Here is a 98,057-nt window from a genome sequence, read left to right on the forward strand (position 1 = left end):
GCTGGCTGCAGGCCGAAGTCCTCGGGGTAATGGTCCAGCGCGGACAGCACCGGGTAGGGCGTCATGCCGCCCATGGCGCACAGCGAGCCGGCCAGCATGGTGTCGCACAGGTCGCGCAGCAGCTCGACCTGTTCATCCTTCGCCGTGCCTGCGCGTGCCGTGATGCGGTCGATGACCTCGACGCCGCGCGTCGAGCCGATGCGGCAGGGCGTGCACTTGCCGCAGGATTCGATTGCACAGAATTCCATGGCGTAGCGCGCCAGGCGCGACAGGTCGGCCGTGTCGTCGTGCACCACGATGCCGCCGTGGCCCACCACGGCGCCCATGGCGGCGTAGGCCTCGTAATCGAGCGGCACGTCCCACTTCGACTCTGGTACGTAGGCGCCCAGCGGGCCGCCGACCTGCACCGCCTTCACCGGCCGGCCCGAGGCGGTGCCACCGGCCCAGTCGGTCAGCAGCTCGCGCAGGGTGACGCCGAAAGCCAGCTCCACCAGTCCACCGCGCCGCACGTTGCCCGCGATCTGGATCGGCAGCGTGCCATGCGAGCGGCCGACACCGTAGTCGCGGTAGAAGGCCGCGCCCCGCGCCAGGATGATGGGCACCGAGGCGAAGGTGATGACGTTGTTGATCACCGTCGGCTGGCCGAACAGGCCCGACAGTGCCGGGATCGGTGGCTTGGCGCGCACGATGCCGCGCTTGCCTTCCAGGCTTTCCAGCAGGGCCGTCTCCTCGCCGCAGACATAGGCACCCGCGGCCATGCGCACCTCGATGTCGAAGGCGCGGCCGCTGCCCAGCACGTCGGGCCCCAGGATGCCGGCGGTGCGCGCGATGTCCACCGCCTCGCGCAGCGTGCGCACGGCGAAGGGGTATTCGGAGCGCACGTAGATGTAGCCCCGCGTGGCGCCGGTGCTGATGCCGGCGATGGCCATGCCCTCGATCAGCACGAAGGGGTCGCCCTCCATGACCATGCGGTCGGAGAAGGTGCCGGAGTCGCCCTCGTCGGCATTGCAGACCACGTACTTGTGGCTGGCCGCGGCCGAGGCCACCGTCTTCCACTTGATGCCGGCCGGGAACGCCGCACCGCCGCGCCCGCGCAGGCCCGAGTCGGTCACCTGCTGCACCACCTCGGCGGCCGGCATGGCGAGCGCGCGGCGCAGGCCCAGCAGGCCGCCGTGGGCTTCGTAGTCGGCCAGCGACAGCGGATCGGTGAGGCCCACGCGCGCGAAGGTCAGGCGCTGCTGGCGCTTGAGCCACGGCAGTTCGTCGACCACGCCCAGCGAGAGCGCATGCGCGCCGCCCTGCAGCCAGCCGGCGTCGAACAGCGCCGGCACGTCCTCGGGCACGACCGGGCCGTAGCCCATGCGGCCCTGCGGCGTCTGCACCTCCACCAGGGTTTCGAGCCAGAGCATGCCGCGCGAGCCGTTGCGCACGAGGCGCACCGACAGGCCGCGGGCCGTGGCCTCGCGTTCGATGGCGGCAGCCACCTCGTCGGCGCCGACAGCCAGGGCGGCGCTATCGCGGGGTACGTAAACGGTGATGGCGTGCATCGAACTTCCTCCGGCTTCGCCTGCGGAGTGCACGTCGTTCGGGACGGCCGGGCGGGCGCTCATACATTCACCTCCGCGTCCATGCAGGCGCCGATCACGCGATCCAGCCGCTCGGGCGAGAGCCGCGCATGCGGCCGGCCGTCGAGCATCGCCGCGGGCGACTGGGCGCACAGGCCCAGGCAGTAGACGGGCTGCAGCGTCAGCGACCCATCGGGCCGCGTGCCGCCGCCTTCGGGCAGGCCCAGGCCCTCGCACGCATGCTGCCAGAGCGCGTCGGCGCCCATGGACTGGCACGCTTCGGCGCGGCAGACCTCCAGCATATGGCGGCCGGCGGGTTCGCTGCGGAAGTGGTGGTAGTAGCTGATGACGCCGTGCACCTCGGCGCGCGAGAGGTTGAAGCCCAGGGCGATCTCGCCCACGACCTCAGGCGGGACGCAGCCCAGCGTGTCCTGCACGTCGTGCAGCGCGGGCAGCAGGCCGCCGCGCTGCAGGGCGTGGCGGGCGACGATCTCGCGGACCATGGCCAGGCGCGGATCGGCGGCTTCGGCGGGAGCGCGGCCCAGCTGGCGCAGTCGGTCGCGCAGTTCGTCGGGGGTGGCGAGCACGCGTTCGCTTCGGACGCGCGCGGGGCCGGCGGGTGGGGTCGGAATCTGGGCCATCGTGGGGCGGGCACCAGGCGCTCGGATGCCGCGCCGCATGCGCGTGGACGGCGGCCGGCCGGTGACGCTGGAGTTGTCTCGGCGGGAAGTGTGCGCGCGGGGGGGTGCCGGTCGCAAATTGCTTCGCGACATGGGGCGATTCAGGGTTTGAATGGGCTGGGCCTGCAGCGTGAATGGCACTCGGGATTGGGCTCTCTTTCTGGGTCTCCTGTTCGCGTCCGGGCCCGGGGTCCGGGGTCCGGGGTCCGGGGTCCGGGTCCGGGTCCGGGTCCGGGTCCGGGGTCGGGGTCGGGGTCGGTGCGCGAGAAGCAGGGGCACCAACCCGGCAGAGGACGCCGGCATGCGCGCTCCCGGTGCACGCTCGCGCCGACCGGCTTGCCTCACGACACGGGCGCTCGCTCTCCACCGACGCGCCTTGCTCACTGCACGGCGCCGCGAATGGCACCTCCGCACGCACACCGTCATCCCCCGCCTCGACGCTGCGCGCGAGCCCTCCCTTTCCGGGCTTTGGGGCCATGGGCTATGGGCTATGGGCTATGGGCTATGGGCCATTAGGGTGCTGGAGGCAATGCAGGTCAGTCACCCCCCTACCCTTCGGGCTGAGCCTGCCGAAGCCTCGCCCCTGATGTTTGCACTGAGGCGGAACAGGATGGCCGAGCCGTGGCGCCGCGCGCCGCTCTGTCCTTTGACAAGCTCAGGGCGAACGGGATGAGGGCCGGGGCAGCCGAACCGGCCGTTCGGGCGCACTGTCCAGGCGGAGGGTGCCGGTGTGCGTGCGGAGGTGCCATTCGCGGCGCCGTGCAGTGCGGCAGGCGCGTCGGTGGAAAGCGAGCACGCATGTCGTGAGGCAAGCCGGTCAGCGCGAGCGTGCACCGGGAGCGCGCATGCCGGCGCCCTCTGCCGGGTTAGCGCCCCAGCCACTCGCGCGCCCCGACAACGCTCCACCAACAACCAGCAAGCACCAAGCACCAAGCACCAAGCATCAAAGACCAACCGGCAACCGCAATCCAGCCAAGGCCCTTGAGCGCGAGATCGCAAGACCAGAGCCCTCAGCGCCCGATGTTGAACAGCCAGAGAAAGAAGCGCCCCACCATCACCAGCAGCTCCCACAGCGCCCGCAGCGCATCCAGCAGCCCGACGTCAGGCGGCACCACAACCACGCCCTCCGACACAGCGCACGGCCGTCACGCCTCCAGCGCCCCGCCATGCGCCCGCAATTCGGCCAGCCACTCCGGCGACTGCAGCAGCCCCAGCGCCGCCTCCAGCGCCCGCGAAGGCCGCACCGCCGCCGGCGCCATGAAACCCAAGGGCGTGCGCACGGTCGGCCCCACCAGCGGCTGCGCCACCAAGCCGGGCTGGCCGCGCACGGTGTCGACCATCGCGCCTGGCAGCACCGCGCACACGTCGCCCGCCTGCACCGCCAGCACCAGCGTGAGCACGGAATTGGTCTCCACCGCCGGCGCCACGCCCGTCGCACCGGCCTCGGCGAAGGCGGCGTCGACGATGGCACGGTTGTGCATCTCGGGCGTCAGCAGGCACAGCGGCAGCGCTGCGGCCTCGGCCCAGCCGATGGACGGGCCCCGCGCCATCATCCTGGTCGTTGGCGCGTCGTTGGGCCGGCGCAGCAGAAAGTAATGCTCCTCGATCTGTGGCCAGGTCTGCAGCGCCTTCGCAGCCGGTCCCTGCCGGCCGGTGTAGCCCAGGGCCAGGTCGATGGCCAGGTGGTCGAGCCCGGTCTCCAGCTCCAGCGAACTCATCGACAGCACCGTCGGCACGATGCCCGGGTGCCGCGCCCGTAGCCGCGCCGCAAAACGACTGAGCAGCGGAATGGCCGTGGGCACGGCCGCCATGCGAAGGCGCCCGCGAGGCTGGCCGGCCTCGCTGCGCAACTGCTGCTGCAGCCGCTCGTGCTCGTGCAGCATGCGGTGGGCGCTGGCCAGCACCTGCTCGCCCTCGGGCGTCAGGCCCGCATAGGCCCGGCCGCGGCGCACGATGGCCACGCCGAACTCGGCCTCCAGCGCACGCATGGCATTCGACAGCGCCGGCTGCGTGATGTGGCAGGCGACGGCCGCCCGGCCGAAGTGCCGGTGCTCGGCCAGGGCGGCCAGGTAGCGCAGGGAGGCGAGGATGTTCATGCGTCGGCAGGGCGGCAAGGCAGGTCAGCCACGGCCGATGATCGCCGGGCTTCCTTGCAAATCGATCGGCCGCCGATCAATTTGCAATGACGGCGAGCGGCACCTGGCCGCCCACCCGGCTGACACGATCAGGTGTTCTTGCTCACCGTGATGGTCGGAAACTTGGACGAGAAGTCCTTGGCCTTGCCCGCGATGCCCATGGCCACCTGGCGGGCGACGGCCTTGTACAGGCCGGCGATCTCGCCGTCGGGATCGGCCACCACGGTGGGCTTGCCGCCGTCGGCCTGCTCGCGGATGGTCATGGCCAGCGGCAGCGCACCCAGATAGGCCATGTTGCGCTCGGCCGCCATCTTCTTGCCGCCCTCGTGGCCGAAGATGTGCTCCACATGGCCGCAGTTGGTGCACACGTGCACGGCCATGTTCTCCACGATGCCGAGGATGGGCACGCCCACCTTCTCGAACATGGTGATGCCCTTGCGGGCGTCGAGCAGGGCGATGTCCTGCGGCGTGGTGACGATCACCGCGCCGGTGATGGGCACGCGCTGGCTCAGGCTGAGCTGGATGTCGCCGGTGCCGGGCGGCATGTCGACCACGAGGTAGTCGATGTCCTTCCAGTTGGTCTGGCGCAGCAGCTGGTCCAGCGCCTGGGTGGCCATGGGGCCGCGCCAGATCATGGCCTGGTCGGGGTCGACCAGGAAGCCGATGGACATCAGCTGCACGCCGTGGCCTTCCAGCGGGTCCATGGTCTTGTCGTCGGGGCTGGTGGGCCGGCCGCTCACGCCCATCATCATGGGCTGGCTGGGGCCGTAGATGTCGGCGTCGAGCAGGCCCACGCGCGCACCTTCGGCGGCCAGCGCGAGCGCCAGGTTGGCGGCGGTGGTGCTCTTGCCCACGCCGCCCTTGCCCGAGGCCACGGCCACGATGTTCTTCACGCCCGGCAGCAGCTGCACGCCGCGCTGCACGGCATGGGCGGTGATCTCGGTCAACACGTTGACCGACACGTTCTCGACGCCGGGCACGGTGCGGGCTGCGGCCACCAGCGCCTTGCGCAGCGCCGGATGCTGGCTGCGTGCCGGGTAGCCCAGCACCAGGTCGAAGGCGACGTCGCCACCGTCGATCTGCAGGTTGCGCACGGCCTTGGCCGCCACGAAGGACTGGCCGGTGTTCGGGTCCTGGACGCTCTTGAGCGCGTCGAGCAGGCCCTCGGGGGTCACGGTCATTGGATTTGGCTCCTCAATTGGGCGGCGAGTCTACGGGGCAGCGGCCGGCCGCTGCCGCGGAAGGGACAAGCCGCCTCAGCACCGGCAGCTACGTCAGCCGGCGCGGGCGGCCGGCTCGCCCGACACACGGGCAGTCGGCGCCCCGCGACGTCGGCCTCGCTGGCCCTGAGACGCCCAGTGCAGCGCCAGGCCCAGCGCCAGGGCCATGTAGCCCAGGCCCCCGGGCACCCACATCACCAGGCCGGCGATCTGCTGGTCGGTGAGCGGATCGAGGCCCCAGGCCCGCGCACCAGGCGCCTGCAGCGCGTACAGCGGCTGGCCGGCGAAGGTGAGCAGTGCACCCAGCAGGCCGGTGTGGGCCAGCGTGGCCAGCACGGCCAGCAGCGCGGCGCCGCGCCGCTCCGCCGGCGCATGGACGGCGTGGCGGAAGAAGGCGAAGGAGGCCGCCACCAGCGCCGCCGTGGCGGCCCAGTGCACCAGGGCGCTGGTCAGCGTGGCGGCATAGACCGCCGGCAGGTGCCACAGCCACAGCAGGCCGCCGTGCAGGGCCGCCGCCAGCGGCAGCGCCGTGCGCGATTCCCGGCGCAGGGGCGTCCAGCCGAGGGCCAGCAGCGCGCAGCCCGCCACCATCACCATCAGCTGCACCATGTGCGCGCCGGCCAGGGTGGCGGCCAGGCGGCACAGGGGCGACAGCAATGCGAGCGCCAGAAGGGCCAGCCCCGCCAGGCGCCAGCGGCGGGCGCTGCCCTCCGGCAGGCCTGACTTCGCCGTCGGCCGAAGCGCATGGAACGCCAGTGCCAGCAGCGGCAGCACCATAGCCGGCGCCAGGCTCCAGGCGGCCCACCAATCCTGCGGCAGCGCGGGCATGGCGCCGAGGGTGCACAGACGGATCAAATCGATGGGCATGGCGGCATTCCTCGGAGTCGGTCAGAGACACGGCGGCAGCCGCAGCAGCGGCAGCGCCACGAAGACGGTGGACGCGGCCGCCAGCGCATGCAGCAGTGCCGCCATGAAGGCGATGAAGCGCCGACGTTCAAGACGCTGGTCGAAGGCGCTTTCGGGCACCTCACCGCCCGGCGGCTGGTCGGCCTCGGCCTGCCCCACCGCATCCACCGGTCGTGCCGGTCGACGCGGGCCGGCCGGGTCCAGCCGACGCAGGACCCGGGCATGGCGCAGGCAACGCCAGGCGGCCAGCAGCAGCAGGACCAGGGTGGCCAGCGTGCCGCCGATCAGCGCACCGTTGACCCCGTTGCCGGGCCCGGTTGCACCGGCCGCCCAGCCCGCCGCGCACGCCACCGACACCCCGCCGTACACCCCCACGAACCACAGCGACCACAACGCGAATCCCAGCGCCAGCTGCCAGGGACTGTCCGGCGACAGCCAGCGCGGCATTCGACGCGCGACGAGCTGGCGGCGGCCCGTCATGCCCACCCCCGCGGCACCAGCGCGAAGGCCAGCCAGGCGACGGCACAGGCCCCCGCCGTGTAGTGGCAGAAGGCCGCCACCACCCCGGGCTCATAGGGGCGCCGCAGCCCCACATGGCCCGCCCGCACGCGCGCCGCCTGCATCAGCGCCAGCACGCCGGCCAGCAGCGTGTGGAAGCCCAGGTAGAGCAGCGTCACGGCGACGATGGCATCGTGCGCCTGCAGATGCGGACGCAGGTCGAGCGTGGCGCCCAGCAGCGCCAGGCCGGCTGACGCACCCAGCGCCAGCAGCCCCGCGGCAGCCAGGCGCCACGCAAGACCGCCACCCTCTCCCTGCCGCAGCCGCCCGACCCCATTGCCCATCAACCCGCTCGCCGCCACCGCCAGCCCGCCGACGGCCAGCAGCGGCCACAGCCCCAGCACGGGTTTCGCCGGCGCATGCCAGCCGGGCGCCACTGTCCACAGGTAGAACCAGCCGAAGAGCAGCGAGCTGAAGAAGGCGCCATCGGCCAGCAGGGTGAACTTCATGCCCCAGAGCCCCGGCCCGTCGAAACCGTGCGTGTGCGGGCGCAGCAGCACGCCATGGACCTCGGTGACCGCCTCCTCTTCCTCATGCGGCGCGCCATAGCCCGGGTGGTCGCCATTGACCCAGGACCAGCGCAGCAGCACCAGCGCCGCCGCCGCGCCGAAGAGCGCGGCCAGCCCGTAGGCCTTGAGCAGCAGGCAGATGCACAGGAGCGCGATCAGCAGCGCCGCCTGGAAGGGCAGCCAGCTGTTGCCCGGCAGCACGATGAGCTCGGTGGGCCGGGCGGCCACGGGGCTGCTGCCCAGCGTCTCGCGCGCCGCCACGCCGCGGGCCAGCGCGTGCCGGCCGGCGGCGATCTCGGCGGGCAGGCCGGGCCGCGTCCACAGCGGATGCCGCGTGTGCACGGCCGGCTGGCTGGCGAAGTTGTAGGCCTCGGCGGGCGTGGCCGTGGCCCATTCCAGCGTGTCGGCCTTCCACGGGTTGACCTCGGCGCGGCGGCCCAGGCGCCAGTGCAGCGCCAGGTCCAGCAGCACCGTCACCACGCCGAAAGCCATGACGAAGCCGAACACCGACGAGACGAGGTTGGGCCATTCCCAGCCCAGCCCCGGCTCGTAGGTGTACACGCGCCGCGGCATGCCGAGCAGGCCCGTCCAGTGCATCACCAGGAAGGTGCCGTTGAAGCCGATGACGGTGAGCCAGAAGCCCGCGCGCGACAGCCGCTTCGACGGCATGCGTCCGCTCATGTGCGGCAGCCAGTAGTACAGGCCTGCGAGCAGCGGGAACAGCATGCCGCCCACCAGCACATAGTGGAAGTGCGCCACCACGAAATGCGTGTCGTGCACCTGCCAGTTGAAGGGCACCAGCGCCAGCATCACGCCCGTCAGCCCGCCGGCCACGAACACCACCAGGAAGGCCGCGATCCACAGCATGGGCACCTCCCAGCGCGGCCGGCCGGTCCACAGCGTAGCGAGCCAGGCGAAGATCTGCACCGCCGTCGGAATGCCCACCAGCATGCTGGCCGCCGAGAAGAAGGCCTGCGCCAGCGCCGGGATGCCCAGCGTGAACATGTGGTGCACCCACAGGCCGAAGCTCAGGAAGCCGATGCCGATCAGCGAGGCCACCACCCAGCGATAGCCCACCAGCGGCCGGCCCGCAAACACCGGCACCATGGTGGAGATGAGCCCCGTGGCGGGCAGGAAGATGATGTAGACCTCCGGATGGCCGAAGAGCCAGAAGAGGTGCGCCCACAAGAGCGGATCGCCGCCGCGCGTCGGATCGAAGAAGGCCCAACCGGCGGAGCGTTCCAGCTCCAGCAGCAGCGAGCCCAGGATCAGTGGCGGAAAGCCGATCACGATCATCAGCGAGGTGACCAGCATGGCCCAGGCAAACACCGGCATGCGCTGCAGCGCCATGCCGGCCGAGCGCGTGCGCAGCACCGACACCGCCAGCTCGATGGCGGCCGCCATGGTGGAGATCTCCACGAAGGTGATGCCGATGAGCCAGAAGTCCGAGTTGATGCCCGGCGAATAGGTATTGCTGGACAGCGGCGTGTACATGAACCAGCCCGCGTCGGGCGCCAGCTCGAAGGCAAGGCTGCTGGTGAAGATCACGCCACCGAACAGGTAGCACCAGTAGCCGAAGGACGACAGCCGCGGGAAGACCAGGTCGCGTGCGCCGATCATCTTTGGCAGCAGGTAGGCGGCGATGCCCTGCAGCATGGGCACGGCGAAGAGGAACATCATCAGCGTGCCGTGCATGGTGAAGGCCTGGGCGTAGGCCTCGGCGCCCATGAAGTCGTGCTGCGGCAGTGCCAGCTGCGCCCGGATGAGCATGGCCAGCACCCCCGCGATCAGGAAGAAGGCGCCGCCGGTGAGCATGAAGCGCTGCGCGATGGTGCTGTGGTTGACCGCCGCCAGCACGCGCCAGCCGGCCGGGTTGCGCCAGGTCTCGTGCAAGGCGCGGTGCAGGGCGTCGTCGGCCTGCTGGTTGGTGGCCTCGCTGGTGGGTTGTTCGCGCTCGGTCATGGGCGGGCCTCCGATGCGGGGGCGGTCGCCACGGCAGGCGTACGGTCAGCGGCCAGGGCCGGTGCGGTCTTCAGCCAGACGTCGAAGTCGTCAGCCGGCATCGCCTGCACCACCATCGTCATGTGCGCATGGCCGTGGCCGCAGAACTCGGCGCAGACGCCGCGGTAGGTGCCGGGCGCATCCGCCTGCAGCCGCACGACCAGCGTGCGGCCCGGCACGGCGTCGAGCTTGCCGCCAAGCCGCGGCACCCAGAAGCCGTGGATCACGTCGGCGCTGCGGGTGTGCACATCGACCGCGCGGCCGGCGGGCAGGCGCAGTTCGTTGCGCAAGCGTTGGCCCGTGTCGGGGTAGTGGACCTCCCACCACCACTGGTGGCCGGTCACCTCCACCCGCAGCGGCGCAGCGGCCGCACCGGGCCAGGGCAGCTGGTGGAAGCCGGCGGGCGAGCCGAAGAGCAGCAGGGCCGTGATGGCCGCGCCCGGCAGCAGCAGGCCGCCGCCGACGAGGCAGCGACGGGCGATGCGGCGCTGGCGGGCGCCGTCCTCGACCCGACGTGCCTCCCGGCCGGACCGACGTTCGCCCTCTTCGACCCCCGGCCATTCGCCCTTGCCACCGCTGCGGTCACGACCGGCGCGCATGGCCAGCGCACCCAACACGATCATCAGCAACCAGATCGCAGCCGCCACGCCGAACATCCACCACCACACCTGCGCGATGGCGCCGGCCGAAGGCCCGGCCGGGTCCAACACCGACAGCGGTCCCCGGCATCCGCCGAGCAGCGGCAGCAGCCCGATGCCCACAATGGCCGCATGAGCGCCGCACCTCCGAGCCCGACCCTGCCCGACCCCATCCGAAGCCGCGCGGCCATCGCCGGCCATCCGCTGCATCCCATGCTGATCCACTTTCCCGTGGCGGCGCTGATCGGCCTGGTGGGCACCGACGGTGCCTGGTGGTGGACGCAGGACCCGTTCTGGGCCCGCGCCGGCCTGTGGCTGGCGGGCGTGGGCGCGGCCGGCGGCTGGATCGCCAGCATGGCCGGTCTGATCGACCTGCTGACGGTCAAACGCATCCGCCGCCTGGTCACGGCCTGGGGCCATGCCATCGTGGCCGTGATGATGCTGTCGCTGGCCACGTTGAACTGGGCGCTGCGCTGGCGCGCGGACGACCCGGCCCAGTGGCTGTGGCCCTGGGGCGCGGGCATCACGCTGTTCACCGCCGGCTTCATCGCCTTGGCGGCCTACCTGGGTGGACGGCTGGTGTACGAGAAGGGCGTGGCGGTCGACATGACCTGAAGCCGGCAGGGATAGCCAGCGCCGCGCGGTGGAAGTGAAACCGCCGCTCATGGCAACGCCCCGTCGAGGCCGGGCTTGCGCAGCACCAGCCACGCGATCGCCAGCAGCAGCGGCAGCAGCAATGCGCCGACGAGCAGTGCGGCGCGCCTGGCGGACTGGCCGCGCTCCACCCGCAGGATCAGCAGGCCGAAGCTGGCATGGCCGAGCGCCAGCAGGCCGACCAGCACCAGCTTGGCCAGCAGCCACAGCCCCAGCGTGCCCTGCACCACGAAGATGAGCGTGCCCGAGCCGATGGCGACCAGCGCGGCCGGCGTGGCCACCCAGATGAACAGAGCGCGCAAGATCTCGTCCTGCGGATCGCCCAGCGCCGCCGGTCGCCGCCTGGCATCGCCTGACGCTGCCGCGGTCGCCAGGGGCAGATAAAGCAGCGAGCCGCACCACAGGATGACGGCGCCGATGTGGAGGATCTTCAGCCAGGGCATGGAATCCTCGCGGCACAAGGCCGGCACCCGCTGCAGGGCGCTGCCGGCGTGCAGAGCCTGGGACGCCGAGGCGGCATGCCCAGCAGGGCCGACGCGAGGATTCGGCGCAGCGCGATCACCGCACGTCCACCGGGGCGTCGCGGCCCTTGGCGGCGGGATGGGGCGCGCCGGTGGCGTCGCCCTGCTCGCTCACCTTCTCTCCATCGTGGCTGCCGGACTCATCGGACGGCGGCAGGTCCGCATCCTGCGCCTGCGCGGGCAGGCGGCGCCGGCTGCCCGGCTTCAGACGGCCTTCTTCCTCCCGCTTACGCGCCTGTTCACGGCTGCCGGTGGTGGCCGCGCGCGTGCGCGGCGTGTTCGTGGACATCGCCAGACCCCTTGCTCGAAACGGGCCGGCACCATGAATGGCGCCGGCGGGTTCGGGTCAGGTCGCGTGTCCTGTAGTTGTGTGTTGCGGCGACGGCACCCCGGGCTTCCCTGCGCCTGATCGTAGGCAGCGGGGTCGCCGCGGGCTGTCGGACAAAGGGGCCAATGGGCGCGCGGGCGAACGGCCCGGCGACAAGGCTCGACGGGCGACGGAGCGGGCCATGCCTGGGCATCCGGGGAACCGGCTTCGTCAGGCCTACGGGTGCGCCCCCTCCAGGCCGAAGGCGCGAGGGAGGTGAGCCGCGAAGCGGCTCGGGGGGTGCTTCATCTGGCCGCCAGCATCTCGCCCATGCGCTGGTGGATGAGGTTGACCGCCTTCAGCGGCCGGAGCATGACCTTGAACTGGGTGATGCGGCCTTCGGCGTTCCAGCTGATGATGTCCACGCCGTTGACCTCGATGCCGTCGAGGGTGACGGCGAACTCCAGCACCGCATGGTCGGCCGCGATGGTCTCGCGCACGTAGCGGAAGCTCTCGTTGAAGAAGACGTGGAAGGCCGCCGTGAGGTAGGCGCTGACGATGGGGCGGCCCACCTGCGGCGTGTGCACCACGGGCGAGTGGAAGACCGCGTCCTCGGCCAGCAGGGCCCAGAGGCCGGCGCTGTCGTGCGTCTGCACCAGGCGGTGCCATTGGGCCAGGGCGGCGGGGTGCGTCATGGGGTGTCTCCGGTGGGCGCGGGCGGCCCTGTTATTGGGGACACGGAAGGTAGCGCAGCCGGCCCCGCGACGGCCGTCCGCTGGGTGACAGCGGTCGGCCGCCGGCCCCGGGCGCCAGGACGGACGGGCCAGACCGGCGCTCAGCCGGCGTCGATGCCCAGGTCCGCACACACCTTCGCCAGCGTGGCCTTGAGGGTGGCGACCTCGGCTTCGAGCCGGTCCACCCGCAGGCGCAGGGCTGCCGTCTCGCCCGCATCGCCCCCGGCCACCGGCGCGGCAGCACCCACCGCCGGCACCGCCATCAGCTCGGCCGCCACCGGCCCGCTCAGCAGATGCGCCCACCGGCTCTCGCGCGCGCCCGGCAGGCGCGGCAGCTTGACCACCAGCGCGCCGGCCGGACGCTCGGCCATCTCGTCTAGGAAGCCCTCCACCGACGAGATGTCGGCGAAGTTGTGCATGCGGTCGCTGGCGATGCGCAGTTCGCCCGCCGTCTGCGGGCCGCGCAGCATCAGCACTGCCAGCAGGATCACCGACTGCGAGGGCAGCCGCAGCACGCGGTCGGTGTTGTGGCCGTAGCGCATCGCGCGGCCGCCGCTGCTCTCATCGACCAGGCTGCGGCGGCGCAGGCTTTCCAGCGCGTCCTGCACCTCGGCCTCGCCCAGTTCCATCACCGGGTGTCGACTGGTCTTCTGGTTGCAGCCGGCGAGCAGGCTGTTGAGCGTGAGCGGGTAGCTGTCGGGCACGGTTCGCTGCTTCTCGATCAGCACGCCGAGCACCCGCGCCTCGGAAGGCGAGAGGATGGGCAGGTTCTGTTCCGTCGTCATGCACCCCCCTTGATGCGGGCCACCAGCGCCTTGGTGAAGGCGATGGTGTTGGCGCCGCCACCCAGGTCGCCCGTGCGCACGTTGTCGACGTTGAGCGTCTGGTCGATGGCGGTGCGCAGACGGTCGGCCAGGTCGACACGCTTCACGTGGTCCAGCATCTGGGCCGCGGCCAGCATCAGCGCGATGGGGTTGGCGATGCCCTTGCCGGCGATGTCCGGGGCCGAGCCGTGCACCGCTTCGAAGATGGCCGCGTCGGCACCGATGTTGGCGCCGGGTGCCATGCCCAAGCCGCCCACCAGCCCGGCCACCAGGTCGGACAGGATGTCGCCGAACAGATTGGTGGTGACGATCATGTCGAACTGCCAGGGGTTGAGCACCAGCTTCATGGCGCAGGCGTCCACGATCATGGTCTCGAACTGGAACTTGCCCTGGTACTCGGCGGCGTAGAGCTGCTCGGCCGTCTCCAGGAAGATGCCCGTCAGCGCCTTCATGATGTTGGCCTTGTGCACCACCGTCACCTTCTTGCGGCCCTGGGCCACGGCGGCCTCGAAGGCATAGCGCAGGATGTGCTTGCAGCCCTGGCGGGTGTTGATGCCGGTGGCCATGGCCACGGCGTGCGGGTCGTCCTCGATGCGGATGTAGTGCTCGTGGCCGATGTACAGACCTTCGAGGTTCTCGCGCACCACCAGCAGGTCGATGTCGTCGAAGCGACCGCCGGGAATGATGGTGCGCGCCGGCCGCACGTTGGCGAAGAGCTGGAAGGCCTCGCGCAGCCGCACGTTGGAGCTGCGGTAGCCGCCGCCCGAGGGCGTCTCCAGCGGGCCCTTGAGCGCCAGCCGCGTGCGGCGGATGCTCTCCAGCGTGGCCTCGGGCAGCGGGTCGCCCGAAGTCCTGACGCCGCCCAGGCCGGCGATCTGCGGGTCCCACTCGAAGGGCGAACCCAGGGCGTCGAGCGCGGCCAGGGTGGCTTCCATGATCTCGGGGCCGATCCCGTCGCCGGAGATCAGGGTGGCAGGAATGCGGGGGGTGGTCACGGGGCTTCCTCCTTCGGGGTCTGCGGGCAAAGCTGCAAGCATACGGCTGCGATGCGGCCCCAAACCTAAAATGCCCGACCCTGCCAGCCCGCGGCGCCCTGCCGCGGCACGGCCGGCCCCATCCGCGAGACCGACATCCATGCCCGCAGCGCGCAAGCTCTTCGTCACCACCGCCCTTCCCTACGCCAACGGCAAGTTCCACATCGGCCACATCATGGAATACATCCAGGCCGACATCTGGGTGCGCTTCCAGCGGATGAACGGTGCCGAGGTCAACTTCGTCTGCGCCGACGACGCCCACGGCGCCGCCATCACGATCGCCGCCGACAAGGCGGGCATCACGCCCCAAGCCTTCGTGGCCGAGATCGCGGCCGGCCGCAAGCCCTATCTCGACGGCTTCCACATCGCCTTCGACAACTGGCATTCGACCGACGCGCCCGAGAACCACGAGCTCGCGCAGCAGATCTACCGCGACCTGAAGGCCGCCGGCCTGATCGAGACCCGCCCGGTCGAGCAGTTCTACGACCCCGAGAAGGGCATGTTCCTGGCCGACCGCTTCATCAAGGGCGAGTGTCCGAACTGCCACGCCAAGGACCAGTACGGCGACAACTGCGAGGTCTGCGGCGCCGTCTACGCGCCCACCGAGCTGATCAACCCCTACTCGGCGCTGTCGGGCGCCAAGCCAGAGCTGCGCAGCTCCGACCATTTCTTCTTCAAGCTGTCCGACCCGCGCTGCGAGGCCTTCCTGAAGGAATGGACCACAGCCCCCGGCCATGTGCAGCCCGAGGTGCAGAACAAGATCCGCGAGTGGCTGGTCAAGAAAGAAGACGGCACCGGCGGCCTGGGCGACTGGGACATCAGCCGCGACGCGCCCTACTTCGGCATCGAGATTCCCGACGCGCCGGGCAAGTACTTCTATGTCTGGCTCGATGCCCCGGTGGGCTACCTGGCCTCGCTCAAGAACTGGCTGGGCAAGAAGGGCGAGGACTACGACGCCTACATGGCCCAGCCCGACCTGGAGCAGGTGCACTTCATCGGCAAGGACATCATCACCTTCCACACCCTGTTCTGGCCCGCCATGCTGCATTTCAGCGGTCGCAAGGCGCCGGACGGCATCTTCGTGCACGGCCACCTGACGGTGAACAACGAGAAGATGAGCAAGAGCCGCGGCACCGGCATCGACCCGCTGCAGTACCTCGGCCTGGGCCTGAACCCCGAATGGCTGCGCTACTACATCGCCGCCAAGCTCAACGGCCGCAACGAGGACATCGACTTCAACCCCGAGGACTTCGTTGCCCGCGTCAACAGCGACCTGGTGGGCAAGTTCATCAACATCGCCAGCCGCTCGGCCGGCTTCATCGCCAAGCGATTCGGCGGCCAGCTGGGCACCGTCTCCGTCGACGGCGAAGAGCTGCTGGTGATGCTGCGCGCTGGCGCCGACGACCTGCGCCAGCTCTACGACGGCCGCGACTACGCCCGTGCCCTGCGCGAGGCGATGGCCCTGGCCGACCAGGTGAATGCCTACGTCGACGCCAATAAGCCCTGGGAACTGGCCAAGCAGGCCGGCCAGGAGGCGCGACTGCACGACGTGTGCACCACCTGCATCGAGGCCTTCCGCCTGCTCACGCTCTACCTCAAGCCAGTGCTGCCGGCGCTGGCGGCGCAGGTCGAGGCCTTCCTGAACATCGGCCCGCTGCAGTGGGCCGACGCTGGCCACGCGCTGGGTGCCGGCCATGCCATCGGCGACTACAAGCACCTGATGACGCGCGTGGACCCGAAGGTGCTGGAGCAGCTCTTCACCCCGCCCGCCCCCGCCGCGGCGCCCGCGGCCGACGCAGCGCAGGACCTGCCCGGCGGCGAGGCGGTGGCGCCCACCATCGGCATCGACGACTTCGCCAAGATCGACCTGCGCATCGCCAAGATCGTGGCGTGCGAGAAGGTCGAAGGCTCGACCAAGCTGCTGCGGCTGACGCTGGACGTGGGCGAAGGCAAGACCCGCAACGTGTTCAGCGGCATCGCCTCGGCCTACCAGCCGGAACAGCTGGTGGGCAAGCTCACCGTGATGGTCGCCAACCTGGCGCCGCGCAAGATGAAGTTCGGCGTCAGCGAAGGCATGGTGCTGGCCGCCAGCCATGCCGACGAGAAGGCCCAGCCCGGCATCCATGTGCTGGAGCCCTGGCCGGGGGCCCAGCCGGGCATGCGGGTGCGCTGAGCGCCGCGCGGCCCCCGCTTTTCCTGATCCAGCGCTGAGGCCCACGATGCTCGCCCTGCCCCTGCGGATGTCCGACCTGCGCCAAGCCGCGAGGGTGGGCCTGCTGCTTGTCGCCACGCTCGGTGGCGCCGTGCCCGCCGCCACAGCTGCGCCACCTTCGGGCCCGGAGGGCTGCAGCCAGGCGGCCTCCGACGCCTGCCTCCAGGCCGTCGAGCTGCCCGGCGGCGCGGGCCGGCTGCCCTATTACGTCTCCCGCGGCACAGGCGAAGGCGGGACGCCGCCCACGCGGCTGCTGCTGGTCATGCACGGCCATCCACGCGATGCGAACCGCAGCTTCGACGCGGCGCTGCAGGCCCTGCGCGGCAGCGGCCACGAGGCAGACACGCTGGTGGTGGCGCCGCTCTTCCAGGTGCCGGCCGGCAAGGCCGGCCGCTGCAGCACGCCCGGCACCCCCGCCGCCCAGCCCGGCGATGCGCTGTGGACCTGCAGCAGCTGGCTGGCCGGCGGCGACTCGCGCGGCGACCGGCCGATCTCTTCCTTCGCCGCGCTCGACGCGCTGCTCCAGGCCCTGGCCCAGCGCTGGCCCAGCCTGCGCGAGGCCACCCTGGCCGGCTTTTCTGCCGGCGCCCAGATGCTGCAGCACCGCATCGGCTTCGCGGTCGACGCGCCGGCCGGCTGGCGGGTGCGCTACGTGATCGCCGACCCGGGCACCTGGCTGTACTTCGATCCCGAGCGCTTGGCGCCAGCCGCAGCGGCTGCCGCCCCCGACTGGGACGGCTGCCTGGCGCCGGACGGCGCAGGCCTGGCCGCCGGTTGCCGCTGGCAACCCGTGCCCGCCGCCGACCTGGCCGCCTGCCCCGGCTACGACGACTGGAAATACGGCACCCGTAACCTTCCCGCCGCCCTGGGCCGAAGTTCGGCCGAGGCGCGGGCCCGCTACGCCGCCGCCGACATCCACCGCCTGGAAGGCGCGCGCGACAGCGGCACCGGCCGCGGCACCGCCGCCCGGGTGCTCGACAAGTCCTGCGCCGCGATGCTGCAAGGTCCTTATCGCCTGCAGCGCGGGCTGGCCCATGCCGCCTACGAGCAGCAGGTGCTCAAGCCCACCGGCGCCCGTAGCTTCGCGGTGGTGCCCGGCTGTGCCCACGACGTGGCCTGCGTGCTGCCCTCGGCCACCGGCCGGGCGGCGCTGTTCGGCGGCGAACGCTGATCTTTTCGATTCATCGATCCTCGACCCAGGAGCCGCCCATGCACCGCGCCTTTTTCTCCCGCCTGCTGCTCGCCGGCGTCGCTCTGGGCGGACTCGGCGGCTGCGCCGTGGTCAGCGTGGCCGGCGCCGCCGTGTCGGTGGGCGCCACCGCCGTCAGCGTGGGCGCCGGCGCGGTCGGGCTGGCGGCGGATGCGGCCATCGGTACCGCGCGCCTGGGCGGACGGGCAGTGGGGGCAGCAGCGGGCGCGGTTCTGCCAGGGGGCAACGACTGAAAGCGGAGGAACTCAGGGAGCTTCAACGCTGCGGTCCGCCGACGAGCCGCTACGCACCACGTACTGCTGGTCGTTCAGCACCGCGGTGAACACCATGGGCGTGTTGGGCGGCTGCGTCCAGTGCCAGTCCCATTCGCTTTCCTGCTTGAGGGCATAGCGCGTCACCTTGGCCGGCTTGCCCAGCAGCTTGCGCATATCCTCCATCGGCATGCCCGGCTGCACGCGGGCGAAGTTCTCGGGCGTGAGCACCTGGCGCAGGGCGCTCATGCGGCCGTCGGGGCCGATGGTGATCATGTAGTTCTTGCGGCCGGCCGGCTGGCGGTTGTATTCGAGCACCCGGCCGGCGGGCGACTCCCAGATGTTCTCGGGCTCGCCGAACTGGGCGCGCACATCGGCCTCGGTGGCCACGCCTTCTTCCAGCTTGTCGATGCGCTGCGGGTCGCAACCCGCCAGGGCAGCCAGCGCGGTGAGTGCGGCGGCGATGCGCGCCGCGGTCCTGCCAGTGGTCATCTCAATCCCATCGCCCCGTCGTTAAAATCGCGCCCCTCGTCCCGTCACAAGAAGCTGCACCAGTCTATGTCGATCTTCGGCCGCCCCCACTACACCTCCGACGCCACCCAGTTCATCGAGAAGCTGCGCGAGCAGAAGCCGACGCTCGAAGCAGAACAGCGCGCCGGCCGCGCCCTGCTGTGGGACAAGCAGATCGACCGCCAGACCCAGGCCGAGTTCGAGGCCGCCGCCGTGGCGCAGCAGCCCTACGTCTACCAGACGAAGTCGCATTGAGCCCTCGCGCCGCGCTGCCGGCTGCCGCCCCGGACGACGACGACCGCCCGGCGGTCGCTCCCATGCCGGAGGTGGTCGACCAGGTGGCGCTGGCGCGCCTCTACGGCGAGCCGCTGTTTGCGCTGCCGAACGACCTCTACATCCCGCCCGATGCGCTGGAGGTCTTCCTGGAGGCCTTCGAGGGGCCGCTGGATCTGCTGCTCTACCTGATCCGCAAGCAGAACTTCAACATCCTCGACATCCCCATGGCGGGTGTCACCCGCCAGTACCTCGCCTACGTCGAGGAGATCCGCAGCCGCAACCTGGAGCTGGCGGCAGAGTACCTGCTGATGGCGGCGATGCTCATCGAGATCAAGTCGCGCATGCTGCTGCCGCCCAAGAAGACGGCCGACGGCGAAGAGGCCGAGGATCCGCGGGCCGAACTGGTGCGCCGCCTGCTGGAGTACGAGCAGGCCAAGATGCAGGCCGCCGCCATCAATGCGCTGCCCACCTACGCCCGCGACTTCTGGAAGGCCCAGGTCTACATCGAGCAGTCGCTCAAGCCGCGCTTTCCGGACGTGAGCCTGGACGACCTGCGCCAGGCCTGGGCCGACATCCTCAAGCGGGCCAAGCTGGTGCAGCACCACAAGATCTCGCGCGAGGAACTGTCGGTGCGCGAGCACATGAGCATCGTGCTGCGCCAGCTGCAGGGCCGGCGCTTCGTCGAATTCGAATCGCTGTTCGACGCCACGCGCGGCGTGCCGGTGCTGGTCGTCACCTTCATCGCCCTGCTGGAGCTGGGCAAGGAGACGCTGGTGGAGATCACGCAGGCCGAGGCCTTCGCGCCGATCTACGTCCGGCTGGCCTACGCGCCGAGCTGAGATTCAGACCTCGTGCGTCGGCTCGCGCCCCATCAGCGCCGCCACCGCCTGCGCTGGCTTCAGGCGCCCATCGAGCAGGCCGACCACCGATTCGGCGATGGGCATTTCCACCCCAAGCTGCCCTGCCCGCTGGACCACAGCCCGTGCGCAGTTGACGCCCTCGGCCACATGGCCGAGCGAGCGGACCGCCTCGTCGAGCGTCCGCCCCTCGGCCAGCAGCAGGCCCACGCGCCGGTTGCGCGACAGGTGGCCGGTGGCGGTGAGCACCAGATCACCCAGGCCCGACAGGCCCATGAAGGTCTCGGCCCTGCCGCCCAGCGCAATGCCCAACCGGGTCATCTCGGCCAGCCCGCGGGTGATGAGTGCGGCCCGCGCGTTGAGGCCCAGCGCCAGCCCGTCGGCCAGGCCGGTGGCGATGGCCAGCACGTTCTTGACGGCCCCGCCGACCTCCACGCCCGTGACGTCGTCGTTGCCGTAGACCCGCAGTGCCGGGCCGTGGAAGGCCGCGACCAGGCGCTCGCGCACCTCGGCGTCGGCACTTGCGGCCACCAGGGCCGTGGGCTGCGCCTGGGCGACCTCCAGCGCGAAGCTGGGGCCGCTCAGCAGACCGGCGCGCAACTGCGGCGCCACCTCAGCCTGCACCTCGTGGGGAAAGAGTCCGCTGGTCGGCTCCACGCCCTTGCACAGCCAAGCCACCGGCACAGCGCAGCCGGCGGCCGCCAGCGCCGCCAGCTGCGCACGCAGGGCGGACATGGGCGTACCGAGCACCACCAGGTCGGCATCGCGCCAGGCCTCGTGGGCATCGCCAGACAGGAGAAGAAGGGAAGGTGGGAAGGTCACGCCCGCCAGGTAGCGCGGATTGGCGCGGCTGCGCGCCATGCCCTCGACCTGGGCGGCATCCCGTCCCCAGAGCACCACATGGTGCCCGGCCGGATGCGCCGCGGCGCTGATGGCCAGCGCCGTGCCCCAGGCGCCGGCGCCGAGCACGCAGATGCGCATGGGGGCGCCGGGCCGGCTTGCCGTCGCCGGCAATTACTGGGCGTTGGCCGGCAGACCCTGGCCGGCGGCCTGGGCCTGCTGCTGCTCGTACATGGCCTGGAAGTTGATCTCGGCCAGGTGCACGGGCGGGAAGCCGCCGCGCTGGATGGTGTCGGCCACGTTGCCGCGCAGGTAGGGATAGACGATCTGCGGGCAGGCAATGCCCAGGATCGGGCCCATCTGGTCTTCCGGCAGGTTGCGGATCTCGAAGATGCCGGCCTGCTTGGCTTCGACGAGGAAGACGGTGCGGTCTTCGATCTTGGTCTGCACGGTGGCCGAAACGCTCACCTCGAAGATGCCTTCGGCGACGTTCTGGGCCTCGACGCCCAGCTGGATGTCGACCGTGGGCTGGGTCTGCTCCAGCAGGATGGCCGGCGAATTGGGCTGCTCCAGCGACAGGTCCTTGAGATAGACGCGCTGGATCTGGAAGACGGGTTCTGCGGCTTGTTGGTCGGCCATGGTGCTTGGATGGATGTGCGGACAAAAAGGCCCGCAGACAGCGGGCGCGAAAGCCTTCGATTATGGCCTGCGCCGACGACAGCCCCGGCCGGCCGCCAGCGCTTCAGGCGCCCTGCAGCAGCGGCACCAGGCCGCCACGGCCGTCGAGCGCGATCAGGTCGTCGCAGCCGCCGACGTGGGTGTCGCCGATGAAGATCTGGGGCACCGTGCGACGCTGCGTCAGGCGCATCATCTCGTCGCGGGCGGCGGGGTCGGCATCGACGCGGATCTCCTCGATGCTGTCCACGCCCTTGGCCTTGAGCACCTGCTTGGCGCGGACGCAGTAGGGGCAGACGGCGGTGGTGTACATCTTCACGGCTTGCATGGATTTCCTTGTGGGCGGGTGAATGCGGTGATGGAGCGCAAGGCACTCAGGCCTTGACGGCCACCTTCTCGACGGGCAGGTTAGCCTCGTTCCACGATTTCATCCCGCCGGCCACGGCTTGGGCCTGCTCGTAGCCGAGTTTCTTGGCCGCAGCCACCGCGCGCTGGGCCCGGGCGCCGGTGGCGCACATCAGCAGTACGGGCAGTGCCTTGTTCTTGACCAGGCCCGGGAGCTTCTGCTCGAGCTCGGCCAGCGGCACGTTGCGCGCGCCCACGGCATGGCCGGCGGCAAATTCCTCGGGCTCGCGCACGTCGATCAGCACGCCCTTCTGACGGTTGATGATCTGCACCGCGCCCTGGGCGCTGAGCGAGCCCTGGCCCGCACCGCGCAGCACCGGCCAGGCCAGCATGCCGCCCGAGCCGAGTGCGAGGAGGATCAGGGCCCAGTTGTCGAGGATGAATTTCACGGGAAGCTTCCGAGATGGCAAACCGGCAATTTTAGAATGGCGGTTTTACTCCGGCGACACGTAAGGGACCCCATGCATAAACTGGTGCTGATCCGCCATGGCGAATCGACCTGGAACCTCGAGAACCGCTTCACCGGCTGGACCGACGTCGACCTCACCGACACCGGCATCGCGCAGGCCAAGCAGGCCGGCCGGCTGCTCAAGGAGCAGGGTTACGACTTCGACGTGGCCTACACCAGCGTGCTCAAGCGTGCCACCCGCACGCTGTGGCATGTGCTCGACGAGCTCGATCGCACCTGGCTGCCGGTGGTGCATTCCTGGCGCCTGAACGAGCGCCACTACGGCGCCCTGCAGGGCCTGAACAAGGCCGACATGGCCAAGCAGTACGGCGACGAGCAGGTGCTGATCTGGCGCCGCAGCTACGACACGCCGCCTCCGGCGCTGGAGGCCACCGACCCGCGCAGCGAGCGCGGTGACCTGCGCTACGCCCGCCTCGATCCAGAGCAGGTGCCGCTGACCGAATGCCTGAAGGACACCGTCGCGCGCGTCCTGCCCTTCTGGAACGAGTCGATGGCGCCGGCCATCCGCGCCGGCCGCCGGCTGGTGGTGGCGGCCCACGGCAATTCGATCCGCGCGCTGATCAAGTACCTGGACGGGATCTCCGACAGCGACATCGTGGGCCTGAACATTCCCAACGGCATCCCCCTGGTCTACGAACTGGACGACGACCTCAAACCGCTGCGCCACTACTACCTGGGCGACGCGGCTGCGGCCGAAAAGGCGGCGGCGGCCGTCGCCTCGCAAGGCAAAGCCTGATTCGCAGATACGGACGGAACCCGCGGGGCCATTTCCGCTTCCAAAGTCCGCGTATATTGACTGCCGATTTGGTGAAAGACGGATCGGGTTTCCCGAAAGGACGCTGCCCATGGGCCAGAAATTGAAGATCACCGGCTGGGTCGCCGCAGGCGCGGTCGCCGGCGCGCTCACCACCGTCTCCTTGCAGACGATGGCGCGCGGGGCCCTGGCGCCGCTGCCGCTGGAGGAATTGCAGCAGCTCGCCGCAGTGTTCGGCATGGTCAAGAGCGACTATGTGGAGCCCGTGGACGAGAAGAAGCTCATCTCCGATGCCATCTCCGGCATGGTGGCGGGCCTCGATCCGCACTCCCAGTATTTCGACAAGAAGTCCTTCAAGGAATTCCGCGAAGGCACCTCGGGCCGCTTCGTGGGGGTGGGCATCGAGATCTCCCAAGAGGACGGCCTGGTCAAGGTGGTGTCGCCCATCGAGGGCTCCCCGGCCTTCCGCGCTGGCCTCAAGCCTGGTGACCTGATCACCAAGATCGACGACACCGCCGTCAAGGGCCTGACGCTGAACGAAGCCGTCAAGCGTATGCGCGGCGAAGCAGGCACCAAGGTGCTGCTGACCATCTTCCGCAAGGACGAGAGCCGCACCTTCCCGGTGACGATCACCCGTGAGGAGATCCGCACGCAGTCGGTGCGCGGCAAGGTCATGGAGCCCGGTTATGCCTGGATCCGTCTGTCGCAATTCCAGGAACGCACGGTCGACGACTTCGCCAAGAAGATCGAAGAGATCTACAAGCAGGACCCGAACCTCAAGGGCCTGGTGCTCGACCTGCGCAACGACCCGGGCGGCCTGCTCGACGCGGCCGTGGCCGTGTCTGCCGCCTTCCTGCCGCAGGGCGCGACGGTGGTGACGACCGACGGCCAGCTGGCGGAAAGCAAGCAGGTTTACAAGGCGATTCCCGCCGACTACCAGCGCCGCTCGGGCAGCGATCCGCTGCGCAACCTACCGGCCGGCCTCAAGAACGTGCCGCTGGTCGTGCTGGTCAACGAAGGCTCGGCGTCCGCCAGCGAGATCGTGGCTGGCGCCCTGCAGGACCACAAGCGCGCCACCGTGATGGGCAGTCAGACCTTCGGCAAGGGCTCCGTGCAGACGGTCCGTCCCTTGGGCCCGGACACCGGCCTGAAGATCACCACGGCCCGCTACTACACGCCCAGCGGCACGTCCATCCAGGCGCGCGGCATCGTCCCCAACGTGCTGGTGGACGACACCGCCGAAGGCAGCCCGTTCGCCGTGCTTCGCATGCGTGAGGCGGACCTCGAAAAGCACCTGTCCAGCGGCCAGGGCCCCGAAAAGAAGGACCCTGAGCTCGAGAAGCAGCGCGACGAGGCGCGCAAGCGCCTGGAAGAAGAGGCCAAGAAATCGCCCCAGGCGCGCGTCACGCCCGAGTTCGGCACCGACAAGGACTTCCCGCTCATGCAGGCGCTCAACCAGCTCAAGGGCCAGCCCGTGCTCGCTAGCAAGACGCAGGTGATCGTCGAGAACAAGGAAGAGAAGAAGGAAAACTGAGGCCCTGCGTCGCGGCTTTTCCAACCCATCGGCCTCCCGCGCGGAGGCCGATGTCTTTGGCGGCATTGCCGCGGCGCCTTCACCTCACCCAGCCATGGACGACCAAGCCCTCCTACGCTATTCCCGCCACATCCTGCTGGAGGAATTCGGCATCGACGGCCAGGAGCGGGTGTCCGCAGCACACGCGCTCGTCATCGGTGCCGGCGGGCTTGGGTCGCCGGTGGCGCTCTACCTGGCGGGCGCAGGTGTGGGACGCATCACTCTGGTGGACGACGACACGGTCGACGTCACCAATCTCCAGCGTCAGATCGTCCACAGCAACGCCCGCGTCGGAATGGCGAAGGTGGAATCCGCGGCCGAAGCCATGCGGGCACTGAATCCGGAGATCGAGGTGCAGCCGATCCGCGCGCGCGCAGATCTTCAGCTGCTTGAACAACTCGTGCCGGGGGCGGATGTCGTGCTCGACTGCAGTGACAACTTCGATACGCGTCATCGTGTCAATGAAGCCTGCGTGACCCACCGGAAACCCCTGGTGGCCGGTGCCGCGATCCGCTTCGACGGGCAGCTCTCGGTCTACGACGTCCGGCATTCCGATGGTCCCTGCTACGCCTGCCTTTTTCCGGCCGATGCGGTGTTCGAGGAAACGCGCTGCGCCGTGATGGGTGTGTTCTCGCCGGTCGTCGGCACGATGGGAACACTGCAGGCCCACGAGGCGCTCAAACTGATTGCCGGGATCGACGGAACCCTCAGCGGCCGGCTGCTGATGTTCGACGGTCGGCGCAGTCGCTTCGACACCCTCCAGGTCCGACGCGATCCGAAGTGTGCCGTCTGCGGGCATCTGCACCGCTGACCACGCACATCCGGTCCATCAACGCCGCACGGCCTTGGCCTTGTCGGCGGCGCGCGCGGCCTCGCTCGACTCCGGCTTGCCGGCCTCTGCCAGGGCGGCGCCACAGTCAGCGTCCTCGCCAGGGCCCGTTTCCACAGTGGCCGCCAGCGCAAGCAGCGGGTTGATGGCGCCCAGCGCCAGCGCGGCAGCGCCGCGGGCGATCAGCGGAACGGCTTCCACACCGGGACGCGGATCGCCAAAGTGGCCGCGGATGGTCAGCGGCGTGCGCAGGCTCAAGATGCTCTTGTCCTTGGGCTGGGGCCGGATCACAAAATCCAGGCTTTCGTCCTTGAGGCTGGCTTGGCCGGTGCCGGTAAACAACGTGTCGTCGGTGTCGAAGATCAGCGTGCGGCCGTTCATCACCCCTTTGTTCACATCGAAGGCGAGCGCAGCACAACGCATGCGCACGTTCTTGTCACCGCGCAGAAGGAATTCGATCACCTCGCCGCCATCCAGGCCGGCAACCTCCAGGAGCAGATTGCTGAACTGACCGCGGCCCGTCATGGCAGCAATGTCACCAGACGCACTGCCTAGCCAGTTCGCCACTGTGGTGCCCTGTCCCGCGAGGTTGATGCGTCCGTCGAGCCGTCCAAGGCTGCTCTTGGTGGACTCGACCTTCGGAATGAGTTGGTTCAGCTGAAGCGCCTTCATGTCGAGCGCCATCCGGATATCTGCGGGATTCGAGGAGCCATCGATGCGCACGGCGCCCTGGATGCTTCCACCGGCCACCCCGAGATCGAGGGGCTTGAGATCCAGCACACCCTCCTTGAGCGCCACTTGCACGCTGCCACGTTGCAACGGCACTTCGCGCACGTTGCGGATGCGCTCGGCCGTGTAGCGGACGTCCGCGTCCATCGCGCGCAGTCGTTCGAAGTCGAGCGGTGCGGTCGGCAGGACGCGCACGTCGGCGCCCCGACGACGGCTCTTCTCGAGCGTAGCGGGCGCCTCTACGCCCTCCACGGCCTTTGCCGAACGCTCAGTCGGCGGCAGGCCGATCAACGGACCGAGATCATCCATGTCCATGACCTTCGACGTCAGCGTGCCACTCAGCTTGGGGCGGGCGCTTCCCTTGGCGAACCGCAATTCGCCACCGATGTCCGAGAGCCCCAGCTTTCCCGCCAGTTGCTGGGCCTGCCAGGTGTTGCCGGTCTTGAGCAGGCGCCCCTCGATCTGATAAGGCGAGGTGTCAGGCAGCGCCACACCGATCAACCGGTACAGGTCGCCCAGGTTCCGACCTTTGACGCGGACCTTGGCATCCACCCCATCGAGTTCGGTGAGCGCAGCCATGCTGCCCGTCGCGTCGAGCCGGGTTGCGCCCGCGGTGGCGTGGATCTCGAAGGGGAAAGGCGGAATGCCCGCCTCGGTGAGCAGCAGCACATTGCCCGTGCGTCCCTGGGCGCTGAGCGCCTGCGACTGGTATCGGCCCTTCATCTGATAGGACAGCGGCATGTCGCCCTTGGCGGTGTCGAATGCGAAGTCGACCCGCATGTCCACCCCCTGGTGCTTCGCGAGGAAATCGAGATGGCCGCCATCGACCTGCAGTAGACCAATCTTGGGGGTCGTACCGCTGCCTGCCTCGCCATGATCGTTCTTCTCCAGCGCCCAGGTCTTGCGCCCGTCCTCTTCCATCTGAAGGCCGATGGTGGGGGCATTGAGCACCAGACGGGGAATCACCACCTCCTTGCGCAGCAAGGGCCACAGTCGGATGTCGATCTCTGCCCTTTCTGCGCCCACCAGCAGTGGCTCGCGCGCCCATTTCGGGTTTTCGAACTCGATGCCGTCAAGGGTGATGCGAGCGGTACGCAAGCCCGGCTTCACATCCAGATGCCGGGTGATTTCGAATCGACGGCCTGTCTTGTCACTCACATAGCGGTTGATCGGCCCCCGAAGCAGATCCCACGGGAAGAAGATCACCACCAGCACCATCACAGCCAAAAGCACCGCGATGGCGATGAGGACGCGTCGAACCCATGTCCCGCCGGCTCTGCCAGAGGGGGCGGGGGTCGATGTGGACAAAGAATTCATAGAAAGATGGTCCGGGCTCTCACGGCCCAACGAAGAACGACAACCAGCCCTTCGATGCACCAGCGGGACCATCGGTGGTCACGGCATTCACCAAGTGGAGTTCGGCGGAGCCCGGCTCGCCCTGGACCACGACCCATGCTGCCAGCAGGGCCAGACTTCCAGCCAGCACAAAACCCAGAATGCCTTTCATGGTCCACCTCTTGGAAACCGTCATCGCCAGTGATTGGGGACAGAGGGTGACCAGGAGGCATGCTGTGAACACCGCCTCCTGCATACCCTCACGCTCGGATCGACCGATGGCGCGAGCCTAGTCGGGGGGCCTTAGCGGAAAGGTCGGCCGTCCGCCGGAGCCCACGTGCGCCAGCACCTACGGACGCACCATCGGTTGGCTCCTACAGCAACAGGCCATGGGGGATGGCAGGCCGGCGTCGCCCGGCCTCTACGATCTGGAACCAGTATCAGCATCGGGTCGCCCCAACCGCCTGTGCCCTCGAGGGCGCGGCGCCTGACCGGCGTCTATCCCATCATGAGCGGCAGACTCCACACCTACATCGTCGAAGACAACCTCACCATCCGCGAGAACCTGGTGGGCACGCTTGAAGAACTCACCCCGGTCAGCGCCGTGGGGTACGCCGAAACCGAAACCGACGCACGACAGTGGCTCCGGGAGCACGGCGGCGACTGGCAGCTGGCCATCGTGGACCTGTTTCTGAAGGAAGGCAGCGGCCTGGGCGTGCTCAATGCATGTCGAGAGCGCCGACCGCAGCAGAAGGTGGTCGTACTGAGCAATTACGCGACGCCCGACATTCGTCGCCGGTGTGCGCAGCTCGGTGTGGATGCGGTGTTCGACAAGTCGAACGAGATCGATGCGCTGGTGGACTACTGCCTCGCGCAGTCCCGCCATTCGACGACCCACTAGATCGCACCGACACCAAACACAAAGCCGCGCAAGGAATACCCGGCGCGGCTCAGCTCGAAAGGATGGCGCCAGAGAGCGCCTGGACCATCAGTCGATCAGCTTGTTCTTCAGTGCGTAGTAGGTCAGATCACTGTTGGACGAAAGATTCATCTTCTCCATCAATCGCGTGCGATACGTACTGACCGTCTTCACCGACAGCGACAGGGTCTTGGCGATCTCACCGGCCGTCTCGCCCTTGGCGAGCTTCAGGAAGACCTGGAATTCGCGCTCCGACAGCTGCTCGTGCGGTGCAGCGTCGTCCTTGCGATCCAACTGCCGCGCCAACAGTTCGGCCACGGCCGGCGTGATGTAACGGCGACCCAGCGAGATGGTGCGGATCGCATTGACGATCTCCATCGGATCGCAGTCCTTGTTCAGGTAGCCGCTCGCACCCTGGCGGATGAGGTTCATCGCGTAATGCTCTTCCGGATACCCGCTGAGGATCAGGATGCCGACATCCGGTGCCTTGGCGCGAATCATCGCAAGCGCATCGATACCGCTCTGGCCGGGCATGGACAGGTCCATCACCAGCACATCCAGTTCGGTGGTGCGCACCAGTTCGATCGCTTCACGCCCGGTTGCGGCTTCTCCTACCACGCGGAGATCCACGTGCTCCGAGAAAAACTGCTTCAGTCCGGACCGGACGATCGCATGGTCGTCCACAATGCCAATCTTGATCATTTGTTGCCTTTGTCGAGTCGCACTGGCTTGACGCCGCTGCCCACGTAGCTTTCGTTGACAAACATTATTCAATAAATACACCGCCCGATTCCTTCCCACGCATGCTGAAACACAAGCTGTCGCTGTTGGCTTACAAGAAGAAAGCTTTGAGTCTGAGCTTGGCCATCCTGGCCGCGCTTGCGCTCGTGGCGTTCAACGAATCGGGCTACCACCGCTCCAACCGCGCCCTGGAAGAAATCGGTCGTGCGCAGGACGCGCGACTGTCCATCCACCTGCTTCTGCGCTACACGCTGGACGCCGAAACGGGTACGCGGGGCTTCATGCTGACGGGCGATCCGCGTTACCGCGAGCCCTACGACCGGGCCGTGGCGGAGCTGCCTGCACAGATGGACCGGCTGCGTACGCTCTATGCCGACCGTCCTGCGGAGCGGACGCACCTCGCCGCGCTGGGCAACCATCTGGCCCGCAAGCTCGCGGAGATGGAACTGACCGTGCGCATGCTGAGCAGCGGCAACTCCGATGCGTCCCGCTTCGTGCTGAGTACCGACGTGGGCCGAGAAGAAATGCAGGGCATCCGGCAGGAGGCCGATGCACTGATGGCGCTCAGCACGCGCTCCGTCGAAGAGGGGCGCTTGCAGATCGCCCAGGCGCTCGGTCTGGCGCGCCTGGGCATTGGACTGATCGTGCTGGCGGCATTGCTGGCTTTCGTTCTGTACCTGCGACAGACGTCGGCCCTGCAGCAGGCCAATGAGCGCCAGCAGCAGGCGCTGCAGCGCGAGCGCAATTCGCTGGAGCTGGAGGTACGCGACCGCACGGCCTCCCTGGCCGAACTGGCCACCCATCTTCAGGAAGTGCGCGAATCCGAACGCGGTTATCTCGCGCGGGAGTTGCACGACGAACTCGGTGCTCTGCTCACCGCAGCCAAGCTCGACGTGGCGCGGCTCAAGTCGCGTCTCGGAGATTCTCCCGACGCCGCCCAGCGGCTGGCCCACCTGACCGAGCTGTTGAATTCGGGCATCGCCCTAAAGCGTCGGATCATCGAAGACCTGCGGCCCTCGTCGCTGTCGAATCTGGGCCTGGTGGCGTCGCTCGAGATCCTGGGGCGCGAATTCGCCGAGCGCTCCGGCATCCAGGTGGAGATGGCACTGGAGTCCGTGGACCTCGACGAAGCCCGACAGCTCACCATCTACCGGATGGTGCAGGAAGGCCTCACCAACATCGGCAAGTACGCGCATGCCGAGGAGGCGACCATCGTCCTCAAGGACTATGAGAACCATGTCGAGATCGAGGTCAGCGACGACGGCCGCGGCTTCGATCTGCAGCAGCAGGCCGGCCGCGCCAGTCACGGCTTGGCGGGCATGCGGCATCGTGTCCAGGCTGCGGGCGGCAAGCTCTCGGTGGACAGCACGCCTGGGCAAGGCACCCGCCTGCGCGCGGTGATGCCCAAGCAGTAATCACCCTCCAGCGGCCGATTCGCCGCTTTCCTACGCCCCTCGGACCCCGCTGCTGACAGGTCCTGACCCGGGCCCGCTCCTAAGCTGTCGCATCGGCAAACATCAGGTGCTGCCGCCCGAGGTCACCCCCGGTGACTCCGACATGCACCGCCACGAAAGGAGCCTGCCATGCTTCACTACACCGTCGTCTTTCTGGTCATCGCTCTGGTGGCCGCGTTGTTCGGCTTCGGCGGCATCGCTGCCGGTGCCGTCGGCATCGCGAAGCTTCTGTTCGTGATCTTCGCCATCCTCACGATCGCCAGCTTCATCGCAGGCCTCTTGCGGCGCCGCTGAAGCGCTAGCATCTTTGCTCGTCGGTCCAGGCCGACCGTCTGATCGATCCCGTTTTTTTCTGGAAGGACCTCCTCATGAACTCCACAGCCAAGACCCCCTCCCAACTCGCCGACGAACTGCGCGGTGCCGCCCAAGATGCGGCTGAAAGCACCCGCAGCTATGCCAAGGATGCCGTCGATGCGACCGGCCAGAAGGTGCGTCAACTGCGCGGCGAAGTGGAGCCCACCGTCGAACAGATCGCCTCGCGCGTGCAGCAGGCCGTACAGCGCGGCCTCGAGGCAGCCTCCAAGACCACCAGCCGTGCCCAAGAGCGCTTCGGGGAGGCAGCCACGGTGACGACGCGCTACATCGCCGACCAGCCGGTTCGTTCGGTGCTGATTGCAGCCGCCGCCGGCGCGGCGATCACCGCCCTGATCGTCCTGGCCAGCCGTCGCAGCAGCGACGAGTACTGATCGCCGTCCACAAACAACCTAGACCGAAGGCGCACGAACCGCTCATGCTCCATCCCGTTTTCTCTGCGGCGCTGCGGCATCCGGCGTTGGTCGGGCGCCATCTGCTCAACTACCTCGCCCTTGCCAGGGTCGAGGTAGCGCAGGCAGGTCGCTCCGTCGTCACGCGTGCCATCGGTGGGGTAATTGCCTTGCTGGGTGCACTCTTCACCCTCGGATGGGGTGGCGTCGCTGTGATGCTCGGCGTGCTGCACGGGCGATTCGAATGGGTCTTGGTGATCGTGCCCGGAGTCGCGGCGCTGCTGCTTCTGATTGGAGTGGTCATGTTGCTGCGTCCTCCCCAGCTTCCTCTTTTCGCCGGACTGAAGAACCAGGCGGCAGAAGACATGCAGGTGCTTCAGGCACTTTCCGAAAGCAGCCATGCCGACCGCTGAACGATTCGACGAGCCCCCAGGCCCGCTGTCGCCCGAGCAGCGCCTCGCGCAATCCAGGCTGGCTTTGCTCGAGGCGCTGGTGCCGCCGCCTCCGCCCCCAAGGGCAACGCGAACTGGCACGTCCCAAAAGCCTCCGGGCCGCGGCCCTTCGTTGCTCCGCAAGTTGCCCTGGCTCGACATGGGGCGCAGCATCGCCCGGCGTTGGTGGCAGCGGCATCCATTGCATGCGGCAGGCCAGTTGGCCCATCCCCTGTTGCAGGGATATGCAGGCCGCCATCCCGCCAAGCTCGTGGCCAGCGCCGCCGTGGCAGGCTCTGTCCTGGCGCTGATACGCCCCTGGCGGCTGCTGTCCGGCACGGCGCTGCTTGCGCTGCTGCTGCGGACCTCCGACGTGGCCGACATGATCACCACCCTGGCCATGTCCCGCTCAGAACCAGAACCTCCCCCACGAAAGGAAATGCCATGAACGACACCCTCGCTGCGCGCCAGCCCCTCGAACTCGATCAGAAGGCCATCGACGCTGCCGCGAAGAGCCTTGACGAAGGCGCCGTGACCCCTAGCTATGGCCCGTGGCGCGACGACATCGTCAAGCTTCTGAACGATGCCTTGGCCACGGAACTGGTCTGCGTCCTGCGCTACAAGCGCCACTACTTCACCGCCAAGGGTGTGGAATCCCCGGCCATCGCGGACGAGTTTCTCGTGCATGCCAACGAGGAATCGGCCCACGCCGACCGCATCGCCGAACGCATCGTGCAACTGGGGGGCGAACCCAACTTCCAGCCGGACAGCCTGTCGAAGCGCAGCCACGCGGACTATGACGAATCCAAGGACCTCCAGGCCATGGTGCGCGCCAACCTCAAGGCCGAGCGCATCGCGGTCGAAAGTTATCGGCAGATGGTGGCACTGATTGGCGACAAGGATCCAACGACCCGCCGCATGCTCGAGGAGATCCTTGCCGACGAGGAAGAGCACGCCGACGAGCTGAGCGACTGGATGAGCAAGTAAGCCCTCCAGGACAATGCAAGGCGCTGTCAGGCGCCGAGGATCCAGCCTTCGAGTGGATCCATCCGGGCCGGGAGTCCATACCCCGGCCCTTCGCTTTTGGTTCGTGCCTCCCCCCAGGCGGCAAGCATCAGACACAGGGCTGCATCCAACGCATCGCCACTGGCGTCGTCCAATAGCACTCTGCGCAGTTCTGCCGGCGCGTCGAGGCGCAGTCCCAACCTCCCCCGACCTTCGATCAGGCCCCCTAGCAATGTCCGCCGGGCATCCTGGCGCTGCGTTGTCTGCTTGGCCCTGTCATCGCTCTTGTAGCTTCGAGAGCCGAGTAAGTCTCGCGCCACCAGACCGGGATAGGCCTCCAGTGCGATGCGCGTGGACCCCTGGCTGCCGCCCTGGCCCGGGAGCCATGCGCCGGCGGCCAGCAATCCCGGTACTCCGGCGTGCATCATCCACGCCACCGGTGGGTTGACCCATTTCATGGAAGGCGAGGACCCGGCAGGTCGATCCGCGGCGCGGTGCGCGAACTTGCCGCCCACGGGTCGTGCCGCGCAGAAGGCCATGAAGCGCAAACGCAGCTCGGCGCGACTCAGCGCCGTGTAGGTGGCCATGCAGCCGGCCCAATCCATCGGCCAGTCCTGAGCGGCGACGAATTCGCGCGGCAGGCCGAAGGGAAAGTCGAATCCCCCTATCCAGGCCGGCGCCTGCGCAAGGCGCTGGGTCCAGGCACCCAACGTCGGAAAGTACTCCAGCGCCTCGAGGACGACCGTGTCGTCACGACGCGTGCCCCACGCGATCACGATGGGCTTGCGGCGGGTCGGCGTGCTGGAGAAGTCGCAGCCCAGCAGGCGCGGGCTCGAGGGCCCACCGCCGTTCACGAAGCGGGCAGGCAGATGCCGCTCAGCTGCGGCCGACGATGGCGGCGGTCGCCATCAGTTCTTCGAGCAGCGCCAGCGATACCTTGCCCGACACGGAATACGGGTCCAGTTCCGGCCGCTCTGAATACTTGAGCACCGTGCTCGCGTTGAGCTTGTTGAGGTTGACCTGGCCCATGGTCCAGCCGCCGAAACGCCGCTCCAGGATCTCTTCGTAATGCAGCAGCACCACGTCCTTGTGCCGGGGATCGCGCAGGATGTGGCCGTAGAGCGTATTCACCGCCATGCGGCCGCCTTCGAGCGCCTGCAGGAACATGCCGCCGCCGTAGCAGAGGATGCCGGTGATGCCCGAGCTCGTGTTGTGTGCACGTCCGGTAGACAGGATGCTGTCGAGCGCCGCGGGCGACACGTCGACGGCGCGGCTTGCGTAGAGAAGGCGCACGAGCATGGCATTCACCCCTTGCGTGGAAGCAGCGCGAGAAATTCGCGGCGCAGGTTCGGATCCTTGAGGAAGACGCCGCGCATGACGGAATTGATCATCTTGCTGTCCGTCTCTTTCACGCCGCGCCACTGCATGCAGAAATGCTCGGCCTCCATGACCAGGGCCAGGCCATCGGGCTGGGTCTTTTCCTGGATCAGGTCGGCCAGCTGCACCACGGCCTCTTCCTGGATCTGCGGCCGACCCATGACCCACTCCGCCAGACGCGCGTACTTGGACAGGCCGATGACGTTGGTGTGCTCGTTGGGCATGACGCCGATCCACAGCTTGCCCATGATCGGGCAGAAGTGGTGCGAACAGGCGCTGCGCACCGTGATCGGACCCACGATCATCAGCTCGTTCAGCCGCTCGGCGTTGGGAAATTCCGTGAGGCTGGGCCCATGCACATAGCGGCCGCGGAACACCTCGTTGAGGTACATCTTGGCCACGCGGCGGGCCGTGTTGCCCGTGTTGTGGTCGCTGTCGATGTCAATCACCAGGCTGTGCAGCACGTCGCGCATCTTGACCTCGACCTCGTCAAGCAGCGCCTCGAGTTCGCCGGGCTCGATGAACTCGGCGATGTTGTCGTTGGCGTGGAAACGATGGCGCGCGGCCTTCAGGCGCTCGCGGATCTTGAGGGAAACAGGCGTGCCCTCGTCGCTCGCCGCAACGGCGGAACGGTCCTCGGGCTGGGCAGGGATCAACATGGGGCGGAATCGTAACAGCAGGGTTTTTTCATCACGGGCGGGCGGCGCCCATTCCCACGCGCAAGCGCGGGCCGCTGTGATCCAGCCTCGGGGTCATGCACGTACCACACCCGCGCTAGCGGCCGGCCTTCAGTCGAGGGCGAACTCGGCCACGAGGGGCAGATGGTCGGACATGCGGGCCCAGATGCGTCCGCGCGGCACCGACAGCGACACCGGCCGCAGCCCCCGGCCATAGATGAAGTCCAGCTGCGCCATCGGCAGCCGCGAGGGATAGGTCGCGCAGCGCGGCATCACCAGATCGACCAGGCCCACTTCGTTCATGGCCGGGCGCATGCGCGCACCCCAGTCGTTGAAGTCGCCGGCCACCACCAGCGGCTCGCCGGGCGGCACCTCGCGCTCGATGTAGCGCTGCAGCTGCGCCACCTGGCGCACCCGGCTGCCGCGGATCAGCCCGAGGTGCACGACGATGGCGTGCACCGGCTGGGTGCCGACGGTCACTTCCACATGCAGCAGCCCGCGTTGCTCGAAGCGGTGATCGGACATGTCCTCATGACCGTGGCGCACCACCGGCCAGCGTGTTAGCAGCGCATTGCCGTGCTCACCGTGGCGGGTGTAGGCATTGGTCTCGTAGACGGCGCGGTAGCCCTCGGGGCAGAGGAAGTCGGCCTGTGGCTGCACCGGCCATCGGGCGAAGCGGCGCTCGCCCTGGCGGTTGAGCTTGCGCACTTCCTGGAGGCACACGAGGTCGGCATCGAGCTGCTCGACGGCATGGCCCAGGTTGTGGATCTCCAGCCGCCGCGCCGGGCCTACGCCCTGAACGCCCTTGTGGATGTTGTAGGTTGCCACCCGCAGCGTCGACAGGGCGCCAAACTCGCTTTCGGCCCGCCCGGGATCGCTCTTGGCATGCACTGCAGTCATGCGCGAAATTGTGGCAGCAGCAGGATGGCTTCCGCGTTGGAAGGGGAAAAGCAGGCGTCGGCTGCATCGCGCCAGGGCAGCCACTGCCAGGCATCGTGCTCGCGCGGCGAGAGGACCGGCGTGATGGCCTCGGGCACGCACAGGCCGAAGAGGTGCTCGGTGTTGCGCGTCACTCCTGGCGCGTAGCGGTGCCGCCAGCGGGGATAGATGTCGTAGACGTTCTCGAGACCCCAGTCCCGCAGGGCCAGCGGCGTGCCGGGGCCGCAGTGGATGCCGGTCTCCTCGGCCACCTCGCGCGCCGCGGTGGCGGCCCAGCTTTCCTCCGGCCAGTCCTTGCTGCCGGTCACCGACTGCCAGAAGGCCGGCGCGATGCCGGCCCGGCGGATCAGCAGCACCTCCATGGCCGGCGTGTGGATCACCACCAACACCGACTGCGGGATCTTGAAGGCCGGCGGCGTTGCGTCCGTGACCATGGTGTGCCGACTGCTGTGTCCACCTGCCGCGCTCCTGTGCAAAGGAGCACGGCAGCCGGAGGCCGCGCGTCAGGCGGCAGGTTGCGCGTTGCGAAGGCGGATGTGCAGCTCGCGCAGTTGCTTCTCGTCCACCGCGCTCGGGGCCTGCGTCAACAGGTCCTGCGCACGCTGCGTCTTGGGGAAGGCGATCACATCACGGATCGACTCGGCCCCGGTCATGAGCATGACCAGCCGGTCCAGGCCGATGGCGATGCCGCCGTGCGGGGGTGCGCCGTACTGCAGCGCGTCCAGCAGGTAGCCGAACTTCAGCTGCGCATCCTCGGCCGAGATCTTGAGGGCGCGGAACACCTTGCTCTGCACCTCCTCGCGGTGGATACGCACCGAGCCGCCGCCCATCTCGATGCCGTTGAGCACCATGTCGTAGGCCTTGGCCAGGCACTTGTCGGGCGCCGTGTCCATCAGGTCCTCGTGACCATCCTTGGGGCTGGTGAAGGGGTGGTGCACCGCGCTCCAGCGCTGGTTGTCCTCGTCGAACTCGAACATCGGGAAGTCCACCACCCACAGAGGTGCCCAGCGGTCCTCGAACAGACCGTTCTTGCGGCCGAAGGCGCTGTGGCCGATCTTCACGCGCAGGGCGCCGATGGCATCGTTGACCACCTTGCCCTTGTCGGCGCCGAAGAAGATCAGGTCGCCGTTGCGCGCGCCGGTGCGGGCGATGATCTCACCCAGGGCGTTGTCGTCCAGGTTCTTCACGATGGGGCTCTGCAGGCCCTCGCGGCCCTGCGACCAGTCGTTGACCTTGATGTAGGCCAGGCCCTTGGCACCGTAGATCTTGACGAACTCGGTGTAGCCGTCGATGTCGCCGCGCGAAAGGCCGCCCTCGGCAGCACCGCCGCCGGGCACCCGCAGGGCCACCACGCGGCCGCCGTCCATGTTGGCGGCGCCGGAGAACACCTTGAACTCCACTCGCTTCATCACCTCGGTCAGCTCGGTGAACTCGAGCTTGACGCGCAGGTCGGGCTTGTCGGAGCCGTACTTGAACATCGCGTCGCCGTAGCTCATGACCGGGAACACGCCCAGGTCGATGTCGGCCACGTTGCGGAAGACGTTGCGGATCATGCCTTCGAACATGTCGCGGATCTCGTCCTCGGTGAGGAAGGAGGTCTCGATGTCGATCTGCGTGAACTCGGGCTGGCGGTCGGCGCGCAGGTCCTCGTCGCGGAAGCATTTGACGATCTGGTAGTAGCGGTCGTAGCCCGACACCATCAGCATCTGCTTGTACAGCTGGGGGGACTGCGGCAGCGCGTAGAAGGCGCCATCGTGCACGCGGCTGGGCACCAGGTAGTCGCGCGCGCCTTCGGGCGTGGACTTGCCCAGCATGGGCGTCTCGATGTCGATGAAGCCGTTGGCGTCGAGGAACTTGCGCGCCTCCATCGTCACCTTGTAGCGCGTCATCATGTTCTTCTGCATCGCGGGGCGGCGCAGGTCGAGCACACGGTGCGTGAGACGCGTGGTCTCCGAAAGGTTGTCGTCGTCCAGCAGGAAGGGCGGCGTCACGGAGGGGTTGAGCACCTTCAGCTCGTGCGCCAGCACCTCGATCTTGCCGCTCTTGAGGCCGTCGTTGGTGGTGCCTTCGGGCCGGGCGCGGACGATGCCCTTGACCTGCACGCAGAACTCGTTGCGAAGGCCTTCGGCCGCGGCGAAGGTCGTGGCGCGGTCGGGGTCGCACACCACCTGCACGTAGCCTTCGCGGTCGCGAAGGTCGACGAAGATCACGCCGCCATGGTCACGGCGCCGATTGACCCAGCCGCACAGGCTGACGGTTTCGCCCATCAGGGCCTCGGTCACGAGACCGCAGTAGTGAGAACGCATGGCCATGCTTTGATTCCTGCGCCCCGCGCGGGGCGCCTTCTTGCTTGTGATGTCAGGATTGCTTGGTGGGCAGCGCGGCAGGGCCGCCTGGCACCACCACGCCCATCGAGACGATGTACTTCAGCGCCTCGTCGACGCTCATCTTCAGCTCGATGCAGTCGCTGCGCCGGAGCATGACGAAGTAGCCGCCCGTGGGGTTGGGCGTGGTGGGTACGTACACGCCCAGGTAGTCGCCATGCAGGTGGTTGACCACGTCGCCCCCGGGCGCGCCGGTGACGAAGGCGATGGTCCACATGCCCTCACGTGGCCACTGCACCAGCACCGCGGTGCGGAAGGCATTGCCGCTTTCGGAGAACAGCGTGTCCGAGACCTGCTTGACGCTGGAGTAGATGGAGCGCACTACCGGAATGCGGCGCACCAGCGCATCGCCCCAGCCCAGCAGCCGCTTGCCGATGAAGTTGCTGGCCACGGCGCCCACCACCAGCAGGATGGCCAGCGTGAGCAGCACGCCCAGCCCGCGGATGCGGTGGTCGGACAGCCAGACCTGCCACTGCTCGGGCAGCAGCCACAGTGTCTGGTCCAAGGTGCCGACGATCCAGTTGAGCACGCCCAGGGTCACGGCCAGGGGCACGATGACCAGGAGGCCGGACAGGAGCCACTTGCGCAGGGCGAGCATGGTGCGGAGCGAAGGTCAGTCGGCCTTGGCGGCGGGCGCCGGGGCGGGTGCGGGGGCCGCAGGCGCCGGCGACGCGCCAGCAGGCGTCGGCGCTGGCGCGGGCGCCGCGGCATCACCGCTGGCCGGGGCCGACGCCGGGGCGTTGCCGCCGGACTTGGCGGTGTTGGAGCCGCCCTCGCGGAAATCGGTGACGTACCAGCCGGAGCCCTTGAGCTGGAAGCCAGCGGCGGTCAATTGCTTGCTGAGCGACGCAGCACCGCACGAAGGGCAGACGGTGAGCGGCGCATCCGACATCTTCTGCAGCACATCCTTGGCAAAGCCGCAGGCGCTGCATTTGTAGGCATAGATGGGCATGGAAAAAGCTGCTGAAAAGACGTGAAACGGGCGGCCGGCGGCCGCCGCGCAAAGCCCACGATTATAGGCGCCGACCCCGGGCTTTCCCCTGCCAGAGGCCTCAACAGCCTGCCCTTGTCGCGCCTTATTCCCCGGCCAGCATCCGGTGCGGCATGCGCCGGTTGGCCACCCATTGCGGCATCAGGGAACCCACCACCATGCCCGCCGCGGAGGCGAGGACGCCGGCCAACTGGGCCGGGAACACCGCGCCCCACGGCAGTGCCAGTCCGGCCAGCCAGACGCCGACGCCCAGAAGCACGGCAGCCACGGCCCCTTGCGTGGTGGCCCGGTTCCAGTAGAGGCCGAAGACCAGCGGCACGAATGCGCCCACCAGCGGCACCTGGTAGGCGCCCGACACCAGTTCGTAGATCGAGGTGCCCTGCATGCGGATGGCATAGGCCAGCACCGCACCGCTGAACACCAGCACCGTGATGCGCATGGTGCGCAAGTTTTCCCGGTCCGTGCCCTGGGGGCGGAACTGGCGCCAGATGTTCTCGGTAAATGTCACGCTGGGTGCCAGCAGCGTCGCCGACGCAGTGGACTTGATGGCCGACAGAAGCGCCCCGAAGAAGAACACCTGCATGACGAAGGGCATCTTCTCCATCACCAGCGTGGGCAGCACCTTCTGCGGATCCTCCTTGAGCAGCGCCGTCGTCTGCTCCGGCATGATGATCAGCGCGCTGGCCACCAGGAACATGGGCACGGCCGCAAAGAGGATGTAGGCCACACCGCCAATCACCGGGCCGCGCGTGGCGGCCTTCACGTTGTTGGCGGACATCACGCGCTGGAACACGTCCTGCTGCGGGATCGAGCCCAGCATCATCGTGATGGCCGCGGCGATGAAGAAGATGATGTCGTGCCAGCTCGGCTCGGGCCAGAACTTGAAGAGCTCCTTGCTGGCCGCCAAGTCGATCACCTTGTCGGCGCCGCCGGCCATGTTGCCCGCGAAGACCGCGATGATCGACAGGCCCGCCACCAGGATGATCATCTGCACGAAGTCGGTGACGGCCACCGACCACATGCCACCGAAGAGCGTGTATGCCAGGATCGAGATGACGCCGATCGCCATGCCCCAGGGCACGCTCACCGCACCGCCCGACAGCAGGTTGAACACCAGCCCCAGCGCCGTGACCTGCGCCGACACCCAGCCCAGGTAGCTCAGCATGATGATCAGCGAACACACCACCTCGATGAAGCGGCCGTAGCGCTCGCGGTAGTAGTCGCTGATGGTCAGCAGCGTCATGCGGTAGAGCTTGCCGGCGAAGAACAGGCCCACCAGGATCAGGCAGGTGCCTGCGCCGAAGGGGTCTTCCACCACGCCGCCCAGGCCCCCCTCGATGAACTTGGCCGGGATGCCCAGCACCGTCTCCGACCCGAACCAGGTGGCGAAGGTGGTGGTCACGATCATGAACAGCGGCAGGTGCCGTCCGGCGATCGCGAAGTCGGTCGTGTTCTTCACCCGCCGGGCCGCATACAGGCCGATGCCGATGGTGACCAGCAGGTAGACGATGACCAGTGACAGCAGCACGACGGACTCTCCTCGAAGAAGGCTTGTTGTTGGAACCGGAAGAAAGGCAGGATGGGAAGGCGCTCAGAGCCAGTGCAGCCGCGGCAACACCTGCATGACCAGCACTCCCAATACAAAACCCGTGCCACCCCAGAGCACAGCCTGCAGAAGCCGGTGGGTGCGTTTGTGGGCCGCCAGCAGCTCCTGCAGCTCGCGCCGCTCGTCGCCGGGACGCTGCGCAAGGTAGTCGTGCAACAGGCGCGGCAGCTGCGGCAGCAGCTTGGCGTAGCGCGGGCCCTCCGCACGCAGCTGCTCCCACAGCTTGCGCGGGCCGATCTGGTCGGCCATCCACTTCTCCAGGAAGGGCTTGGCCGTGGCCCACAGATCCAGCTCGGGATCGAGCTGGCGGCCCAGGCCTTCGATGTTGAGCAGCGTCTTCTGCAGCAGCACCAGCTGCGGCTGGATCTCCACATGGAAGCGGCGCGAGGTCTGGAACAGACGCATCAGCACCATGCCCAGCGAGATCTGCCGCAGCGGCCGGTCGAAGTAGGGCTCGCACACCGTGCGGATGGCGGCTTCCAGTTCGTCGATGCGCGTGCCGGGCGGCACCCAGCCGCTTTCGAGGTGCAGCTCGGCCACGCGCTTGTAGTCACGTCGGAAGAAGGCGGCGAAGTTCTGCGCCAGGTATTCCTTGTCGGACTCGGTGAGCGTGCCCACGATGCCGAAGTCCAGCGCGATGTAGCGGCCGAAGGTCTCGGGCGCCAGGCTCACCTGGATGTTGCCCGGGTGCATGTCGCCGTGGAAGAAGCCGTCGCGGAAGACCTGGGTGAAGAAGATGGTCACGCCGTCGCGCGCCAGCTTCTTGATGTCCACGCCCGCCGCACGGATGCGATCGAGCTGGGCGATGGGGACGCCCTTCATGCGCTCCATCACCATCACCTCGGGATGGCACCAGTCCCAGAACATCTCGGGGATCAGCAGCATGTCGAGCTTGGCCATGTTGCGGCGCAGCTGGGCGGCATTGGCCGCCTCGCGCACCAGGTCCAGTTCGTCGTGCAGGTACTTGTCGAACTCGGCCACCACCTGCCGCGGCTTCAGACGTTTGCCATCGGCCGACAGGCCCTCGACCCAGCCGGCCATCATGGCCATCAGCTCCAGGTCCTTGTCGATGACGGTGCGCATGCCGGGGCGCAGCACCTTGACGGCGACTTCGCGCAGGCTGCCGTCCGCCAGGCGCAGCGTGGCGAAGTGCACCTGGGCAATGGAGGCGCTCGCCACCGGCGTGGTGTCGAACTGCTCGAAGATCTCGGAAATGGGCCGACGGAAGGCGCGCTCGATGGTCGCCACCGCGATGGCCGAGTCGAACGGTGGCACACGGTCCTGCAGCCAGGCGAGCTCATCGGCGATGTCGGGCGGCAGCAGGTCGCGCCGCGTGGACAGCACCTGGCCGAACTTGACGAAGATCGGGCCCAGGCTCTCGAGTGCCTCGCGCAGGCGCTGGCCCCGCGGCGCCTCCAGACGCCGTCCCAGCGTCAGGATGCGCGCCAGCCGGCGGATCAGCGGATTCTGGAAGCTGGTGAGGACGAGCTCGTCCAGGCCGTAGCGCAGTGCGACCCAGACGATGAAGAAGCCGCGGGCGATGCGCCTCATTCGGCGCTGCCGCCGGAAGACCGCGGCCGTGCGGCGCGGTCCACGAACTGGCGCAGCGCGCCAGCCACCTTGCGGGCCGCATTGCCCACGGCGTGGGCCGGCGCATCGCCGATCAGGCGCGCCAGATCGTCCTCGACGTCCCAACGCACATGGTCGACCAGCCAGTTGACCTCGGCCGCGAGCTGCACGTCGCCTTCGATCTCGACCTTGGGCTTGTCGCCGCGCAACTGGGCGCCGGCCAGGGCGAAGGGCGAGGTCTCGGTGATGGTGAGCGTCAGATCCGGCAGCGCCGCATCGGGCGCCACGTCGAGCAGGCCGGCCGGCGTGGCGACCAGGCGCATGTGCATCGCGCGCCAGCGGAAGAGCACGACCCGCCCCTTCTGCCGCGCCAGGCGGTCCTGCGCCTCGGGCTCCTGCTGCAGCACGTGATTCAGGAAGAGCACGGCACGGTGCTGGACCTCGTGGATGGCCCAGGCAGGCGGCTGGAGGCGCTCGCCAATGCGCTCGAACAGCGATTCCACAAAAGCAAATGAGGACGATGGTGTGACCATGTCCCCATTATCTGGTGGCGGGCCGCTGCGCAGGCAGAAACCCGGGCCCGTCCGACGGGCCAATGCGCCTTATTGGAGCGCCTGCACGCCGGCCACGAGCCAGCCGCCGCCGTGGGCGGGCTTGCTCATGTTCCAGACCTCGCGGAAGGGGCTCGGGCCCGTCGAATCGTCCTCGCGGATCATGCCGGAGAACTCCACGCTGGCGAGGTAGACGTCGGGCATCTCCTCGATGCCCAGCAGCTTGGCGTCGAGCATCACCACTTCCGTCTTGTTGGGACGGCCGCCGGAACTGCGCTCGCGCTCTTCCAGCTGGGTGCGGATCTCTTCGACCATGCTGTCGGTCATCATGGAGCGAAGCGCCGGAATGTCGGCGCGGTCCCAGGCATGCTGCAGCGTCACGAAGTTGCGCTTGGCCGCGGCCAGGAACCCATCGACATCGAAGCCGTCAGGCACACCCCAACCCTGCGCACCTTGCAGCGCAGAGCCGATGCTCACGCCGGTCGCACCCGCCAGGGTGGAAGCCGAGCCGCCATTGCCACTCGCGGCCGTGCCGTCGAAGGCCGCCTGCTGGCGCTCCCAGGGACGGGCCGAGGCATCGTTGCCGACGTTGTTGGGGCTGTAGCTGCGCGGCATGCTCGGCGAACCGGCAGCACCGGCGCCCTGCATGGCCAACTGGCCAGTGGCGCCACGCGAGCGGTTGCTCAACACGCGCCAGACCACCACGGCGGCCAGCACCAGCAGCGCGATCAGCAGGAAGTTGCCGAAGGCGGCGCCCAGGCCCAGCGAATTCGCCAGCCATGCCAGGCCCAGGCCAGCCGCGAGGCCGCCCAGCATGCCTGCCCACGGACGCTTGGGCGCGGCCTGCGCTGCGCCTGCGGGCGCACCGGGCTTGGCCGCCGGCGCCGCGTTGGTCGCATTCTGGGTCGGAGCGCCCGGTGCGGCCGGCGGCGCCGCCTCACGCTGCGTCACGTTGTTGGACTGCCGCCCCATCGACTTGCCCCCGCCCATGCGCTTGGCATCGGCGTCCAGGCTCACGACGGCCATCGACGCACACACCAGCAGCACAGCCCACAAATTTCGCTTCATCGTCCAGTCTCCTTCCGGATTCGAAACATCAGTTTCAGATCGACTCGTAGTTCTCTTGTTGTGTGAATAGCGAGCACGCTACTCCCCTTGCACCTGACGGCCCCATGCAATGAGGCCGGGCCGGTCAGCCCCTCAACACTTGATTCCAACATGCAGGGCCACCACGCCCCCTGTCATGTTGTGATAGTCCACATGTCCGAAACCGCCCTCTTTCATGAGGGTCTTGAGCGACTCCTGATCCGGATGCATCCGGATGGACTCGGCCAGGTAACGGTAGCTGGCGTCGTCGCCCGCCACCGCCTTGCCCAGGCGCGGCAGCACGTTGAAGGAATACCAGTCGTAGGCCTTGCGTAGAGGCTGGGCCACCTGAGAGAACTCCAGCACCAGCAGCTTGCCGCGCGGACGCAGCACGCGATTCATCTCTTTGAGCGCCGCGTCCTTGTGCGTCATGTTGCGCAGGCCGAAGGCCACGGTGACGACGTCGAAATGGTTGTCCGGGAAGGGCAGCTTCTCGGCATCGCAGACCGTGGTGGGCAGCACCACGCCGGCATCGAGCAGGCGCTCGCGGCCGGTGCGCAGCATGGCCTCGTTGATGTCGGTGTGCACCACCTGGCCGCTGCGGCCCACCTTCTTGGCGAAGGCGAGCGCGAGGTCACCGGTGCCGCCGGCGATGTCCAGCACCTTCGAGCCTTCGCGCACGTTCGCGACCATCACGGTGTACGCCTTCCATGCCCGGTGCAGGCCCATGGACATCAGGTCGTTCATCAGGTCGTAGCGCGGGGCCACGGAATCGAACACGCCGCGCACGCGGCGCGCCTTGTCGCTTTCGTCGACGGTCTCGAAACCGAAGTGGGTGGAACTCATGGGTCCGATGTTAGGCGGATCGTGCAGCCTTCCGGCCGACGACCCTTGACAGGCGGCGGACATTCGCGCAGCGCGCGATGCCCGTCGACCTCAGGAAGGACTGCAGGTGGCGGGGCCCGACTTGGGCATGGGCGCATCGCGGTCGACACCCGCTTCGGCGATGCGGCGCTCGTATTCGGCCCAGTGCTCGGACTGGCGCGCGCCCAGGTCGTAGAGCAGGTCCCAGGAATAGATGCCGCTTTCGTGCCCGTCGCTGAAGAGCGGCTGCACGGCATAGTGGCCCACCAGTTGCAGGTCAACGATCTCGACCTCGCGCTTGCCCGTTTGCAGGATCTCCTGGCCAGGCCCGTGGCCCTTCACTTCGGCCGAGGGCGAGCTGATGCGCAGCAGTTCGTAGGGGATGCGGAACACCGCGCCATCGGAAAAGCCCACCTCCAGCACACGCGACTGCGCATGCAGGGTGATGGATTCGGGCGTCGGTGCGCCGGGCTTCAAGCCTGCCATGCGGAAGATTCCTTGCTCATCGAGATCAACGGCGCGCGAGCGCGGCCACCATGGCCGCCTCCGCCGCGGGCAGGCGGGCCTGCACGTCCTGCTCGCGCGCGATGTCGCGCGCACGGCGCGCCTCGGCCCACACGGGCGAGGGAAAGTGGCTGTCCCAGTCGAAGCGCGCGATCACGTGCCAGTGCAGGTGCGGGACCATGTTGCCGAGCGTGGCCACGTTCATCTTGGCGGGCGCCAGCGCATCGCGCAGCGCACGCTCCACGGCCACCACCACGCGCATGCACTCGGCACGCTCGTCGTCCGGCAGGTCGGAGAACTCGACCACGTGCGCCGTCCACACCACGCGGTAGAAGGCCGGAAAGCCCGCCTCCTGTGCATGGATCACGCGCCACTGCGCGCCCTGTGCGACCACGCGGCCGCCCCGCTCGTCGCACAGCGGGCAGCCTGCGACCACGCTCACACCAGCACCCGCTCGATCCCGCCCGCGTTGGCGGCGGACACGTATTCGGGCATCCAGTTCTCGCCCAGGATGCGGCGCGCCATCTCGACCACGATGTAGTCTGCTTCGAGCAGGCCGTTGTTCAGGTCATTGCCGTAGCGCGACAGGCCCTGCAGGCAGCTCGGGCAGCTGGTGAGGATCTTCACGTCGCCCTGCGCCGGCAGCGCATGGGCGGCGCGCAGCGCGGCCTCGCCCTTCTTCAGCTCTTCTTCCTTGCGAAAGCGGATCTGCGTGGAGATGTCCGGGCGCGTCACGCCCAGCGTGCCGGATTCGCCACAGCAGCGGTCGCTCTTGAGCACCTGGTCGCCCACCAGCGACTTCACGGTCTTCATCGGATCCTGCAGCTTCATGGGCGTGTGGCAGGGGTCGTGGTACAGGTAGGCGGCGGCGTTGGCCTCCAGCTTGATGCCCTTCTCCAGCAGGTACTCGTGGATGTCGATGATCCGGCAGCCGGGGAAGATCTTGTCGAACTGGTAGCCCTGCAGCTGGTCGTAGCAGGTGCCGCAGCTCACCACCACGGTCTTGATGTCCAGGTAGTTGAGCGTGTTGGCCACGCGGTGGAACAGCACCCGGTTGTCCGTGATCATCTGCTCGGCCTTGTCGAACTGGCCCGAGCCACGCTGCGGATAGCCGCAGCACAGATAGCCCGGCGGCAGCACCGTCTGCACGCCGGCATGCCACAGCATGGCCTGCGTCGCCAGGCCCACCTGCGAGAACAGCCGCTCCGAGCCGCAGCCCGGGAAGTAGAAGACCGCCTCGGTCTCCGGCGTCGTGGCCTTGGGGTCGCGGATGATCGGGACGTAGTCGGCGTCCTCGATGTCCAGCAGCGCGCGGGCCGTCTTCTTGGGCAGGCCGCCGGGCATCTTCTTGTTGACGAAGTGGATGACCTGTTCCTTGATCGGCGCCGTGCCCAGGCTGGCCGGCGGATGCGCGGTCTGCTTCTTGGCCGCGGGACGCAGCAGGTCGTTGGCCAGGCGCTGCGCCTTGAAGCCCACTTCCACCATGCCGGTGCGCATGGCCTTGATGGTCGACGGATTGGTCGCGTTCAGGAAGAACATGGCCGCCGCGTTGCCGGGGCGGAAGCTCTTCTGGCCCATCTTGCGCAACAGGTTGCGCATGTTCATCGACACGTCGCCGAAGTCGATCTTCACCGGGCAGGGCGTCAGGCACTTGTGGCACACCGTGCAGTGGTCGGCCACGTCCTCGAACTCCTGCCAGTGCTGGATCGACACGCCGCGGCGCGTCTGCTCCTCGTACAGGAAGGCCTCGACCAGCAGCGAGGTGGCGAGGATCTTGTTGCGCGGGCTGTAGAGCAGGTTGGCGCGCGGCACATGCGTGGCGCACACCGGCTTGCACTTGCCGCAGCGCAGGCAGTCCTTCACCGAGTCGGCAATGGCGCCGATGTCGGACTGCTGCATGATGATCGACTCGTGCCCCATCAGCCCGAAACTGGGCGTATAGGCATTGGTCAGGTCGGCATGACGGGCATCGGCCGGCGCCGCATCGCCGCGCAGCAGCTTGCCCTTGTTGAAGCGGCCTTCCGGATCGACCTGCTGCATGTACTGCGCGAAGGGCGCCAGCTCCTCGTCGGACAGGAACTCCAGCTTGGTGATGCCGATGCCGTGCTCGCCCGAGATCACGCCGTCCAGGCTGCGGGCGAGCTTCATGATGCGCTCCACGGCCTCGTGGGCCGTCTGCAGCATCTCGTAGTCGTCGCTGTTGACGGGGATGTTGGTGTGCACATTGCCGTCGCCAGCATGCATGTGCAGCGCCACCCATACACGGCCCTTGAGCACGCGCTTGTGGATGGCCTCGCACTCGGCCAGGATGGGCGCGAACTCGCTGCCGCCGAAGATCTTGGCCAACGGCGCGCGGATCTCGGTCTTCCAGCTGGCGCGCAGCGAGTGGTCCTGCAGTTGCGGGAACAGCGCTTCCACGTCGCCCAGCCAGCTCTGCCAGCGGCCGCGCACCTCGCGCACCAGGGCCACGGCCTGCTGGACGCGGCCTTCCAGCAGCTCGGCGGCGGGAATCTCGTGCGCGTCGTCGCTCTTGCCCAGCGGCAGGTTGCCGCGCGAGAGGAAGGCCTCCAGCTCGTGCGTGAGTCGGATCTTGTTGCGCAGCGACAGTTCGATGTTGATGCGCTCGATGCCGTCGGTGTACTCGGCCATCCGCGGGAGCGGGATCACCACGTCCTCATTGATCTTGAAGGCGTTGGTGTGGCGGCTGATGGCCGCGGTGCGCTTGCGGTCCAGCCAGAACTTCTTGCGCGCCTCGGGGCTGATGGCAATGAAGCCCTCGCCCGAGCGCGAGTTGGCGATGCGCACCACCTCGCTGGTGACGCGGGCCACGGCGTCGGCATCGTCGCCGCTGATGTCGCCGAAGAGCACCATCTTGGGCAGGCCGCCGCCGTGCTTCTTGCTCTTGGTGGCATAGCCCACGGCCTTGAGGTAGCGGTCGTCCAGGTGCTCCAGCCCCGCGAGCAGCACGCCCGAGCGCTTCTGCTCCGCGAACATGAAGTCCTTGATCTCGACGATCGAGGGCACGGCGTCCTTGGCATTGCCGAAGAACTCCAGGCAGACGGTTCGCGTGTGCGCCGGCATGCGGTGCACCACCCAGCGGCAGCTGGTGATCAGGCCGTCGCAGCCTTCCTTCTGGATGCCGGGCAGGCCGGCCAGGAACTTGTCGGTGACATCCTTGCCCAGGCCTTCCTTGCGGAAGGTGCGGCCAGGGATCTCCAGGCGCTCGGTTCGCAGGGGCGTGCGGCCGTCGGCGGCAAAGTACTGCAGCTCGAAGACCGCGCTGTCGACGTCGTGGATCTTGCCCAGGTTGTGGCCCAGGCGCGTGACTTCCAGCCACTCGGCCTGCGGCGTGACCATGCGCCAGGAGGCCAGGTTGTCCAGCGCCGTGCCCCACAGCACGGCCTTCTTGCCGCCGGCGTTCATGGCCACGTTGCCGCCCACGCAGGACGCCTCGGCCGAGGTCGGGTCGACCGCGAAGACGAAGCCCGCCCGCTCGGCCGCATCGGCCACGCGCTGCGTCACCACACCGGCCTCGGTCCAGATGGTGGGCACCGGGCCGTCCAGGCCGGGCAGGCTCACCATCTCGACCTCGGTCATGGCCTCGAGCTTCTCGGTGTTGATCACCACGCTCTTCCAGGTCAGCGGAATGGCGCCGCCGGTGTAGCCGGTGCCGCCCCCGCGCGGAATGATGGTGAGGCCGAGCTCGATGCAGGCGGCCACCAGCGCGGCCATCTCGGCCTCGGTGTCGGGCACCAGCACGACGAAGGGGTATTCCACCCGCCAGTCTGTGGCGTCGGTCACGTGGGCCACGCGCGAGAGGCCGTCGAATTTGATGTTGTCGCGCGCCGTGCAGCGACGCAGCACGCGCTGGGCCTTCTGACGCAGGGCCGCGAGTTCGTCGAAGTGGGCGGAGAAGCCGTCGATGGCCTGCTGCACCAGCACCAGCAGCTCGCCCACCAGCGTGTCGCGCTGAGCGTCGTCCTGCGGCGTGCGGCGGCGCTGCACCTCGGCCAGGCGGTGGCGCAGGGCCTCGACCAGCTGGCCGCGGCGGCGCGGGTTGTCCAGCAGGTCGTCCACCAGGTAGGGATTGCGCTGCACCACCCAGATGTCGCCCAGCACCTCGTACAGCATGCGGGCGGAGCGGCCCGTGCGGCGCTCGTCGCGCAGGCTCTGCAGCAGCTCCCAGGCCCGGCTGCCGAGCAGGCGGATCACGATCTCGCGATCGGAGAAGCTGGTGTAGTTGTACGGAATCTCGCGCAGACGCGCCGGCTCGGCGGCCTGCGACAGCAGCGCATTGAGCGCGGTCGGGGCATTCATCGGGGGAAGGCGCCACGGCAGGGCGCCTCGCGCCCTTGAACCGGGGGGCGGATTTTAGTCGCCGCCCTCATGGCGGCGCTCGTCAAGGCCCATGCGCGGCCGCGCCCTCCACATCGGGCAGGTTAGACCGTGATTTCGATCCGGTTGCCCTCAGGGTCGAGTACCACGCTTTCGTAGTAGCCGTCGCCAGTGCGCCGCGGCCCGTCGAGCAACGGCGCGCCCTGGCGCTGCAGATCCTTCGTCAGTGCGTCGACCCGGGCCTCGCTGCCCACCGCCATGGCCAGATGCGTCAGGCCCATGCGCTGGCTGCCGGGTGCCGCCGCCAGCGGCGCCAGCGTGCTCGTGGTCATGAACTCGATCCGGCCACCGTCGCCGAAGGCCACGAAACGGGAGGCGAATCCCTTGGCGGCATTCGTGTAGAGCGACCCGACCTGGCCATCGAAAGCGCGGGCATAGAAGGCGCACATGGCGTCCAGATCGTGCACCCAGAGGGCGACATGGTCGATGCGTGGCATGGAGGCAATGGAAGACGAGGAAAGTTATGGCAGGAGAGGACGTTACGCGGTCTCATCGCCTGCGAAGACGGCGCCGCGGGCCGCCAGCAGTTCGCGCAGGACCGAGCGATGGCAGCGGCTCTCATGCTCGCAGTAGCAGCCGACGGACAGGTTGGCGTCGCGCGACAGGACAGCCAGCAGGTCGAGCGACTGCTGAGCCTCCGGCGTGTTCAGCTCCGCCTTGAATTTGCGCACGAAGGCGGACCATTGCTGCGGCGTCTCGGCCTCGCGTCCCTGCTTCAGGGTGTCGGCAGAGGGCGCCAGGACGGGGAACCAGACGTCGTACCAGTTGCCCGACGAGAACGCCGCCTTGGACACACCACGGGGCGGGCGGCGGACGGTTCCGATGCGCGTGCCTTCGTCCGCGGCACGCGGCGACCCCTGCTGAACGACTCGAAGTGGCATGGACGCTCCCGGCAATGACGAGGAGCGCCATCGTACGGGCACCCGAGGCCGGCTCTTGCGGCAGTGGCCGCGGCTTCGGCAGTGCTGCGAGGCGGCCCCGGCGGGACCCGCAAGCGACGCCGAGGCAGGCGCGGCGCGGCGCCTAGAACAGCACCCGGCTCTTGATCGTCCCCGGCACCTTGGCCAGCGCCTCGTGCGCCACGTCGGACGACGTCGCATCCACGTCGGTCACCACGTAGCCCACCTTGTCGTTGGTCTGCAGGTACTGCGCCGCGATGTTGATGTGGTGGTCTGCAAACACCTGGTTCACGGCCGAAAGCACACCGGGCACGTTGCGATGGATGTGCAGCAGCCGGTGCTTGCCCGGATGCGCCGGCAGCGCCACCTCAGGAAAGTTGACCGAGCGCGTGGTCGTGCCGTTGTCGCTGTAGCGCACCAGCTTCTCGGCCACCTCGACGCCGATGTTGGCCTGCGCCTCCATGGTCGAGCCACCGATGTGCGGCGTAAGGATCACGTTGTCCAGCCCGCGCAGCGGCGACTGGAATTCATCCTTGTTGCTCTTGGGCTCCTTGGGAAAGACGTCGATGGCGGCGCCGAGCAGCCGACGCTCGCGCAGGGCCGCGGCCAGCGCTTCGATGACCACCACCGTGCCGCGTGAGGCATTGATGAGGATGGCGCCCGGCTTCATGGCCGCGATCTCGGCCTCGCCGACCATCCATTGCGTGGAGGGCAGCTCCGGCACATGCAGGCTCACGATGTCGGACTGGGCCAGCAGCTCATCCAGGCTGCGGGCCTGGCGCGCATTGCCCAGCGGCAGCTTGGCCACCACGTCGTGGAAGACCACATGCATGCCCAGCGCCTCGGCCAGCACCGACAGTTGCGCGCCGATGGAGCCGTAGCCCACGATGCCCAGCGTCTTGCCGCGGATCTCGTAGGCGTTGTCGGCGGTCTTGAGCCAGCCGCCGCGATGGGCCGCAGCGTTCTTCTCGGGCACGCCGCGCAGCAGCAGGATGGCCTCGGCCAGCACCAGCTCTGCCACCGAACGGGTGTTGGAGTACGGCGCGTTGAACACCGCCACCCCATGCTCGCGGGCCGCGTCCAGATCGATCTGGTTGGTGCCGATGCAGAAGGCGCCCACGGCCACCAGCTTGGGGGCGGCGGCGAACACCTCGGCCGTGAGCTGCGTGCGCGAGCGGATGCCCAGGAAGTGGACGTCGGCCAGGCGGGCCTTCAGCTCTTCGCCTTCGAGCGCCCCGGGCAGGACCTCCACCTGCGTGTAGCCGGAGGCCTGCAGCAGTTCGACCGCGGAAGGATGGATGCCCTCCAGCAACAGGAACCTGATCTTGCCCTTGTCCAGCGAGGTGGTCTTCGTCATGCCTGGCATCAACACGTTGTCAAAACGGTCGAGTATGGTTGAAGCCTGCTGCACCGCCGCAGCGCATGCGCGCCGCCCTGGCCGCAAAAAGGGTTTCCCCGCTTGAGCTCGGAGTGCCAGCCATGCGACAACCCGCCGTCATGCTGTCACAAGACAGCCATAGTCTTTTCACTTTTGTCATTCGCATCCAGGAGTCTTCATGCGATTCACGCAACTTGCTGCAGCCGCCACCGTGGCCGTCATGGCCGCCGTTCCGGCGCACGCACAGACCGAGATCCAGTGGTGGCACGCCATGAGCGGCCCGCTGGGCGAGTGGGTCAACGACCTCGCCAAGCAGTACAACGAGAGCCAGAAGGAATACAAGGTGGTGCCCACCTTCAAAGGCACCTATGACGAGTCGATGACCGCCGCCATCGCCGCCTTCCGCTCGGGCAACGCCCCGCACATCCTGCAGGTGTTCGAAGTGGGCACGGCCACGATGATGGCCTCCAAGGCCGCCATCAAGCCGGTGGCCGAGGTGATGAAGGAAAGCGGCGTGAGCTTCGATCCCAAGGCCTACATCCCCGCCGTGGCCGGCTACTACACGGCCCCCAACGGCCAGATGCTGAGCCTGCCCTTCAACAGCTCGACGACGATCTTTTACTACAACAAGGACGCTTTCAAGGCAGCCGGGCTGGACCCCGAAAAGGCACCGAAGACCTGGCCCGAGGTCGTCGCCGCCGCCGCCAAGCTCAAGGCCAGCGGCCACAAGTGCCCCTTCACCACCAGCTGGATCAGCTGGACGCAGCTCGAGAGCTTCTCGACCTGGCACAACACGCTGTTCGCGACGCGCAACAACGGCTTCGGCGGCACCGACGCGCGCCTGGCCTTCAATTCGCCGCTGCATGTGCGCCACTTCGAGAACCTGGCCAACATGGCCAAGCAGGGCCTGTTCGTCTACAAGGGCCGTGGCAATGTGCCGGACGCCGCCTTCCCGGCCGGCGAGTGCGCCATGATGACCGGCTCGTCGGGCCTGTACGCCCGCGTGGCCAAGGACGCCAAGTTCGCCTATGGTCTTTCGGCCCTGCCCTACTACCCCGACGTGGACGGCACGCCCCAGAACACCGTGATCGGCGGCGCCAGCCTGTGGATCATGGCGGGCAAGAAGCCGGCCGAGTACAAGGGCGTGGCGGACTTCTTCAAGTTCCTGTCGAACGCCGATGTGCAGTCGGCCAGCCACAAGCGCACCGGCTACCTGCCGATCACCCTGGCCGCCTATGAGCTCACCGAGAAGTCCGGCTTCTACAAGGAGAAGCCGGGCACCGACGTGGCCGTGACGCAGATGATCCGCAAGACCACCGACAAGTCGCGCGGCATCCGCCTGGGCAACTTCGTGCAGATCCGCACCATCATCGACGAGGAGACCGAGCAGATCTGGTCTGGCAAGAAGAGCGCCAAGGAGGCGCTGGACGCCGCCGTGCAGCGCGGCAACGAGCAACTGGAGCGATTCCAGAAGGCCACGCGCAGCTGACCTTCGCCCCTTGCGCTGTCGCATGCGCGACCCCAGGTCCCCCCGTGACACCGGGGGACGCAGGGGCCGCGAATGTTGACACAACGTAGACTCCCGACCGCCCGCACTGCTCCGCGCTGCGGGCGTTCCTGTTTCTCGATGCCCCATGGAAAAACGCGTCCTCTTCCGATCCTCCTGGCTGCCCTGGGTGCTCATCGCGCCCCAGATGGCGGTGATCCTGGTGTTCTTCTTCTGGCCTGCCAGCCAGGCCGTGCTGCAGTCCCTGCAGAGTGAGGACGCCTTTGGCACGTCGACCGTGTTCGTGGGGCTGGAGAACTTCCAGCACCTGTTTCAGGACCCGGCCTACATCGAGTCCTTCAAGGTCACGGCCATCTTCTCGGTGCTGGTGGCCGGCTGCGGCATCGCGCTGTCGCTGATGCTGGCCATCTTTGCCGACCGCATCCTGCGCGGGGCGCTGGCGTACAAGACCTTCCTGATCATTCCCTATGCAGTGGCGCCCGCCGTGGCAGGGGTGCTGTGGGTGTTCATGTTCTCGCCCTCGATCGGCGTCGTCGCCTACGGCCTGCGCAGGATGGGCTACGACTGGAACCACCTGATCAACTCCAACCAGGCGCTGTCGCTGATCGTGGTGGCGGCGGTGTGGAAGCAGATCTCCTACAACTTCCTGTTCTTCCTCGCGGGCCTGCAGTCGATCCCGAAGGCGCTGATCGAGGCGGCCTCCATCGATGGCGCCGGGCCCATGCGGCGCTTCTGGACCATCCAGTTCCCGCTGCTGTCGCCGACCACCTTCTTCCTGCTGGTGATCAACGTGGTGTATGCCTTCTTCGACACCTTCGCGCTGGTGCATGCCACCACCGAGGGTGGCCCGGGGCGCGACACGGCCATCCTGGTCTACAAGGTCTGGCACGACGGCTTCCGTGCGCTCGACCTCGGCGGCTCGGCCGCCCAGTCGGTGGTGCTGATGCTGATCGTCGTCGTGCTGACGGTGGTGCAGTTCCGCTACGTCGAGAAAAAAGTCCAGTACTGATCGAGTCACCATGGTTGAACGACGCCCCGGCCTGACGGTCCTTTCGCATGTGGTGCTCCTGCTGGGCATCCTGATCATCGCCTTCCCGATCTACCTGGCCTTCGTGGCCTCGACGCACACGCGCGACGAGATCGTGCAGGTGCCCATGCCGCTCACGCCCGGCAAGCACCTGATCGAGAACTACACCGCCGCCCTCACCGGTACCGCCGAGACGCAGGGTTCCAAGGCGGCCGTGGGCCGCATGATGTGGGTGAGCCTGGTCACGGCGCTGGTGATCGCCATCGGCAAGATCGCCATCTCGCTGCTGTCGGCCTTCGCCATCGTGTACTTCCGCTTCCCGTTCAAGAAGCTCGTCTTCTGGATGATCTTCGTGACGCTGATGTTGCCGGTGGAGGTGCGCATCCTGCCCACCTACAAGGTCCTGTCGGACCTGAACATGCTCAACACGTATGCGGGCCTCACCGTGCCGCTGATCGCTTCGGCGACGGCCACCTTCCTGTTCCGGCAGTTCTTCCTGTCGGTGCCGGACGAGCTGGTGGAGGCGGCGCGCATCGACGGCGCAGGGCCCATGCGCTTCTTCAAGGACATCCTGGTGCCGCTGTCGCAGACCTCCATCGCGGCGCTGTTCGTGATCCAGTTCATCTACGGCTGGAACCAGTACCTCTGGCCGCTGCTGGCCACCACCACCGAGGACATGTACCCGGTGGTGATCGGCATCAAGCGCATGATCGCCAGCGGCGACGCGGCCAACGACTGGAACATCATCATGGCGACGGCCATCCTGGCGCTGCTGCCGCCGGCGGTGGTCGTGATCCTGATGCAGAAATGGTTCGTCAAGGGCCTTGTTGACACCGAGAAATGAGCCCACCCCCGTTTCTTGCTCACTTCGTGTAGCCGAATCCCCCCTCAAGGGGGCGACACCAGCGGCCCGGCAAAGCCGGTTCCGCGGTGTCCCCCGCCTGGATCGCGCCTCTTCCAACGTCGCAACCTGTTTTTAGTTTTCTTATGTCCGGTATTTCCCTTCGCAACGTCATCAAGCGCTACGGCAAGGGTGCCAAGGCCAATCAGGTCATTCATGGCGTGTCGGCCGACATCCGCGATGGCGAGTTCGTCGTCATCGTGGGGCCGTCGGGCTGCGGCAAGTCGACGCTGCTGCGCATGGTGGCGGGGCTCGAGGAGATCTCCGCCGGCGAGATCGCCATCGGTGGGCGGGTGGTCAACGACGTGGAGCCGGCCAAGCGGGACATCGCCATGGTGTTCCAGAACTACGCGCTCTACCCGCACATGACCAACTTCGACAACATGGCCTACGGATTGCGCATCCAGGGCGTGCCGAAGGACGAGATCAAGACGCGGGTGGACAAGGCGGCCAAGATCCTCGAACTGGGCCACCTGCTGGAGCGCAAGCCGCGCGAGCTGTCGGGCGGCCAGCGCCAGCGCGTGGCCATGGGCCGCGCCATCGTGCGCCAGCCGCAGGTCTTCCTGTTCGACGAGCCGCTGTCCAACCTGGACGCCAAGCTGCGCGCCCAGACCCGGCTGGAGATCCAGAAGCTGCACCGCGAGCTGGGCATCACCTCGCTCTTCGTCACGCACGACCAGGTCGAGGCCATGACGCTGGCCCAGCGCATCATCGTGATGAACGGCGGCGTGATGGACCAGTTCGCCACGCCCGAAGAGGTCTACCACCGGCCCGCCACCACCTTCGTGGCCAGCTTCATCGGCTCGCCGCCCATGAACCTGCTGAAGAACGCGCCGGGCGTGCCGGCCGGCAAGATCCTGGGCATCCGCCCCGAGCACATCGCCCAGCACGATTCGGGCTGGAGCGTGAATGTCGAGCAGGTCGAACTGCTGGGCGCCGAACGCCTGGTCTATGGCCGCATCGGCGACGAGCAGATCGTGATGCGCACCGACGCAGACAAGCCCGCCCCCAAGGTGGGCGACACGCTGCGGCTGGGCGCCAGCGAGGAGCGGCTGCACTGGTTCGATGCCGGATCCGGCAAGCGCCTGGAGGCTTGAGTGCCCCCCTGGCCCTATCCCCGCTGGATCGCCCATCGCGGCGCCGGCAGGCTCGCGCCCGAGAACACGCTGGCCGCCTTCCGGCTGGGCGCGGAACATGGCTACCGCATGTTCGAATGCGATGCCAAGCTCAGCCAGGACGGCGTGGTCTTCCTGATGCACGACGCCACGCTGGCCCGCACCACCGGCAGGTCCGGCATCGGCGGCGAGCAACCCTGGTCGACCCTGTCGCAGCTGGACGCGGGCGGCTGGCATTCGCGCCGCTATGCCGGCGAGCCGCTGCCCACGCTGGCCGCGTTGGCGCGCTTCTGCCTGGCCAACGGCCACCTGCTGAACATCGAGATCAAGCCCACGCCCGGGACCGATGCCGAGACCGGCGCCGCCGTCGCACGTGAGGCGGCGCGCCTGTGGGCCGGCGCTGCGGTGCAGCCGCTGCTCAGCTCCTTCCGCCCCGATGCCCTGGCCGCCGCGCGCGACGCCGAACCAGCGCTGCCGCGCGCGCTGCTGCTCGACTCCCTGCGCAGCGACTGGCTGGATCTCGCGCGCCAGCTCGGCTGCACGGCCATCGTCTGCAACCACGCGTTGTGGGACGCGAAGACCGTGGCCGATGCCCGCGCCGCCGGATTCCGGCAGCTGAGCTACACGGTGAACGACGACTGGGCGGCGCAGCGACTCATCGATCTGGGCACCGACGGCATCATCACGGACCGGATCGACCTGTTCTCGCCCGCGGGCTGAGTCGGCCGCCGCCCGCCGGTCGGCTGGCGCAGTGACAGCGCTGGCCGACAGTCCCCGTCGGGCCGCCTGCCTATGATCCAGCGGATGCGCCGGACTCCGCGTCTTCTCCTTCTCCTCGCCTTGTGGCTGGCCCTGTGGGCAGGCCTGCTGCCACTGACCGGCGTCCAGGCCCAGGCTCAGGCCCAAACGGCCGCCGCCGCTGCGGGCGCCGCAGGCCAGGCCGATGCGCCTGCCGACATCAACACGCTGCGTGCGCAGCTCACGGCGCTGCCCAAGTCGGCCGAGACCAGCGATGAAGCCCGCCTGCTGGTGCGCCAGGTCGACGCCATCGGCATCGCCGCGCAGAAACTCATCGACCTGCGCACCGGCCAGCTCAACGACCTGAACGCCCGCCTGGGCGAACTGGGCCCGGCACCCGCCGCCGGCACCACCGAAGACCCGGACGTCACACGGCAGCGGACCGCGCTCACGCGCGAGCGCAACGGCGTGGATGCCGACATCCGCCTGGCCCGGCTGGTGGTGGTCGATGCCCAGCAGCGCGCCACCGAACTGTTGAACAAGCGCCGCCAGGACTTCGAGGCCCGCCTGACCGAGCGCACGGCGTCACCGTTGTCGCCCGCCTTCTGGCGCGGCCTGGCCGATGCCTGGCCGGACGACCGCGACCGACTGCGGCCCCTGCTCACCGAGCTGCGCACTGCCGTGTCGGCCGCCCTGATGCCAGGGCAGCGCGGCGTGGTCCTCTCCGCCCTGTTGCTGGCGCTCCTGATCATCACCCTGGGCAACATGCTGGCCGAGCGTGCCCTGGTGGCGCTGGCGCAGCGCCTCCTGCCTGGAGGCCGGCTGCGGCGCTCGCTGCTCGTCATCGCCGTGGTCTTCGTCAACATGCTGCTGGTGGCGCTGGCGCTGCACGGCCTCAGAGGCCTCATGGAAGACCGGCAACTGCTGGGAGAGGCGGCGCGTGAGCTGGTCAAGGAGCTGATCGGCGTCGCGTTGTTCATGACCTTCGTGCTCAGCCTGGGCCGTGCCCTGCTGGCCAATGCGCGGCGCTCCTGGCGGCTGCCGCCCATCGCAGACACCATGGCGATGCGGCTGCGACCCTTTCCACTGCTGGTCGCCATCGTCGGTGCCCTGGTGTGGATTCCAGCGCAGGTGAATGCGCTCGTGGAGGCCAGTTATGCGGCCCTGCAGGCAACCCAGGCGGCCACCGCGGCGGCCTTGACCCTGCTGGTCGCCACGCTGATGTTCCGGCTGCGGCCTGCCGCCACCGGCGGCACGAGCGGCGGCGTGCAGGACGCGGCCACCGTTGTGGACACGACGGCGGGCAACGGCGGGACGCCGGCGCAGACCGTGCGGCCCGTGTGGGTCGGCCTGCTGCGGGGCCTGGTGGGCGTGGTCCTGCTGACCGTGGTGGGCCTGCTCGCCAGTGGCTACGTGGCGCTGGCCAGCCTGGTCGCCAGCCAGCTGATCTGGACCGGCATCGTGGGTTGTGCCTTCTACGTGCTGTTCAAGTTCGTGGACGACCTCTGCATGGCCCTGCTGGCAGCACGCAGCGCCACCGGGCAGCGGCTGGCGGCCAGCTTCGGCCTGCAGCCCACGCGGCTGGACCAGGCGGCCGTGCTGCTATCGGGCGTGCTGCGGCTGGCATTGTTCTTCTACCTGATCGTCACGCTGATGGCGCCGCTCGGCACGGGCCCCGAGGAGGTGGTGCAGCGCTCCGGCCAGCTCGGCAGCGGGCTGCAGGTGGGCGAGTTCCAGTTCGTGCCCGCGGCCCTGTTCAGCGCATTGGCCGTGCTGGTGGCGGGCTTCGTCGCGCTGCGGGTGCTGCGCGTGTGGCTGGACACGCGCTACTTCCCCGCCTCGGGCCTGGAGCCCGGCATGCGCAGCTCGCTGACCACACTGCTGGGTTACGCAGGCGGCGTGCTGGTGGTCGCGATGGCGCTGTCGGCGCTGGGCATCGGCATCAACCGCATCGCCTGGATCGCCAGCGCGCTGTCGGTGGGCATCGGCTTCGGTCTGCAGGCCATCGTGCAGAACTTCATCTCGGGCCTGATCCTGCTGGCCGAGCGGCCGGTGAAGGTGGGCGACTGGGTGGTGCTGGGCACCACCGAGGGCGACGTGCGGCGCATCAACGTGCGCGCCACCGAGATCCAGCTGGCCGATCGCTCCACGGTGATCGTGCCCAACTCGGAATTCATCACCAAGACCGTGCGCAACATGACGCTGGCCAATGCCGAAGGTCGAGTCCTGATCCGCCTGCCGATGCCGCTGGCCAGCGATGCGCGCCATGTGCGCGATCTGATGCTGGCGGCCTGCGCAGCGCACCCGTCCATCCTGCCCACGCCCGCGCCCTCGGTGTCGCTGGAGGGCATCGAGAACGGCATGCTGATCTTCCAGGCGATCGCCTATGTCAACAGCCCGCGCGTGGCCGGCGGGGTGAAGAGCGACCTGCTCTTCACCATGCTGGAAGACTTCAAGCAGGCGGGGCTGCCGCTGGTGACGCCCGTGGTCACGGCCACCCCGCCAGCGCCCGCACCGCTGGCCTGACGCGAGGCTGCGCTCGGGCGGGCTGCACGCTCACTCCGGCCGATAGTTCATCATCCGTATCGTTTCGCCAAAGCGCTGCCAGTCCGACTTGACCAGCTGCGCGAATTCGCCCGGCGCCGCACCGCCGGGCGTGAACCCCACGTTGAGGTAGAGGTCGCGCATCTGCGGCGCGGCGATGGCCCGGCCGATCTCCTGCTGCAGGGTGGTGACCGCGTCGGCGGGCGTTCCGCGGGGCGCAAAGACGCCGATCCAGCCGTCCATCTCCACGCTCGGATGGCCCAGCTCGCGGATGGTCGGCACCCCCGGGAAAGCCGGCAGGCGGTTGGGGCCCAGGTAGGCCATGGCCTTCAGGCGCCCGCTCTTGATCAGCTGCCCCACCGACCCGGCCGCGGGCCCCCAGCCGAGCGCGACCTGCCCGCCCGCCAGGTCGCGCACCTGGTCGCCCGAGGCCTTGTAGTGCACGGCCACCATGTCCACGCCCAGGGCCTTGGCCAGCAGCTCGCCACCAAAGTGCGAGATGGTGCCGGGGCTGTAGGTGCCATAGCTCACGCTGCCCTTGGGCTGGGCCTGCAGCCACTTGGCCAGGCCCGCGAAGTCGTTGGCGGGCATGGCCGGCCCGGTCAGCAGCAGCAGGCTGCCGCGGCCCATGTCCGTCACCGGCACCAGGTCGGTGAGCGGGTTGTAGGGCCAGCTCGGATAGGCCTGCGGATTGATGACCACGCCGGCCTGCACGGTGACGAGCAGCGTGTTGCCGTCCGGCGGACTGGTGGCCACCACCTGCCCGCCGATGCGGCCCTGGGCGCCGGCGCGGTTCTCCACCAGGACCGGGCGGCCCAGGCTCTGGCCCAGGCGGTCGGCCAGGGGCCGCAGCAATGCGTCCATGCCGCCGCCGGGCTGGTCGGTGGTGACGATGCGCAGGGGCGTCTGTGCCCGCGCCGGCAAGGGCGCGAGGGCAGGCAGGGCCGCCAGGCCGGCGGCAAGCAGTTCTCGGCGTTGCATGGTTGTCTCCTGTCGTTGTGTCGTTCTAGGGGCGATGCGATCGGCTACTGCCGGGCCATCTCCACCAGCGCCAGCAGTTCGGGATCGAGGCGCTGCAGCGGATCGAGCTGGTACTCGACGCGGAACAGCCGCGCGCCCTGCAAGACGAACGGCGACTCGTAGTGGGACACCGGGCTGCCCCGGTCCAGTCCGATGTCCAGGCCCGAGAAGGACACCTGGCTGTTGAAGCCCAGCATGCGCGTGTCCAGCCGGCCCACCGGCTCGCCGTCCATCAGCAGCGTCACGGTGCGGGTCGAAGGCATGATGGTCAGGCCGATCACCGGCAGACGCACGCGCACCCAGGGTCCGAGCCGCATCTGAAGGCCCAGCACGTGGTGGCCTGGCGCGAAGGGCCGCTCCGAGACGATGAGGTGATGGCGCCCGCCGACGTTCATGTCGTGCACCAGGTGGCCGTTCTTGAGGTACAGGCTGTAGCCGCAGGTGGCGTCGCCATGCGCGACCAGCACGCCCTTGGCATCGGCGCGGTCGATGCGCACGTAGGCCTCGATGCGGTAGTCGCGGCTGCGCACATCGGGTGCCACGTCGTTGGGCAGGTGGCCCATGCCGGCATGCAACACGAAGTGCGTGCGCGGGCCGTGCACGCGCCGGCCGTTCTCGGCGAAGCGCGGCGCGAAGCGATCGTCCAGCGGCAGCACCTGGTTGGCTTCGGCCTCGCGCCACCACAGGGCCTTCAACGCTTCGAGGCGCTCGGGATGCACCGCCGCCAGGTCGCGCGTCTCCGAGAAGTCCTCGTCCAGGTGGTAGAGCTCCCACACGTCGGCCTCGAAGGGCGTGTTGACGGCATGCCAGGCCACGGCCTTCCAGCCTTCGTGCCACAGGCCCCGGTGGCCGAACATCTCGAAGTACTGCGGGCCGCGTCGCCAGGCGGCGGCGGTATCGCGCAGGCAGGCGGCGAAGCTCTGGCCGGTCATGGGCTGCGCGGCCACGCCCTCCACCTGCGTGGGCGGCGCCAGCTTCAGCAGGTCGAGCACCGTGGGCGCGAGGTCGCTGACGTGGCAGAAGCCCTTCCACAGCGCGCAGTCGCCGGCGATGCCGCGCGGCCAGGAAACCACCAACGGATCGCGGATGCCGCCGCCATGCGTGTTCTGCTTGTAGCGCTTGAGCGGCGTATTGGCCGTCATCGCCCAGCCGTAGGGAAAGTTGCTGTGCGTGTCGGGCCCGCCGATGTCGTCGATGCGCGCGAGCTTGGTCTGCAGCGTCTCCTGCAGCAGGTTGAAGGGGCCCATCGCATTGACCATGCCGAGCGGGCCGCCTTCCTGGCTGGCGCCGTTGTCGGAGAGCACGAGGATCAGCGTGTCCTCGCGCAGGCCCGCTTCCTCCAGGAAGGCGACCAGCCGCGCCAGGTGCTGGTCGGCATGGTCGAGCATCGCGGCATAGGCCGCCTGCAGACGGGTGAACAGGCGCTGCTGATCGGGCGGCAGCGTGTCCCAGGCCTCGACGCCAGGGTTGCGCTCGGGCAGTTGCGTGCCGGGCGGCACCACGCCCATCGCGATCTGCCGCGCCAGGCGGCGGGCGCGCTCCTCGTCCCAGCCGTGGGCGAAGCGGGCGTCGTAGTGCGCGATGAGTTCGGCCGGCGCCTGGTGCGGCGCGTGGCAGGCGCCCAGCGCCAGGAAGGTGAACCAGGGCTGGCGCGGCCGGTCGGCCTGGTGGTCCGCGATCATGCGGATGGCCTGCGTGACCAGGTCTTCGGTCAGGTGGTAGCCGCTCTCGAAGGTGCCGGGCGCGGCGATGAGCGTGTTGTCCTGGACCAGCTCCGGGCTGTACTGGTCGGTCTCGGCATCGAGGAAGCCATAGAAGCGGTCGAAGCCGCGGCGCAGCGGCCAGCCGTCGTAGGGGCCCCCGGGGCCGGTCTCGCTGACCGGCGTGACATGCCACTTGCCGACCATGTAGTTGTTGTAGCCGTGCGGACGCAGCATCTCGGCCAGCGTCGGCGCATCGCGCGCGATCTTGCCGCGGTAGCCCGGGTAGCCCGAGTCGAAGTTGGCCAGGCAGCCCATGCCCACCGCATGGTGGTTGCGGCCGGTGAGCAGCGAGGCCCGCGTGGTCGAGCACATGGCCGTGGTGTGGAAGCCGGTGCAGCGCACGCCCTGCCGCGCCAGCGCGTCGATGGCGGGCGTGGCGATGTCCGAGCCGTAGCAGCCGAAGTCGGAGAAGCCGACGTCGTCGAACAGCACCACCAGCACATTGGGCGTGCCGGGCGCAGGAAGGGCGGGCTCCGGCCACCAGGGGCGCGACTCGGCCAGGGTGCGGCCGGCATGGCCCTGGTAGGCGGGGGCTTCGGGCGGTTGGGCTGCGGGCATGGCGGGCTCCTGGGTTTCGGTGCTGGGGGCGGAAGGCGGGATGCGGCGAGCGCGTGTGACTTGCGCCTGCGTGCGACCTACGCGGCGGCGAGGGCGGCGGTCTCCGCCGCAGGCGTCGGGGCGGGCGTCGCAGCCGGCGTGGACCGGCCCCGGATCAGGTCGGCCGCCTTCTCCGCCAGCATGTAGGTCGGCGCATTGGTGTTGCCGCCGATCAGCCGGGGCATGACCGAGGCATCGACGACGCGCAGGCCGTCCAGGCCGCGCACGCGCAGTTGGGGGTCGGTGACGGCCTGCGCGTCCTGCCCCATGCGGCAGGTGCCGACGGGGTGGTAGATGGTGTCGGCCGTGGCGCGGATGTAGGCCTCCACGCCCATGCGGTCTGACGGGTCCGGTTCGGCGCGGCCGGGGATGCCGCGCACGTCGGCGAAGGCCGGCGCCGCCAGGATGCGGCGGCAGATGCGGTAGGCCTCGACCATGGCCGCCATGTCCTGCGGATCGGACAGGAAGGCCGGGTCGATGCGCGGCGCCGCATGCGGGTCGGCACTGTGCAGGCCCACGGTGCCGCGCGAGGCCGGCCGCAGCACGCAGGCATGCAGGCCGTAGCCATGGCCGGGCATCTGGCGGCGGCCATGGTCCTGCACCTGGGCGCGCGAGAAGTGCAGGCCGATGTCGGGCCGCGCCAGCCCGGACCGGCTGCACAGGAAGGCGCCGGATTCGTTGAAGTTGGTGGAGAAGCAGCCCTCGCGCTGGCTGCGCCAGCGGCCCCAGTGCTGGAACAGCGAGACCAGCCCACGCGGCGTGCGGCCGAAGAGCTCCAGGTCGAACCAGCGCCGCGAGAGCACGCAGTCCAGGTGGTCCTGCAGGTTGCGGCCCACGCCCGGCAGCGCATGGCGCACGGCGATACCCAGCGACTGCAGTTCATCGACCGGGCCGATGCCCGAGAGCATCAGCAGCTGCGGACTGCCGAAGGCTCCCGCACACAGCAGCGTCTCGGCGCGCGCCATCAGGCTGCGGCGCTGGCCGTCGACCGACACGTCCACGCCGGTCACCCGCCGCCCTTCCATGCGCAGGCCGAGCGCGTGGGCGCCGGTGATCACGCGCAGGTTCGGCCGGCTACGTGCGGGCGCCAGGTAGGCCCGCTGCGCATTCCAGCGTTCGCCGCCGTTCTGCGTGACCTGGAACCAGCCCACGCCCTCCTGCCGCTCGCCGTTGAAGTCGGGGTTGATGGCGTAGCCGCATTGCGCGCCGGCATCCAGGAAGCGCTGGTTGAAGGCGGCGGGCGAGCGGATGTCGGAGACCTTGAGCGGCCCGTCGGTCGCATGCAGCGCGGAAGCCGGCAGCGACGTGTTGCCCTCGCTGCGCAGGAAGTACGGCAGCACCTCCTGCCAGCTCCAGCCGGTGCAGCCCAACGCCGCCCACTCGTCGTAGTCGGCGGGATGGCCGCGCACGTAGATCATGGCGTTGATCGACGAGCTGCCGCCCAGCACCTTGCCGCGCGGCTGGTAGCCGCAGCGGCCGCCCAGGCCCGGCTGCGGCTCGGTCTCGAAGGCCCAGTTCATGCGCCGCGTGGGCACGGTGCCGATCAGGCCCATGGGCACGGTCACCCAGCCGCTGGCGTCGCTGCCGCCGGCTTCGAGCAGCGCGACGGTGACGCGCGGGTCCTCGCTCAGCCGGCCCGCCAGCGTGCAGCCGGCGGTGCCGCCGCCGACGATGACGTAGTCGAAGTGCTCTTCCGGGTTGTTGTTCTTGGGCATGGCGCGTCTCCTGAACGCTGGAAGGAATCGGAGCCTGGGCGCGGGGTCGGTCGCCACCCGCTGTGCGCGGCGACCTCCCGCGCAGCCGTCGGTCAGTCAGTCGGGCCAGCGGGCCGCGTCGACCACCGGGAAGCTGCCGCTGAAGTTGTCGAGCAGGCCGAAGAAGCGCGGCAGCAGGCTGGCATCACCGCGCAGTTGAGCCTCGCCGGCGCCTACCAGCTCCGGCAGCGTCTGCTGGCGCGCCAGCAGGGCATTGAGGGCACGGCGCGGCAGCGTCAGGTGCACGTCGCAGGGCGCCTCGGCCGAGGGCACGCGGATCGGGCTCAGCGCGCCGTTGGACAGCTCCAGCCGCCAGTGCTCGCCGCTGTCGACCAGATGCAGGCCCACCACGCAGGCCAGCTCGCCGGCGCGCGGTGCGTTCAGGCGCACGGCCAACGCGTCGAAGAGCAGGCCGTTGCCCAGCGCCGCCAGCATGGCGCTGCCGCCGGGCACGGCCGGCGCGGCGGGCGGGCCCTCGCGGTATTCGCGCGCGCCCAGCAGGAAGGCATTGCGCCAGGTGGCGGATTCGGCGGCGAAGCCCATCTGCTCCAGCGCCTCGGCGGCCAGCGCGCGGGCGCCGGCATGGTCCGGGTGCGCATAGACGGCATGTTTCATCACCTCGGCCACCCAGCGGTAGTCGCCACGATCCAGGTCTTCGCGCGCCCGCTCGACCAGCGCGTCGATGCCGCCCATGTAGCGCACATAGCGTTCGGCGGCCGCCACCGGCGGATGCGCATGCAGGTTGGCCGGATGGGCGTCGTACCAGGACAGGTAGTGCTGGTAGATGGCCTTCACGTTGTGCGAGACGGTGCCGTAGAAGCCGCGCGCATGCCAGCGCCGCGCCAGCGGGCCCGGCATGGTCAGCCCCTCGGCGATCTCGGCCGACTTGAGGCCGTGACTCATCAGCCGCACGGTCTGGTCGTGCAGCCAGCGGTACAGATCGCGCTGCTCGCGCAGGAAGCCCTGCACCCGGTCCTGGCCCCAGGTGGGCCAGTGGTGCTGGGCCAGGGCAACGTCGCTGCGGTCGCCCCAGCGCTGCAAGGCCTGGTGCAGGTACTTGGACCAGGCGAGCGAATCGCGCACCTTGGCGCCGCGCAGCGGGCAGAGGTTGTGCAGCGTGCGCGTGGCGTTCTCGGCCAGGTTGAGGGCGCGCTCGCCAGGAAAGTAGAAGTGCATCTCGGCCGGCGCTTCGGTGTCGGGCGCCAGCTGGAACTCGATGGCCACGCCGTCGATGGTGTGGGCCTCGACGTCCTGCACGATCTCCCAGGTGGGCGCGATCAGCGAGGGCCGGCCGCGCGGCAGGCTCTTGCCCAGACCGGCATCCACCTGGCCGTCGGCGCCCACCGGCAGCGTGTGGCCGAACTGGAACTGCGCCCGCCGCGCCATGGCGACGCCGCCGATCACGTTCTCGGCCACCGCGTGGTGCATGAAGCCCACCGGCGCGATCACCTGCACACGGCCGGCATCCACGTCCTTCTGCGAGACGAGGCCGGCGACGCCGCCGAAATGGTCGCTGTGGCTGTGGCTGTAGATCACCGTGTGCAGCGGCCGTCGGCCCTCGGGGTCGCACAGGCGGCGGTACAGGCGCAGCGCGGCGGCGGCGGTCTCGGGCACGGTGAGTGCGTCGAGGGCGATCAGGCCCTCGTCGCCCTCGATGAAGGTGATGTTGGCCAGGTCGTAGCCCCGCACCTGGAAGATCCGCGGCGTGACCTGGAAGAGGCCGTGGATGCGGTTGAGCCGCGCCTGGCGCCAGAGGGCCGGGTTGACGGTGGGCGCGGGCGTCTCGTCGTCGAGGAAGGCGTAGGGGCGCAGGCTCCAGACGGACGCGCCGGAGACGCCGGCCACCTCGGCCTCGTCGTCGCTGCCGAGAAAGCCACGCCGGGCGTCGTCGAAGTCCTCGCCGTCCTCCGGCGGCGCACCGGCCGCGGCCAGGCGCTGGAGGTCGAGGGTGGGGCCGTAGGCGGTCTTCATGGCTGGGTATCCGGGTGGGCGGGCACGATGCCCAGGTAGGCGCCGAGCGCCTCGGCGGTCTGCGTGACCACGGCGGCTTCGTCCAGGCGGACGGGCCCCGGGTCGGTGAGCACGGCGCTGACCAGCAGCCCGTGCAGCATCTGGTGGGCGAAGCCCAGGCGCGCGGCGGCGGCCTCGCCCTGCCATTGCGGCCAGCGCGCCATGGCCGCCACCAGCCGTCCGCGCGTGACCAGCCGCAGCTGCGCCAGCGGATGCGCCGTGTTGGCATCGCGCGGCTGCTGCTGGGTCTGCCCCAGCGCCGCGGCATAGAGCCCGCGGTGCAGCCGGAAGGAATGGACCATCAGCCCGACCCAGGCCTGGAGGAACTGGGCCGGCGTCTCGCCCTCGCGCTCCGGCGCGGCGTGGAAGGCGTCGAGCCGCTGTTGCAGCACCTCTGCCAGCAACTGCTGCAGCACGGCGAAGTAGGCCTCCTTGTTGTGGAAGCGTGTGTAGAAGGTGCCGACCGAGCACCCGATGGCCTGGGCGATGTCGCTGACCGTCACCTCGGACCAGCGGCGCGTCGCAGTCAACTGCAGCCCGGCTTCGATCAGCGCCTGCTGCCGCTCCTGGCCGCGCGGACGCTTGGGCGCGACGGCATGTTGCGCCGGCAGCGTGCCGGCGGCTTTCTGGACAAGTTCTTCCTGCATCAACTCAACATGAACATGAATTCATATTCATGTTATGAGTTGGACGAGGCCCCGAAAAGCTCGGGCTTACCCGCAGGAAATTGAGCGAAACGGGATCAGCGCCCGCCGCGCAGGAGCGCCCACTGGACAGTCCCGGCGACCACCACGAGTGCGGCGTAGGTGGCCATGCGCCCATCGTGGTCCGTCAGCATCAGTCCACCGAGCAGCGTCGCGGCGCCAGCGCCCGTGGTGAGGGCCACCTGCTTCCACAGCGGCACGCGCAGCGAGCGTGCGCGTTGCAGCACGCGCAAACCCAGGGCCAGCAACGCCGCCACGACCACGGCAGGCGCCACGAAATTGAGCAGGTGATCGAGAAACTGGAGGGGAGACATGCGCCGCGATGCGTCCGGCAATGACTGCGATAGGAGGGTTTGCTGCAGTGCAGGGCGCCGAGGAGGGGCGCAAATTTTATAATGCGCGGTTATGGCAGTCTGGGCACTCGGCTTGAACCACACGACCGCGCCGCTCGACCTGCGCGGCCGCTTCGCGTTTGCCGTCGACCAGATCGCGCCCACCCTGCAGAGTCTGCGCAGCGCCGTGGGCCTGCGCGGCCATCCGCCGGTGGAGGCCGCCATCCTCTCCACCTGCAACCGCACCGAGATCTACTGCGCTGCCGACCGGCCTGCACTGGAGCACACGGTCGACTGGCTGGCCGGCAGCGGCGGCGTCTCGCCGGCCCTGCTTCGCTCCCACACCTACACGCTCACCGACGGCCAGGCCGCGCGCCATGCCTTCCGGGTGGCCAGCGGCCTCGACTCCATGGTGCTCGGCGAGGCCCAGATCCTGGGCCAGATGAAGGACGCCATCCGCGCCGCCGAGACGGCCGGCGCGCTGGGCACCACGCTCAACCAGCTGTTCCAGCGCTCCTTCGCCGTCGCCAAGGAAGTGCGCACCTCCACCGAGATCGGCGCCCATTCCATCAGCATGGCCGCCGCCGCCGTGCGCCTGGCCGGCCAGCTCTTCGAGGACCTGCGTGAGACCCGGGTGCTCTTCGTCGGCGCCGGCGAAATGATCGACCTGGCCGCCACGCATTTCGCCGCGCGCCAACCCGCCAGCATCGTCATCGCCAACCGCACGCTCGAGCGCGGCGAGAAGCTCGCCAGCCGCCTGGGCGGCGAGGCCATGCGCCTGGCCGACCTGCCCGGCCGCCTGGCCGAGTTCGACATCGTGGTCAGCTGCACCGCCAGCACCCTGCCGCTGATCGGCCTGGGTGCCGTGGAGCGAGCGCTCAAGGTGCGCAAGCACCGGCCCATGTTCATGGTCGATCTGGCGGTGCCGCGCGACATCGAGCCCGAGGTCAAGGCGCTGGAAGATGTCTACCTCTACACCGTGGACGACCTCGCCCACGTGGTGCGCCAGGGCGAGGCCAGCCGCCAGGCCGCCGTCGCCCAGGCCGAGGCCATCATCGACGCCGGGGTGCAGAACTTCCTGCACTGGATGGACCAGCGCAGCAGCGTGCCGCTGATCCAGCAGCTGCAGGCCCAGGCCGATGCCTGGCGCGCAGCCGAGCTGGCCCGCGCCCGCCGGCAGCTCGCCCGGGGCGACGACGTCGAGGCGGTGTTGGAGGCCCTGTCGCGCGGCCTCACGCAGAAGATGCTGCACGGCGCCCTGGCCGAACTGCACGCCGGCGACGCCACCCACCGCGAGCAGACCGCGCAGACGGTGAGCCGGCTCTTCCTGCGCAACGGCGACCCGCGCCGAGACAACTAGCGACGCTCGCTCCCTGCAGCCTCCTCTGCACCGGGGCTGTTCCCTTCCGCCGCGCAACCGCCTTGCGCCGCCCTGGCCGCACGGCCCCGTTCCCCCTTCCGCTTCGCCCGTGAAAGACTTCCTCCGCCACCAACTCGAACGCTTCGCCCAGCGCCTGGAAGAGCTGGACTTCCTGCTCTCCCGCGAGGACATCATGGCCGACATGGCGCAGTACCGCGCCATCTCGCGCGAGCACGCCGAGGTCACGGCCATCGCGGGCCGCTGGGCGCGTTACCGCCAGCGCGAGGCCGACCTGGCCAGCGCCCGCGACATGCTTCAGGATCCCGACATGGCCGAGATGGCGCAGGAGGAGATCGCCGCCGCCACGGCCGAGCTGCAGCAGCTGGCCGACGAACTCCAGCGCCTGCTGCTGCCCAAGGACCCGGACGACGCCCGCAACGCCTTCCTCGAAATCCGCGCCGGCACCGGCGGCGACGAGTCGGCCCTGTTCGTCGGCGATCTGGCGCGCATGTACACCCGCCATGCCGCCAGCCAGGGCTGGAAGCTGGAGATCATGAGCGCCAGCGAAAGCGAGATCGGCGGCTACAAGGAAGTGGTGCTGCGCGTCGAGGCCGACGGCGCCTACGGCCGGCTGCGCTTCGAATCCGGCGGCCACCGCGTGCAGCGCGTGCCCGCCACCGAAACCCAGGGCCGCATCCACACCAGTGCCTGCACGGTGGCCGTGATGCCCGAGCCGGACGAGACGCAGGCCATCACCCTCAACCCGGCCGACCTGCGCATCGACACCTTCCGCGCCAGCGGCGCCGGCGGCCAGCACATCAACAAGACCGACTCCGCCGTGCGCGTGGTGCACCTGCCCACCGGCCTGGTCGCCGAATGCCAGGACGGCCGCAGCCAGCACAGCAACAAGGCCAAGGCGCTGCAGGTGCTGCAGGCCCGGCTGCAGGAGAAGGAGCGCAGCGAGCGCGCCGCCAAGGAGGCCGCCCTGCGCAAAGGCCTGATCGGCAGCGGCGACCGCAGCGACCGCATCCGCACGTACAACTTCCCGCAGGGGCGGCTCACCGACCATCGCATCAACCTCACGCTCTACAAGCTGGGCGCGGTGATGGAAGGCGACCTGGGCGAGGTGCTCGATGCGCTGCAGGCCGCGCGCGAGGCCGAACAGTTGGCGGAGCTGGAGGCAAGCCAGGCATGAGCGGGCGTCCGGCTGTTTTGGATGGCTCTCGCGCCCCAGGCGACGCCCCTTCCGATTCCTCATTCTTCGCGGACGCTGCGCCGTCCAGCATCGCCGCCGCACTCCAGGCTGGCCTGCGCGCTGGCCTGGACCGGCTCGATGCCCAACTGCTGCTGCTGTTCGCCCTCGGCCGCGCGCCGCACGACCGAGCCTGGCTGCTGACGCACGACAGCGACGCGCTCGGCGCCGAAGACTGGCCACGCATCGCCGCCCTCTTCCAGCGGCGCCTGGCCGGCGAGCCCGCCGCCTACCTGCTCGGCGAGAAGGAATTCCACGGCCTCGACCTGCGGGTCGACGCCCGCGTGCTGGTGCCGCGACCGGACACCGAGACGCTGGTCGACTGGGCCCTGGCCTGCCTGCAGGGCCGCAGCGCGCCGCGCGTGCTGGACCTGGGCACTGGCAGCGGCGCCATCGCCCTGGCCGTGCAGCGCGCCCGGCACGACGCGCGGGTCGAGGCGGTCGACGCCAGCGTCGATGCCCTGGCGGTGGCGGCAACGAATGCCCAGCGTCTGGGCCTGCCTGTCGCCTTCCGCCAGGCCTCCTGGCTCGAAGGCGCGCCCCGGGCCGCCTACGACCTGATCGTCAGCAACCCGCCCTACATCGCCGAAGGCGACCCGCACCTGCCCGGCTTGCGCCACGAGCCCCGCGCCGCCCTGGTCGCCGGCACCGACGGCCTGGACGACCTGCGGCAGATCGTGCGCGACGCGCCCGTCCACCTGGCCGCGGGCGGCTGGCTGCTGCTCGAACATGGCCACGACCAGGCCGCCGCCGTCCGACAGTTGCTCGCCGACGCGGGCTTCGCCGACATCCAGCATCGCCACGACCTGTCCGGCATTGCCCGGTGCACCGGCGGAACCTGGGCCCCGGTGAAATAATCCACTTCCTTACCACCCCACCACCCACAGGAAACCCCATGAGCGACGTTCAGCAACGCATCGACGGCATCGTGAAGTCGAGTGATGTCGTGCTCTTCATGAAGGGCAACGCGAGCTTTCCCATGTGCGGCTTCTCCGGCCGCGCCGTCCAGATCCTGAAGGCCTGCGGCCTCGACACCAAGGCGCTGACCACGGTCAACGTGCTGGACGACGCCGAGATCCGCCAGGGCATCAAGGAATACAGCAACTGGCCCACCATCCCCCAGCTCTACGTCAAGGGCGAGTTCGTGGGCGGCTCGGACATCATGATGGAGATGTACGAGTCGGGCGAACTGCAGCAGATGCTGACCCAGGCCGCCTGAGGGCAGCCCTTCTTGCCTCCCTGACGGGCGCCTCCGCGCCCCGATCGGCCCGCCTTGCGCGGGCCGTTTTTCATGGTGCGCGCCCCGCCCTTCGGACGCGGCCTCCCCTCCTGTAGTCGCCAAGCAACATCGCCTGTCGGCCCCTGGGGCCCGCGTGCAAGCGGCGCGGGCACGTCTTATGCTGTATCGCACCAGGTGTTGTTGATGTTCGATACGGAGGTGTTCCCGATGGATTCCCGCAGTCTCGTTCCCACCAGCGCAGGCTTCCAGCTGCCCGTGGCGCAACTGCGCAGCGTCTACGAGACGCACGAGGTCGAGCGCCGGCTCGCCAAGCTGCCCGAGCGCGATCACGAGACCTTGCGCAGCACCTACACCCGCATGCTCGAGCGCGGCCCGGAGCGATTCCAGGTCAAGCCCAGCGGCGTGCCCGACATGGCCGCGCTCTACGAGCAGCTCCCCAATTTCACCGACGCATTGGACGACGTGCGCCGCCATGTCGCCCTGGCCCAGGACAGCCGCGACGGCCTCGAAGTGACGCCCATGCTGCTGCTGGGCCCGCCCGGCATCGGCAAGACCCATTTCGCGCGCAAGCTGGCCGAGCTGCTGGGCACCGGCATGCAGCTGGTGCCGATGAGTTCGATGACGGCCGGCTGGCTGCTCTCCGGCGCCTCCTCGCAATGGAAGGGCGCCAAGCCCGGCAAGGTGTTCGAGGCGCTGGTGGACGGCCAGTACGCCAACCCGGTGATCGTGGTGGACGAGATCGACAAGGCCAGTGCCGACGCGCAGTACGACCCGCTCGGTGCGCTCTACGGCCTGCTGGAGCACGACACCGCGCACCACTTCGTCGACGAATTCGCCGAGGTGGCCATCGACGCCAGCCAGGTCATCTGGATCACCACCGCCAACGACGAGCGCAGCGTGCCCGAGCCCATCCTCAACCGGATGAACGTGTTCGAGATCGAGGCGCCCTCGGCCGAGCAGGCACGGCGCATCGCGCGCAACCTGTACCTGTCGATCCGCGCCGAGCACGACTGGGGCCGGCACCTGGCGGCCGAGCCGGCCGACGACGTGCTCGACGTCCTGGCCAGCCTCGCTCCGCGCGAGATGCGCCGCGCGCTGATGACCGGCTTCGGCAATGCCCGCCTGGCCCGCCGCGAGCAGATGCAGGTGGACGACCTGCCGCGCAGCGCCGCCGGCCAGCGTCCGCGCATGGGCTTCGTGCAGTAGCCTCGACCCGGTCCCGCTGCCGGGCAAGGGGCCGGGAACCATCGGCGCGGCGCCAGCAGGGCGCTATCCTCCGGCCGGCGCCACTTCCTGCCTGCCGATGACCCTGACCCAAAGCCTGCTCCTGATCGCGCTGCTGATTGCCGTCAGCGCCTTCTTCTCCGTCGCCGAGATCTCGCTCGCCGCCGCCCGTCGGCTGCGCCTGCGCCAGCTGGCCGACGACGGAGACGCGCGCGCGCAGGAGGTCATCGCGCTGCAGGAGCAGCCGGGTCATTACTTCACCGTGGTGCAGATCGGCCTGAACGCCATCGCCATTCTGGGTGGCGTGGTCGGCGAAGGGGCGCTGACGCCCTACTTCGCCCGCCTGTTCGAGCTGGCACTGGACGGGGAAAACGCCCAGCGCGCCGCCTTCACGGCCTCCTTCATCACCATCATCGCGGCCTTCCTGGTCTTCGCCGACCTGTTCCCCAAGCGGCTGGGCATGAGCGAGCCGGAGCGCATGGCCATGCGCATCGCGCGCCCCATGCGCTGGCTGATCAGGCTGCTGGGGCCGCTCACCTGGCTGTTCACCCGCATGACGGATGGCCTGTTCAAGCTGCTGGGCCTGCCGATGGTGCGCGAGGACAAGATCACCCTCGCCGACATCCTGGCCATGTCCGAGGCCGGCACCCGCGCCGGGGTGCTGGCGGCGCAAGAGCACCAGGTGATCGCCAACGTGTTCGAGCTGGACGTGCGCATGGTCAACAGCGTGATGACGCCGCGTGAGCGCATCGCCTGGCTGCACCACGACGATCCCGAGTCGGTGCTGCGCGCGCGCATCGTGGCCGAGCCCTATTCCGCCTACCCCGTCTGCGAGGGCGACATCGACCATGTGCTGGGCTATGTCGACGCCAAGGACATGTTCCAGCGCGTGCTGGGCGGCCAGCCCCTGTCCTTCGACCAGGGCCTGCCGATCCACAAGGCGCTGGTCATTCCCGACCGGCTGACGCTGACCGAAGTGCTGGAGCAGTTCCGCTCCGCCCACGAGGATTTCGCCATCGTGGTCAACGAATACAGCCTGGTCGTGGGCGTCATCACGCTCAACGACGTGATGAGCACGGTCATGGGCGACTTGGTGCCGGCCTCGACCGACGAGCAGCAGATCGTGCAGCGCGACGAGCATTCCTGGCTGATCGACGGCGTCACGCCCATCCAGGACGTGCAGCGCGCCCTGGGCATCGACGAGATGCCGCACGAGGACGAGTACGAGACGCTGGCCGGCTTCCTGATGGTGATGCTGCGCCGCGTGCCACGCCGCACCGACAGCGTGAGCTGGGCCGGCTTCACCTTCGAGGTGATGGATGTGGACAGCCACCGCATCGACCAAGTGATGGTCACGCGCGGCGGCCCCGCGGCGGCGCGGCCCGAAGGAGCGGCGCGCAGTTGAGGGAAAGTGCGCGCAGGCGGCGGGCGGGGCCTGGGCGGCGTCAGCTCTGGGTGCCGCCCGGCCGGGTCAGATCGAAAGCCCAGTTGCGCTGATTGGCGAACACGGCCTGCGGGTAGGGCGCGCGGCCGCGGCTGCCGTTGTAGCGGCCCAGCGCCATGAACAGGTCGCCCCGCTCCTGGTTGAGGTAGTGCCGCAGGATCACGCAGCCGAAGCGCAGATTGGTCTGTGGCCTGAACAGCTTGGCGGCATCGCCATCGCCGATCAGGCGCGCCCAGAAGGGCATCACCTGCATGTAACCGCGCGCGCCAGCGCTCGAGATGGCATGACGGCGGAAGTTGCTTTCGACCTGGATCAGGCCCAGGACCAAACTCACGTCCAGCCCGGCACGGCGGCTTTCGTACCAGATGGTCTGGAGCAGCTCCTTGCGCGTCTGGAAGTCCGGCACCTTTCGCTGAAGGCGGTCGCCCATGGCACCCAGCCACCGCAGGTATTGCAGGCGCCCCGCAAAGTCGTCGAACTCCGGCACCGGCGGAGCGTTGTTCAGGATGGCCGAACTGAGCGTGGTCCGCACGGCGTCGGCCAGCGGCTCCTCGATCTGGGCGCCGGCATGCGCGATGGTCGGCAGACACAGCGGGCCGACGAGTCCAGCCCAGGAGGCCACACCGACTGCGCGACCTAGAAAGCTGCGGCGCCGCGGCTGTGTCGCAGGTGTCGGCGCGGCCACATCGCCAGGCACAGCTGCGGCCGCAACCGCAGCAAGGCCGAGCGGCCCGCCGGCCTGCACGTCGGCGGAGGCCGGATGCCGGGTCACACTGCCAGACGGCCCTTCAGGAAGGCCGCCGCCTCGGCCGCCGGCACCTTGGTGGCCGCCGTGTCGCGGCGATGCTGGTACTCGAACTGCCTTTCCTTCAGGCCGCGGTCGGAGATGACCAGCCGGTGCGGCACGCCGATGAGCTCCCAGTCGGCGAACATGGCGCCGGGGCGCTCGTTGCGGTCGTCGAGCAGCACGTCCACCCCGTCGGCGAGCAGTTGCTCATACATTGCCTCTGCCGCCGCCTTGACCTCGGCGCTGCGGTCCATGCCAATCGGGCACAGCACCACGGTGAAAGGCGCCAGCGCGTCGGGCCAGATGATCCCGCGCTCGTCGTGGTTCTGCTCGATGGCAGCAGCGGGCAGGCGGGTGATGCCGATGCCGTAGCAGCCCATCTCCAGCGGACGCGGCTTGCCGTCTTCTTCCAGGAAGGTGGCGTTCATGGCCTGGCTGTACTTGGTGCCCAGGTAGAAGACGTGGCCCACCTCGATGCCGCGCTCGATGGCCAACACGCCCTTGCCGTCGGGCGACGGGTCGCCCGCGACGACATTGCGCAGGTCGGCCACCAGATCGGGCTCGGGCAGGTCGCGGCCCCAGTTGACGCCGGTGATGTGGAAGTCGGGCTCGTTGGCGCCGCAGATCCAGTCGGCCATCAGTGCCACCTCGCGGTCGGCCACGACCTTGACTGGCCGCTTCATCTGGAGCGGGCCCAGGTAGCCGGGCTTGCAGCCGAAGTGGGCCTCGATCTCGCCCACGGTGGCGAATCGGAAGCCGGCCAGGCCAGGCAGCTTGCCGACCTTGACTTCGTTCATGTCGTGGTCGCCGCGCAGCAGCAGGAGCCAGACCTGGGTGGCCTTGATCGCGCCCTTGTCGTCGAGCAAGTCGGTGGCCAGCACCAGTGACTTCACGGTGGTCGAGAGCGGAACGCCGAGCAGCGCCGCCACGTCCTCGCAGGTGGACTTGCCGGGCGTCGGCGTCTTGGTCATCTGCTGCATCGCCGCGCCGCGCGGGCCGGCGGGCGCCAGCGCCTCCGCCTTCTCCATGTTGGCGGCGTAGTCGCTGTCCGGGCAGTAGACGATGGCGTCCTCGCCCGTGGCGGCGATGACCTGGAATTCCTCGCTCAGGTCGCCACCGATGGCACCGCTGTCCGCCGCCACGGCGCGGTAGCGCAGGCCGAAGCGGTCGAAGATGCGGCGGTAGGCCTGGGCCATCACCTGGTAGCTCGCTTTGGCCGCATCGGGGCTGCGGTCGAAGCTGTAGGCGTCCTTCATGATGAATTCGCGCCCACGCATCAGGCCGAAGCGCGGACGGCGCTCGTCGCGGAACTTGGTCTGGATCTGGTAGAAGTTCTTGGGCAGCTGCTTGTAGCTGCGGATCTCCTGCCGCGCAATGTCCGTCACCACCTCTTCGCTGGTGGGCTGGATAACGAAATCGCGCTCGTGCCGGTCCTTGATGCGCAGCAGCTCGGGGCCCATCTTGTCGAAGCGGCCCGTCTCCTGCCAGAGCTCGGCGGGCTGCACCACCGGCATGGTCATCTCGATGGCGCCGGCGCGGTTCATCTCCTCGCGCACGATGGCCTCCACCTTGCGGATCACGCGCAGACCCATGGGCATGTACGTGTAGATACCCGCGCCGAGCTTCTTGATCATGCCGGCACGGGTCATGAGCCGGTGGCTGGCCACTTCGGCGTCGGCCGGGGCCTCCTTGAGTGTGGACACCAGGAAACGGGATGCTTTCATCGACTGCAGGGCAAGAAGCTGGAGGAAGGAAGGCGGCGTGCCGCACGCGGCGCGGGGCCGGGAACTGGGCTGGCCGGCGTCAAGCCCCGGCCAGCATCGATCTATGCATAATCGAACCAGTTCAAAAATTGGGGTTTGATTATGCTTGACCGGGACGGCTTCAGGCCCAACGTCGGCATCATCCTGCTCAACCAGAAAAACCAGGTGTTCTGGGGCAAGCGCATCCGCACCCACTCCTGGCAGTTTCCTCAAGGCGGGATTGATCGGGGCGAGACACCCGAGCAGGCCATGTACCGCGAGCTCCACGAAGAGGTCGGCCTGATGCCCGACCACGTGCGCATCGTGGCCCGCACCCGCGACTGGTTGCGCTACGAGGTGCCCGACCGCTACATCCGCCGCGACGCCCGCGGCCATTACAAAGGCCAGAAGCAGATCTGGTATCTGCTGCAACTTGTAGGGCACGACTGGGATCTGAACCTGCGTGCCACCGACCATCCCGAGTTCGACGCCTGGCGTTGGCACGACTACTGGGTTCCGCTGGACGTGGTGGTCGAGTTCAAGCGCGGCGTCTACGAGATGGCGCTGACCGAACTGGCCCGCTTCCTGCCGCGGCCCGACATGCGCAACCGCTTCCTGCGCGGCAGCATGCGTGGCCGAGAGGTCGATCATCGTGATCGGCCTCCGCATGCGCCTCTTGCTGCGGCGCCCACTTTCGAACTGCCGCCGGGGGCGTCCTTCGACCCCGACCCCAACAGCGCCACCGACCATGCCCCGCACCCCGACAGTCCGACGCCTGCAAGCCCTTAGCCTCGCTCGACGCCTCCTGGCGGTTCTGACGCACAGGCAGATGCTCGTTGCCACGGCCGCGCTGGTGGCGGGCGTCGCCCACGCACAGCTGTTCGAGAACCCCGACTGGCAAGAGTCGGCGGTACCGCCACCGCCGAGCTATGACCTCCGGCGCGCGCTGGAGATCGAAATGCCGGCCTACATGACGCTGAAGTTCGGCGTCGACCCCCAGACCATTGCGATCACGCCGGACGGCGTCGTGCGGTACGTGGTGCTAGGTTGGCGCGAAGGTGGCAGCGCCGTCAATGCCTTCTACGAGGGCGTGCGCTGTGCGACGGCGGAATACAAGACCTACGCACGCTCGGCCGACGGCACGTGGCGCATGGCCGACAACCCCGACTGGAAGCGCTTGGATGAGCGCAACTCGATCTACACGTCGGAACTGGCGCGACAGGCCCTGTGCCGCGGACGCGCGCCGCGCGCGAGCGTGTCGGACATGGTGCGCGAACTCAAGCGACCGGAAGTCCTCTCGTATTGAGCGCTGCGCCGGAAGGCACCGTGGCGCTTGCTGAACCGAAGCGAAGACGGGCCATGCCCCCTTGCTGGTTCTGCGGGACAAAGGGCGCCCCGAGATCGCCCGACTACATCAGCACGAGGTTGTCGCGGTGGATCATCTCGGGCTCGGCCGAATAACCCAGCAGCCCCTCGATGTCCGCGGACGAGCGGCGGCACAGCAGCCTCGCTTCCGCTGCGGCGTAGTTGGCCAGGCCCCGGGCCAGTTCGACGCCGGACACATCCCGCACGGCAATGACATCGCCCCGCGAAAAGTCGCCTTCGACGGCCGTCATGCCGATGGGCAGCAGGCTCTTGCCCTCGCCCCGCACCTTGCGGGCCGCGCCTTCGTCGACGACGACGGCACCGCGCAGTTGCAGGTGGTCGGCCATCCAACGCTTGCGGGCCTGATGCTTGGCGGTGTCGGCCACCAGCAAGGTGCCGATGGCCTCGCCGCGCGCCAGCCGCATCAACGCGTCGGGCTCGCGTCCCCAGGCGATGACCGTCGAGGCGCCTGATCCGGCGGCACGCTTTGCCGCGAGGATCTTGGTCAGCATGCCGCCGCGGCCGATGCTGGATCCTGCCCCGCCGGCCATCAGCTCCAGCGCGGGATCGCCGGCCTGGGCCTCGTGCACGAAGGTCGCGTCGGGGTTCTTGCGCGGATCGGCGGTGTAAAGGCCCTTCTGGTCGGTCAGGATGACCAGCGCATCCGCATCCACCAGATTGGCCACCAGCGCACCCAGCGTGTCGTTGTCGCCGAACTTGATCTCGTCGTTGACGACAGTGTCGTTCTCGTTGATCACGGGTAACACACCCAGACCGAGCAAGGTCAGCAGGGTCGAGCGGGCATTGAGGTAGCGCTCGCGGTCCGCCAGATCGGCGTGCGTCAGCAGCACCTGAGCGCTGCGCAGGCCGTTCTCGCGCAGCTTGTTCTCATACATGTGGGCCAAGCCCATCTGACCCACGGCCGCGGCGGCCTGCAGTTCATGAACCTCCTTGGGGCGGACGGTCCAGCCCAGGCGCTTCATGCCCTCGGCGATCGCTCCGCTCGACACCATGACCAGTTCGCGGCCATCGCGCACCAGCGCGCCGAGCTGGCGCGACCATTCGCCGATGGCCTGCTCGTCCAGCCCCCGCCCCTCGTTCGTGACGAGGCTGGAGCCGACCTTCACCACGAGACGGCGCGCATCGCGCAGGACGGAGGACGAGAAGTTGCGGGTCATGGAACGGAGTCGTGCGGCGCCGGGCGCCGTGGAGAGTGCGGGCGAAAGCGGCGGTCAGTCCTGGGGCGAGACGAAGCGCGGATCGATGTATTCCGGCGGCTGCTCGGCTTTCTGCTGCGCCTTGACGTGCTGGTAGATCGCCTGCATGAGCGGCTCGCAGCCTTCCCGCGTGAGGGCGGAGATCTCGAATACCGGTCCCTTGAAGCGCAGGCGTTTGACGAAGTCCTTGACGCGTGCGGCGCGCTCTTCGACCGGGACCATGTCCAGCTTGTTGAGCACCAGCCAGCGCGGCTTGTCGTGAAGGCCCTTGTCGTACTTCTTGAGCTCGCCAACGATGGCCTTGGCTTGGGCGACGGGGTCCACGCCCTCGTCGAAGGGGGCCAGATCGACTACGTGCAGCAGCAGTCGGGTTCGCTGCAGATGTCGCAGGAAAAGATGGCCCAGGCCCGCCCCTTCGGAGGCACCTTCGATCAGCCCGGGCAGGTCAGCGATGACAAAGCTCTGTTCCGGACCCAGACGCACCACGCCCAGATTGGGGTGCAGCGTCGTGAAGGGATAGTCGGCGATACGAGGGCGCGCATTGGAGACGGCGCTGATCAACGTGGACTTGCCGGCATTGGGCATGCCCAGCAGGCCCACGTCGGCGAGCACCTTGAGCTCGAGCTTGAGGCTCTTGCGCTCGCCGGGCCAGCCAGGCGTCTTCTGCCGCGGTGCGCGGTTGATCGAAGACTTGAAGCGCAGGTTGCCGAAGCCGCCATCGCCGCCCTTGGCAATGGTGACGGGCTCGCCGGGCACGAGCAGTTCGCACACCACCTCGCCGGTCTCGGCGTCGCTGATGATGGTGCCGACCGGCATGCGCAGCGTGACGTCGTCGCCCGCGGCGCCGAACATGTCGGACCCCATGCCGTGCTGACCCCGCCTGGCTTCGTGCCGACGCGAGAACCGGTAATCGACCAGCGTGTTGAGGTTGGGATCGGCCACCGCGAAGACGTGGCCACCACGGCCACCGTCGCCGCCGTCGGGGCCACCGAATTCCTTGTACTTCTCATGGCGGAACGACACGCAGCCGTTGCCGCCATCGCCAGCGGCGATGTCGATGAAGGCTTCGTCGACGAACTTCATGAGGGCAGTTTACAAATGAGGCGTGCCGTGAGGCACATAAACGATGAAGCCCCGGCAAAGCGGGGCTTCACGCGCAAGAGCGAGACCGCTCAGACCGGGGTGATGTTCACGACGTGCTTGTTCAGCGCGCCGCGCATGCCGAACGACACGCGGCCATCGACCAGCGCAAACAGAGTGTGGTCCTTGCCCACACCCACGTTGTCACCGGCGTGCAGGCGCGTGCCGCGCTGACGCACGATGATCGAACCGGCGCTGATCACTTGGCCACCGAAGGCCTTCACGCCGAGCATCTTGGGCTTGGAATCGCGCCCGTTACGCGTAGAGCCGCCGCCTTTTTTCTGTGCCATGGTGTCCTGCTCCTGGGCTTAGCCGGCAATCGCACCGATCTGCAGCTCGGTGAACTGCTGGCGGTGGCCTTGACGCTTTTGATAATGCTTACGGCGACGCAGCTTGAAGATGCGTACCTTGTCATGCTTGCCGTGGGACAGCACAGTGGCCGTCACCGTGGCGCCGGACACCAGGGGCGTGCCGACCTTGATCGCGCTGCCGTCGCTGACGGCAAGCACTTGGTCGATCACGATTTCCTGGCCAACGTCCGCAGCAATCTGTTCTACCTTAATTTTCTCGCCGGGGGCAACGCGATACTGCTTGCCACCGGTTTTTATGACCGCGTACATGGGAAACCTCTTGTGAAAGATCCTCCGCGGCTCATTCCGCGAAGCTCTCCATGATAGCACGACAAGCGCCGTATCGCATCGACGCCGATCTGGCTGAGAGATGCGTACGCGACGCTTCCCTATAATTTGCGATGCTCGTTTGACCGATCACCACGCCTCGCGCCTTCTCTCTTGTCTTCCACCACCGCCAGCCCACCCCCGCCGACCTTTGCAGCGCTCGACCTCGTGGCCGGCGACATGGGCGAGGTCGACCGAGTCATCGATGCCCGGCTGTCCACGGGTGTACCTTTGGTGAGCCAGGTTTCTCGCTACATCATTGCTGCTGGCGGAAAGCGGCTGCGCCCCGTACTGCTACTCCTCATGAGCCGAGCGCTTGGGTACGAAGGCACTCAACATTTCAATCTGGCGGCGGTGGTCGAGTTCATTCACACCGCGACGCTGCTTCACGACGACGTGGTGGACGAGTCGACGCTGCGCCGTGGTCGTCCGACAGCCAATGAGTCGTTTGGCAATGCAGCCAGCGTGCTGGTCGGCGACTTTCTGTATTCGCGCGCCTTCCAGATGATGCTGGACGCACAGGACATGCGCGTCATGGACGTGCTGGCCGAAGCCACCAACGTCATCGCGGAAGGTGAGGTGCTTCAGCTCATGAACATGGGCGATGCCTCACTGGACGAAGGCGCCTACCTGCAGGTGATCCGCTCGAAGACTGCCAAGCTCTTCGAGGCAAGCACGCGGCTGGCGGCGATCCTGGCAGGAGCCTCTCCGGACCTTGAAGAAGCGTGCGCCACATACGGCCAGGCGATTGGAACGGCATTCCAGGTAGTGGACGATGTGCTCGACTATGCCGGTGACGCTGCCGAAACCGGCAAGAACGTCGGCGACGATCTCCGCGAGGGCAAGGCCACTCTGCCGCTCATCCTCGCCATGAAGCACGGAAATGCCGCACAGGCCTCCATCGTCCGCACGGCTCTGGAGACGGGCGACGTTTCGCAACTTCCGCAGGTGGTGCAAGTGGTTCGCGACACGGGCGCGCTTGAAGCCACACGCGCCGCTGCAGCCCGGGAAGCCGAACGCGCGATTTCGGCGCTCGCCGCTCTGCCCACGAATATTTACTCGAAAGGTATGCTACAGTTAGCGGCTCAGCTGCTTGAGCGCCGGACTTGATTCCGACGTCAATGCTGACAATCAATCGGGGTGTAGCTTAGCCTGGTAGAGCGCTACGTTCGGGACGTAGAGGCCGGAGGTTCGAATCCTCTCACCCCGACCAGATTTTCTTTCGCCCAAATGGCGAAAGCACAAGCCCCGCGATGTGGGGCTTTTTTGTTGGCCTGGCCCGAAATACGGGTCCTTGTGGGGCAACACAATGTTGCACAATGTGTTTTTGTGCAACCAGGGTACATTGCCACTCTGGCTCACGGTTTGCACCGCACACCCCTTTCCACCGACGCATGGCTGTCGCCGACCCCCTGTTTCGTGACACCGGCTCCGTTGCGCTGCCCGGCCTCGCGCGCGCGCTTGTGTCGGCTGGCATTCTGGACCATCCCGCCGCAGAGCAGGTCTACCAACGCTCGGTCGGGTCGCGCACCAGTTTCATTGCCGAACTGACGGGCACGGGACAGGTGTCGCCCCACGAACTGGCACACGTTCTGGCGAGCACCTTCTCAACGCCGTTGGTCGATCTGAGTGCTGTCGATCCGCTGCGCCTGCCCAAAGGCCTGCTGGACCTGCGCCTGTGCCAGTCGTATCGCATCGTGGTGCTGGCCAAGCGCGGCAACCGGCTCGTGGTGGCGACTGCCGACCCGTCCGACCAGCAGGCGGCCGAGAAGATCAAGTTCGCCTCGCAGCTCGGCGTCGACTGGGTGGTGGCCGAATACGACAAGCTGTCCCGACTTGTCGACGCCGGCGCGGCCACAGCGACGGACGCGCTGGAGCAGATCACCACCGGCGATTTCGAATATGAAGAGCTGGTCGGCGAGCCCGACGAAGCGCAGGAGACCGCTGCATCGTCCGAGGTCGAGGACGCCCCGGTGGTGCGCTTCCTGCAGAAGATGCTCCTCGACGCCTTTTCGATGCGCGCTTCGGACATCCACTTCGAGCCTTACGAGCACAACTACCGCGTGCGCTTTCGCGTCGACGGCGAACTGCGCGAGATCGCCAGTCCGCCGGTGGCCATCAAGGACAAGCTGGCTTCGCGCATCAAGGTGATCTCCAAACTGGACATCTCTGAAAAGCGCATCCCTCAGGATGGGCGGATGAAGTTGAAGATCGGCACCGACCGGGTGATCGACTTTCGGGTCAGCACATTGCCGACGCTCTTCGGCGAGAAGATCGTGATACGAATTCTGGACCCGAGCAGCGCCCGGCTTGGCATCGATGCCCTCGGCTACGACGCGGACGAAAAGCAGCGCCTGCTCACGGCCATCGGCCGGCCGTACGGCATGATCCTGGTGACAGGACCGACAGGCTCGGGCAAGACGGTGTCGCTCTACACCTGTCTGAATCTGCTGAACAAGCCCGGAGTCAACATCGCGACGGCGGAAGACCCATCGGAAATCAATCTGCCGGGCGTCAATCAGGTCAATGTCAATGAGAAGGCCGGCCTCACCTTCGCGACCGCACTACGCGCCTTCCTGCGGCAGGACCCCGACATCATCATGGTCGGCGAGATCCGTGACCTGGACACGGCCGACATCTCCATCAAGGCCGCGCAGACCGGCCACCTGGTGCTGTCCACCCTCCACACGAACGACGCGCCCACCACGCTGACGCGGATGCGCAACATGGGCATCGCGCCGTTCAACATCGCGTCGAGCGTGATCCTGATCACCGCACAGCGGCTGGCGCGGCGCCTGTGCCCCCAGTGCAAGTTGCCCGCCGACCTGCCGCAGCAGGCCCTACTGGATGCCGGCTTCCGTCGCGAGGAGGTCGACGGCAGTTGGAAGCCCTATCGACCCGTGGGTTGTCCCGCCTGCAGCGGCGGCTACAAGGGGCGGGTCGGCATCTATCAGGTCATGCCGATCTCCGAGGAGATCCAGAAGATCATCCTGCGCGACGGCAGTGCGCTCGAGATCGCCGCCCAGGCCGAGCGCGAGGGTGTGCGCTCGCTGCGCCGTTCAGGCCTGCAGAAGGTGATGCAGGGCATCACCTCGCTGGAAGAAGTGCTCGGCGTCACCAACGAATAGACTCAAACGCGCGCCCACCGGAGTTGCCATGGCCACAGCCGCCCAGAAACGAAGCCCTACCCGCCCCCCCGCCGCCAAGGAAAACCTCTACGAGTGGGAAGGCCGCGACCGCAACGGCAAGGCCGTTCGCGGCGAGATGCGGGCGCTGGGCGAGAACCAGGTCCAGGCCTCACTGCGGCGCCAGGGCGTCCTCACCACGAAGATCAAGAAGCGGCGACTGCGCTCCGGCAAGGCGATCAAGCCGCGCGACGTGGCAGTCTTCACGCGCCAGATGGCCACCATGATGAAGGCCGGCGTTCCGCTGTTGCAGGCCTTCGACATCGTGGGCCGCGGCAACAGCAACCCAAACATGGCGCGGCTGCTGAATGACATTCGCACCGACGTGGAAACCGGTACCTCGCTGTCCTCCGCCTTCCGCAAGCATCCCAAGTACTTCAACAGCCTCTACTGCAACCTGATCGAGGCGGGCGAGGCAGCGGGCATCTTGGAAGAGCTGCTCGACCGGCTGGCCATCTACATGGAGAAGACGGAGGCCATCAAGTCGAAGATCAAGTCGGCGTTGATGTATCCGACGGCGGTGATCCTGGTGGCCTTCATCGTCGTCACGATCATCATGCTGTTCGTGATTCCGTCCTTCAAGCAGGTGTTCACCTCCTTCGGGGCGGACCTGCCGGCCCCGACGCTGTTCGTGATCGCGATGAGCGAGTTCTTCGTGAGCTATTGGTGGCTGATCTTCGGCGTGCTGATCGCCGGCGGCTATTTCTTCATGCAGGCCTGGAAGCGCAACGAAAAATTCCAGGAGGCCATGGACCGGTTGATGCTGCGGGTGCCGATCTTCGGTTCGCTCATCGACAAGTCCTGCGTGGCGCGGTGGACCCGCACCCTGTCGACCATGTTCGCTGCGGGCGTGCCCCTGGTGGAGGCCCTTGACTCGGTGGGCGGCGCTTCGGGCAACGCGGTCTATGCCAAGGCCACCACCCGCATCCAGCAGGAGGTGTCCACCGGCACCAGTCTGACGACGGCGATGACGGGTGCCAACCTGTTCCCCCCCATGGTGCTGCAGATGACGGCCATCGGAGAAGAGTCGGGCTCGATCGACCACATGCTGGGCAAGGCGGCCGATTTCTACGAGGACGAGGTCGATGCCATGGTGGCCGGCCTGTCCAGCCTGATGGAGCCGATCATCATCGTCATCCTGGGCGTGGTCATCGGCGGTATCGTCGTGTCGATGTACCTGCCGATCTTCAAGCTGGGTCAGGTCGTCTGATGTCGCCCACGCTGGTGGATGCCGCCGCGGGCGGCCTGCTGGGCCTTTTGATCGGCAGCTTCCTGAACGTGGTCATCCACCGCCTGCCCCGGATGATGTACCGCGGCTGGCTCGTCGACGCCACCGCCAATCTGACGCCGCAACCGGGCATCGCCAGCCTGTGGGAACTCGTCTTCGGCAAGGGGCACACGCCGCCCGGGCGGCTGGAGCAGGATGCGCAGGTGGCGCTCGAGCAGATCGACGCGCTACCTCCGCTCACCCTGGCGCGGCCCGGTTCGCGATGCGGTCACTGCGGCCATGCGATCCGATGGTATGAAAACATCCCGCTGCTGAGCTGGCTGGTGCTTCGAGGTCGCTGCAGTTCCTGCAAGACGCCTATCGGCTTGCGTTACCCGGCCGTGGAACTCGTCACTGGTGCACTGTTCGCCCTGTGCGGCTGGCGCTTCGGCCTGACCCCGGCTGCTGCGCTCTGGGCGGCGTTCTCGGCGATCCTGGTCTGTCAGTTCGTCATCGACCTGGACACGCAACTGCTGCCGGACTCGCTGAACTACCTGCTGCTGTGGCTGGGCATGATGGGCGCGGCGTACGGACTGACCGGCGTCTCACCCACCTCGGCCATCTGGGGTGCCGTTTTCGGCTATCTCAGTCTCTGGATCGTTTATCGGCTCTACCGCGCGGCCACGGGCAAGGAAGGCATGGGCTTCGGCGACTTCAAGCTCCTGGCCGCGCTGGGCGCCTGGCTGGGCGCGCCATTCCTGCTGGCGATCATCCTGGTGTCTTCGCTGGTCGGGGCGGTGCTGGGCGTCGTGCTCCTGCTCGTAGGCCGTGTGGCCAACCGGCATGTGCCCATCTCCTTCGGCCCTTTCCTGGCCGGCGCCGGGCTGCTCTGCCTCATCCTCGGGCCCGCCACGGTGCGCGAGTGGCTGCCCTTCGCCTTCCCTCTGGGCGTCTGAGGCGACATGCTCCGTATCGGCCTCACCGGCGGCATCGGCAGCGGCAAGAGCACGGTCGCCGCCCAGTTGCAGGCGCTCGGCGCGGGTCTGGTCGACACCGACGCCATCGCCCGACAGCTCACGGCACCCGGCGGGCGCGCCATGCCCACCATCGTCGAAGTCTTCGGCCCCATGATGCAGGCCACCGATGGCAGCCTGGACCGCGCGAGGATGCGCGAGCTCGCCTTTGCCGACCCGGCGGTTCGCCAACGACTGCAAGCCGTGCTGCATCCGCTGATCGGCGAGGAATGCGAGCGGCAGGCGCTCGCGCTTGGCGAGGTGGCCATGCTGGTGTTCGACGTTCCGCTGCTGGTGGAATCTCGCCGCTGGCGGGCGATGGTGGACCGGGTGCTCGTCATTGATGCGTCCGAAGACGTGCAGGTTCGCCGCGTGATGGCCCGCTCCGGCTGGCCCGAGCCAACGGTGCGCGCCGTGGTTGCGCAGCAGGCCTCGCGCGCACAGCGCCGCGCCGCGGGCGACGCCGTGATCCACAACGAGGAACTCGGCATGGACGCGCTCGCTCTATGCGTCCAGTCGTTGTGGCAGCGTTGGGTCAGGCCGGGCTTGCGATAATCCGGGGTTGATCCTTCGCGACCTGCCTACCCTGAGGCGGGCATCACAACGCAGAGATACGCGCAGGACCTCGCACGGCCCCGCCGAAACCGGCGCACAAGAAGCCTTTTCCCGATGCTCTTCAATTCCTACGCGTTCATCTTCGTCTTCTTCCCGCTGGTGCTGGCGGGCTTCTTTCTGATCGGATGGCGCAACACGCGGGCGGCGGCAGGCTTCCTGGCGCTGGCGTCGCTCTTCTTCTACGGCTGGTGGAGCGTGAAGGCGCTCCCACTGCTGCTCGCCTCCATCTGCATGAACTACTGGTTCGGCCTGCAGCTCACGCCACAGGACGGACGCAGTGACCGGACGCGCAAGCGCATGCTGGTGTTGGCGCTGACCGTCAACCTCACGCTGCTGGGTGTCTTCAAGTACGCGGACTTCTTCCTGGGCAACGTGAACGAGGCCCTGGCCGAGGCCGGCATCTCGCCGCTGCCGCTGCTGCATGTGGCACTGCCCATCGGGATCTCCTTCTACACCTTCACGCAGATCGCCTTCCTGGTGGACTGCTGGCAGGGCAAGGTGCACGAGCGCAGCTTTGTGCACTACGTGCTGTTCGTGACCTACTTCCCGCACCTGATCGCGGGCCCGGTGCTGCACCACGCGCAGATGATGCCGCAGTTCGCCAATCCGGCGACCTACCGCGTCGACACCAACAAGATCGCGCTGGGCCTGGCCATCTTCAGCTTCGGACTGGCCAAGAAGCTCCTGATCGCCGACCGCATGGGCGAGTACGCGGACATGGTCTTCCATGGCGTGCAGGGGGGCACCATTCCCACGCTGGGCAGCGCATGGTTCGGCGTGCTGGCATACACGCTTCAGATCTATTTCGACTTCTCGGGCTATTCCGACATGGCGGTAGGCATCTCGCTGTGCATGGGCGTGAACCTGCCTCTCAACTTCGCCTCACCCTACAAGTCGACCAGCATCATCGAGTTCTGGCGCCGCTGGCACATCTCGCTGTCGACCTTCCTGCGCGACTACCTCTACATCCCCCTCGGGGGCAATCGCAAGGGCGAGGCGCGGCGCTATCTCAACCTCTTCCTGACCATGCTGCTGGGTGGCCTGTGGCACGGCGCCGCCTGGACCTTCGTGCTGTGGGGCGCGCTGCACGGCATCTACCTCACCATCAACCACCTCTGGAACGCAAAGGTGCGACGCAACCGGCCGCCGAGCAGGTGGATGCTGCCGCTGCGCTGGCTGCTCACCTTCCTGTGCGTGATGGTCGCCTGGGTGGTGTTCCGCGCGGACAGCATGACCACCGCCGTGCACATCTACAAGGGCATGCTGGGGCTCAACGGCGTTTCGATGTCGGCCTTCTCCGAGTTCACGATTCCCTACCGCAAGCCCGAGTTCTTCCAGACGATGTTCGTGGGCCTGTTCATCTGCCTGGCCCTGCCGCCCACGATCAGCCTGCAGCGCTGGGTGCCGGTGGTACCGGCGCTTGCGGGACGCCCGCGCCTGGCGGCCCTGGCCACCGCATGCACGGCCGCGGTGGCGGTCGTGCTCCTGGGCCTGTCGATCTCGCGGCTGGGCACCTACAGCCCCTTCCTGTACTTCCAGTTCTGACGAAGCGGCCGTGATGCACAAGCCCGCGCGGATCTGGCTCGGCGTGTTCATGACCGGTTTCGCGGTCATCGTCGCGCTGTTCCTGATCACCCTGTTCACACAGCCGGCCGAGGGCGGCCTGACGCGCATCGGCCGCGTTTCGGAGGACGCTTTCGGCTGGCGCTCGACGCCGCCCGAAATCCCCATGGCCCACGTGCAGGGCTGGGCGCCGGCCGATGCCGACATCCTGGTGATCGGCGACAGCTTCTCGATGTACTACGCGTGGCAATCGCCCCTGGTGGCCGCCGGCTACAAGGTCTCGACCACACACTGGGACCGCAGTGGTCCGCTGTGCGCCGACTTTCCGAAGTGGCTCGCATCGATCGGCTTCAAGGGCCGGCTGGTCATCCTCGAGAGCATCGAACGCCTGCTGCCCGAGCGCCTGGAACAGGCCCAAGGCTGCCAGACGATGGTTCGCCGCCCGCTGAAGGCGCTGCCGGTGCCCGCGCAGAGCCCCGCCCAGCCGCCACCCGTCTTCCGACTCAACTGGGAGTCGCCCTTGATGACGGGGCTGCTCACGTACCTGAACACACGGCACATCGTGAAGACCGACGGCGTGGTGGATGTGGAGCACGAGCGCTATGGCGACTACATCTTCTCGAGCCCGGTGGCCGACGGCTGCCGTCAATTCAGCAGCCGTGTGTGCGACAAGAGCCTGTTCCTGACCGCCGACCGCACCAATCGCGAACTGCAGCCGCAGGACGCGGAGTTCATGGCCGCCTTCGCCCGCCGCGCAGGGGTGAAGGTGATGTGGATGGTGGTGCCCAACAAGACCACGGTCTACCTCGACACCCGCAATGCCGGCGCCTTCGTGGGCCGCAGCAATGCCCTGGGCGTGGGGCCCGACCTGTTCGCCATGGCGCAGGAACAGCGCCTGCGCATCATCGACCTCTACTGGCCCAACGACACGCACTGGTCGATGCAGGGCCAGCTCTATTTCGGCAACCGCATGGTCGACGCCGTCCGGGCGGCCGGACTGGAACCCCTTCCCTGATAGCGTTCATGAACTACGCAGCGATCTGGCTTCGCACCTTCCTCGTCGGTTTCGTGATCGTCAGCGCCATGCTGGTGCTGACGCTGTTCACGCCGGTGCCCTATGGCGACCTGACGCGCATCGGCCGTCTGTCGGATGCGGAATTCGGCTGGCAGCAGCCGGCCCCGCCCGCCCCGCCGGCTGAGACGCTCAAGTCCTCGCCCCTGAACGAAGCCGATATCGTGGTGGTGGGCGACAGCTTCTCGATGACGCTGTACTGGCAGTCCACGTTGGTCCGCGCGGGCTACAAGGTCTCGACCCTCTACTGGGGGCAGGTCGGCTATCTGTGCGGCGACTTCTCTCAGTGGCTTCAGCGGGCGGGCTTCCGCGGTCGGCTGGTGATTGCCGAAAGCGTCGAGCGGCTGCTGGATGAGCGTGTTCGCAAAGGCGCTGCTTGCGCCACCATGAGCAAGCCACCCGAGGTGAAGCCAGCGCCGTTCATCCACCCGCTGTCCGGCGTGCCGCACCTCGGACTGAACTGGGCCGCCAAGCTGACCACGGGGCTCATCACCTATCGAAACATGAAGGAGGTGTACCGCTCGACCACCGACCTGCAGTTCGGTGACGACACCCAGGTGCGCTTCGTACCCGACGGCTGCAAGCAGTTCTCTCACCACATGTGCGAGCGCGCGCTCTTCTTCAAGGAGGACCTCACCAACGGTCCACTGACGCCGCAGACCTTCGAGCAGATGGCGCGCTTCGCGCAGTCGCAGACGATCCCGATCCTGTGGATGGTCATTCCCAACAAGACGACGGTCTATCTGGACCCGTCGTATTCGGACGCATTCCTCGAGCGCTTCCGGGCAGGTGGCCTCGGGCCCGATCTGTTCGCCTATGCGCAGTCGGCCCGGCATCAGGTGCGCGACCTCTACTTCCCCAACGACACGCATTTCTCCATGTATGGCCAGTATGCGTTGGGCGACATCATGCTCAAGGAAGTGCAAGGCCGGCTGGGCACGCCCAAGACGCCCTGAAACAGTGGGATTCGGGCACGCCATGTGACATCGCGGCAACTATGATGTCGCGAAGGAGCCCCCCAGAGACGTGATCCTCTACGAATATCCCTTCAACGAGCGAATCCGGACCTACCTTCGGCTCGAACACCTCTTCCGACGCCTGGGCGAACTGGTGCCGTCCGACTCGGCGCTGCAGCACCACTTCGCGCTGCTCACGATGTTCGACATCATGGACGTGGCCGGGCGCGCCGACCTCAAGTCCGAGGCCTTGCGCGATCTCGACAAGCAGAAGGCTGTCTTCAACGGCTATCGCGGCAATCCTGCGATCCAGGAGTCGTTGCTCGACGCCTTTGTCGAGCAACTCGACCGCGCGTTCCAGTCGCTCAACAACGCCGCGGGCAAGGCCGGCCAAGCGCTCACCGACAACGAATGGCTGATGAGCATCCGCAGCCGCGCCGGCATTCCTGCCGGCACCTGCGAGTTCGACCTGCCGGCCTACCATGCTTGGCAGCATCACGCGCCGGCCGAGCGCCGGGCCGACCTCCAGCGCTGGGCCACCAGCCTCTCGCCGCTGGCCGAAGCGGTATATCTGCTGCTCAAGCTGCTGCGCGACGCCGACATGCCCTATCGCGTCATCGCCACCGGCGGTCAGTTTCAGCAGACGCTGCCGCAGAGCCGCAGCTTCCAGCTGCTGCGCCTGCGCATCGATCCTTCGTTGAACGTCGTGCCCGAAATCAGCGGCAACCGGCTGATGGTGTCGGTGCGGCTGATGCGCCAGGACGAGCAGGGCCACCTGCAACCCAGTACCGACGACGCGCCGTTCGAGCTGACCTTGTGCGCCTGATGCGCCGCCCTGGACCGCCGATGAGTTCCGCCCCCAAGAACAAGCCCGCCGTTCGCCTGGTGCCTTGTCCCGCCTGCGGCGAGGACAGCGTCTATTCGCCCGAGAACCGCTTCCGTCCCTTCTGCAGTGCACGCTGCAAGGGCATCGACCTGGGCGCTTGGGCCAGCGAACAGTTCCGCATGCCCACCGAGGCCCCGCCCGACGACGAGCCCTTCGGCGATCCGCGTCTGCAGAGCTGAGCTCAAGCTGCCTGGCCGCGCACAGTGCCTTGCTCGGCACGGGGCGAAGTCAGGGTCGGATGCGCGGCGCAGCTGCCCATTCAGCCGCTGGCGAGCACAGGGCCCGCCACGCCGCGTTCTTCCGCCAGCCACTGCAGCACCGGCATGGCCCCGGGCAGCACCGGCGTCACCGCGAGCGGCAACTGCTGCCAGCACATCGTCTGACCTTCGCGCATCTCGAACTCGCCGCGCCAGCGGTACACCTTGCACCAATGGAGCCGCACCAACGCATGCGGGTAGTCGTGCTCGGTCACGCGCCAGACCTCGGCACCTTCGATGGTGATGCCGAGCTCCTCTTGCAGTTCGCGGCGCAGCGCCTCTTCGACCGTTTCGCCGGCTTCGATCTTGCCGCCCGGGAACTCCCAGTAGCCCGCATAGGGCTTGCCTTCCGGCCGCGTGGACAGCAGCAGCGCCGCGTCCGGCCCGATGAGCACGCCGACGGCCACCTCGGTGTGCTTGCGCAGCGCGTTGGAGGGCGCGGCCTCCGTCATGCCGCCATCCGCCCCGCGAAGTCGCGGGAGAACTGGTAGGCCACGCGACCACTGCGCGAGCCGCGCTCCAGGGCCCACACCAGGGCCTGGGGCCGCGCCGAATCGATGGCGGCAGCATCGAGCCCGAAGGAGGACAGCCACTGCGCCACGATCGCCAGGTACTCGGCCTGCGAGAAGGGATAGAAGCTCACCCACAGGCCGAAGCGCTCGGACAGCGAGATCTTCTCTTCCACCACCTCGCCGGGATGCACCTCGCCATCCTCCGTGTGCGTGTAGCTGAGGTTCTCCTTCATGTACTCGGGCAGCAAGTGGCGCCGGTTGCTGGTCGCGTAGATCAGCACATTGGGCGTCGCCGCGGCCACCGAGCCGTCGAGGATGGACTTGAGCGCCTTGTAGCCCGGCTCGCCCTCGTCGAAGCTCAGGTCGTCGCTGAAGATGATGAACTTCTCGGGCCGGCCGGAGACGACCTCCACGATGTCGGGCAGGTCGGTCAGGTCCGCCTTGTCGACCTCGATCAGACGCAAGCCCTGCGGCGCGAACTCATGCAGGCAGGCCCGCACCAGCGAGGACTTGCCCGTGCCGCGCGCGCCGGTCAGCAGCACGTTGTTGGCCGGCCGGCCCTCGATGAACTGGCGGGTGTTGCGCTCGATCTTTTCTTTCTGCCCATCGATCTCCTTGAGATCGGAGAGCGCCATCGCCGCCACATGGCGCACCGGCTCGAGCCGGCCATGGCCGGAGCTGCGCCGACGGTAACGCCAGGCGATGGCGGCGTTCCAGTCGGACGGCGCGCCCAGCGGCTGAGGCAGGACGGACTCGATGCGGTCGATCAGTTGCTCGGCCCGTTCGATCAGGCGCTCGAATTTCTCGTTCATGGCGGCATGCGGCGGGCGCGGGGCCCGCGCCTTCTCAGGAGCGGTAGTCCGCGTTGATGGAGACGTAGTCGTGGCTGAGGTCGCAGGTCCAGACCGTGTCGCTGGCCTCGCCACGGCCGAGGCCGATGCGCACGACGATTTCGCTCTTCTTCATCACGCGCTGGCCGTCTTCTTCGCGGTAGTCGGGATGGCGACCGCCGCGGGTCACCACGTGGACATCGTCCAGGTGCAGCTCGATGCGCGTCTGATCCAGGTCTGCGATGCCGGCATAGCCCACGGCCGCAAGGATTCGGCCCAGGTTCGGGTCGCTGGCGAAGAAAGCGGTCTTGACCAGCGGCGAATGGGCCACGGCATAGGCCGCCTGCCGGCATTCGGCGGCGTCGCGGCCGCCTTCCACCTGCACGGTGATGAACTTGGTCGCACCCTCGCCGTCACGCACGATGGCCTGCGCCAGGTCGCGCGCAACCGCCTGCATGGCCGTCAGCAGGGCCTGACCGTCGGCGCTGTCCAGCGAGTCGATGGCGGGGCCGGTCTTGCCCGTGGCGATGACAACGAACGAATCGTTGGTGGAGGTGTCGCCGTCGATGGTGACGCGGTTGAAGGAGCCTTCGGCCAGCGTGCGGGCCAGCGGCTGCAGAAGCGCCTGCGCAATGCGCGCGTCGGTGGCCAGGAAGCCCAGCATGGTCGCCATGTTCGGGCGGATCATGCCGGCCCCCTTGCTGATGCCGGTGATGGTGACCTTCGCGCCGCCCAGCGTCACCTGGCGGCTGAAGGCCTTGGGCACGGTGTCGGTGGTCATGATGCCCTCGGCGGCGAGGCCCCAGTGCGCTTCCGACGTGTCGTCCAGCGCGGCAGGCAAGCCGGCGGCGATACGGTCATTGGGCAGCGTCTCCATGATCACGCCGGTGGAGAAGGGCAGGATCTGCTCCGGCGCCACTTCCAGCAGGCGAGCCAGGGCGATGCAGGTGGAGCGGGCACGCACCAGCCCGTCTTCACCCGTGCCGGCGTTGGCATTGCCAGTATTGATGACCAGCGCGCGGACGCCGAAGCCTGCGGCCAGATGCTCCCGGCAGACCTGCACCGGCGCAGCACAGAAGCGGTTCTGCGTGAACACGCCGCCGACGGCGCTGCCCTCGTCGAGCAGGAACACGGTCAGGTCCTTCCGATTGGCCTTGCGCACGCCGGCTTCGGTGACGCCGATGCGCACACCCGGCACCGGGTGCAGTTGGGCGGGATCGGGGGCGGTCAGGTTCACGGGCATGGGGATTCCTGAAAATTCTCGGACGCGGGTTGTGCAACGCTCCGGCGGCCTACCGTTGGCGGCCGACGCCGGGGCGTCGCAGGGGCAAAGGCTCAGCCGGCGATCAGCTCAGCTTGCCGTGGCACTGCTTGTACTTCTTGCCGCTGCCGCAGGGGCAGGGATCGTTGCGACCCACACGGCCGGCGGCAACGGCAGCGGCCACGGCTGCAGCGGCTGCCGTCGGGCTGGCGGCCGCAGTGCTTCGAACCTCGGGTTCACCGGTCTCCGTCGGCGCGGTGTAGGTGATGTTGGAGATGGCCTCGGCGCGGCTTTCCATGTCGTCGGCCGCCTGCTCGATCTGCTCGGCCGACTGGATGCGCACCAGCATCAGCTGCCGCGTCACTTCGTTCTTGACGGTGTCGAGCAGCTGGCCGAAGAGTTCGAAGGCCTCGCGCTTGTATTCCTGCTTGGGCTGCTTTTGCGCGTAGCCGCGCAAATGGATGCCCTGGCGCAGGTAGTCAAGCGAGGACAGATGCTCGCGCCAGTTGCTGTCCATGGCCTGCAGCAGCACCATGCGCTCGAACTGGGTGAACTGCTCGCGGCCGACCAGAGCGACCTTGGCTTCATAGGCCTCGTTCGCGGCCTTGACCACGCGCTCGACGACGTCCTCGTCGGTCATGGCCGCGGCGCCTTCGACTTCCTGCACCAGTGGCAACTCCAGGCCCCAGTCAGCCGCCAGGGCACGCTCCAGGCCCGACAGGTCCCACTGTTCTTCCACCGACTCGGCCGGCACATACTGGCGGACCAGATCGGTGAAGCAGCCTTCGCGCAACGCATCGATCTGCGCTGCGAGTTCAACGGCATCCAGGATCTCGTTGCGCTGCTGATAGATGACCTTGCGCTGGTCATTGGCGACGTCGTCGTATTCGAGCAGTTGCTTGCGCACGTCGAAGTTGCGCGCCTCGACCTTGCGCTGTGCGCTCTCGATGCTGCGGGTGACGATGCCGGCCTCGATGGCCTCACCGTCAGGCATCTTCAGCCGGTCCATGATGGCACGCACGCGGTCACCTGCGAAGATGCGCATCAGCTGATCGTCCAGGCTGAGGTAGAAGCGCGAGGAGCCGGGATCGCCCTGGCGGCCCGAACGGCCGCGCAACTGATTGTCGATGCGGCGGGACTCATGGCGCTCCGTCGCAATGATGCGCAGGCCGCCCAGCGAGCGCACGAACTCGTGCTCCTTCTTCCAGGCCTCGCGCAATTCGTCCATGCGCGCCTGCTTGGCGGCGGCATCCAGCGATTCGTCGACCTCTACCGCCTCGACCAGCTTCTCCACATTGCCGCCCAGCACGATGTCTGTGCCGCGGCCCGCCATGTTGGTGGCGATGGTGATCATCTTGGGCCGGCCAGCCTGGGCAATGATGTCGGCTTCGCGAGCATGCTGCTTGGCGTTGAGCACCTGATGCGGCAGGTCCGCCTGGGTCAGCAGGCCAGAGATGATTTCAGAGTTCTCGATCGACGACGTGCCCACCAGCACCGGCTGGCCGCGCTCGTAGCACTCGCGGATGTCGGCGATGGCCGCCTCGTACTTCTCGCGCGTGGTCTTGTAGACGCGATCCAGCTGGTCGTCGCGCTTGCTGGGCCGGTTGGGAGGGATGATGACCGTCTCGAGCCCGTAGATCTCCTGGAACTCGTAGGCCTCGGTGTCAGCGGTGCCGGTCATGCCGGCAAGCTTGCCGTAGAGGCGGAAGTAGTTCTGGAAGGTGATGGAGGCCAGCGTCTGGTTCTCGGCCTGGATCTCCACACCCTCCTTGGCTTCCACGGCCTGGTGCAGGCCGTCGCTCCAGCGCCGGCCGCTCATCAGACGGCCGGTGAATTCATCGACGATGACCACCTCACCGTCCTGCACCACGTAATGCTGGTCGCGGTGGTAAAGGTGTCGTGCCCGCAGCGCCGCATTCAGGTGATGCATCAACGTGATGTTCGCGGGGTCGTAGAGCGACGCACCTTCAGGCAGGAGACCGGCCTGGCTCATCAGTTGTTCGGCTTTCTCGTGGCCGTCTTCGGTGAGGAAGATTTGATGCGCCTTTTCGTCCACGGTGAAGTCGCCCGGCTTGGTGATGCCTTCTCCGGTGCGCGGGTCCTCCTCACCCTCCTGACGGGTCAGCAACGGAGCAACCTGGTTGATCGCCAGGTACATCTGCGTATGGTCCTCGGCCTGGCCACTGATGATCAGCGGCGTGCGCGCTTCATCGATGAGGATGGAGTCCACCTCGTCGACGATCGCGTAGTTCAGGCCACGCTGCACACGATCAGCCGGCTCATAGACCATGTTGTCGCGCAGGTAGTCGAAGCCGTATTCGTTGTTGGTTCCGTAGGTGATGTCGGAGCCGTACGCTTCCTGCTTCTCTTCCTTGGGCATGTTCGGCAGGTTGATACCCACCGTCAGTCCGAGGAAGTTGTAGAGGCGACCCATCCACGTCGCATCGCGGCTGGCCAGGTAGTCGTTCACCGTGACTACATGCACACCCTTGCCAGTGAGTGCATTGAGGTAGACCGGCAACGTCGCCGTGAGCGTCTTGCCTTCCCCCGTGCGCATTTCGGCGATCTTGCCTTGATGCAACGCCATGCCACCGATGAGCTGCACATCGAAGTGCCGCATCTTCATCACGCGCTTCGATGCTTCCCGCACCGTGGCGAAGGCCTCCGGCAACAGGTCGTCCAGCGTTTCGCCCTTTGCCAGACGATCCCTGAACTCCTGCGTCTTGCCACGCAGCGCGTCGTCGTCAAGCTTCTCGAACTGCGGCTCGAGCGCATTGACGCGCTCTGCGTTCTTTCGAAACTGCTTCAGGAGGCGGTCGTTGCGGCTGCCGAATAGGCGGGTGAGGAAGTTCGTGGCCATTGGATGCTGGATCGGCGCGCGCTTCGAGCGGACTCGGAAGACGGCGGGTCGGAAAGCCTAAGATAGTGGTTGAGTTGGGGGCATCGGAAGACCTTCCAAGCAGAAGACCCACCGTACCTTCCCCGACATGCCTCACCAGCCCAAGCCGGTGAACAGGGCATTTTAGAGCCTGTCCATGAACCGACGTTCCCAAGCAATCTCCTTGCTTCAAGCCACCGAAGACTCGCCGGCCTTGTCCGGGCTGATGTCTAGGGTCCGCGACAGTCAGTTGCGGCTGAAGGCCATCCAGCCGCTCATTCCACCCGCGATGTTCTCGGGCCTTCAGGCAGGACCTGTCGAGCACGGCTCCTGGTGTCTGATCGTCCGTGGCAATGCCGCAGCAGCGAAGTTACGCCAGATGACGCCGATGCTGCAGGCACACCTGCGAAGCAAGGGCTGGGAGACAACGACCATTCGCATCAAGATCTCGAGCGCTGGGTCGTAAGCTCATTTCATCGATGCAACGCTCACGGGGTCGAGGACCGGAACACGCTTCTGGAACGGTGGACCGAACGCTACGGCGTGGAGGGTCAGCTTCAGTTCCACCACAGTCCAGGCTGTCCGGTCTGCGAAAAAACGGGATTCAAGGGCCGTGT

Annotated in this window: 97 protein-coding genes and 1 tRNA gene (1 of these 98 cut by a window edge); 42 read left to right on the plus strand and 56 right to left on the minus strand. The window is 68.1% G+C overall.

Going from position 1 to position 98,057, the window contains the following annotated elements; genetic code table 11:
* The 8 genes from BXA03_RS22705 to coxB form a co-directional block, all read right to left on the minus strand.
* Positions 1-1,547, minus strand: the 5' portion of a protein-coding gene (locus BXA03_RS22705) for a formate dehydrogenase beta subunit (RefSeq protein WP_076511460.1). The gene continues 37 nt to the left of window position 1, outside the view; the window shows 1,547 of its 1,584 coding nt (coding positions 1-1,547); its start codon is at positions 1,545-1,547; its stop codon lies beyond the left edge, outside the window.
* Positions 1,548-1,606: 59 nt separating this feature from the next.
* Positions 1,607-2,206 (minus strand): formate dehydrogenase subunit gamma, encoded by a 600-nt coding sequence (locus BXA03_RS22710; protein WP_083716302.1) that lies wholly within the window; start codon positions 2,204-2,206, stop codon positions 1,607-1,609.
* 1,184 nt (positions 2,207-3,390) lie between these two features.
* A complete protein-coding gene (locus BXA03_RS22715; RefSeq protein WP_076511461.1) occupies positions 3,391-4,341 on the minus strand; it encodes a LysR family transcriptional regulator in 951 nt (316 codons plus the stop codon).
* 128 nt (positions 4,342-4,469) lie between these two features.
* On the minus strand, positions 4,470-5,561 hold the full coding sequence (apbC, locus tag BXA03_RS22720; protein WP_076511462.1) for an iron-sulfur cluster carrier protein ApbC: 1,092 nt from the start codon (positions 5,559-5,561) through the stop codon (positions 4,470-4,472).
* Positions 5,562-5,654: 93 nt separating this feature from the next.
* On the minus strand, positions 5,655-6,467 hold the full coding sequence (locus BXA03_RS22725; RefSeq protein ID WP_076511463.1) for a cytochrome c oxidase assembly protein: 813 nt from the start codon (positions 6,465-6,467) through the stop codon (positions 5,655-5,657).
* 21 nt (positions 6,468-6,488) lie between these two features.
* Positions 6,489-6,986 carry a hypothetical protein gene (locus tag BXA03_RS22730; protein WP_143476422.1) on the minus strand — a complete coding sequence of 166 codons (498 nt, stop codon included), beginning with the start codon at positions 6,984-6,986 and terminating at the stop codon, positions 6,489-6,491.
* Positions 6,983-9,535 (minus strand): cytochrome c oxidase subunit I, encoded by a 2,553-nt coding sequence (ctaD, locus tag BXA03_RS22735; RefSeq protein ID WP_076511465.1) that lies wholly within the window; start codon positions 9,533-9,535, stop codon positions 6,983-6,985. The genes BXA03_RS22730 and ctaD overlap by 4 nt, the downstream gene beginning before the upstream one ends.
* Positions 9,532-10,335 (minus strand): cytochrome c oxidase subunit II, encoded by an 804-nt coding sequence (gene coxB / locus BXA03_RS22740; RefSeq protein ID WP_076511466.1) that lies wholly within the window; start codon positions 10,333-10,335, stop codon positions 9,532-9,534. Before coxB ends, ctaD begins: the two co-directional genes overlap by 4 nt.
* Before the next feature lie 9 nt (positions 10,336-10,344).
* Here coxB and BXA03_RS22745 point away from each other — a divergent pair, with 9 nt between their 5' ends.
* Positions 10,345-10,827: a DUF2231 domain-containing protein gene (locus BXA03_RS22745; protein ID WP_076511467.1), complete on the plus strand. Its 483-nt coding sequence runs from the start codon at positions 10,345-10,347 to the stop codon at positions 10,825-10,827.
* Positions 10,828-10,874: 47 nt separating this feature from the next.
* Here BXA03_RS22745 and BXA03_RS22750 read toward each other — a convergent pair whose 3' ends face one another.
* The 5 genes from BXA03_RS22750 to BXA03_RS22770 form a co-directional block, all read right to left on the minus strand.
* A complete protein-coding gene (locus BXA03_RS22750) occupies positions 10,875-11,309 on the minus strand; it encodes a CopD family protein (RefSeq protein WP_076511468.1) in 435 nt (144 codons plus the stop codon).
* Between the two features lie 115 nt (positions 11,310-11,424).
* A complete protein-coding gene (locus BXA03_RS22755; protein WP_076511469.1) occupies positions 11,425-11,676 on the minus strand; it encodes a hypothetical protein in 252 nt (83 codons plus the stop codon).
* A 323-nt stretch (positions 11,677-11,999) separates the two neighbouring features.
* Positions 12,000-12,389, minus strand: a complete 390-nt coding sequence (locus BXA03_RS22760) for a nuclear transport factor 2 family protein (protein WP_076511470.1) — start codon at positions 12,387-12,389, stop codon at positions 12,000-12,002.
* 140 nt (positions 12,390-12,529) lie between these two features.
* Positions 12,530-13,213, minus strand: a complete 684-nt coding sequence (locus BXA03_RS22765) for a YceH family protein (RefSeq protein ID WP_076511471.1) — start codon at positions 13,211-13,213, stop codon at positions 12,530-12,532.
* Positions 13,210-14,187, minus strand: a complete 978-nt coding sequence (locus BXA03_RS22770; RefSeq protein ID WP_369822462.1) for an isocitrate/isopropylmalate dehydrogenase family protein — start codon at positions 14,185-14,187, stop codon at positions 13,210-13,212. Before BXA03_RS22770 ends, BXA03_RS22765 begins: the two co-directional genes overlap by 4 nt.
* A 199-nt stretch (positions 14,188-14,386) precedes the next feature.
* Here BXA03_RS22770 and metG point away from each other — a divergent pair, with 199 nt between their 5' ends.
* From metG to BXA03_RS22785, 3 genes are read left to right on the plus strand one after another with little or no spacing between them, the layout of a single operon-like run.
* The gene (gene metG / locus BXA03_RS22775; RefSeq protein ID WP_076511473.1) at positions 14,387-16,459 is read left to right on the plus strand and encodes a methionine--tRNA ligase; all 2,073 of its coding nucleotides are present in this window, start codon (positions 14,387-14,389) and stop codon (positions 16,457-16,459) included.
* A gap of 46 nt (positions 16,460-16,505) precedes the next feature.
* Positions 16,506-17,669, plus strand: coding sequence for a hypothetical protein (locus BXA03_RS22780; RefSeq protein WP_234983802.1), 1,164 nt, complete (start codon positions 16,506-16,508; stop codon positions 17,667-17,669).
* A gap of 38 nt (positions 17,670-17,707) precedes the next feature.
* Positions 17,708-17,941 (plus strand): hypothetical protein, encoded by a 234-nt coding sequence (locus BXA03_RS22785; protein ID WP_076511474.1) that lies wholly within the window; start codon positions 17,708-17,710, stop codon positions 17,939-17,941.
* 12 nt (positions 17,942-17,953) lie between these two features.
* Here BXA03_RS22785 and BXA03_RS22790 read toward each other — a convergent pair whose 3' ends face one another.
* Positions 17,954-18,451 (minus strand): outer membrane protein assembly factor BamE, encoded by a 498-nt coding sequence (locus tag BXA03_RS22790; RefSeq protein WP_076511475.1) that lies wholly within the window; start codon positions 18,449-18,451, stop codon positions 17,954-17,956.
* Positions 18,452-18,517: 66 nt separating this feature from the next.
* Between BXA03_RS22790 and BXA03_RS22795 the strand changes: the two genes are divergently transcribed.
* Positions 18,518-18,724 carry a DUF3460 family protein gene (locus BXA03_RS22795; RefSeq protein ID WP_017762266.1) on the plus strand — a complete coding sequence of 69 codons (207 nt, stop codon included), beginning with the start codon at positions 18,518-18,520 and terminating at the stop codon, positions 18,722-18,724.
* A gap of 62 nt (positions 18,725-18,786) precedes the next feature.
* Positions 18,787-19,584: a segregation and condensation protein A gene (locus tag BXA03_RS22800; RefSeq protein WP_076511554.1), complete on the plus strand. Its 798-nt coding sequence runs from the start codon at positions 18,787-18,789 to the stop codon at positions 19,582-19,584.
* Positions 19,585-19,587: 3 nt separating this feature from the next.
* Here BXA03_RS22800 and BXA03_RS22805 read toward each other — a convergent pair whose 3' ends face one another.
* The 4 genes from BXA03_RS22805 to BXA03_RS22820 all read right to left on the minus strand — a co-directional run bounded on the left by BXA03_RS22805 (position 19,588) and on the right by BXA03_RS22820 (position 21,911).
* The gene (locus tag BXA03_RS22805; protein WP_076511476.1) at positions 19,588-20,583 is read right to left on the minus strand and encodes an NAD(P)H-dependent glycerol-3-phosphate dehydrogenase; all 996 of its coding nucleotides are present in this window, start codon (positions 20,581-20,583) and stop codon (positions 19,588-19,590) included.
* 33 nt (positions 20,584-20,616) lie between these two features.
* Complete coding sequence (gene secB, locus BXA03_RS22810) at positions 20,617-21,081, minus strand: protein-export chaperone SecB (RefSeq protein WP_076511477.1); 465 nt, start codon at positions 21,079-21,081, stop codon at positions 20,617-20,619.
* A gap of 103 nt (positions 21,082-21,184) precedes the next feature.
* Complete coding sequence (gene grxC, locus BXA03_RS22815; protein WP_076511478.1) at positions 21,185-21,445, minus strand: glutaredoxin 3; 261 nt, start codon at positions 21,443-21,445, stop codon at positions 21,185-21,187.
* A gap of 46 nt (positions 21,446-21,491) precedes the next feature.
* Positions 21,492-21,911 carry a rhodanese-like domain-containing protein gene (locus BXA03_RS22820; RefSeq protein ID WP_076511479.1) on the minus strand — a complete coding sequence of 140 codons (420 nt, stop codon included), beginning with the start codon at positions 21,909-21,911 and terminating at the stop codon, positions 21,492-21,494.
* Between the two features lie 72 nt (positions 21,912-21,983).
* On the opposite strand from BXA03_RS22820, the gene gpmA reads away from it, so the two are divergent.
* From gpmA to BXA03_RS22835, 3 genes are all read left to right on the plus strand, one after another.
* Positions 21,984-22,727 (plus strand): 2,3-diphosphoglycerate-dependent phosphoglycerate mutase, encoded by a 744-nt coding sequence (gene gpmA / locus BXA03_RS22825; RefSeq protein WP_076511480.1) that lies wholly within the window; start codon positions 21,984-21,986, stop codon positions 22,725-22,727.
* Between the two features lie 109 nt (positions 22,728-22,836).
* Entirely contained in the window at positions 22,837-24,279 is a 1,443-nt protein-coding gene (locus BXA03_RS22830; protein WP_076511481.1) for a S41 family peptidase, read from the plus strand.
* 94 nt (positions 24,280-24,373) lie between these two features.
* Positions 24,374-25,129 carry a HesA/MoeB/ThiF family protein gene (locus BXA03_RS22835; protein ID WP_076511482.1) on the plus strand — a complete coding sequence of 252 codons (756 nt, stop codon included), beginning with the start codon at positions 24,374-24,376 and terminating at the stop codon, positions 25,127-25,129.
* A gap of 18 nt (positions 25,130-25,147) precedes the next feature.
* Here the strand turns inward: BXA03_RS22835 and BXA03_RS22840 are convergent, their stop codons facing one another.
* Complete coding sequence (locus tag BXA03_RS22840; RefSeq protein ID WP_234983803.1) at positions 25,148-27,184, minus strand: AsmA family protein; 2,037 nt, start codon at positions 27,182-27,184, stop codon at positions 25,148-25,150.
* 28 nt (positions 27,185-27,212) lie between these two features.
* A complete protein-coding gene (locus BXA03_RS26925) occupies positions 27,213-27,383 on the minus strand; it encodes a hypothetical protein (RefSeq protein WP_159444748.1) in 171 nt (56 codons plus the stop codon).
* Between the two features lie 336 nt (positions 27,384-27,719).
* Here BXA03_RS26925 and BXA03_RS22845 point away from each other — a divergent pair, with 336 nt between their 5' ends.
* A complete protein-coding gene (locus tag BXA03_RS22845) occupies positions 27,720-28,112 on the plus strand; it encodes a response regulator transcription factor (RefSeq protein ID WP_076511555.1) in 393 nt (130 codons plus the stop codon).
* Positions 28,113-28,199: 87 nt separating this feature from the next.
* Here BXA03_RS22845 and BXA03_RS22850 read toward each other — a convergent pair whose 3' ends face one another.
* Complete coding sequence (locus BXA03_RS22850) at positions 28,200-28,832, minus strand: response regulator (RefSeq protein WP_017761764.1); 633 nt, start codon at positions 28,830-28,832, stop codon at positions 28,200-28,202.
* A gap of 101 nt (positions 28,833-28,933) precedes the next feature.
* On the opposite strand from BXA03_RS22850, the gene BXA03_RS22855 reads away from it, so the two are divergent.
* From BXA03_RS22855 to BXA03_RS22880, 6 genes are all read left to right on the plus strand, one after another.
* Complete coding sequence (locus BXA03_RS22855) at positions 28,934-30,286, plus strand: CHASE3 domain-containing protein (protein WP_076511484.1); 1,353 nt, start codon at positions 28,934-28,936, stop codon at positions 30,284-30,286.
* 168 nt (positions 30,287-30,454) lie between these two features.
* On the plus strand, positions 30,455-30,619 hold the full coding sequence (locus BXA03_RS22860; RefSeq protein WP_017761762.1) for a DUF1328 domain-containing protein: 165 nt from the start codon (positions 30,455-30,457) through the stop codon (positions 30,617-30,619).
* Between the two features lie 74 nt (positions 30,620-30,693).
* Complete coding sequence (locus BXA03_RS22865; protein ID WP_076511485.1) at positions 30,694-31,071, plus strand: hypothetical protein; 378 nt, start codon at positions 30,694-30,696, stop codon at positions 31,069-31,071.
* A 44-nt stretch (positions 31,072-31,115) separates the two neighbouring features.
* Positions 31,116-31,502, plus strand: a complete 387-nt coding sequence (locus BXA03_RS22870; RefSeq protein WP_076511486.1) for a hypothetical protein — start codon at positions 31,116-31,118, stop codon at positions 31,500-31,502.
* Between the two features lie 163 nt (positions 31,503-31,665).
* A complete protein-coding gene (locus BXA03_RS27335; RefSeq protein WP_234983804.1) occupies positions 31,666-31,968 on the plus strand; it encodes a hypothetical protein in 303 nt (100 codons plus the stop codon).
* Complete coding sequence (locus BXA03_RS22880; RefSeq protein WP_076511488.1) at positions 31,965-32,507, plus strand: ferritin-like domain-containing protein; 543 nt, start codon at positions 31,965-31,967, stop codon at positions 32,505-32,507. Before BXA03_RS27335 ends, BXA03_RS22880 begins: the two co-directional genes overlap by 4 nt.
* A 26-nt stretch (positions 32,508-32,533) precedes the next feature.
* On the opposite strand, the gene BXA03_RS22885 is transcribed toward BXA03_RS22880, so the two are convergent.
* The 19 genes from BXA03_RS22885 to serA form a co-directional block, all read right to left on the minus strand.
* Complete coding sequence (locus tag BXA03_RS22885; protein ID WP_076511489.1) at positions 32,534-33,379, minus strand: DUF429 domain-containing protein; 846 nt, start codon at positions 33,377-33,379, stop codon at positions 32,534-32,536.
* A gap of 22 nt (positions 33,380-33,401) precedes the next feature.
* Complete coding sequence (locus BXA03_RS22890) at positions 33,402-33,824, minus strand: BLUF domain-containing protein (RefSeq protein WP_076511556.1); 423 nt, start codon at positions 33,822-33,824, stop codon at positions 33,402-33,404.
* A 5-nt stretch (positions 33,825-33,829) separates the two neighbouring features.
* A complete protein-coding gene (gene folE, locus BXA03_RS22895; RefSeq protein WP_076511490.1) occupies positions 33,830-34,561 on the minus strand; it encodes a GTP cyclohydrolase I in 732 nt (243 codons plus the stop codon).
* 129 nt (positions 34,562-34,690) lie between these two features.
* A complete protein-coding gene (locus tag BXA03_RS22900) occupies positions 34,691-35,479 on the minus strand; it encodes an endonuclease/exonuclease/phosphatase family protein (RefSeq protein ID WP_076511491.1) in 789 nt (262 codons plus the stop codon).
* A complete protein-coding gene (gene nudB, locus BXA03_RS22905) occupies positions 35,476-35,952 on the minus strand; it encodes a dihydroneopterin triphosphate diphosphatase (protein WP_076511492.1) in 477 nt (158 codons plus the stop codon). The genes BXA03_RS22900 and nudB overlap by 4 nt, the downstream gene beginning before the upstream one ends.
* Positions 35,953-36,021: 69 nt before the next feature.
* Positions 36,022-37,830: an aspartate--tRNA ligase gene (aspS, locus tag BXA03_RS22910; RefSeq protein WP_076511493.1), complete on the minus strand. Its 1,809-nt coding sequence runs from the start codon at positions 37,828-37,830 to the stop codon at positions 36,022-36,024.
* Between the two features lie 46 nt (positions 37,831-37,876).
* A complete protein-coding gene (locus BXA03_RS22915; RefSeq protein ID WP_076511494.1) occupies positions 37,877-38,500 on the minus strand; it encodes a DUF502 domain-containing protein in 624 nt (207 codons plus the stop codon).
* 15 nt (positions 38,501-38,515) lie between these two features.
* A complete protein-coding gene (locus BXA03_RS22920) occupies positions 38,516-38,854 on the minus strand; it encodes an FmdB family zinc ribbon protein (protein WP_076511495.1) in 339 nt (112 codons plus the stop codon).
* 124 nt (positions 38,855-38,978) lie between these two features.
* Positions 38,979-40,421 (minus strand): high affinity choline transporter 1, encoded by a 1,443-nt coding sequence (locus tag BXA03_RS22925; RefSeq protein ID WP_076511496.1) that lies wholly within the window; start codon positions 40,419-40,421, stop codon positions 38,979-38,981.
* A gap of 63 nt (positions 40,422-40,484) precedes the next feature.
* The gene (gene ubiB / locus BXA03_RS22930; RefSeq protein WP_076511497.1) at positions 40,485-42,050 is read right to left on the minus strand and encodes a ubiquinone biosynthesis regulatory protein kinase UbiB; all 1,566 of its coding nucleotides are present in this window, start codon (positions 42,048-42,050) and stop codon (positions 40,485-40,487) included.
* The gene (locus BXA03_RS22935; protein WP_076511498.1) at positions 42,047-42,601 is read right to left on the minus strand and encodes a ubiquinone biosynthesis accessory factor UbiJ; all 555 of its coding nucleotides are present in this window, start codon (positions 42,599-42,601) and stop codon (positions 42,047-42,049) included. The genes ubiB and BXA03_RS22935 overlap by 4 nt, the downstream gene beginning before the upstream one ends.
* Positions 42,602-42,670: 69 nt before the next feature.
* Positions 42,671-43,687, minus strand: coding sequence for a Tim44 domain-containing protein (locus BXA03_RS22940; protein ID WP_076511499.1), 1,017 nt, complete (start codon positions 43,685-43,687; stop codon positions 42,671-42,673).
* A 132-nt stretch (positions 43,688-43,819) separates the two neighbouring features.
* Positions 43,820-44,551 (minus strand): bifunctional demethylmenaquinone methyltransferase/2-methoxy-6-polyprenyl-1,4-benzoquinol methylase UbiE, encoded by a 732-nt coding sequence (ubiE, locus tag BXA03_RS22945; RefSeq protein WP_017761574.1) that lies wholly within the window; start codon positions 44,549-44,551, stop codon positions 43,820-43,822.
* 90 nt (positions 44,552-44,641) lie between these two features.
* Positions 44,642-45,055, minus strand: coding sequence for a gamma-butyrobetaine hydroxylase family protein (locus tag BXA03_RS22950; protein WP_076511500.1), 414 nt, complete (start codon positions 45,053-45,055; stop codon positions 44,642-44,644).
* A gap of 25 nt (positions 45,056-45,080) precedes the next feature.
* Positions 45,081-45,515: an HIT family protein gene (locus tag BXA03_RS22955; RefSeq protein ID WP_076511501.1), complete on the minus strand. Its 435-nt coding sequence runs from the start codon at positions 45,513-45,515 to the stop codon at positions 45,081-45,083.
* Positions 45,512-49,390: a DUF3683 domain-containing protein gene (locus BXA03_RS22960; RefSeq protein ID WP_076511502.1), complete on the minus strand. Its 3,879-nt coding sequence runs from the start codon at positions 49,388-49,390 to the stop codon at positions 45,512-45,514. The genes BXA03_RS22955 and BXA03_RS22960 overlap by 4 nt, the downstream gene beginning before the upstream one ends.
* A 122-nt stretch (positions 49,391-49,512) precedes the next feature.
* Entirely contained in the window at positions 49,513-49,905 is a 393-nt protein-coding gene (locus BXA03_RS22965; protein ID WP_076511503.1) for a VOC family protein, read from the minus strand.
* Between the two features lie 42 nt (positions 49,906-49,947).
* Complete coding sequence (locus tag BXA03_RS22970; RefSeq protein ID WP_076511504.1) at positions 49,948-50,349, minus strand: DUF488 domain-containing protein; 402 nt, start codon at positions 50,347-50,349, stop codon at positions 49,948-49,950.
* Positions 50,350-50,491: 142 nt separating this feature from the next.
* The gene (serA, locus tag BXA03_RS22975) at positions 50,492-51,724 is read right to left on the minus strand and encodes a phosphoglycerate dehydrogenase (RefSeq protein WP_076511505.1); all 1,233 of its coding nucleotides are present in this window, start codon (positions 51,722-51,724) and stop codon (positions 50,492-50,494) included.
* A gap of 199 nt (positions 51,725-51,923) precedes the next feature.
* Here serA and ugpB point away from each other — a divergent pair, with 199 nt between their 5' ends.
* The 6 genes from ugpB to BXA03_RS23005 all read left to right on the plus strand — a co-directional run bounded on the left by ugpB (position 51,924) and on the right by BXA03_RS23005 (position 59,559).
* Positions 51,924-53,234, plus strand: coding sequence for a sn-glycerol-3-phosphate ABC transporter substrate-binding protein UgpB (gene ugpB / locus BXA03_RS22980; protein ID WP_076511506.1), 1,311 nt, complete (start codon positions 51,924-51,926; stop codon positions 53,232-53,234).
* 145 nt (positions 53,235-53,379) lie between these two features.
* Complete coding sequence (gene ugpA / locus BXA03_RS22985; RefSeq protein WP_076511507.1) at positions 53,380-54,261, plus strand: sn-glycerol-3-phosphate ABC transporter permease UgpA; 882 nt, start codon at positions 53,380-53,382, stop codon at positions 54,259-54,261.
* Positions 54,262-54,271: 10 nt separating this feature from the next.
* On the plus strand, positions 54,272-55,123 hold the full coding sequence (gene ugpE / locus BXA03_RS22990; protein ID WP_076511508.1) for a sn-glycerol-3-phosphate ABC transporter permease UgpE: 852 nt from the start codon (positions 54,272-54,274) through the stop codon (positions 55,121-55,123).
* Between the two features lie 143 nt (positions 55,124-55,266).
* Complete coding sequence (locus BXA03_RS22995) at positions 55,267-56,277, plus strand: sn-glycerol-3-phosphate import ATP-binding protein UgpC (protein WP_076511509.1); 1,011 nt, start codon at positions 55,267-55,269, stop codon at positions 56,275-56,277.
* Positions 56,278-57,015, plus strand: coding sequence for a glycerophosphodiester phosphodiesterase (gene ugpQ, locus BXA03_RS23000; RefSeq protein ID WP_076511510.1), 738 nt, complete (start codon positions 56,278-56,280; stop codon positions 57,013-57,015).
* A 72-nt stretch (positions 57,016-57,087) separates the two neighbouring features.
* Positions 57,088-59,559 (plus strand): DUF3772 domain-containing protein, encoded by a 2,472-nt coding sequence (locus tag BXA03_RS23005; protein WP_076511511.1) that lies wholly within the window; start codon positions 57,088-57,090, stop codon positions 59,557-59,559.
* A gap of 30 nt (positions 59,560-59,589) precedes the next feature.
* Here BXA03_RS23005 and BXA03_RS23010 read toward each other — a convergent pair whose 3' ends face one another.
* The 6 genes from BXA03_RS23010 to BXA03_RS23035 all read right to left on the minus strand — a co-directional run bounded on the left by BXA03_RS23010 (position 59,590) and on the right by BXA03_RS23035 (position 67,739).
* Positions 59,590-60,558 carry a Bug family tripartite tricarboxylate transporter substrate binding protein gene (locus BXA03_RS23010; RefSeq protein ID WP_076511512.1) on the minus strand — a complete coding sequence of 323 codons (969 nt, stop codon included), beginning with the start codon at positions 60,556-60,558 and terminating at the stop codon, positions 59,590-59,592.
* A gap of 44 nt (positions 60,559-60,602) precedes the next feature.
* Positions 60,603-62,918: an arylsulfatase gene (locus tag BXA03_RS23015; protein WP_076511513.1), complete on the minus strand. Its 2,316-nt coding sequence runs from the start codon at positions 62,916-62,918 to the stop codon at positions 60,603-60,605.
* Between the two features lie 77 nt (positions 62,919-62,995).
* Positions 62,996-64,672 (minus strand): GMC family oxidoreductase, encoded by a 1,677-nt coding sequence (locus BXA03_RS23020; RefSeq protein WP_076511514.1) that lies wholly within the window; start codon positions 64,670-64,672, stop codon positions 62,996-62,998.
* 96 nt (positions 64,673-64,768) lie between these two features.
* A complete protein-coding gene (locus BXA03_RS23025) occupies positions 64,769-66,682 on the minus strand; it encodes an alkyl/aryl-sulfatase (RefSeq protein WP_076511515.1) in 1,914 nt (637 codons plus the stop codon).
* Positions 66,679-67,368 carry a TetR/AcrR family transcriptional regulator gene (locus BXA03_RS23030; RefSeq protein WP_076511516.1) on the minus strand — a complete coding sequence of 230 codons (690 nt, stop codon included), beginning with the start codon at positions 67,366-67,368 and terminating at the stop codon, positions 66,679-66,681. The genes BXA03_RS23025 and BXA03_RS23030 overlap by 4 nt, the downstream gene beginning before the upstream one ends.
* 95 nt (positions 67,369-67,463) lie before the next feature.
* On the minus strand, positions 67,464-67,739 hold the full coding sequence (locus BXA03_RS23035; protein ID WP_076511517.1) for a hypothetical protein: 276 nt from the start codon (positions 67,737-67,739) through the stop codon (positions 67,464-67,466).
* A 91-nt stretch (positions 67,740-67,830) separates the two neighbouring features.
* On the opposite strand from BXA03_RS23035, the gene hemA reads away from it, so the two are divergent.
* The 6 genes from hemA to BXA03_RS23065 all read left to right on the plus strand — a co-directional run bounded on the left by hemA (position 67,831) and on the right by BXA03_RS23065 (position 74,238).
* Positions 67,831-69,117 (plus strand): glutamyl-tRNA reductase, encoded by a 1,287-nt coding sequence (gene hemA, locus BXA03_RS23040; protein ID WP_076511518.1) that lies wholly within the window; start codon positions 67,831-67,833, stop codon positions 69,115-69,117.
* 109 nt (positions 69,118-69,226) lie between these two features.
* Positions 69,227-70,312, plus strand: coding sequence for a peptide chain release factor 1 (gene prfA, locus BXA03_RS23045; protein ID WP_076511519.1), 1,086 nt, complete (start codon positions 69,227-69,229; stop codon positions 70,310-70,312).
* Positions 70,309-71,226, plus strand: coding sequence for a peptide chain release factor N(5)-glutamine methyltransferase (gene prmC, locus BXA03_RS23050; protein WP_083716308.1), 918 nt, complete (start codon positions 70,309-70,311; stop codon positions 71,224-71,226). The genes prfA and prmC overlap by 4 nt, the downstream gene beginning before the upstream one ends.
* Before the next feature lie 38 nt (positions 71,227-71,264).
* The gene (grxD, locus tag BXA03_RS23055; protein WP_076511520.1) at positions 71,265-71,588 is read left to right on the plus strand and encodes a Grx4 family monothiol glutaredoxin; all 324 of its coding nucleotides are present in this window, start codon (positions 71,265-71,267) and stop codon (positions 71,586-71,588) included.
* Between the two features lie 228 nt (positions 71,589-71,816).
* Entirely contained in the window at positions 71,817-72,815 is a 999-nt protein-coding gene (locus tag BXA03_RS23060; protein WP_076511521.1) for an AAA family ATPase, read from the plus strand.
* A 97-nt stretch (positions 72,816-72,912) separates the two neighbouring features.
* Positions 72,913-74,238 carry a polyamine export protein PaeA gene (locus BXA03_RS23065; protein WP_076511522.1) on the plus strand — a complete coding sequence of 442 codons (1,326 nt, stop codon included), beginning with the start codon at positions 72,913-72,915 and terminating at the stop codon, positions 74,236-74,238.
* A gap of 40 nt (positions 74,239-74,278) precedes the next feature.
* Here the strand turns inward: BXA03_RS23065 and BXA03_RS23070 are convergent, their stop codons facing one another.
* Positions 74,279-74,962 carry a lytic transglycosylase domain-containing protein gene (locus BXA03_RS23070; protein WP_076511558.1) on the minus strand — a complete coding sequence of 228 codons (684 nt, stop codon included), beginning with the start codon at positions 74,960-74,962 and terminating at the stop codon, positions 74,279-74,281.
* A gap of 83 nt (positions 74,963-75,045) precedes the next feature.
* Positions 75,046-76,788 (minus strand): proline--tRNA ligase, encoded by a 1,743-nt coding sequence (locus BXA03_RS23075; protein WP_076511523.1) that lies wholly within the window; start codon positions 76,786-76,788, stop codon positions 75,046-75,048.
* A 141-nt stretch (positions 76,789-76,929) separates the two neighbouring features.
* On the opposite strand from BXA03_RS23075, the gene BXA03_RS23080 reads away from it, so the two are divergent.
* Together BXA03_RS23080 and BXA03_RS23085 are read left to right on the plus strand one after the other, a co-directional pair.
* Positions 76,930-77,595 carry an RNA pyrophosphohydrolase gene (locus BXA03_RS23080; protein ID WP_076511524.1) on the plus strand — a complete coding sequence of 222 codons (666 nt, stop codon included), beginning with the start codon at positions 76,930-76,932 and terminating at the stop codon, positions 77,593-77,595.
* A gap of 40 nt (positions 77,596-77,635) precedes the next feature.
* Positions 77,636-78,112 carry a CNP1-like family protein gene (locus BXA03_RS23085; RefSeq protein WP_076511525.1) on the plus strand — a complete coding sequence of 159 codons (477 nt, stop codon included), beginning with the start codon at positions 77,636-77,638 and terminating at the stop codon, positions 78,110-78,112.
* A 103-nt stretch (positions 78,113-78,215) separates the two neighbouring features.
* Here BXA03_RS23085 and proB read toward each other — a convergent pair whose 3' ends face one another.
* The 4 genes from proB to rplU form a co-directional block, all read right to left on the minus strand.
* Positions 78,216-79,349 (minus strand): glutamate 5-kinase, encoded by a 1,134-nt coding sequence (proB, locus tag BXA03_RS23090; RefSeq protein ID WP_076511526.1) that lies wholly within the window; start codon positions 79,347-79,349, stop codon positions 78,216-78,218.
* A gap of 54 nt (positions 79,350-79,403) precedes the next feature.
* Positions 79,404-80,471, minus strand: coding sequence for an Obg family GTPase CgtA (gene cgtA / locus BXA03_RS23095; RefSeq protein ID WP_076511527.1), 1,068 nt, complete (start codon positions 80,469-80,471; stop codon positions 79,404-79,406).
* Between the two features lie 89 nt (positions 80,472-80,560).
* On the minus strand, positions 80,561-80,818 hold the full coding sequence (rpmA, locus tag BXA03_RS23100) for a 50S ribosomal protein L27 (protein WP_017761188.1): 258 nt from the start codon (positions 80,816-80,818) through the stop codon (positions 80,561-80,563).
* Positions 80,819-80,836: 18 nt separating this feature from the next.
* On the minus strand, positions 80,837-81,148 hold the full coding sequence (gene rplU / locus BXA03_RS23105; RefSeq protein ID WP_017761189.1) for a 50S ribosomal protein L21: 312 nt from the start codon (positions 81,146-81,148) through the stop codon (positions 80,837-80,839).
* A 237-nt stretch (positions 81,149-81,385) separates the two neighbouring features.
* Here rplU and BXA03_RS23110 point away from each other — a divergent pair, with 237 nt between their 5' ends.
* The 11 genes from BXA03_RS23110 to BXA03_RS23160 all read left to right on the plus strand — a co-directional run bounded on the left by BXA03_RS23110 (position 81,386) and on the right by BXA03_RS23160 (position 91,881).
* Positions 81,386-82,315: a polyprenyl synthetase family protein gene (locus BXA03_RS23110; RefSeq protein ID WP_083716311.1), complete on the plus strand. Its 930-nt coding sequence runs from the start codon at positions 81,386-81,388 to the stop codon at positions 82,313-82,315.
* Between the two features lie 26 nt (positions 82,316-82,341).
* Positions 82,342-82,418: transfer RNA gene (locus tag BXA03_RS23115), tRNA-Pro, on the plus strand.
* 181 nt (positions 82,419-82,599) lie between these two features.
* Positions 82,600-84,333, plus strand: coding sequence for a type IV-A pilus assembly ATPase PilB (gene pilB, locus BXA03_RS23120; RefSeq protein WP_076511529.1), 1,734 nt, complete (start codon positions 82,600-82,602; stop codon positions 84,331-84,333).
* A 28-nt stretch (positions 84,334-84,361) separates the two neighbouring features.
* On the plus strand, positions 84,362-85,600 hold the full coding sequence (locus tag BXA03_RS23125; protein WP_076511530.1) for a type II secretion system F family protein: 1,239 nt from the start codon (positions 84,362-84,364) through the stop codon (positions 85,598-85,600).
* Complete coding sequence (locus BXA03_RS23130; protein WP_076511531.1) at positions 85,600-86,553, plus strand: prepilin peptidase; 954 nt, start codon at positions 85,600-85,602, stop codon at positions 86,551-86,553. Before BXA03_RS23125 ends, BXA03_RS23130 begins: the two co-directional genes overlap by 1 nt.
* 6 nt (positions 86,554-86,559) lie before the next feature.
* On the plus strand, positions 86,560-87,165 hold the full coding sequence (gene coaE / locus BXA03_RS23135) for a dephospho-CoA kinase (RefSeq protein WP_076511532.1): 606 nt from the start codon (positions 86,560-86,562) through the stop codon (positions 87,163-87,165).
* Between the two features lie 114 nt (positions 87,166-87,279).
* The gene (locus BXA03_RS23140; RefSeq protein WP_076511533.1) at positions 87,280-88,770 is read left to right on the plus strand and encodes an MBOAT family O-acyltransferase; all 1,491 of its coding nucleotides are present in this window, start codon (positions 87,280-87,282) and stop codon (positions 88,768-88,770) included.
* 13 nt (positions 88,771-88,783) lie between these two features.
* The gene (locus BXA03_RS23145) at positions 88,784-89,803 is read left to right on the plus strand and encodes an alginate O-acetyltransferase AlgX-related protein (protein ID WP_076511534.1); all 1,020 of its coding nucleotides are present in this window, start codon (positions 88,784-88,786) and stop codon (positions 89,801-89,803) included.
* Between the two features lie 8 nt (positions 89,804-89,811).
* On the plus strand, positions 89,812-90,816 hold the full coding sequence (locus BXA03_RS23150) for an alginate O-acetyltransferase AlgX-related protein (RefSeq protein WP_076511535.1): 1,005 nt from the start codon (positions 89,812-89,814) through the stop codon (positions 90,814-90,816).
* Between the two features lie 70 nt (positions 90,817-90,886).
* Positions 90,887-91,642: a cell division protein ZapD gene (gene zapD, locus BXA03_RS23155; protein WP_076511536.1), complete on the plus strand. Its 756-nt coding sequence runs from the start codon at positions 90,887-90,889 to the stop codon at positions 91,640-91,642.
* Positions 91,643-91,662: 20 nt separating this feature from the next.
* Entirely contained in the window at positions 91,663-91,881 is a 219-nt protein-coding gene (locus tag BXA03_RS23160) for a DNA gyrase inhibitor YacG (RefSeq protein WP_076511537.1), read from the plus strand.
* Positions 91,882-91,961: 80 nt separating this feature from the next.
* Here the strand turns inward: BXA03_RS23160 and BXA03_RS23165 are convergent, their stop codons facing one another.
* From BXA03_RS23165 to secA, 4 genes are all read right to left on the minus strand, one after another.
* Complete coding sequence (locus BXA03_RS23165) at positions 91,962-92,411, minus strand: NUDIX domain-containing protein (protein ID WP_076511538.1); 450 nt, start codon at positions 92,409-92,411, stop codon at positions 91,962-91,964.
* Positions 92,408-93,283, minus strand: coding sequence for an ATP-binding protein (locus BXA03_RS23170; protein WP_076511539.1), 876 nt, complete (start codon positions 93,281-93,283; stop codon positions 92,408-92,410). Before BXA03_RS23170 ends, BXA03_RS23165 begins: the two co-directional genes overlap by 4 nt.
* A gap of 34 nt (positions 93,284-93,317) precedes the next feature.
* Positions 93,318-94,544: a bifunctional glutamate N-acetyltransferase/amino-acid acetyltransferase ArgJ gene (argJ, locus tag BXA03_RS23175; protein ID WP_076511540.1), complete on the minus strand. Its 1,227-nt coding sequence runs from the start codon at positions 94,542-94,544 to the stop codon at positions 93,318-93,320.
* 103 nt (positions 94,545-94,647) lie between these two features.
* Positions 94,648-97,422 (minus strand): preprotein translocase subunit SecA, encoded by a 2,775-nt coding sequence (secA, locus tag BXA03_RS23180; protein ID WP_076511541.1) that lies wholly within the window; start codon positions 97,420-97,422, stop codon positions 94,648-94,650.
* Between the two features lie 175 nt (positions 97,423-97,597).
* On the opposite strand from secA, the gene BXA03_RS23185 reads away from it, so the two are divergent.
* Positions 97,598-97,906 (plus strand): hypothetical protein, encoded by a 309-nt coding sequence (locus BXA03_RS23185; protein ID WP_076511542.1) that lies wholly within the window; start codon positions 97,598-97,600, stop codon positions 97,904-97,906.
* Positions 97,907-98,057: the final 151 nt, after the last annotated feature.

It is taken from the genome of Pseudacidovorax sp. RU35E (assembly GCF_900156165.1).
Classification (GTDB): Bacteria; Pseudomonadota; Gammaproteobacteria; order Burkholderiales; family Burkholderiaceae_C; genus Xenophilus.

Coding starts and splice junctions, on each gene's coding strand:
- BXA03_RS23145 (WP_076511534.1), top strand. CDS start 88,784: ATGCACAAGCCCGCGCGGATCTGGCTCGGCGTGTTCATGACCGGTTTC.
- pilB (WP_076511529.1), top strand. CDS start 82,600: ATGGCTGTCGCCGACCCCCTGTTTCGTGACACCGGCTCCGTTGCGCTG.
- hemA (WP_076511518.1), top strand. CDS start 67,831: ATGGCAGTCTGGGCACTCGGCTTGAACCACACGACCGCGCCGCTCGAC.
- BXA03_RS23030 (WP_076511516.1), bottom strand. CDS start 67,368: ATGCAGGAAGAACTTGTCCAGAAAGCCGCCGGCACGCTGCCGGCGCAA.
- rplU (WP_017761189.1), bottom strand. CDS start 81,148: ATGTACGCGGTCATAAAAACCGGTGGCAAGCAGTATCGCGTTGCCCCC.
- BXA03_RS22970 (WP_076511504.1), bottom strand. CDS start 50,349: ATGCCACTTCGAGTCGTTCAGCAGGGGTCGCCGCGTGCCGCGGACGAA.
- BXA03_RS22760 (WP_076511470.1), bottom strand. CDS start 12,389: ATGACGCACCCCGCCGCCCTGGCCCAATGGCACCGCCTGGTGCAGACG.
- BXA03_RS22870 (WP_076511486.1), top strand. CDS start 31,116: ATGCTCCATCCCGTTTTCTCTGCGGCGCTGCGGCATCCGGCGTTGGTC.
- BXA03_RS22730 (WP_143476422.1), bottom strand. CDS start 6,986: ATGACGGGCCGCCGCCAGCTCGTCGCGCGTCGAATGCCGCGCTGGCTG.
- secB (WP_076511477.1), bottom strand. CDS start 21,081: ATGGCCGACCAACAAGCCGCAGAACCCGTCTTCCAGATCCAGCGCGTC.
- BXA03_RS23170 (WP_076511539.1), bottom strand. CDS start 93,283: ATGAACGAGAAATTCGAGCGCCTGATCGAACGGGCCGAGCAACTGATC.
- proB (WP_076511526.1), bottom strand. CDS start 79,349: ATGACCCGCAACTTCTCGTCCTCCGTCCTGCGCGATGCGCGCCGTCTC.
- BXA03_RS22710 (WP_083716302.1), bottom strand. CDS start 2,206: ATGGCCCAGATTCCGACCCCACCCGCCGGCCCCGCGCGCGTCCGAAGC.
- BXA03_RS22755 (WP_076511469.1), bottom strand. CDS start 11,676: ATGTCCACGAACACGCCGCGCACGCGCGCGGCCACCACCGGCAGCCGT.
- BXA03_RS22715 (WP_076511461.1), bottom strand. CDS start 4,341: ATGAACATCCTCGCCTCCCTGCGCTACCTGGCCGCCCTGGCCGAGCAC.
- BXA03_RS22795 (WP_017762266.1), top strand. CDS start 18,518: ATGTCGATCTTCGGCCGCCCCCACTACACCTCCGACGCCACCCAGTTC.
- serA (WP_076511505.1), bottom strand. CDS start 51,724: ATGACGAAGACCACCTCGCTGGACAAGGGCAAGATCAGGTTCCTGTTG.
- BXA03_RS22765 (WP_076511471.1), bottom strand. CDS start 13,213: ATGACGACGGAACAGAACCTGCCCATCCTCTCGCCTTCCGAGGCGCGG.
- ctaD (WP_076511465.1), bottom strand. CDS start 9,535: ATGACCGAGCGCGAACAACCCACCAGCGAGGCCACCAACCAGCAGGCC.
- BXA03_RS23165 (WP_076511538.1), bottom strand. CDS start 92,411: ATGACGGAGGCCGCGCCCTCCAACGCGCTGCGCAAGCACACCGAGGTG.
- BXA03_RS22960 (WP_076511502.1), bottom strand. CDS start 49,390: ATGAATGCCCCGACCGCGCTCAATGCGCTGCTGTCGCAGGCCGCCGAG.
- grxD (WP_076511520.1), top strand. CDS start 71,265: ATGAGCGACGTTCAGCAACGCATCGACGGCATCGTGAAGTCGAGTGAT.
- BXA03_RS22900 (WP_076511491.1), bottom strand. CDS start 35,479: ATGACTGCAGTGCATGCCAAGAGCGATCCCGGGCGGGCCGAAAGCGAG.
- BXA03_RS22855 (WP_076511484.1), top strand. CDS start 28,934: ATGCTGAAACACAAGCTGTCGCTGTTGGCTTACAAGAAGAAAGCTTTG.
- BXA03_RS23185 (WP_076511542.1), top strand. CDS start 97,598: ATGAACCGACGTTCCCAAGCAATCTCCTTGCTTCAAGCCACCGAAGAC.
- ugpE (WP_076511508.1), top strand. CDS start 54,272: ATGGTTGAACGACGCCCCGGCCTGACGGTCCTTTCGCATGTGGTGCTC.
- BXA03_RS22860 (WP_017761762.1), top strand. CDS start 30,455: ATGCTTCACTACACCGTCGTCTTTCTGGTCATCGCTCTGGTGGCCGCG.
- BXA03_RS23075 (WP_076511523.1), bottom strand. CDS start 76,788: ATGAAAGCATCCCGTTTCCTGGTGTCCACACTCAAGGAGGCCCCGGCC.
- cgtA (WP_076511527.1), bottom strand. CDS start 80,471: ATGAAGTTCGTCGACGAAGCCTTCATCGACATCGCCGCTGGCGATGGC.
- BXA03_RS22920 (WP_076511495.1), bottom strand. CDS start 38,854: ATGCCCATCTATGCCTACAAATGCAGCGCCTGCGGCTTTGCCAAGGAT.
- BXA03_RS23020 (WP_076511514.1), bottom strand. CDS start 64,672: ATGCCCAAGAACAACAACCCGGAAGAGCACTTCGACTACGTCATCGTC.
- BXA03_RS23150 (WP_076511535.1), top strand. CDS start 89,812: ATGAACTACGCAGCGATCTGGCTTCGCACCTTCCTCGTCGGTTTCGTG.
- ubiE (WP_017761574.1), bottom strand. CDS start 44,551: ATGAGTTCCACCCACTTCGGTTTCGAGACCGTCGACGAAAGCGACAAG.
- secA (WP_076511541.1), bottom strand. CDS start 97,422: ATGGCCACGAACTTCCTCACCCGCCTATTCGGCAGCCGCAACGACCGC.
- BXA03_RS22880 (WP_076511488.1), top strand. CDS start 31,965: ATGAACGACACCCTCGCTGCGCGCCAGCCCCTCGAACTCGATCAGAAG.
- BXA03_RS22830 (WP_076511481.1), top strand. CDS start 22,837: ATGGGCCAGAAATTGAAGATCACCGGCTGGGTCGCCGCAGGCGCGGTC.
- gpmA (WP_076511480.1), top strand. CDS start 21,984: ATGCATAAACTGGTGCTGATCCGCCATGGCGAATCGACCTGGAACCTC.
- BXA03_RS23005 (WP_076511511.1), top strand. CDS start 57,088: ATGATCCAGCGGATGCGCCGGACTCCGCGTCTTCTCCTTCTCCTCGCC.
- BXA03_RS23060 (WP_076511521.1), top strand. CDS start 71,817: ATGGATTCCCGCAGTCTCGTTCCCACCAGCGCAGGCTTCCAGCTGCCC.
- BXA03_RS22965 (WP_076511503.1), bottom strand. CDS start 49,905: ATGCCACGCATCGACCATGTCGCCCTCTGGGTGCACGATCTGGACGCC.
- BXA03_RS23015 (WP_076511513.1), bottom strand. CDS start 62,918: ATGCCCGCAGCCCAACCGCCCGAAGCCCCCGCCTACCAGGGCCATGCC.
- BXA03_RS23130 (WP_076511531.1), top strand. CDS start 85,600: ATGTCGCCCACGCTGGTGGATGCCGCCGCGGGCGGCCTGCTGGGCCTT.
- prmC (WP_083716308.1), top strand. CDS start 70,309: ATGAGCGGGCGTCCGGCTGTTTTGGATGGCTCTCGCGCCCCAGGCGAC.
- BXA03_RS22750 (WP_076511468.1), bottom strand. CDS start 11,309: ATGCCCTGGCTGAAGATCCTCCACATCGGCGCCGTCATCCTGTGGTGC.
- aspS (WP_076511493.1), bottom strand. CDS start 37,830: ATGGCCATGCGTTCTCACTACTGCGGTCTCGTGACCGAGGCCCTGATG.
- BXA03_RS22890 (WP_076511556.1), bottom strand. CDS start 33,824: ATGCTCGTGCGCCTTCTCTACGCAAGCCGCGCCGTCGACGTGTCGCCC.
- BXA03_RS22725 (WP_076511463.1), bottom strand. CDS start 6,467: ATGCCCATCGATTTGATCCGTCTGTGCACCCTCGGCGCCATGCCCGCG.
- BXA03_RS22850 (WP_017761764.1), bottom strand. CDS start 28,832: ATGATCAAGATTGGCATTGTGGACGACCATGCGATCGTCCGGTCCGGA.
- ugpB (WP_076511506.1), top strand. CDS start 51,924: ATGCGATTCACGCAACTTGCTGCAGCCGCCACCGTGGCCGTCATGGCC.
- apbC (WP_076511462.1), bottom strand. CDS start 5,561: ATGACCGTGACCCCCGAGGGCCTGCTCGACGCGCTCAAGAGCGTCCAG.
- BXA03_RS22940 (WP_076511499.1), bottom strand. CDS start 43,687: ATGAAGCGAAATTTGTGGGCTGTGCTGCTGGTGTGTGCGTCGATGGCC.
- BXA03_RS22915 (WP_076511494.1), bottom strand. CDS start 38,500: ATGCTCGCCCTGCGCAAGTGGCTCCTGTCCGGCCTCCTGGTCATCGTG.
- BXA03_RS22950 (WP_076511500.1), bottom strand. CDS start 45,055: ATGGCAGGCTTGAAGCCCGGCGCACCGACGCCCGAATCCATCACCCTG.
- argJ (WP_076511540.1), bottom strand. CDS start 94,544: ATGCCCGTGAACCTGACCGCCCCCGATCCCGCCCAACTGCACCCGGTG.
- BXA03_RS22770 (WP_369822462.1), bottom strand. CDS start 14,187: ATGGAAGCCACCCTGGCCGCGCTCGACGCCCTGGGTTCGCCCTTCGAG.
- BXA03_RS22845 (WP_076511555.1), top strand. CDS start 27,720: ATGAGCGGCAGACTCCACACCTACATCGTCGAAGACAACCTCACCATC.
- BXA03_RS22790 (WP_076511475.1), bottom strand. CDS start 18,451: ATGACCACTGGCAGGACCGCGGCGCGCATCGCCGCCGCACTCACCGCG.
- BXA03_RS22805 (WP_076511476.1), bottom strand. CDS start 20,583: ATGCGCATCTGCGTGCTCGGCGCCGGCGCCTGGGGCACGGCGCTGGCC.
- BXA03_RS23140 (WP_076511533.1), top strand. CDS start 87,280: ATGCTCTTCAATTCCTACGCGTTCATCTTCGTCTTCTTCCCGCTGGTG.
- BXA03_RS22785 (WP_076511474.1), top strand. CDS start 17,708: ATGCACCGCGCCTTTTTCTCCCGCCTGCTGCTCGCCGGCGTCGCTCTG.
- BXA03_RS26925 (WP_159444748.1), bottom strand. CDS start 27,383: ATGAAAGGCATTCTGGGTTTTGTGCTGGCTGGAAGTCTGGCCCTGCTG.
- grxC (WP_076511478.1), bottom strand. CDS start 21,445: ATGCAAGCCGTGAAGATGTACACCACCGCCGTCTGCCCCTACTGCGTC.
- coaE (WP_076511532.1), top strand. CDS start 86,560: ATGCTCCGTATCGGCCTCACCGGCGGCATCGGCAGCGGCAAGAGCACG.
- BXA03_RS23010 (WP_076511512.1), bottom strand. CDS start 60,558: ATGCAACGCCGAGAACTGCTTGCCGCCGGCCTGGCGGCCCTGCCTGCC.
- nudB (WP_076511492.1), bottom strand. CDS start 35,952: ATGGTCACGGACGCAACGCCGCCGGCCTTCAAGATCCCGCAGTCGGTG.
- BXA03_RS23035 (WP_076511517.1), bottom strand. CDS start 67,739: ATGTCTCCCCTCCAGTTTCTCGATCACCTGCTCAATTTCGTGGCGCCT.
- BXA03_RS22995 (WP_076511509.1), top strand. CDS start 55,267: ATGTCCGGTATTTCCCTTCGCAACGTCATCAAGCGCTACGGCAAGGGT.
- ugpA (WP_076511507.1), top strand. CDS start 53,380: ATGGAAAAACGCGTCCTCTTCCGATCCTCCTGGCTGCCCTGGGTGCTC.
- BXA03_RS22935 (WP_076511498.1), bottom strand. CDS start 42,601: ATGGTCACACCATCGTCCTCATTTGCTTTTGTGGAATCGCTGTTCGAG.
- rpmA (WP_017761188.1), bottom strand. CDS start 80,818: ATGGCACAGAAAAAAGGCGGCGGCTCTACGCGTAACGGGCGCGATTCC.
- BXA03_RS23065 (WP_076511522.1), top strand. CDS start 72,913: ATGACCCTGACCCAAAGCCTGCTCCTGATCGCGCTGCTGATTGCCGTC.
- metG (WP_076511473.1), top strand. CDS start 14,387: ATGCCCGCAGCGCGCAAGCTCTTCGTCACCACCGCCCTTCCCTACGCC.
- BXA03_RS23125 (WP_076511530.1), top strand. CDS start 84,362: ATGGCCACAGCCGCCCAGAAACGAAGCCCTACCCGCCCCCCCGCCGCC.
- ubiB (WP_076511497.1), bottom strand. CDS start 42,050: ATGAGGCGCATCGCCCGCGGCTTCTTCATCGTCTGGGTCGCACTGCGC.
- BXA03_RS23110 (WP_083716311.1), top strand. CDS start 81,386: ATGGGCGAGGTCGACCGAGTCATCGATGCCCGGCTGTCCACGGGTGTA.
- BXA03_RS22780 (WP_234983802.1), top strand. CDS start 16,506: ATGCTCGCCCTGCCCCTGCGGATGTCCGACCTGCGCCAAGCCGCGAGG.
- BXA03_RS23085 (WP_076511525.1), top strand. CDS start 77,636: ATGCTCGTTGCCACGGCCGCGCTGGTGGCGGGCGTCGCCCACGCACAG.
- BXA03_RS22745 (WP_076511467.1), top strand. CDS start 10,345: ATGAGCGCCGCACCTCCGAGCCCGACCCTGCCCGACCCCATCCGAAGC.
- folE (WP_076511490.1), bottom strand. CDS start 34,561: ATGTTGATCCCTGCCCAGCCCGAGGACCGTTCCGCCGTTGCGGCGAGC.
- BXA03_RS23080 (WP_076511524.1), top strand. CDS start 76,930: ATGCTTGACCGGGACGGCTTCAGGCCCAACGTCGGCATCATCCTGCTC.
- BXA03_RS22800 (WP_076511554.1), top strand. CDS start 18,787: ATGCCGGAGGTGGTCGACCAGGTGGCGCTGGCGCGCCTCTACGGCGAG.
- BXA03_RS23160 (WP_076511537.1), top strand. CDS start 91,663: ATGAGTTCCGCCCCCAAGAACAAGCCCGCCGTTCGCCTGGTGCCTTGT.
- BXA03_RS23025 (WP_076511515.1), bottom strand. CDS start 66,682: ATGAAGACCGCCTACGGCCCCACCCTCGACCTCCAGCGCCTGGCCGCG.
- BXA03_RS22865 (WP_076511485.1), top strand. CDS start 30,694: ATGAACTCCACAGCCAAGACCCCCTCCCAACTCGCCGACGAACTGCGC.
- BXA03_RS22835 (WP_076511482.1), top strand. CDS start 24,374: ATGGACGACCAAGCCCTCCTACGCTATTCCCGCCACATCCTGCTGGAG.